Here is a 112337-nt window from a genome sequence, read left to right on the forward strand (position 1 = left end):
GGCTGTATTCGAGCAGCAGCAGCGCAAAGGTGGACAGCGGTGCCAGCGCCAGCCCGGTCAACGCACCCTTGCGTGTGCTGGTTCCGCTTACATGGGCAAAGGCAGCGGTCGCGCTCATCTTCGCCGCGATGCGGCCGAGCGACAGCAGCACGGCCAGTGCCAGTCCGGCGGCGGTGGTCGGCCAGGTCGCCATGCCTGCAACGAAGACGAACAGGAAAAGCGTCAACAGTTCGCCCAGCACGCCGAAGTTGCGCTGCGCCGGCGTCAGCACCAGCCGCTTGCGGCGCATCAGCACCCCCAGCGTCAGCGCGGCCAGCAAGGGCGACACGTTGACGCCCTGGGTGAGCAGGGTGACCAGCATCACCGCCAGCGCGAACACAATGGTGACGCCACGTTCGTCGGCGCGCAGCCGGCGCAGCAGCCAGGGCAGCGGCACGCCGACCAGGATGCCGCAGCCGACCGATACGGCGAGAATGGCAGCACTGTTCCACACCGCGCTGACCACACTGCCGGACGCCAGCAACTGCCAGTAGCCGATCGCGCCCTTCATCAGCAGCACCGAAATCAGGCAGTTGATGGCGCACAGATGCAGCGCGCGTTCGGTCACCTGGCCCGAGCCGCGCAGGTCGTTGACCACGCGTACCAGTGCGGCCGGCGAGGTAGCCACCGACAGCGCCCCGAGCACCATCGCAATCTCAGGCGACTGGCCCATCGCAAGGGCGATGGCGCGCACCACGACGAAGGTGAGCAGCGATTCGGCAATCCCCGTCAGCGTGAGCCAGTAATTGGTCACCAGCCAGCGCAGATTGATGCGGTGACCCAGCTCGAACAGGAACAGGGCGAGCGAGAAATTGGCCAGGAAGGACATGGCGGCCCGGGTTTCGGCATCGTGCGGCGCGCCGCCCCAGGCGCTGTAGACGATGCCGGCGAGCGAATAGGCGCAGACGCGCGGTATCGCCAGCCCGCGGTGGGCAATCTCGCCGGCCAGCCAGGCGAGCAGTAGAACGGCCGGCCAGCCGACCAGCGTGAATATGCGACCTGCTTCGAAGATCATCGCGTCGCCTCCGTTCTGCACGCACTGCGCGCGGGAAGACAGAAGCCGTGCCTGTGCGGCACGACGGCGGATTTTTCTGCGGGGAATACGGACCGCTTCCAGGCGGCCTCTGTTGTTGCTGTGCGGACCGGCTGGCGCCGGTCTGCTTATCGGGCCGGCGGTGCCGGCCTCAGGTAGCGCTGGAGACTATCACGCGGTGGCGACAGGAATCTTCCCGATCTTCGTCTGCCATTCCTTCGGACCGGTTTCGTGCACCGAGGTGCCGCCGGCGTCGACGGCGACGGTGACCGGCATGTCGACCACGTCGAACTCGTAGATCGCTTCCATGCCAAGGTCCTCGAAGCCGACCACCTTCGCTGCCTTGATCGCTTTCGACACCAGGTAGGCGGCACCGCCGACCGCCATCAGGTAGGCGCTCTTGTGCTTGCGGATGGCCTCGATCGCCGCCGGGCCGCGTTCCGACTTGCCCACCATCGAAATGAGGCCGGTCTGCGCCAGCATCATTTCGGTGAACTTGTCCATGCGGGTAGCCGTGGTCGGGCCGGCCGGGCCGACCACCTCGTCGCGCACCGGATCGACCGGACCGACGTAGTAGATGACGCGGTTGGTGAAATCGACCGGCAGCTTTTCGCCTCTGGCCAGCATGTCGGCGATGCGCTTGTGCGCGGCGTCGCGGCCGGTCAGCATCCTGCCGTTCAGCAGCAGGGTCTGGCCCGGCTTCCAGGAGGCGACTTCTTCCGGCGTGAGCGTATTGAGGTCCACCCGCTTCGAGGTCTTGGTGTCGGCCTGCCAGGTCACCGCCGGCCAGTCTTCGAGGCGCGGCGGTTCGAGCTTCGCCGGACCGGAGCCATCGAGGTGGAAGTGCACGTGGCGGGTCGCCGCGCAGTTCGGAATCATCGCCACCGGCAGCGAGGCGGCGTGCGTCGGGTAGTCGAGAATCTTCACGTCGAGCACGGTGGACAGGCCGCCCAGGCCCTGGGCGCCGATGCCCAGCGCGTTCACCTTTTCCATCAGCTCCAGCCGCAGTTCCTCGATGCGCGTGAGCTTTTCGCCACGCGCCGCCTTGTCGGCGACGATCTGGATGTTCACCGGCTCCATCAGCGATTCCTTGGCCAGCAGCATGGCCTTTTCCGGCGTGCCGCCGATGCCGATGCCCAGCATGCCCGGCGGGCACCAGCCGGCGCCCATGGTCGGCACCGTCTTGAGCACCCAGTCCACGATGGAATCGGACGGGTTCAGCATGACCATCTTCGACTTGTTTTCCGAGCCACCGCCCTTGGCCGCGCAGATCACCTCGACGTGGTCACCGGGCACGATTTCGTAGTGGATGACCGCCGGCGTGTTGTCCTTCGAATTCTTGCGGGCGCCCGCCGGGTCGAGCAGCACCGAGGCGCGCAGCGTGTTGTCCGGGTGCAGATAGGCGCGGCGAACGCCTTCGTTGACCATGTCGGTCACGCTCATCGATGCGTCCCAGCGCGCGTTCATGCCCACCTTCAGGAAGACCACGGCGATCCCCGTGTCCTGGCAGATCGGGCGCTTGCCTTCCGCACACATGCGCGAATTGGTCAGGATCTGCGCGATCGCGTCGCGCGCCGCCAGCGACTGTTCCCGCTCGTAGGCCGCTCCCAGCGCCTGGATGAAGTCGAGCGGGTGATAACAGGAAATGAACTGGAAGGCGTCGGCGATGGACTGGATGAAGTCGTCCTGGCGGATGGGTTGGCTCATGGAAAGGTCCTCGGGTATTGAAGAGGCCGCTCGTGGCGGCCCGGGCTGCGCTCAGTGGTGCGCCTTGTTGAGCACCAGCGTCTGCGTCATCAGCTTGTCGGTGTAGGCCATGGCCATGGCCGACACGACGAACACCATGTGGATCACCACCTGCCACAGCACGACGCGGTCGTCGAGCTGGCCGGCGTTGATGAAGGTCTTCAGCAGGTGGATGGCCGAAATGCCGATCAGGGCGGTGGCCAGCTTCACCTTAAGCACGCCGGCGTTGACGTGCGACAGCCATTCCGGCTGATCCGGATGGTCTTCCAGGTTCAGTCGCGACACGAAGGTTTCGTAGCCACCGACGATGACCATGATGAGCAGGTTGGCAATCATCACCACGTCGATCAGGCCCAGCACGATGAGCATGATGTCGGTTTCGGTCAGGTTGCCGATCTTGTGGATCAGGTGCGACAGCTCGACCATGAACAGGTAAACGTACACCGCCTGGGCGACGATCAGTCCAAAGTAGAGCGGGGCTTGCAGCCAGCGACTGGCAAAGATGAGGCTTTTTAGAACGCGTCCAAGATTAGTCATGCGCAGTCGAATATAAGACAAAAGACGGCGCCGATATTACCATCCGGTTCTTGCAGCTTCGGTCCGCGAGCGTAAGCGGTCTGTAAGCCGCAAAGGCTGTAATCGATGGAAGAAAAACGAGCGCGAAGTTCTGCGCCTGTCGGCGGCCCACAAGGCCGTACGTTGCACGGCGGTTTCCATCCGCCTGCTTGCAGATTTGAGATGACGGAGGAGGTTGTATGTCTGAAGCTACGGAAGTTCGCGTGTACCAGCCCTCGCAAGACATGGTGAGCAATGCCGCCGTGTCCGGCATGGATGCCTACAAGGCTCTGTGCGCCGAGGCGGAACGCGACTATGAAGGGTACTGGGCTCGTCTGGCTCGCGAGCATGTGACTTGGCAGACGCCGTTCACGCGTACCCTGAATGAAGACAATCGCCCGTTCTTCAAGTGGTTCGAAGACGGCAAGCTGAACGTGTCCTACAACTGCCTGGACCGCAACATCGAAGCGGGTCTGGGTGACAAGACCGCGATCATCTTCGAAGCGGACGACGGCACCGTCACCCGCGTCAGCTACAGCGACCTGCTGGTCCGCGTCAGCCGCCTGGCCAACGCGCTGCGTTCGAAGGGCGTCAAGAAGGGTGACCGCGTCGTCATCTACCTGCCGATGTCGATCGAAGGCATCGTCGCGATGCAGGCCTGCGCCCGCATCGGCGCCACCCACTCGGTGGTGTTCGGCGGCTTCTCCGCACAGTCGCTGCGCGACCGTATCAGCGACGCCGGCGCGGTCATGCTGATCACCGCCGACGAACAGTGCCGCGGCGGCAAGAACATCCCGCTCAAGCCCATCGTCGATGAAGCCTTCGGCATGGGCGGCTGCGAGTCGTGCAAGACGGTCATCGTCTACAAGCGCACCGGCGGCGCCTGCAACATGGTTGCCGGCCGCGACGTGTGGCTGCACGAGGCACTCGAAGGCCAGGCCGACACCTGCGAACCGGAATGGGTCGAGGCGGAACACCCGCTGTTCCTGCTCTACACCTCGGGTTCGACCGGCAAGCCGAAGGGTGTCCAGCATTCGTCCGGCGGCTATCTGCTGCACGCCATCCTGACGATGAAGTGGACCTTCGACATCAAGCCTTCCGATGTCTTCTGGTGTACCGCCGACATCGGCTGGGTCACCGGCCACACCTACATCACCTACGGCCCGCTGGCCTGCGGTTCGACCGAAATCGTGTTCGAAGGCGTGCCGACCTACCCGGACGCCGGCCGCTTCTGGAAGATGATCCAGGACCACAAGGTGACCGTGTTCTACACCGCGCCGACCGCCATCCGCTCGCTGATCAAGGCGGCCGATGCGAACGACGCCGTGCACCCGAAGAGCTACGACCTGTCGTCGCTGCGCATCCTCGGCTCGGTCGGCGAGCCGATCAACCCGGCGGCCTGGGAGTGGTACTACCAGAACGTCGGCGGCAGCCGCTGCCCCATCGTCGATACCTTCTGGCAGACCGAGACCGGCGGCCACATGATCACGCCGCTGCCGGGTGCCACGCCGATGGTGCCGGGTTCGTGCACGCTGCCCTTCCCGGGCATCCAGGCTGCCATCGTCGACGAAACCGGCAATGACGTGCCCTGGGGCCAGGGCGGCATCCTGGTCGTCAAGAAGCCGTGGCCGTCGATGATCCGCACCATCTACGGTGATCCGGACCGCTTCGTGAAGAGCTACTACCCGGCCGACTTCCAGGGTCGTTACTACCTGGCGGGCGACGGCGCGATCCGCGACGCGAAGACCGGCTACTTCACCATCACCGGCCGTATCGACGACGTGCTGAACGTGTCGGGCCACCGCATGGGCACGATGGAGATCGAGTCGGCGCTGGTGGCGCATCCGCTGGTGGCCGAAGCCGCCGTCGTGGGTCGTCCGGACGATCTGACCGGCGAAGCCATCTGCGCTTTCGTCGTGCTGAAGCGTTCGCGTCCGACCGGCGACGAAGCCAAGCAGATCGCCAACGAGCTGCGCAACTGGGTGGGCAAGGAGATCGGTCCGATCGCCAAGCCGAAGGACCTGCGTTTCGGTGACAACCTGCCGAAGACCCGCTCGGGGAAGATCATGCGCCGCCTGCTGCGCTCGATCGCCAAGGGCGAGCAGATCACGCAGGACACCTCGACGCTGGAAAACCCGGCCATCCTCGATCAGCTGGCGCAAACCCTCTGATCGGGGCCCGCGGCGCGTCTCCCGCGCCGCGGCTCTGCCCGTTCCGGTGGGGTGTCGATGAGTGCCGCTGACACCACACCGACCTCCGGTCCGCTGCACGGCGGGCCGGATCTACACCTTCCCCTGCATCGCCTGATCCGTCGCGCAGCTGTTTGCGTGCCTGCGGATGCATCGCTGCGCGAAGCGCTGACTCGAATGAACGACGAGCGCGTCGGTTCGGTGCTGGTGACTGAGGCGGGGCGTGCGATCGGCATCCTGACGCTGCCCGACCTGCCGGGGCGCGTGCTGCTGCCCGGCCTGTCGCTCGACACCCCGGTGGCGCGGGTGATGAGCAGCCCGCTGCACGTGCTCGACGCCGATTGCAGCGGCGAAGACGCGGCGCGGCTGATGGCCCGCCACGACGTACGCCACATCGCGGTGACCGATCACGACCAGCGGCTGCTCGGCGTGATTGCGCAGAACGATCTGTACGCGAGGCTGCGCAGTGACATCCGCTCGCTCGCCGGTCGCATCCATGCGGCGGGCGACCTGTCTGCGCTGGCCGACGCTGCGCGTGCGGTGCGCCGCTTCAGTGTTGCCCAGTTGCAGGACGGCAGTTCGGCCGAGGCGCTGACGCTGCACCTGTCCGCGCTGAACGACGCGCTGACCGCACGCGCCATCGACCTCGTGCGCGCCACTCACCCTGACGGTGCGGTGTTCGACCGCGTGCGCTGGTGCTGGCTGGCCTTCGGCTCGGAAGGGCGGATGGAACAGACCTTCTGCACCGATCAGGACAATGGGCTGGTGTTCGATGCGCCGCCCGGTCTTGCCGCGGACAGTGTGCGACCGGCTCTGCTGCGTGTCGCCGGCGACATCAACCGCGCGCTGGCGCAGCTCGGCTTTCCGCTGTGCGAAGGCGGGGTGATGGCCGGTCAGCCGCGCTGCTGCCTGTCGCTCGACGAATGGCGCCAGGCCTTCGTCGACTGGATTGCCGAACCGCAGCCCGAGGCGCTGCTGGCGGCCAACATCTTCTTCGATCTGCGGGCGCTGCACGGTGACGCCGCACTGGCCGACGCGCTGCTGACGGAACAGGTGGCCCAGGCTGCTGCCGGCACCCGCTTCCTGCGTCTGATGGCACAGAACGCCTTGCGTGCACGTGTGCCGCTGGGCCTGTGGGGACGCCTCCGCGTCGACGACGTGCGCGACGCACCGCACACGCTGGATCTGAAGGCCGGCGGCGCGCGCGTCTTCGCCGATTGCGCGCGGCTGCTGGCCCTGCGCGATGGCGTCGCCGCGCGCTCTACCAGCGCGCGGCTGAGGGCGCTTGCGCGGCAGGGTGGGCTGGCCGGCGACGACGTCGAGGCGATGATCCGCGCCTTTTTCTTCGTCCAGCAACTGCGGCTGCTGCACCAGGGCGAGCGCGCGTCAGCCGGTGCGCACCCGGCGGCAAACCGCATCGATCCACATGCGCTCAACGCGCTCGACCGGGCCGTGCTGAAGCAGGCGCTGGTCCAGGCGCAGCGCCTGCTCGACCGCATTCGCATCGACTGGCAGCTGCCCTGAATGCATGCTGCACCGCCATATCGAGGCGATGTAAGCGGGCAGTAAGATTGGACTGCATCATGTGCGTCACGTCATGGGTGTTTGTGTCGCCGCGATTCGTCGCTGCGCTTGCATGACGACAACAAGGCGTCGCGACGACTTCGCCGACATGACGCCACAGGAGGAGACCTGTATGCAGTTGTCAGAACGGCACCGCGAATACTGGCGCCGGAATCTTCGCATCACCGCGGTTCTGCTGGCGATCTGGTTCCTGGTCACCTTCGTACCCGTCTATTTCGCGCGCTCGCTGAACGAGATCACCTTCCTCGGCTGGCCGCTCGCCTTCTACATGGGGGCGCAGGGCGCGCTCATCGTCTATGTGATCATCATCGGCTACTACGCACGGGTGATGAACCGGCTCGATCGTGAGTACGGCGTGAGCGAGGACCGCTGACCATGCCTCACACGCAGGCCACCTTCAATCAGCAGTTGAAGAAGATGTACAGCTGGTACGCCGGCGGCTTCTTCATCTTCGTCGCCTTCCTGGCAGTCGCCGAACAGCTGGGCATGTCGTCGCAGTGGATCGGCTACATCTTCATGTTCTCGACCATCGCGCTGTACGCCGGCATCGGCGTCATGAGCCGCACCGCCGACGTGGCCGAGTACTACGTCGCCGGCCGGCGGGTGCCGGCGCTGTTCAACGGCATGGCGACCGGCGCCGACTGGATGTCCGCCGCGTCCTTCATCGGCATGGCAGGCACGCTGTATTTCAGCGGCTACCAAGGCCTGGCTTTCGTGATGGGCTGGACCGGCGGCTACTGTCTGGTCGCGCTCTTCCTCGCCCCCTATCTGCGCAAGTTCGGCGAATTCACGATTCCCGATTTCCTCGGCGCCCGCTACGGCGGCAACCTGGCGCGTCTGATCGGCGTCGTCGCCGCCATCCTCGCGTCCTTCACCTATGTCGTGGCGCAGATCTACGGCGTCGGACTGATCACCAGCCGCTTCGTCGGCCTGGAATTCGAGGTCGGCGTATTCGTCGGCCTGGCCGGCATCCTGGTGTGTTCCTTCCTCGGCGGCATGCGCGCGGTGACGTGGACCCAGGTCGCGCAGTACATCATCCTCATCGTCGCCTACCTGATTCCGGTGGTCATCCTGTCGACCAAGGTGACCGGTGTGCCGGTGCCGCAGGCGATGTACGGTCAGGTGCTGCAGAAATTGACGGCCAAGGAGACCGAACTGTTCGCGGCGCCGAAGGAGGTCGAGGTCAATGCGCTGTACAAGGCCAGGGCCGACGATTTCGACAGGAAGATCCAGGGCCTGCCCGGCTCGCTCGACGCCGAGCGCGCGCAGCTGACGGCAAAGCTCGACCAGCTGAAGTCGGCCAACGCGCCGGCCAAGCAGATCGCCGCCGCCGAAATGGCCCTGCGCAACATTCCGAAGACCGAGGCCGAAGCGCGACGCAAGTGGGGCGAGGCGCGCAAGCTGGCCGAGGCGAAGGCGAGGCCACCGCTTGCGCACACCCAAGCGCACGCCGGCAAGGACCAGGCGGACTCGGACAGCAAGCGCCTGAACTTCATCGCGCTGGTGATCTGCCTGATGATAGGCACCGCCTCGTTGCCACACATCCTGATGCGCTACTACACGACGCCCAGCGTCAAGGAGGCGCGCGAATCGGTTTTCTGGTCGCTGTTCTTCATCTTCCTGCTCTACTTCACGGCACCCGCCTACGCGGTGTTCGCCAAGTGGGAGGTGTACAACAACCTGGTCGGCTCGACCATTTCCACCCTGCCGGGCTGGGTCGCCTCATGGGGCAAGGTCGGGCTGGTGAAGATCGACGACATCAACGCCGACGGCATCCTGCAACTGGCCGAACTGACCCTGAACACCGACGTGATCGTGCTGGCGACACCGGAGATCGCCGGCTTGCCCTACGTGATCTCCGGACTGGTCGCCGCCGGCGGCCTGGCGGCGGCGCTGTCCACGGCCGACGGTCTGCTGCTGACGATCGCCAATGCGATGTCGCACGACGTCTATTACAAGGTGATCGACCCCAACGCCTCGACCCAGCGCCGGCTGGTCATTTCGAAGACGCTGCTGCTGGTGGTGGCGCTGATCGCCGCCTACACCGCGTCGCTGAAGCCGGACAACATCCTCTTCATGGTCGGGCTGGCATTCTCGATTGCCGCGTCGGCCTTCTTCCCGGCGCTGGTGTGCGGCGTGTTCTGGAAGCGGGCGAACATGGCAGGTGCGGTCACCGGCATGGTGGCTGGGCTCGGCATGTGCCTCTACTACGCGGCCATCACGCATCCCTTCTTCGGCGGCGACATCAGCAACGCGTGGTTCGGCATCGAATCGATTTCATGCGGCTTCTTCGGCATTCCGACCGGCTTTGTCGTGCTCATCGTCGTCAGCCTGCTGACGCCGGCCCCCGACGCCGAAACGCAGGACCTGGTCGAACATGTCCGTTACCCGAATCTTGGCACCTCGGCGCGTAGCGCGCCGACTGGCGGCGGCGTAGATCACTGAAGGCACGACCCCGCCTATCCCTAGACCGGCCGCGCAACCCGCGCGAAAGCCGGCACCTGTAAGGCAAGAGGCCCGCCAAAAGCGGGCCTTCTGCTTTCCGGCCCGCCGCATTCGAGGTGCGCTCGGGCGCGAACAAGCGGCAGGGTTTCTGATATAGTCTCGCGTCTTCGCGGAGAGGTGGATGAGTGGTTTAAGTCGCACGCCTGGAAAGCGTGTTTAGGTGAAAACCTAACGCGGGTTCGAATCCCGCCCTCTCCGCCACTGAAAAAACCTTTCGAATCAAGCGCCTGGTTGTTCTGCCAGGCGCTTTTTTCGTTCACGGCCTCCGATTCCGGAGACCTGCGTCGGGCGCAGGCGCCGCCTTGCCCGGTCATGCGCGAATTCGCGCGCGCGGTTCGCCGGTCGTCGCCGACGCCTTCACTGCCATCACACATGCCGACGTCACCGGCCCAAGGTGTTGCTCACCGTTAATGCAGGTGTGTTTCCCGGGCGCGTCGGGAGGTGCCGGTCCACCATGACAGACGGTTTCTCATGGTGGTTGATATGACACGACATGGTTTCAGTCAGCCACCCGGGCGTGCGCCTTGGGTGGTCTCTCCGCGTGAGGCATCGGCTTCGCCGCGCCCGTCGGCCGTGTCGGCGAGGTTGCGCCATCGTCATGTGGTGTCCGCACGCTGCCGCCTCGGGTGACGGCGGCGCCGATCGTCGTCGGTCGCCGCGTGCCGCCCGGTTCCGGGCGTGTTTCTTGCACTGTCGTCGCCGACCAACCATGAGGCGTGTCCGGGCCTTGGCCAGCCATTTCGTCGGTGAAGCGCATTCCCTGAAAAGACTGCAGCTGCGTTACGCAGCGTTCTATCTCGGTCTGCTGCTGTTTTCCGGCGCGATGGGGTGGGGCGGGCTGCAGCTGTGGCAGGACGCCGCCGGCGAACGCGACCGGCTTGCCGGAATGAGCGCGGAGGTACTGGAGATGCGCGGCAGCCTCTACCGTCAGATCAAGGAGGTGTTCGACCACGCCTTTCTCGGCGACGTTGGCGCGGCGCTCGAGTTCGCGCATTACGCCGACGACATCGACCGCCACTTCGACCTCGTCTATCGACAGGTACGACAGTCCGAGGAGCGGACAGCCGTCGATGCGCTGCGTCTGGCCTACGAGGGCGTGCGCGGCTATGGCGAAGTGCTGTTGCGCGCATCGCCCGACGCGGCGCGTGCCGAGGGCAGCCGGCTCGACCTGCAACTGGAGCGCGGCGCATTCCATGATTTCGAGCTGCGGCTCGGCGAGTTCGAAAGCCAGCTGCAGCAACAGCGTCGCGCGGTCGATCGCCGGCTCGGTGTGCTGCACGCGGTGGTGCCCTGGCTGCTCGCCTTGCCGCTGTTGCTGGCCACCGTCATCTTCATCGTGTTCCGGCGCTATCTGCGTAGCGCCGTGGCCGAGCCGCTCGCCGCCATCATGGACGCCACCCGCAACATCAGCCGCGGACAACTGCAGCATCGGGTGCCGGAGCGCGGTGCAGCCGAACTGGTCAGGCTGTCGCACGCGATCAATTCGATGGCGGCCGATCTGGCGGCCAGCCGCGAAGCGCTGCTGTGTGCCGAGAAACAGGCCACGCTGGGCGCGCTGGTGCCGGTGGTGGCGCACAACATCCGCAATCCGCTGGCCAGCATACGGGCCACCGCGCAGGTGATTGATGACGCCGCGTTGCCGGCCGACGTAAGGGAAGGGCTGGCCGGCATCATCGCCGCCGCCGACCGCCTGGATGGCTGGACCTATTCGCTGCTGTCCTACCTGCATCCGCTGCAGCCGCAGCGCGTACCGCTGCAGGTGACGGCGCTGTTCGACACCGTTGCCCAGCTGGCGCGCGATCGCATGGAGGCACGTGGCATCCGGCTGCGGCGCATCGGTTGGGGCGAGGGCGGCATGGTCGAGCTGGATGCCCAGTTGATGGAGCAGGCGCTGCTCGGCCTGCTGATCAATGCCACCGAGGCGTCGTCGCCGGGTGGCGAGATCGTACTGCGGCACGCCAGCGTTGGCGGCCAGGTGTCGCTGTCGGTACGCGACCATGGCATCGGCATGAGCGGCAGTCCGGCGCTGCGCGGGCTGCGGCCGGTCGCCACCACCAAGTTGCAGGGCAGCGGCCTGGGCATTCCGTTCGCCGCAAAGGTGTGCGACGTGCACGGTGGCCGGCTCGAATTCATCCATCACGACCCCGGCACCGAAGCAGTCATGGTGCTGCCATCGAAGGAAGCGCATGTTGTCGAACCCTGGAACGATTGACGTCGACGAAACCTTGCCGTCGGCGCCATCCACCGCGGCGCGCCTGCTGCTGGTCGAGGACGAGGCGCTGTTCGCGCGCGCGGTGACGCGCCGGCTCGGCAGCGCCGGCTATGCCTGCCAGCACGCGACGACGCTGCTGCAGGCGCGCGAGGCGCTGGGCGGCTTTGCGCCTGACGTGGTACTGCTCGACCTGCGTCTGCCTGACGGCCACGGCCTCGACCTGCTGGCCGAACTGAATGGCGACAATCGTGCCGCGCCGGTGGTCGTGCTGACCGCCTACGGCGAGGTCGAGGACGCGGTGCGGGCGATGAAGCTGGGGGCCGCCGACTACCTGAAGAAGCCGGTCGATCTGGAAGAGCTGCAACTGGTGGTCGAGCGCGTGCTGCGCACCGCCGGCCTCAGGCAGAAGGTGGATTACTCGCGCAGCCGCGAAAGCCATCACAGCCAGGTCAGCGAGAACGCGCTGCTGCTCGGCGACAGCCCGGCCATGCGGGCGGCGCGCGAACAGGTGGTCGCGCTGGCGGGGCTGACCGGCAGCAGCCTCGCGCCGCCGCCCACCGTGCTCATCGTCGGCGAAACCGGTACCGGCAAGGACGTCGCGGCGCGCCTGCTGCATCGCGCCGGGCCGCTGCAGGACCGTCCTTTCGTGCAGATCGACTGCGCTTCGCTGCCACGCGAACTGATCGAGGCCGAACTGTTCGGCCACGAGAAGGGCGCCTACACCGGTGCCCAGGGCGCGCGCGCCGGTCTGCTCGAAGCGGCCGAGGGCGGCACCGCCTTCCTCGACGAAATCGGCGAACTGCCGCTGGACATGCAGGCCAAGCTGCTCAACGTGATCGAGCGACGCGTCGTGCGGCGCGTCGGTTCGGTGCGTGAGCGGCCGATTGCCGCGCGCTTCGTCGCCGGCACCAATCGCGACCTGCCGGCGATGATCGCCGCCGGGCAGTTCCGCGCCGACCTCTACTATCGGCTCAACGTGGTTACGCTGACCATGCCGCCGCTGCGCGAGCGCGGCAACGACGTGACCCTGCTGGCCCGCCACTTCGCGGCGCAGACGGCGCGCCGCTATGCGCTCGACGAACCCGGCTTCGACCCGGTCGCGCTGTCGGCGCTGCAGCGCTATCACTGGCCGGGCAATGTGCGCGAACTGAAGCACCTGATCGAGCGTGCCGTGCTGCTGTGCCAGGGGCGGGATATCGGTGCCGCCGACCTCGGCCTGCCGTCGGCGACCATCGCCAGTGCCGACGCCGCCGCGGTGCCGTTCGCGTCGATGACGCTGGACGAGGCCGAGCGCTGGCTGATCGAACGCACGCTGGACCGCGTGCGCGGCAATGTGTCGGAGGCCGCGCGCCGGCTCGGCGTGAGCCGAATGACCTTGCGCTACCGCATCGAGAAGCATGGTCTGCGCGGCGCGGTCGAGGACTGAACGCGGCCCGCACCGGCGGAAACGAAAAGGGCTCCGCCGCTGCGGAGCCCTTCGTCACATGTGACCGCGTGATCAGCCGCGCATCTTCTTCCGCGCCTGCAGGCCGATCAGGCCGAGACCGGCGGCCAGCATGGCCCAGGTCTGCGGTTCCGGCACCGGCGGCGTATTGGGCATTTCGGTGAAGCCGGTGACGTCCCAGCCCATGTCATCGAGAATGGCGTAATCGAGTTCTGTCAGGTGGCGTCGCTCACCCATGGACAGGCCCCACGCAAAAAGCGCTGTCTGCAGGGTACCGTCGTCGAGCTTGCCCTGGATGTTCGATGCAAGACGGGTGCTCGAAGAAATGATCTCCTCCATCGGAATTGCCTGCAGTACTCCGCGGGGGTTACGCACACCGTATTCCTCTTTCGCGTGTGCGCCGTTGAACCGGCCCACTCCACTCAACAGCGGATACCAGGCATCGGACGTGACGTTCGCGCCGAGAATCGAGATCAGACCTTTCAAAGTCACACTGTAGAGATCCCATTTTCCGGCGAAGGATTCCGTCGTGCTTACATCCGTATCTGCGTACCAGTTCGCGGAGCTGTCATAGGTGATCGTGCCACCCCACATCGCAGGTTCGTCGGGCCAGTTCTCCTGACCGCGCGTCCTGGCGTTCTGCGCAAACTCGCCGAATTGCGACGTGGTACTGGTGACCCCGTTGTAGGTGCCCATCTGGGACGCGATCGGTATGCTTTCTCTGGATCCGTTAAGGCCTACATTGCCGCTGCCGACAAAGATGCGCAGTTCGCCAGCGGCGAGGTTCGCGTTCTCGATTCTGGTCTGCAGCCCGGAATTGTTCGGCTGATTGAACTCGATGACATAGCCGTCGCCGCCCGGTGTCGACTGGATTGCCGTGAGGTCGTCGAACACCCGCGTCTCGAAGGCCTGTGCGGCCTGCTCGAGCGTTGCCTTACGATCGGCGGTGAAGAAGCCGCTGGTGTCGTGGCTGTAATCGAACACGATGTTCACGTAGGCGTGGGCGCTGCCGAAGGTCGATCCGAGTGCGAGCGCAAGGGCCAGTCTGCGGAAGTTGTTCAAGGTCTGTCCTCCTGTTTGTTGGATACGTGTGCCGCGCAAGGGGTGACTGCGCGCAGTCATGACTTCATGCGGCACAACGCAAATTCCGTTCCTTCCGCGGGAGCGAATCACCGTTGCGCTGTGCGAGGCGGCCCGGCGCGCAGTGGCCGAATGCTTCGCTCGCATCGAGCCTTGTTGGCGGTGGTTGATGTCATGCAGGGTGGTTGATCACAACCACCTGTGCTGACCGTCGTGTAGTCAACGCCGATGTCGTCGCGCGCGGGCGATCAGCAGCGGCAGGGCGCCCAGCCAGAGCAGTGCGGGCGCCGGTTCGGGCACCGGGCTGGCGCTCCAGACGGCGCTCTGGCCGGAGGTCGCCATCGTGCTGTCCAGCCATGCGCGATAGGCGCCGGGCTGCACGAAATAGGAGTGCTGCCCGTCGCTGGCCGAGGCGATGCCGATCAGCAGGCCCGTGCTGTCGTCGGCTTGGCCGGCGAACAGCGAACCGCCGCTGTCGCCGCCCTGCAGCAGCGCATTGCCGTTGGAGGTGGGGCCGACTGCGATGTACCAGACGGTCAGTTGCGTGCCGTTGTCGCCACCCGCGGTGTCGAAGGCGTCGACCAGCGTCGTGTAGGCCAGGCTCCTTTGTCCTCCATTGGCCGCGACCGCGGCGGTCGCCTCGGCGCCGGCCCTTGCCGAAGCTGAGTCGATCACCGTCGCATTGAGTGTCGGGAAGAGCGGCGCGTCGAGCGGTGTGGCGAGATGGAGCAGGGCGATGTCATGGCTCGGGAAGGCGGCGCCGGGCGCGACGTAGGCGGCGTCGATGACGGCGCTGCCATAGGCTGACTGGAAGGTGCTGCCACTGTGCGCGACATGGGCCGCGGTCAGCACCCAGCTCGGCGCGATCAGGATGCCGTCCAGGCCGTTGCTGCCGACCGTGCCGAGGTGGCCGAAGGCATTCGTAGGGCTGCCGCCGTTGAGGGCGTGCGAAGGCGCCGCCAGCAACAGGGCGGCGGAGAGAGCGAGTGCGTGCAGCAGGGATCGGTGCATCGTGGCCTCGGGGTGAGCGTGCGAAGGGCGTGCGGCTGCAAAGCAAAAAACCGGCCGCCGCCGCTGCGGGCGCGGCGACCGGACGCTGCGCTCAGCGCATGCGACGGCGTGCAGCGAAGCCGAGGACGCCGAGGCCGGCCAGGAACATCGCGTACTCGGACGGCTCCGGCACCGGGGCCAGTGTCGACGCCGCGAGGCGGGCACTGGCATAGGTCGGCACATAGCCCGTCACGTAGATGGAGTACTGAGTCTGGTCCTCTTCACCGCCCTCCCACAGGCGGATAGCTTCTTCGGCGGTCGTCCAGCCGTTGGCGCCGGTGATCTTGACCCAGTACCAGGCCGAGGTGCCCGGGCTGCTGCCGTCCGGGTCGTCCACGTTCACGTCGGTTTCGAAGCGCACCCAGTCGGCGTCGTAGGTACCAATGCCGGGCTCGTTCATGCCTTCGGCCGAGCGGCCGATCGAGCGTGCGTACTCGTCGGTGACCGGCCCGGTGATGTCGACCTTGGAATAGCCGCCCTGCACGCTGGCAGCCCCGGCGAAGCCGCTGCGGAAGGCGTCGTTCACCTCGAAGGCGAGACCGGTCGAATCCCACACGCTGGCATTCATGTCCAGCCGCATACCGAAAATGTAGGTGCCGGCCCCGTTGCCATAGACGCGGTCGGACAGGCTGCCGACCGTTGTCGTGCCGGCGGTCAGCGTGCGCGTGGTGCTGGTGAGCAGACTGAAGCCGGAGGTCGCAGTGGAGACCGAGCCGGCGCCGCAGGCGACGCTGGTCGAGTTGCCGGTGCCGCTGTCGCCGCACACCTGCATGATGGTGCCAGTCGATGGCAGCGATACGAAGGCGGCGTGCGAGGGGGCGGCGAGGCCGGCCAGGGCGAGTGCGCCGGCGGCGCAGATCAGGCGATGTTTCATGATGCTCTCCTTGGGTGGACAGGCTGTTGAAACGGGAACCGGATGGCCCCGATACGCTGATTTCTGTTGTGACGGAGGCCGACGGCAACGCCGCCGGCCGCGATCTGCGCTCAGTGGGTCGGAACGAAGCCGCTGAACCACAGCGAGGTCTGTTCCTGGCCCTCGCTCTCGCCGGCGTTCCACAGCCGGATCGCGTTGGCGCTCAGCTGGTAGCCACTGGCGGTGGTGCGGACGTAGTACCAGGCGGTGCGCACCTTGCCGGGCGAGCCGGTGTCGAGGGTTTCGTCCTCGTCCTCGCCGCCAGCGACCTCTTCCTCGTCGTCGTCGTCATCGCCGCCGCCTTCTTCCGGTATCTGGACGAAGAGCGGCGAGAAGAAGTCGACCACGCCGAGGTCGAAGGTCTTTTCGCCTTCATTCAGGCCGACGCTGGTGCGGCCGACCTGGTCGATCGCCTGGTCGCTGACCCGGGCGTTGCGCCAGCCCGCCGCCAGCGAGGCGCTGCCGGAGAAGCCGTAGCGGAAGATGTCATCGACTTCGAACGGGTAGCCGGTGCCCCAGTCGCTGTCGTTCAGGATGACGCGGGTGGCGAATACGTAGGTGTTGGAGAAAGGCTTCTTCCACACCCGGTCGAGCACCTTGCCCACCGTCACCGCGTTCACGACGATGTTGGTGCGCCGTGCGTTCAGCAGCAGATAGCCGCCTGGGTTGGAGCCGGGCCATGCATTCGTGCGGCAGGTGGGCGTCGGGTTGCACGAGGTCATGACCAGTGCGCCGGACATGTTCAGCGTGACGAAATCGGCCATCGCCGGTGCGGACAGCGCACCGCAGGCGAGCAGCAGGGCACCGGACAGCAAGGTTCTTCGCATCGTTATTCCTCCTGACTAGACATGGGCCGGCGCGCGGTCTGCCCGCCGGATCGGTGTCCGCTGCCTGCCGGAACCGTGATTGGCTCCGCCCTTCCCGTTGGCATGGACTTATGCAGACTAGGAGGTGAAACGGAAATTCTTCAGGGATGAATGCCCTGTTAAAGAGGGGAATTTCTCACTTTGAAAAACATTGCAAAACAATGACTTGAATATTGATTTCGCAAGCGCGAACAGTCTCCTCCCCGTCGCGCGAAGATGACTTTGGCGTGACCGCTGCCGGCGAGGCGCGGGGAGGGTCAGAGGTCCAGTCGATAGCTCATGCCCAGCCACACCGCGCGCGGTGCGCCCGGTGCGACCATGGTGGTGTTCAGCCAGTCGGCCGAGTTGTAGTTCCAGCCGCTTTCACCGATGGCGCCGTTCACGCTCGGCGCGAAGGGCGTGACGCCGAGGCGGCCGGCGGTGAAGTAGTCCTTGTCGAGCAGGTTGTTGATCTGCAGCATCGCGGTCCATCGACGATCGATCTTGTAGGTGGTCGTCAGGTTGAAGATGGCGTAGCCCGGCAGCTTGCCGCCGTAGCGAAAGGCGCGGCCGGGCGGTGTGGTGCTCTGGTTGATGACGGTGCAGGCGGGGTTGCCGCAGTAGAACGAGCCGGTTTCCTTGTCGGTGCCGCCCGTGGTGTGGTCGTTGTTCTCGTTGCCGCGCAGGAAGGACGGCGAGTGCGCGACCATGCCCAGCTTGAAATGCAGCTTTTCGGTCGCCTGATAGCCCAGGGTAAGGTTCATGTTGTGTTTCGACACGCCGGGCAGCGTATCGCCCGGTTCGACATGGATCATCTGGTAGGTGCCGTATCCGCTGTTCAGCGACGCACCGGGGCTGGGTATGGTGGCGTTCGGTCGCGAGTTCCGGTCGAAGTCCGCGCTGCTGTTGTGCGGGCTGTTCATGTAGAAATCGGATTCGAAGGTCGCTTCGGTGTAGGCGTAATTGACGCGGAAGTCGAACTTGTCGAGCTTGCCATTCACGCCCATTTCCAGACCCTGTCGGCGCGTGTTGCCTATCGTGTCGAAGTAGCTGCGGCTGGGCGACACGCCGATCATGTAGATGTCGTTGCTCAGATCGGTGCGGAAGGCGGTGATGTTCCAGCCTATGCCATTGTCCAGCGTGCCGCGGGCGCCGATCTCGTAGGAGTGCGAACGGATCTGCGGCAGGAAGGGGTCGCCCGACATCGTGTTCGGCAGATGGCAGACCGGCGCCACGGTGGCCGCCGGTATTTCGAAGCCACCGCGGATCACGGTCGAGCGGTCGATGGCGCAGCCGAGTTCGATCACCGACGGCACGCGTGCCCCGCGGCTGTAGTTGGCGAACAGGTTCACGTTCTCGCTCGGCAGCCAGCTCACACCGGCGGACGGGTTGAACGAGCGATAGATGTGCTTCTCCCGCTTTTCCGCGCGGGCGACGTCGGCCGGGTCGTAGGAAATCCACTCCGGGAAGTAGTGGCACTCGTCCGGGTAGTTGCCCCAGCACAGGATGGAGCTCTGTGCTGGCGGCGCGTTGTTCAGCTCGGTCAGTTCTCCGGTCGATGAACGGCCGCGCAGCCAGTTGTTCACCTTGGTCACGTTGTAGCGGGCGGCGAACGACAGATGCAGGTCGTCGCGCGGCGTCCATGTTTCGCTCAGGTAGAAACTGCGCGTTTTCGAACTGCCGCCGAAGTCGTTCACCTCGACCTCGTTGTGCGCGGCGTAGAAGCGCGGATCGATCTGGCCCTTCCCGTAGCCGACACTGCCGTAGTAGAAGTGGCGGTCGGCGTCGAGCAGGCCGAGGCGCTGGCTGCTGTAGTAGGTGGTGTCGCTGCGGTCGAGCGATGCGCCCACCATGAACTTGTGGCGCTCGAAGTTCCAGTTCAGCTGCAGAGACATGCCCTGGCCGGCCTGGTCGAGCGCGGTGCGCGTACCGCGTGCGATCGGCGTGCCGTCCACTACGCCCGGCCCGGTTGTATTGTTGGCGGCACCGTTGGCGCCGTTGCGCACCTGCCCGAAATTGGAATTGACGGGTGCTGCGTCACACGGCGCGTTCAGCGGAATGTTGTTGTCGGCGAAGTAGTCCTCGTCCAGATCGGCATAGGCGCAGTAGCGGTTGTACTGCGCGGTCACCGAGCGCCGGTCGTCCAGTTCCTCGAAACCTTCCTCGTCGATGTCGCCATTGAAGCCCGAGCGCTCGCTGTTGCGCCGGTAGCTCATCGCGGTGATGTTGAAGCTTTCCGAAACCTCGAACATGGCCGACCACTGGTACTGGTTCAGCTCGTTCTTCGTTTCGTCGGGCGAGCTGAACACCGATTCCGGCCGGCGCTGGTAGTCCTCCAGCGGGATGAGGCCGTTGCCGACGAGGTCGGTGTCGACCTTGAGCATGGAGAAACCCAGCAGCAGGCGGTCGATGGCGATCTCGTTCTTGACGAAGAGCTGGCGCAGCGCGCTCGGCGAGTTGTCGCGCCAGCCGTCCTCGGCGAAGCCGTGCAGCGCGACGAAGCCGGCGACCGGCCCCTTGCTGCCGCCGGCCGACAGCTGCACCTGGTTGCGCCCCCACGAGCCGCCGAGATACTTCGCCTCGACGCCGGGGTCGGTGAAGCCGCTCTTGGTGCGCATCGACAGCGCGCCGCCCAGCGTGTTGAGACCGAACAGCGGATTCGAACCCGGGAACACGTCGAAGCGCGACAGCGCGTTCATCGGGATCATGTCCCAGTTCACGACGTCACCAAAGGGCTCGTTCATGCGGATGCCATCGAGGAAGACCGACAGCCCCTGCGGCGTGCCCACCTGCGGGCCGGCGGTGAAACCGCGGAACTGCACGTCGACCTGGAAGGGGTTGCCCTGGTAGTCGTTGACGGTGACCGACTGCATCTGCGAATTCATCAGATCGGTCAGCGACAGGCTGTTGCTGTCGCGGATGTCCTTTGCCGTGATGCTCTGGACATTGGACGGGATTTCCTCCCGCGTCAGTCCGAGGCCGGGCATCGGGCCGATGTCCTGCGGCCGCCGTTCACGGATCAGGATGGGGTCGAGGATGATGGCGTCCGCCCCGGGTTCGGTTTCAGTGGCCGGCGCCGGCGGCCCTGCGACCTCGTCGGGCGGCGTCGGCGCCTGTGCCTGAGCGGCGTCGATGCAGAGCGCGGCCAGGCAGTACGCCGCGATACGCAGATTGAATTGCAACGGCTCCTCCTCCTGGCAGGCGCGGTGACCTGCTGCGAACGCCCTCGCCAGCCGGCGGGACGTTTTCCTTGTGTGCTGCCCGGCAGCGTCCGCGTGCGGGCGGGACTGCCGGGGCTGGAGGCCAGAAGCAAGGGCGGGGCCAGACGTGCGGGCGACCGGGCCCGGCCGCCGCACGCGTGCCGGTGGTCGTATCCGGTCCTGATCGTGGTGGTTGATATGCACCAGGGTGGTTGTTTGCCTTCGTCATGACCGGCGACGCATCGGGCATGTCGCACCGGGTGAGCGGGAAGGCATCGCCGGCATGCGGGGAGCACGGCGCGGAGTGATCGACCGCGCGGTGGCCGGCACGCTTCCTGCAGAAGGGCAGACCACGGCGGCTGCATCGCCGCACAACATTCACAGACAGGAGGATGGACATGCGACCCGTATTCAAGGCGCTGGCCGGTGTGCTGGCGTCGATGACGCTGGCTGGTGGCGCGCAGGCCAATATCGAATTCGTGTTCGATTACAGCCGTGACGGCAACGGCGTCATGACGAACGAAATGAAGGCGCTGCTCGAACAGGCGGCCGGCACGATCGAGGCGAGCATTTCCGACCAGCTGAGTGCGATCGCGCCGCAGGGCGACTTCGCGCCCAGCATCTTCTTCACGCCGCCGGACACCGGCACGTCGTCGCCGGCGGTCAACACCATCGGCGCCAACCAGATCTATGTCTACGTCGGTGGTCGATCGGCGCTCGGCGCGCCGCACCTGGCGCTCAGCGGCGCCGTGCGCAACGCGACGCGGCCGGCTTCGGTGCCGGCGAACGATCCCGCCTTCCTTGCCTACCGCGACGAACTGCGCAGCCGCGGCCAACCTGGCGCCATCGCCTCGACGCCGACCGACTATTCGCCCTGGGGCGGCTCGCTCGCCTTCGACAGCGAAGCCAGCTTCTACGTCGACGACGACATCTCGACGCTGGAGTCCTTCGAGGGCCAGTACGACTTCTACACCGTCGCGCTGCGCGGTCTGCTCGGCATCCTGGGTTACGGCGTCGGCGGTGCGGGCACCCCGGTGGCGTCCTACCACGCCAATGTCGACAGCGAGAACCTCACCTTCGTCGGCGCCAACGCACTGGCCGAGTACGGCGAGGGCGTGCCGGTGTACTACCGTTACGATGAGGAAAACGATCAGGAAATCATCGACGAGCGCTTCCTCGACGACAGCGTGGTCAGCACCGTCAATGGCGTGGCGCAGACCGCGCTGATGACGCAAACGCTGAATACCGGCGAGCGCCGCGCGCTTACTGCGCTCGATTACGCCATCCTGCGCGACATCGGCTGGCAGGCTGCACCGGTTCCGGAACCGGCTGAGTACGCGATGTTCCTCGCCGGGCTTGGCGTGCTGGCAGCGGTAGCGCGCAGGCGCAGGGCCTGAGATACCCGCCGGAATGAAAATGGCCTGCTTGCGCAGGCCATTTTTTTGTCCGCAAGCGGTCGGCTATCTACTGCAGCGAGCGGTAGTTGTGCATCACCTGCGGCACGTAGCGCTGCGTTTCGGCGTAGGGTGGAATGCGCCCGCCGTACTTCTGCACCGCGCCCTCGCCAGCGTTGTAGGCGGCCAGCGCCAGTTCGAGCTGGCCGTCGAAACGGGCCAGCAGGTCGCGCAGGTAGAGCGCGCCACCCAGCACGTTCTGGTCAGGGTCGAAGCGGTCGGCCACGCCATAGCGGCGGGCGGTGGCCGGCATCAGCTGCATCAGGCCGGCCGCGCCCTTGGGTGATACCGCCCGCGGGTTGTAGGCCGATTCGGCGCGGATGACCGCGTGCAGCAGGCTGGCGTCGACGCCAGCAACGCGTGCGGCGCGCTCGATGCGCGGCGCGTGCTGCTGGGCCGACGGATGCTCGGCGCGCGCCGCCGCTGCCACCGGCGCGGCCGCTGTGTCGCGCTCGCCGCGCAGCAGCAGCTCGAAGCCTTCACCGCCCGGCGCGTCGGTCAGCACCAGCGCGCCGTCGGCGTCCTCCTTCACATAGACGTCGGCCTGCGCTGCAGCGGCCCACAGCAGCGCGAGCAGCAGGAAAACGGAGCGGGCGGTCGTTGAAGTCATCTGCAGGAAATACGCGGGCGATAAAGTTGCGGGTATTGCAAGCATGCTGCGGAATGTTTTCAGCGATATTGAAATAAAGCGGAAAGCATCGGCCCTGTTTGCTTGATGCGGTCGATGCACGGCGACTAGACTCGGTACGATCATGACACGTCACATTACGGCTATGAACCGGATTTCTCAACGCGGCTTTACCCTGCTTGAACTGCTGGTGGTGATGGTCATCATCGGCCTGCTGGCCGGATACGTCGGCCCGCGCTTCTTCAGCCAGATCGGCAAGTCCGAGGTCAAGGCGGCGCGTGCGCAGATCGATGCGCTGGAAAAGGCGCTCGACCAGTTCCGGCTGGACAACGGGCGCTACCCGACCACCGAGGAGGGCCTGAAGGCACTGGTCGAGCGTCCGTCGACGACCAGCAAGTGGTCGGGCCCCTATCTGAAGAAGGCGGTTCCGCTCGACCCGTGGGAACGCCCCTATATATATAAGGCACCTGGCGAACACGGTGAGTACGATCTGAGCTCGCTGGGCAAGGACGGCCAGGCAGGCGGCACCGAAGAAGCCGCCGACATCACGAACTGGTGACATGCTTTTCCGCATTCGCGCACTCGACGTCACCAATCGCATCACGCAGCTGCAGGTCGAAGCGTCCGACGAAGCGTCGGCACGCGCACAGGTTCAGGCCGACGGCCTGACCGTGCTGTCGGCGGCGCGTGCGCACACGCTGTCCTTCAACCGGCAGCGCTTTCCGGTGCTGCTGTTCTGTCAGGAGCTGCTGGCGCTGCTGCGTTCGGGCCTGTCGCTGGTCGAAGGTCTCGAGGTGATGGCCGAGAAGGAGGGCCGCACACTGTCGCGCACCGTGCTGACCGCGTTGATCGACGCGCTGCGCCAGGGCAAGACGCTGTCGATGGCGATGTCCGCCCAGACCGCCATCTTTCCCGATCTGCTGGTGGCGATGATCCGTGCGTCCGAGCGCACCAGCGACCTCGATCAGGCGCTCGAACGCTATGTCGCCTACAGCGAACAGCTCGACAGCCTGCGCGGCAAGCTGGTCGCGGCGGCCACCTATCCGGTCATCCTGCTGGTGGTGGGCATGCTGGTGGTGCTTTTCCTGCTGGTGTTCGTGGTGCCGGAGTTCTCCAAAGTGTATGAAGATATTTCCACCGAACTGCCGCTGGCGTCGCAGTGGCTGCTCGCGTGGGGCCATTTCGTCAAGGCGAATTCGGCTTCGTTGGGGCTGGGCCTGCTCGTGGTGGTGATCGGCATCGCCTGGACGGTGCGTCAGCCGGCGTTCCGGCAGGGGCTGATGGCCCAGTTCGAGCGCGTGCCCGGCATCGGCAGCCGGATGCGGGTGTTCCGGCTGGCGCGCTTCTTCCGCACGGTGGGCATGCTGCTGCGCGGCGGCATTCCGGTCGTGCAGTCGCTCGAACTGGTGCGCGAACTGCTGCCGCTGCCGATGCAGCAGAGCCTGACGCGCGCATTGCTGTCGATACGCGAGGGCCGTGCCGCGTCGGACGCCTTCACCGAGGTCGGTCTGAGCACCGCGGTGGCGTCGCGCATGCTGCGCGTCGGTGAGCGCGCCGGCAATCTGGGCGACATGATGGAACGCATCGCAGCCTTCCACGACGAGGAAATGACGCGCTGGCTCGACCGCGCGACCCGGCTGTTCGGCCCCTTGCTGATGCTGGTGATCGGTCTGGCCATTGGCGGCGTCGTGGTGCTGATGTACCTGCCCATCTTCCAGCTGGCGGAGAGCCTGCAATGAGCGCGCTGCCCGCCAACGCGGTGCCGTCGCCGATTACAGGCGATCTGCTGACGCGCGCCCGCGTGCAGGCCGGGCGCGGCTCGGTCATGCAGGCCCTGATCGATCTGTCCGGCAGCACGCCTGACGACATGTGCGCCCGGGTCGCCGCCCAGCTCGGGCTGCGTCCGATGCACAGCGCTGACCTCAACGCGCTGACGATGACGCTGGGCGGCATCCGCTTTTCCGAGGCGCTGGCGCGCTCCGTGGTCGTGGCCACCGACGAGACGGGGGCACGCGTCGCCGTGGTCGCCGACCCCTACGACGCTGCGCTGCAGGACTGGCTGGCGGTTACGCTGCACGACAGCTTCGAGCTGCGCGTCGCCACGCGCGACGACATCACCGCCGCGCTGGCGCGGTTCGAGGAGAGCCAGCGTGCCTCAGCCGGGCTTCTGGACGAAGGCGAGCAGGTCAGCAGCAGTTCGGCCGAAGTGCTGTCGCTGGCGCGTATCGCCGACGACGCCAGTCCGGTCGTGCGGGTGGTCAATTCGACACTGTACGACGCGCTGAAGCAGGGCGCGTCCGACATCCACCTCGAATCCGTGCCGGCCGGCATGCAGGTGAAGTACCGGGTCGATGGCGTGATGGTGCGCGTCGGTCAGATCGCCGGCGCCGACACCGCCGAACAGGTCATTTCCCGCATCAAGGTACTCGCAGAACTGGACATCGCCGAGCGGCGCGTGCCGCAGGACGGCCGCTTCAAGGTGGCCTACGCCGGTCGTGACATCGATCTGCGGGTGTCCATCATGCCCAGCGTGCATGGCGAGGACGCGGTGCTGCGGGTGCTCGACAAGGAGCACCTGACCGAAGAACTGAAGGCGCTGACGCTGGAAAGCCTGGGCTTCGACGACATTGCGCGCGCTGCGCTGCGCAAGCTGGCGGCCGAACCTTACGGCATGCTGCTGGTGACCGGCCCGACCGGCTCCGGCAAGACCACCACGCTGTACGCGACCATCGGCGAGATCAACCACGGCCTGGACAAGATCATCACCATCGAGGACCCGGTCGAGTACCAGTTGCCCGGTGTGCTGCAGATTCCGGTGAACGAGAAAAAGGGACTCACCTTCGCGCGCGGCCTGCGCTCGGTGCTGCGGCACGACCCGGACAAGATCATGGTGGGCGAGATCCGCGACGGCGAAACCGCCGAGATCGCGGTGCAGGCAGCGCTGACCGGTCACCTGGTGCTGACCACGGTGCACGCCAACAACGTGTTCGACGTGATCGGCCGCTTCCTGCACATGGGCGTGGACCCCTACAACTTGGTATCCGCCCTGAACGGCATCGTCGCCCAGCGACTGCTGCGGCTGAACTGTCGCCACTGCGCGGCTCCGCAGGTGCCGGAAGCGGCGCAGCTGGAGGAATCCGGCCTGGCTGGTCTGATCGGCGCGGGCGGCTACGACTTCCGCGCCGGCACCGGTTGCGGCCATTGCCGGGGCACCGGCTACAAGGGCCGGCGAGCGATCGCCGAACTGCTGGTGCTGGACGACGAGCTGCGCGAGCTCATCGTTACCCGCGCCCCGATGCGACAACTGAAGGAGGCCGCGCGCGCGCGCGGCACGCGCACCCTGCGCGAAGCCGGTCTGGCCCTGGTGGCCAGCGGCGAAACCAGTCTGGCGGAATTGAACCGTGTCACTTTTGTCGTCTGAGGCGCTGACGCTCGAAGTCGGTCCGCACGGCGTATCGCTCGGCCGGCACGGCGTGGCGCAGATGCTGTCGCTGGACAATCTGGCCGCCTCGCTCGACGCCTTGCCGGCCGAGGCGACGCCGCGTCGCGCTGCGCTGCAGGTGACGGTGGACAATGCCTGGGCGCGCTGGCAGGTGATCGAGGTGCCGCCGGGCGTCGTCGGCCACGACGAGCAGCATGCGCTGGTGCGTGCCCGCATGATCGAGGTGTTCGGTAGCGCAGCCCAGGGCTGGGTGTTCAGCTGGGATGCACGGCCGGCGGCCAGCGTGCTCGCCTGCGCACTCGATGCCGCGCTGGTGCAGCGCCTGCAGGCCTGGTGTGCCGCGCGTAGCGTGAAGCTGAAGAGCATGCAGCCGGCCTGGCTGCGCGCCTACGCCGGGCTGCGCGGTGACGCAGCGACCGGCGGATTCGCCCAGTTGCGCCATGGCTGGCTGTGCATGGGCCTGTGGGCCGGTGGTCGTTGGCTGCACGTGCGCGGCGAGGCACTGGCCGATCCGGCCGCTATCGGCGCCGTGCTCGAGCGCCGGCTCAGCCTGTTCGACGGCGAACTGTCGGGCGGCCAGCTCTTCCTGCACGGCTCGCCGTCAGTGACCCTGCCGCGTGGCTGGCGCTGCGTGGCCGGAGGTGGCGCATGAGCAGGCGCCCGGCCGTTCCCGAAATCGATTTCGTCGCCCGTCGGCGTGCGCCCGGCTGGCTGGGCTGGCTGGCCCTCGCGCTCGGTTGCGCCGCGGCCGCCTTCGCTGCCGAGCGCTACGACACGCTGGGGGGGCTGGTCGAGGCGCAGCGCGCCGACAACCGTCGCGCCGCGCGCGCCGCCGAACAGGCGCGCGTACTGGCGCGACGCGACCAGGAGGACGCCGGTCTGCGCGCCCGACTGGACGTCGCACGCACGCTGTCGCTGCAGATGGCACGTGACTGGCAGCCACTGTTCGCCGACCTCGAAGCCCTCGCCGGACAGCACGCCGACGTCGCGCTGCTGTCGGTCGAACCGGACGCCGCGCGCGGACTGCTGCGCGTGACCGGCGAGGCGAAGGATCTGAATGCGCTGTTCGCCTACGCCGAATCCTTCGCCGACGCCTCGTCGCTGGCGGCGCCGCGCATCGAGGTGTTTGAATTCAAGCAGCGCGAGGGGGTGCAGGTGGTCGCCTTTTCGCTGCGTCTGAACTGGAGGCGCGCATGAAGCGGCTGCAGGCACATCTGGCTTACGCGCTGGCGCGCGCGGGCTGGGCGGGCGCCGTCGGCGTCGCGCTGCTGGCGTTCGCGCTGGCCATCCACTTCGGCGCGGCAGCGCCTCTGCAGGCCGAACTGGACACGCTCGAAGCCGAACACGAGGCGCTGGCCGAGCGGGTGGCGCAGGGCGTCAAGGTCGAATCGCCGCGCGAACAGCTGGCGCGTTTTGACGCGGCGCTGGTCGAGCGCAAGCGCCTGCCGTCGCTGCTGGCCGATCTGTCGAAGACGGCGACCGCCGGCAAGCTGGCGCTGGCGCGCGTCGAAAGCCGCGAGTCGCAGCCGCTCGGTTCGGGCTATGCGCGCCAGGAATACGTGTTCCCGCTGCGCGGCAGTTACCCGGCGCTGCGCGCCTGGCTGGCCGACATCCAGCGTCTGTCGCCAGCGGTGCTGGTGGACGATGTAGTGCTGCGCCGCGAAGACATCGCGCGCGATACGGTCGACGCCACGGTGCGCGTGTCGATCCTGATGAAGGACGCTTCATGAGCCGCGGCCTCGTCATTGCGTTGATCACAACGCTGATTGCAGTGTGGTACGCGGCCGGCATCGAGGACGATGCAGGCGACGCGGCCGGCCTGGTCGCGGAACCGCGCACCTCGCGCAGCACGGCGGTGGCGACTGCCCGCACGTCGGCGGTGGAGCAGGGGAACACGATCGCTGCGCTGCCGGTGCGGGCGGCAGCCGAGGTCGGGCATGACCTGTTCGCCGCGCACAGTTTCCTGCCGCCGCCTCCCAAGGTGAGCGTGCAGGCCGGACCGCCACCGGCACCGGTCGCGCCACCCTTGCCCTTCCGTTACCAGGGCCGGATGACCGAAGGTACGTCCACCGTCGTCTTCCTCGCCCAGGGGGAGCGCATGCTTGTCGCGCGCCAGGGCGATTTGCTGAACAACCAGTACCGCGTCGAATCGGTGAGCGCCAACGCCGTCACCTTCATGTTCGAGCCGCTAAAGCAGCGGCAGACCTTGTCCATCGGAAACGCCAAATGACTGCATTCCTCTCGCCCCGCATGCGTGCGGCCTTCCTGCTTTTCGCTGCAGTGCTTGCACTTGCGGGCTGTGCCACCAACAAGGCGTTCGAGGACGGCAAGCAGGCGCTGATGGCCGGCGACCAGGACCGCGCGCTCGGCCTGTTCGAGCAGGCGGCCAAGCAGTCTCCGGACAACGCCGAGATCCGCGCCACGCTGTACCGTCAGCGCGAAGTGGCCATCGCCCGCCAGCTGGCGCAGGCGGAGGCCGCGCGCATCGCCGGTAATCGAGAAGCCGCCGCCGCCGCACTTGACCGCGTGCTGGCGATGGACGCGCGCAATCCGCGCGCCATCTCGATGCGCGACCAGCTGCTGCGCGGCGTGCGTCACGACGCGATGGTGACCGAGGCGAATGCGATGTTCGTGCGCAAGGACGTGTCTGGCGCCGAAGCACGCGTGCGCAACGTGCTGGGGCAGGATGGCTCGCACGCCGGCGCGCGCGAGCTGCTGCGCCAGATCGAGGAGGCGCGGCCGAAGCAGCAGCAGCCGGCCGCGCTCGGCGACATGTTCCAAAAGACGGTGACACTGGAGTTCCGCGATACCTCGATGCGCAACGTGTTCGAGGCGATCGCCCGCTCGACCGGCATCAACTTCGTGTTCGACAAGGACGTGCGGCCCGACATCAAGGTGACGCTGTTCGTACGCAACACGACGGTGGCCGAAGTGATGCGCCTCATCCTGATCACCAACCAGCTCGAGCGCAGCGTGCTGTCGGAGAACACCGTACTCATCTATCCGAACACCGCGGCCAAGGTGCGCGAATACAAGGAGCTGATCACACGCACCTTCTTCCTCGTCAACGCCGAGGCGAAGCAGGTGCAGAACCTGATCAAGACCGTGATCAAGACCAAGGATATCTACATCGACGAACGGCTGAACGTGATCGTGATGAAGGACACCGTCGACGCGGTCCGACTGGCCGAACAGCTGGTCGAGTCGGTCGACGTGGCCGAGCCGGAAGTGATGCTGGAAGTCGAGGTGCTGGAAGTCAGCAGCAACAAGATGAAGGAACTGGGCATCGATTTCCCGGACCAGATCGGCTACGGCATCCTGACGCCCAATATCAGCAATTCAGTCAGCACCGCGGCGGGCATCACGACGACGACGACGCTGGGCGGCCAGTTGCTTCAGGGCAACATCAATCTGAAGGACACCAACGGGCTGGTCGTTCCCTACGTCAGCAATCCGGGGCTGATCCTGAACCTGAAGGCGACCGACGGCGCGGCCAATCTGCTCGCCAACCCGCGCATCCGCGTCAAGAACAAGGAAAAGGCCAAGGTGCACATCGGCGAGAAGCTGCCGGTGTTCACGACGACCTCGACCGCCAACGTCGGCGTGTCTGCGTCGGTCACCTATCTCGACGTCGGCCTGAAGCTCGACGTCGAGCCGCTGATCCACCCGGAGGACGACGTCGACATCAAGATGACGATGGAGGTGTCGAGCATCGTCAAGGAGGTGACCGGGCCGCAAAGCTCGCTCGCCTACCAGGTCGGCACGCGTTCGACCGCGACCTCGCTGCGTCTGAAGGACGGCGAGACGCAGATCCTCGCCGGCCTGATTTCCGACGAAGAGCGCACCAGCGCGTCGCGCCTGCCGGGCCTGGGTCACCTGCCGCTGATCGGCAAGCTGTTCTCGAGCGAGCGCGGCAGCAACAACAAGACCGAAATCGTCCTGCTGATCACGCCGCGCATCGTGCGCAATCTGAGCCGCCCGGCGCACATCGCGCCCGCTTTGCCGGCTGGTACCGAGGCGGCGGTGGGTGCTGCGTCGCTGTCGATCCGGCAGTCGGGCAAGGATCAGGGCATGCGCCTGTCGAGTTCGGGCGGCGGTGTTGCGCCGGCTGCCGGTGCGGTGCAGTTCGCGTCGCCGTCGCGTGCGGTTCAGCCGGAACCGGCGCCGGCGCCGGAGCCAGAGGACGAGGCGGGCGGTGCCGAACTGCGCATGCAGTCGTCGGGCGAGGTGACCGCGGGTGGCGAGGCGGGTGTGATCGTGTCGATGACCGCGGGCGCAGGCGTGCGCAACGCGACGATAGAGATCGTCTATGACCCGAACGTGCTGACTGCGCTCGGAACGGTGACCGCCCCTGGGCGCGCTGCGGTGACCTTGTCGGCTGCAGGACCGGGGCAGGAGGCGCGCGCCGAACTGCGCTTCCGCGCGGCACCGAACGCGCCGGCAGGCGCCAGCAGCGTGCAGGTGGGCAATGTGGTGGCGCTGGGTGCGGACGGCAATCCGCTGCAGATCAATGCACCGTCGCCGGTGGATATCGTGATCCGCCCGTAAGCCGAACGCGTCGCCGATACGGCGACGTGCGCGCAAAAGAAAAGGGGAAGGCGGTCTGCCTTCCCCTTGTCGGTATCGCGCTCCGCGAAGGCTGTATCAGCCGGCCTTGCGGTGCGCGCGGGCTTCCTTTTTCAGACGCTTGAACGTATCCGGATCGGTTGCGCGCAGGTATTCGACGACTTCGACGTCTTCGCGACGGATCTTGCTGATGTCGATCTGCTCGACGTGCACCAGACGCAGCAGCGCTTGCACGGGCTTAGGCATGTTGCGGCCGCTTTCGTAGCGGGAGCCGCCGCTTTGCGTCACGCCGAGGCGCGACCAGAATTGCGATTGGTTCATGCCCAGCTTCTTGCGGATTTCACGTGCGTCGATGGTATCGGTTGCTTTCATGCTCGTTGTCCTTGATGAGTTGAACATCGAAACTTCGGTGCCGGGATCCTTGAAAATCCGGTGCCTGGCTGCCTGCCGCTTCGCATAGCTGCTTACTCCCGTGCCTATAACTAAAGTCATAGACAAAACCCAGTATAAATGATCACAACGTCCTGCACCAAACAGCTTTGCATATGTTTGCAAGTCGCTTGGTATTGTCGTGGACATCGTTTTTCGCCAGACGTTTCGCGCAGACTTCCGGTGCCCTGAACGTGAAAAACCGACGCGCCATGTCGCCGCGGGCGGATCAGTTACAATCGCGGGTTTTCGTACAACGTCCCGGAAGTTCAGATGGCTCTCATCGTCCAGAAATACGGCGGCACCTCGGTCGGCAAGCCCGACCGCATCAAGAGCGTTGCCCGCCGGGTCGCCGGCTACGTCGCCCGCGGCCACAAGATGGTCATCGTGGTGTCGGCCATGAGCGGCGAAACCAACCGCCTGCTGGGCCTTGCCAAGGAGATTTCGCCGACGCCCGATCCGCGCGAGCTCGACGTGATCGCCTCCACCGGCGAGCAGGTCACCATCGGCCTGCTGTCGATGGCGCTGAAGGATCTCGGCCTGAAGGCGCGCAGCTATACCGGTGGCCAGGTGCGCATCCTGACCGACGACGCGCACACCAAGGCGCGCATCCTGTCGATCGACGAACACAATATCCGCCGCGACCTCGATGAAGGTCACGTCGTCGTCGTCGCCGGCTTCCAGGGCGTGGACGAGAAGGGCAACATCACGACTCTCGGCCGCGGTGGTTCCGACACCACCGGCGTTGCGCTGGCCGCCGCGCTTGGCGCCGACGAGTGCCAGATCTACACCGACGTCGATGGTGTGTACACCACCGACCCGCGCATCGTGCCGGAAGCCCGTCGCCTCGACCGCATCACCTTCGAGGAAATGCTCGAGATGGCGAGCCTGGGCTCGAAGGTGCTGCAGATCCGCTCGGTCGAGTTCGCAGGCAAGTACAAGGTCAAGCTGCGCGTGCTGTCCAGTTTCGAGGACGAGGGTCACGAAGGCCCGGGCACGCTGATTACTGTCGAGGAAGACGTCAATATGGAACAACCCATCATCTCCGGCATCGCCTTCAACCGCGACGAAGCCAAACTGACCGTGCTCGGCGTGCCGGATCGTCCGGGCATTGCCTACCAGATTCTGGGACCGATTGCCGACGCCAACATCGACGTCGATATGATCATCCAGAACGTCGGTCACGACGGCTCGACCGATTTCTCGTTCACGGTGAATCGCGGCGAGTTCGCGCGGGCGATGGAGATCCTCGAAAGCGTTCGCCAGCACATCGGTGCGCGCGAGATCAAGGGCGACAACCGGATCTGCAAGGTGTCGGCGGTCGGTGTCGGCATGCGCTCGCACCCGGGTGTGGCCAGCAAGATGTTCCGCACGCTGGCGGAAGAGGGCATCAACATCCAGATGATTTCGACGTCCGAAATCAAGGTGTCGGTGGTGCTCGACGAGAAGTACCTCGAACTCGCCGTGCGCGTTCTGCACCGCGCGTTCGAACTCGATCAGCCGGCGCAGTAATCAGCCGGAATAAATCGCGCGCGGGTTTGACCGGAGCGGGGCTTACCGGTATGATTCGCGCGCTTTTGCAGTACCGGAGAGGTGGCCGAGAGGTCGAAGGCACTCCCCTGCTAAGGGAGCATACGGGCCAAAACCTGTATCGAGGGTTCGAATCCCTCCCTCTCCGCCAAGCAACCATTGCTTCATGAAATGGTTGCAGTATTGAAAAAATGTGCTATAGTTTTGCCTCTCTGCAGCGCGCCCGTAGCTCAGCTGGATAGAGTACTTGGCTACGAACCAAGGGGTCGGGCGTTCGAATCGCTCCGGGCGCGCCAATTTACCGCAGGGAAACAAAGAGATAGGCCAGTCGATTGACTGGCCTTTTTCTTATGTTCTTCACTTCTCGGGCTGCATTCTGCGGCGACCGGCTTCCGTCCTTCATTCCTCATTTCGTCGTACGCGTACGACATGCGCGACATCGATCGTCGTGTATCCATTCGTCACATTCCGTCGGTGTTCTTTCGTGCAGCGGCGTCGAGTGACCTTGGTAATATGACAAAGTCGTTTCATGACTTCGTTCGGGGAGGGGGAGCGGGTGGTCATAAGAAAAAAGAGTGCGGAGTTCGGGGGGGAGCGGGTCACGCCTGTGGCCTGGTTGAAGGCGAAGCTCGGTGTGCCCGAGCATGCGACGTATCTTGGGTTCGGCGTGCAGAAGGAGGGTGGGGCGCTTTTTCTCGCCGTCTGTGATCCTGCTGCTGCGCCCTCGGACTGGGGCTGGACGCCCTCAGTCGAGCAGGCACGGAAGTTCGTCGGCTGGCGCGAGGCGGTCGATGCATCGGAACGCTGTGCGGGCAGCGGCGTCGTGCTGTATTTCGACTACGGCGAGGAAATCTGGGTGTTTCCGGCGCGTTAGTCGGTGGAACGGCAGCGGTCCCGCCCGCGGGGCGGGACCGCCTTATTCATCCGTAGCGTAGTTCCGTCGCCTTGCCCCAGAACACGCGGTGCGCAAAGAAGGTGTAGGCGAGAATGGCCGGCACGGTGATGGCGCAGCCTGCGAGAATGAGATTGAGCGCAGCGGTGGAGCTTGCCGCCTGCCAGATCGTGATGCGATCCATCACGACGAAAGGGTAGAGGCTGTAGGCGAGGCCCAGTCCCCCCATCAGGAATATCCCGACGGTCAGGATGAAGGGCAGCCAGCACAGCGTGCCCAATGCGCGTTTGCCGTTCAGTGTCCACCACAGTGCGACGAAGCAGGCGAAGGTGGCGAACGGTATCGGCAGCAGGCCGATGAACTGCGGCAGACTGAACCAGCGCGCGCTGACCGTATCGCTGACCCAGGGTGTGGCAAGCGAAATGAGGCCCATGCCCACGACGACCGGTATCAACGCAAGTCGTCCCCAGTGTGCCGCTCGCGATTGCAGATCGCCTTCGGTCTTCAGTACCAGCCAGGTGGCGCCCATCAGTACATAGGCGCAGGGCAGTGCGATGGCGATCGCCAGCGCGAACAGGTCGTAGGCGCCGCCGTCGGCAAAGCCGGTGATGAAGCGACCCAGCATCCAGCCCTGGGCGACCGAGGTGACGGTCGAACCGGCAAAGAAGATGAAATTCCACAGCGGCTTGTGCCTGTCCTGCGCCTTGACCCGGAAGTCGAAGGCCACACCACGCAGGATGAGGCCAAGCAGCATCAGTGCGATGGGCAGGTAGAGCGCGGTCATGACGACGCCGTGCGCTTTCGGGAATGCGATCAGCAGGATGCCTACGCCCAGCACCAGCCAGGTTTCGTTGGCGTCCCAGAAGGGACCGATGGATGCGATCATCATGTCCTTCTGTCCGTCGTCGGCGCGATGCAGCAGCATGCCGACGCCCAGATCGAAGCCATCGAGCACGACGTAGAGGAACATTGCGAGGCCCATCAGGCCCATGAAGATCACCGGCAGGATTTCGGCCCAGCTCATGCGCCACCTTCCTTCTTTGCGGGTTGGGTGCCGAGCAGTGTCGCCGCGCCGCCAGTGGGCGCAGGGTCGTAGCTGTCGGACGGTTTTTCGGCCATGTAACGCAGCACACTTATATATGCAGCAATCAGCAGCACGTAGGTGATCAGGTACCCGGCCAGCGTGATCGCGATGTGCGGCGCCGGCGTCGCCGAGGCGACGTCAGCTGTCCTGATCAGGCCTTGTACGATCCAGGGCTGGCGACCGATTTCGGTTACGTACCAGCCGGCGACCGTGGCGATCCAGCCGGAAAAGGTCATCGCGGCGATGCCGACCATGAGCCATTGCGGCGCGTGTTCGGGCTGCCATCCCCGACGTCGCAGCAGCCACCAGCCTGCCCAGCTCACCAGCAGCATCAGCGTGCCCATGGCGACCATGATGCGGAAGCCGAAGAACAGCGGCTTCACCGGCGGGTGCGCCTCGAATTCGTTCAGACCCTTTAGTTCGCCATCCCATTCATGGGTCAGGATGAAGGACGCCATCTTCGGGATGCCGATAGCCATGTCATTGCGCCGTTCGGTCTCGTTGGGCAGCGCGAACAGCAGCAGTGGTGCGCCCTTCTCGGTCTCCCATACGCCTTCGATGGCGGCGATCTTCTGCGGCTGATGGTGCAGCGTGTTCAGGCCGTGCATGTCGCCGACCAGGATCTGCACCGGAATCAGTACCGCCGCCAGCGTGATCGCGGCGCGCAGCGCCAGCGGTGTCGATGCGTTGGCCTTGCCACGCAGTACCTGCCAGGCTGACACGCCGGCGACCAGGAAGGCCATGGTCAGGAAGGACGCCAGCAGCATGTGTGCGAAGCGGTAGGGGAAGGACGGATTGAAGATGATTTCCATCCAGCTCGTGACATGGAATTCACCGTTGATGATTTCGTAGCCGACCGGCGTCTGCATCCAGGAATTGAGCACGAGGATCCAGAACGCGCTCATCGTCGTGCCGAAGGCGACCAGGAAGGTGGCAAGCAGGTGTACTCGCTCGCTCACCCTTCCGTGGCCGAACAGCATGACGCCCAGGAAGGTGGCTTCGAGGAAGAAGGCGGTCAGCACCTCGAAGCCGAGCAGCGGTCCGGCAATGTTGCCGACCTTCTCCATGAAGCCGGGCCAGTTGGTGCCGAACTGGAAGCTCATCGTGATGCCGCTGACCACGCCGAGCGCGAAGGTGAGCGCAAACACCTTGGTCCAGAAGCGGTAGGCGGTCAGCCAGGGCCGGTGACTGGTCTTCAGCCAGCGCCAGCGCATGAACAGCAGCATCCAGCCGAGCGAGATCGAAATGGTCGGGAACAGGATGTGGAAGGTAATGTTGGCGGCGAACTGGATGCGCGCCAGCAGGACGGGATCAAGATCCATCGGTGTGTCTCACTCCTTGCTGCCGGATTTGAGCTGGCCGGTCAGTTCCAGCAGTTTCTGGACTCTTGCGCCCATTCGCATCAGCTTGGCCAATGTCTGTGCGTCGAGTCTCTGTACATCGTCGAACCAGTTGCTCATCAGTTCGATCAGGTCGTGCATGCCCTTCATGCGCTCCTGGGCGACCTTGTCCTCGTCGCAGCTCGGTGTTTCGAGCAATGCGCTGCGCAGCATCGACAGGGTCGGTTCCATTTCGCGCCGGCGGCGCTCTTCCGCCAGCGTGCGGAAGATTTCCCAGGCGTCGCTCGGTGCGTCGAAATACTCGCGGCGGTCGCCGGCCACGTGCCTCAGTTTCACCAAACGCCACGACTGCAGCTCCTTCAGCCCCATGCTGACGTTGGAGCGCGAGTACGACAGCGTCTCGGCGATCTCGTCGGCGCACAGCGGCTTCGGCGACACGAAGATGAGTGCGTAGATCTGGCCAACCGTGCGGTTGATGCCCCAGCGGCTGCCCATTTCGCCGAAGTGCGCAACGAAGCTATGTACCAGCGGTGTCATGATCTTCGGACTTTTCAAGTGCTATCTGAATGGCTGTTAATATAAATCAAATTTCAGAAAATACTGAAATTTCGGAAAGATCTGATCGTGCTCGGGCCACGGACGGATTGTGCGTCGAGGCGGCTGGCGTCGATCCGTGATCGCGGGCGGTGTCGGCTTCCGCCACCGCGCCGGCGTTGCGGTGCAGCACGCAGGCAGACGGGGCGCGTCGGTATTGGTACAATCTTGGGTTGTCCTTCCGTTTCCCTAGCCGCCTTTACCGGAGATACCCATGGCCGCAGAACGTACCCTTTCGATCATCAAGCCCGACGCCGTCGCCAAGAACGTGATCGGCAAGATCTACCAGCGTTTCGAAGACGCCGGCCTGAAGATCGTCGCTTCCCGCATGACCCAGCTGTCGCGCGCCGAAGCCGAAGGCTTTTACGCCGTGCACCGCGAGCGTCCCTTCTTCAAGGATCTGGTCGATTTCATGATTTCCGGCCCGGTCATGATCCAGGTGCTGGAAGGCGAGGGCGCCATCCTGAAGAACCGCGACCTGATGGGCGCCACCGATCCGAAGAAGGCTGCGCCGGGTACCATCCGCGCCGATTTCGCCGACTCGATCGACGCCAACGCCGTTCACGGTTCGGATGCTCCGGAAACCGCCGCCGTCGAGATCGCCTATTTCTTCCCGGCGCTGAACGTCTATTCGCGCTGAGAGAGTACCCGCGTGACCCGCACCAACCTGCTGCAATTCGACGCCGAGGGCTTCGCCGACTTCTTCACGAGTCTGGGCGAGAAGCCCTTCCGCGCGCGGCAGGTGATGCGGTGGATACACCGCAATGGCGAAGGCGACTTCGACGCGATGAGCGACGTCGCCAAGTCCTTGCGTGCCAAGCTGGCGGACATCGCCTGCGTCGAGGCCCCGGTGCCGGTGCGTGACAGCACCAGTACCGACGGCACGCGCAAATGGCTGATCGACGTCGGTGCCGGCAATGCGGTGGAGACCGTGTTCATTCCGGAAGAGCGTCGCGGCACGCTGTGCATTTCGACGCAGGCGGGTTGTGCGCTGGACTGCGCCTTCTGCTCGACCGGCAAGCAGGGTTTCAATCGCAATCTCGAAGTATCGGAGATCATCGGTCAGCTCTGGCTTGCCAACCGTGCGCTCGGCGCGGTGCGCGGCGGCGAGAACGACGGCGAACGCGTGATTTCCAACGTCGTCATGATGGGCATGGGCGAGCCGCTGGCCAATTTCGACGCCACGGTGGCGGCACTCAAGCTGATGCTGGACGATAACGCCTACGGCCTGTCACGCCGTCGCGTGACAGTCTCGACCTCGGGCATCGTGCCGGCGATGGATCGCCTGCGCGAGGCCTGCCCGGTCGCGCTGGCGGTGTCGCTGCACGCCCCGAACGACGCGCTGCGCGACGAGCTGGTGCCGATCAACAAGAAGTACCCGCTGCGCGAGCTGCTGGCAGCCTGCGTGCGCTATCTCGATCGCGCGCCGCGCGACTTCATCACCTTCGAGTACGTCATGCTCGACGGCGTGAACGACAGCGACGAGCACGCGCGACAACTGGTCGATATTGCCCGCCAGGTGCCGTGCAAGTACAACCTGATTCCGTTCAACCCTTTCCCGCAGGCGCCTTTCGGGCGTTCGTCGAAGGAGCGCATCCGCCGCTTCTCCGAAATCCTGATGGCCGAAGGCATCGTCACCACGACGCGCAAGACGCGCGGCGACGACGTCGATGCCGCGTGCGGCCAGCTCGCCGGCCAGGTGCTCGACCGCACCCGGCGCACCCGCAAGACCATCCCGATTCAGGAGGTTCCCGCACGGTGAAAAGAATGATTGCAGGCGCGGCCGCCGCGCTGTCCGCGGTATGGCTGTTGGCCGGCTGCGCTGGTGGCCAGGCCACCCGGCCGGGCACCACCGCATCGAATGCCCCGTCTACGCCGGCGTCCGACTACCGGCCGGTCGAGAACATCGTTACCGGCGCCGCCCGCACCCGCGCCAAATCGCACACCGAGCTCGGTCTGGCCTATCTGGAGGCGGGCAACGTCGCGGTGGCGCTGGACGAAGGCCGCCAGGCCCTGCGCGACGACTCGTCATACGGCCCCGCCTACAACCTGATGGGTCTTGCCCACATGTACCTGCAGGAACGTCCGCAGGCACGGGAGAATTTCGAGAAGGCATTGCGCCTGTCACCGAGCGACCCGGACATCAACAACAATTTCGGCTGGTTCCTGTGCCAGAGCGGTGAGCACGCACGTGCGATGGAACTGTTCAATACGGCGATCAAGAACCCGCTTTACGCGCACCCGACCCGCCCCTACACGAATGCCGGCCTGTGTGCGATGGAGGCGGGCGATCTGGCCGGGGCCGAGGTGAATTTCCTGCGTGCGATCAACGCCGATCCGGACAACCTGCAGGCTCTCTACAACCTCGCGGCTCTGTTCTATCGCCGGGCGAACTTCTACGAGGCGCGCAAGTATCTGAGCGACTTCCATGCCAAGACCGACCCGGTGGCGGAAAGTCTCTGGCTGGCCGTGCGTATCGAACGCAAGCTCGGTGACAAGGCGTCGGAATCGGGTTTTGCCGGTCAGTTGCGCCGCCGTTTTGCCGGTACGCCGCAGCACCAGGCGCTGATGCAGGGGAACTACGACTGATGACGGTCGATAACGCAGTGCAGGAGTCATCTTTGCAGCAATCGGTCGGTGCGCAACTGCGCCGTGCGCGCGAAGCGCGCGGCATGACGGTCGAAGGGGTCGGTGCTGCGATCAAGCTGGCTGCGCGCCAGGTCGAGGCCATCGAAGCGGACGCCTACGCAGAACTGATGAATCCGACCTACGCCCGTGGTTTCATCCGCAACTACGCTGCCCTGATCGGTCTCGATCCGAAGGCGTTGCTGGCGCAGCTCGATCAACAGCAGGTGCGGGCGACGCCGCAGCTGGTCGAGCAGGCCGACGTCGGCGTCGCGATGCCGGTGCAGTCCCCGCGCCGCAAGTGGTTACTGCCCCTGTTTGCACTCAGCGTGCCGGTCGTCGTCGCCATCGCGCTCTATCTGTGGTCCGAGTTCTGGACTGCGCCGCCCGGTGAGCAGGTGCAGGTGGAGCAGGAGGCGGTGATGCCGCCGCCAGACGCGGTGGCCGAGCCCGAGACCGAGCCGGCGACCCCGAGTGCCGACGCGCAGGCAGCCGATGCCGTCGCGACCGAAGCGACGCTCGCTGCCGCGTTGCCCGAGGCTTCGCCGCCGACGGCGGCCGAAACCGTCAGTGCGCCGCCCGTGGCGGGGCAGCGGCAGCTTGCATTCACCTTCGCAGCCGATTCCTGGGTCGAAATCCGTGACGCGCAGGATCGCATCATCCTGTCCGAACTCAATCGCGCCGGCAGCTCGCGCACCGTTGGTGCAGTGTTCCCGGTGTCGCTGGTGATCGGCAATGCGAAATCGGTCCGCCTGAGCATCGACGGCACGCCGCATGATCTGGCCCCGGCGACCAAGGTCGATGTTGCCCGTCTGAGGCTCGAATGATGAGTGAACTGTCCTCTGCCATTTCCCGTCGCGCCACGCGCACCGTGCGCGTCGGCGGTGTCGTCGTCGGATCGGCTGCACCGGTGGTGGTGCAGTCGATGACCAACACCGATACCGAGGATCACATCTCGACCGCGATCCAGGTCGCTCAACTGGCGCGCGCCGGCTCGGAAATCGTGCGCATCACCGTGAACACGATGGAGGCTGCCGCCGCCGTGCCCAAGGTGCGCGAGCAGTTGCTGAAGATGAACGTCGACGTACCGCTGGTCGGCGACTTTCATTTCAACGGTCACAAGCTGCTGCGCGAACACCCGGCCTGCGCTGAGGTGCTCGACAAGCTGCGCATCAACCCCGGCAATGTCGGCAAGGGCAGCAAGCGCGACGAGCAGTACGCCGCACTGATCGACATCGCCTGCCGCTACGACAAGCCGGTGCGCATCGGCGTGAACTGGGGCAGCCTGGACCAGGCGCTGCTCGCCCGCGTGATGGACGAGAACGCGCGTCGCCCGCAGCCCAAGGATGCGGTCGAAGTGATGCGCGAAGCCATGGTCACCTCGGCGCTCGAAAGTGCGGCGCAGGCGGTCGAGTGGGGACTGTCGCCGGAGAAGATCATCCTGTCCTGCAAGGTGAGCGGTGTGCAGGACCTGATCGCCATCTATTCCGAGTTGGCGAAGCGCTGCGACTATCCGCTTCATCTGGGCCTGACGGAAGCCGGAATGGGTTCCAAGGGCATCGTCGCATCGACCGCCGCGATGTCGGTGCTGCTGCAGCAGGGTATCGGCGACACCATACGGGTGTCGCTGACGCCGGAGCCGAACGGCGACCGCACGAAGGAAGTGATCGTCGCCCAGGAAATGCTGCAGACCATGGGGCTGCGTGCCTTCACGCCCATGGTCGCGGCCTGTCCCGGCTGCGGTCGCACGACCTCGACCTTCTTCCAGGAACTCGCCGCCGACATCCAGACCTATGTGCGCGACAAGATGCCGGAGTGGAAGACGCAGTACGACGGCGTCGAGCGCATGACGCTTGCCGTGATGGGCTGCGTCGTTAACGGCCCGGGCGAGAGCAAGCACGCCAACATCGGCATTTCGCTGCCCGGCACCGGTGAAACGCCGGTCGCGCCGGTGTTCGAGGACGGCGAGAAGACCGTCACGCTGAAGGGCGACAATATCGCGGCGGAGTTCCGCGGCATCGTCGATGCCTACGTGGCCCGCACTTACACCAAGAAGATCGCCGGCAGCACCGGCGCCTGAACGAAGAGCAATGAGCAAACTGCAAGCCGTTCGCGGCATGAACGACATCCTGCCGGACGAGGCGGAACGCTGGGAAGCATTCGAAACCATCGTGCGCGACTGGCTGCGTGGCTACGGCTACCGGCCGATCCGCATGCCGCTGCTGGAACATACGCCGCTGTTCAAGCGCGCCATCGGTGAAGTGACCGACATCGTCGAGAAGGAAATGTATTCCTTCGAGGACGCGCTCAATGGCGAGAACCTGACGTTGCGCCCTGAGGGCACCGCCTCCTGCGTGCGCGCGGTGACCGAGCACAACCTGCTGTACGACAGCCCGCGCAAGCTCTGGTACATGGGCCCGATGTTCCGCCACGAGCGTCCGCAGAAAGGACGCTACCGGCAGTTCCATCAGGTCGGCGTGGAAGCGCTGGGCTATGCCGGGCCGGACATCGATGCCGAACTGATCATCATGTGCCAGCGCCTGTGGGACGACCTGGACCTGATGGGCATCAAGCTCGAGATCAACTCGCTCGGTTCGCCGGAGGAACGCCTGAAGCACCGCGCCGAACTGATCGCCTATTTCGAGGCGCACCAGGACCAGCTCGACGAAGACGCGAAGCGCCGGCTGCACAGCAATCCGCTGCGCATCCTGGACACCAAGAACCCGGCCATGCAGGCGCTGGTCGAAGCGGCGCCCAAGCTGTCCGATTATCTCGGCGAGGAGTCGCTGGCGCACTTCACCGCGATCCAGGACACGCTGCGCGCGGCCAACATCCCGTTTCGCATCAACCCGCGCCTGGTGCGCGGGCTGGATTACTACAACCTCACCGTGTTCGAGTGGGTGACCGACCAGCTCGGTGCCCAGGGTACGGTGTGCGCAGGCGGACGCTACGATGGCCTGATCGCCCAGCTCGGTGGCAAGCCGGCGCCGGCGGCGGGTTTTGCCATGGGTATCGAGCGCCTGATGGCACTGTGGGACGCGAAGCAGGCCGACGCGCTGGTCGATCGGGTCGAGGTGTACGTCGTGCACTCCGGCGCAGGCACCCAGGCGGCCGCCTTCACGCTGGCCGAGCGTCTGCGTGATGGCGGTTTCGCAACGCTGATGCACTGCGGCGGCGGCAGCTTCAAGTCGCAGATGAAGCGCGCCGATGCGTCCGGCGCCATGGTGGCACTCATCCTCGGCGAGGATGAGGTCGCGGCCGGCGAAGTGACCTTCAAGCCGCTGCGCGGTGGCGAGCAGATGCGCGTCAGTCTCGACGATGTTGGCGAGCATCTGGCCGCCATGCTGCTGGACGACTTCGTCAGCGACCGCGACGACACTTTCCAATAACGAACTTTCAATAACCGGATTACCGGGCAGGAGCCGACACCATGGCAGCACTCGATCTGGAAGAACAGGAACAGCTCTCCGCCATCAAGGCGTGGTGGAACCAATGGGGCAATGCGATCACCTGGGCAGTGATCGCCATTTCGGCCGCCATCATCGGCCAGCAGGCATGGGGCTGGTACAACCGCGACCAGTCGGTCAAGGCGAGTGCCGTGTTCGACACGCTGCAGGAGGCGGCCCTGGCCGGTGACCTGAAGAAGACGCGCGAAGCGGCGGGAGAACTGACCGAACACTACGCCAGCAGCCCGTATGCGTCGCTGGGCGCACTGCTGTCGGCCAAGGTTCACGTCGAGAACAGCGATACCAAGACGGCCCGCGCGCAACTCGAATGGGTGAAGGACAAGGCGCCGGAGGACGTGCTGCGCGATCTGGCCCGCCTGCGTCTGGCCTACGTCATGATCGAGGAGCAGGCGTTCGACGACGCCGCGAAGCTGCTCGACGGCAAGGCCGAGGCGTCGCTGGAAGCGCGCTTCCTCGAAGCACGTGGTGATCTGCACCTGATGCGCGACCAGCGCGACGAGGCGCGTGCCGCCTATCAGTCGGCGCTGACCAAGCTGGACGACATGATCAAGGCCGAAGGCGAGGCGGCGTCGCTGGCTCAGCAAGGCTATCGCAGCGTGATCGAAATCAAGCTGGACGCCGTGGGGGGCAAGCAGTGAAACGTGCTTCGGCCCTGCTGCTCGTCGCGGCGCTGACCGGGTGTTCGTCGCTGTCGCTGGACAGCCTGAATCCGTTCAGCGGCCCGTCCAAACCCAAGGTTCCGCCGCTGGGCGTGATCCAGCCGACGGCGCAGCTGGCCGAGGTTTGGCGTTTCGGCGCCGGCAAGTCGGAAAATTTCGTGTTCGAACCGGCGGTGATCGGCGGTACGGTCTATGTCGCCTCGCGTGAAGGTTCGATCGCACGCATCGACGACGGCCGCCAGATCTGGAAGATCGATGCGGGAAAGAACCTGTCGGGTGGTGTTGGTGCCAATGAGCGCATGCTGGTGGTCGGTACCGAGAAGGGCGAAGTGCTCGCGTTTTCGACCGACGGCAAGCCGATGTGGCAAGGCAACGTCACGTCGGAAGTGCTCAGCGCGCCGGAGGTGTCGGACGACATGGTGTTCGTGCGCAGCGCCGACAGCCGCATCCAGGCTTTTGCAGCCGCCGACGGTGCCCGCAAGTGGAACTACCAGCGTGCCAACCCGGCGCTGACACTGCGCACCCACGCCGGCCTGATCACGACGCCGTCGCTGGTGCTGGCCGGATTTCCCGGCGGCAAGCTGGTGGCGATCAATCGCACGAACGGTTCTGCGGTGTGGGAATCCAACGTTGCGCTGCCCAAGGGCTCGACCGAGCTGGAGCGCATCGCCGACGTGACCAGTCCGCCGGTGATCGCCGGTCGCGAGGTCTGCGCTGCCGCTTTCCAGGGACGCGTCGCCTGCTTCGAACTGAGCAGCGGCAACACGGTCTGGACGCGCGACATTTCGAGCAGCGCCGGCATCGACATCGATACACAGAATCTCTACATCAGCGACGACAAGGGTGCGGTGCACGCGCTCGATCGCGCCACCGGCGCCAGCCTGTGGAAGCAGGACAAGCTGGCCGGCCGCTTCCCGGGCAAGCCGCTTGCACTGGAGGGATTTGTTGCGGTCAGCGATGTCGAAGGTATCGTGCACCTGCTGCAGCGCGAGAACGGTGCCTTTGCTGCCCGCCTGAACGGTGACGGCAGTGCCATCAACGCGGCGATGCAGCCCTACGGACGCGCATTCATCGCCCAGAGCCGCGCCGGCAGCGTGCGCGCGCTGTCGGCACGCTGAGGAACTGATTTGAAACCCGTACTGGTACTGGTTGGTCGCCCCAATGTGGGCAAGTCGACACTGTTCAACCGTCTCACCAAGACGCGTGATGCGCTGGTCGCCGATTTTCCCGGGCTGACCCGTGATCGCCACTATGGCAACGGCCGCATGGGCGACCGCCCTTTTCTGGTGGTCGATACCGGCGGCTTCGAGCCGACCGCGCGCGACGGCATCATGGTCGAAATGGCGCAGCAGGCCGAGCAGGCGATCGCCGAAGCCGACGTGCTGGTGTTCATCGTCGATGGTCGTGCCGGGCTGACCGCGCACGACCGCGAGATCGCGGCCCGGCTGCGTCGCGTCGGCAAGCCTCTGGTGCTGGCCGTAAACAAGGCCGAGGGCATGCGACGCGAGATCGTCGCGGCTGAGTTCCATGAACTGGGCCTGGGCGACATTCACGTCATTTCGTCGGCCCATGGCGAGGGCGTGCGCAATCTGGTCGATCACTGCCTCGAGCCTTTCCCGCAGGATCCGCAGGACGAAGACGATGTCCGCGGCCCGAAGATTGCCGTCGCCGGTCGTCCGAACGTAGGCAAGTCGACGCTGATCAACGCGCTGCTCGGTGAGGAGCGTGTGATCGCCTTCGATCAGGCCGGCACCACGCGCGACGCGATCAGCATTCCGTTCCAGCGTGGCGGCAAGGAGTACACGCTGATCGACACCGCGGGCCTGCGGCGCAAGGGCCGGGTGTTCGAGTCGATCGAGAAGTTCTCGGTGATCAAGACGGTGCAGGCGATCGAGCAGTCAAACGTCTGCGTCCTGGTGCTCGACGCGACCCAGGAAGTGTCGGATCAAGACGCCCACATCGGCGGCTTCATCGTCGAGAGCGGCCGTGCGCTGGTGCTGGTGGTTAACAAATGGGATGCAGTTGACAGCTACCGCCGTGAAATCTTCAAGCGCGAGATCGCACGCAAGCTGGGGTTTCTCGGCTTTGCCCGTCAGCTGTTCATTTCGGCGCTGGAGGGGCAGGGCGTAAGCGGCATTTTCGGCGCAGTGGACGCCGCCTACGCCGCGGCGATGATCAAGCTGCCGACGCCGCGCCTGACGCGAGCGCTGCAGGCGGCGGTCGAAAAACAGGCGCCGCCCAAGCACGGTCTTTTCCGCCCGAAGATGCGTTACGCGCACCAGGGCGGCATGAATCCGCCGGTCATCGTGATTCATGGCAGTGCACTCGAACACATTGCCGACAGTTACCGGCGTTTCCTCGAACGCAGTTTCCTCGAAACCTTCAAGCTTCAGGGCACGCCGTTACGGGTCCAGTTCCGCACCGCGCACAACCCTTTTGCCGCACGGGAAAAATGATCGGCCGCTCCGGGATCAAATCGGCTGACGCCGCGTCCAAGGCTGCGGTGCATCAAAAAATCCAGTACAGTTGAATTTCAAATATACAAGAGGTGTTCCCATGAGCAACAAAGGGCAAATGCTACAAGACCCCTTCCTCAACACCCTGCGCCGTGAGCACGTTCCGGTCGCGATTTACCTGGTCAATGGCATCAAGCTGCAGGGCCAGATCGAGTCTTTCGACCAGTACGTCGTGCTGCTGAAGAACACGGTCACCCAGATGGTTTACAAGCACGCGATTTCCACCGTCGTGCCGGCCCGTCCGGTCAATATCCAGCACGACCAGGGCGAGGGCAGTTGATTCCGTTCCAGATCTCTTCCATGAAAGCCTGCGCGGATGTTTGATCGTCCGTCAGGTGGGGAGCGTGCGGTCATCGTCCAGCTCGATCTTGGTGCGAGGGACTACGAAGACCGTCTCGACGAATTCACGCTGCTGGTGCGCAGTGCCGGTGCCGAGCCGGTGGCTCGCGTCGGTGGGCGCCGGCAGTCGCCGGACCCGGCCACCTTCGCCGGCAAGGGCAAGGTCGCGGAAATCCTCGATCTGGCCAACGCCAACGAGGCCGACATCGTCCTGTTCAACCACGAACTGTCGCCCGGACAACAGCGCAATCTCGAGCGCGCGCTGTCGCGCCGCGTGATCGACCGCAATGCGCTCATCCTCGACATTTTCGCGCTGCGTGCGCGCAGCCATGAGGGCAAGCTGCAGGTCGAACTGGCCCAGCTCGAACACCTGGCTACCCGTCTGGTGCGCGGCTGGACTCACCTGGAGCGGCAGAAGGGCGGCATCGGCCTGCGCGGTCCGGGTGAAACCCAGCTCGAAACCGACCGCCGTCTGCTCGGACAGCGCGTCAAGGCGCTGAAGGAAAAGCTTGAGCGTGTCGAGCGCCAGCGCGGCGTGCGGCGCAAGTCGCGCGAGCGCCGTGAAACCCCGGTAGTCGCCCTGGTCGGTTACACCAACGCCGGCAAATCCACGCTGTTCAATGCCCTGACCAAGGCGGGCACTTACGCCGCCGACCAGTTGTTCGCGACGCTGGACACGACGTCGCGCCAGCTTTATCTCGGCGAGTTCGGTCAGGTGGTGCTTTCCGATACCGTAGGTTTCATACGCGATCTGCCTCATACGCTGGTCGCCGCCTTCCATGCAACGCTCGAAGAGACGGCAGGCGCCGATCTGTTGCTGCACGTGATCGATGCGTCGGCGCCCGATCGGGACGCGCAGATCGCAGCGGTGGACAAGGTACTGGCGGAGATAGGCGCCGACGCGGTGCCGCAGATCCGCGTGCTGAACAAGGTCGATCTGGTGCCGGCGCTGGCGCCCGGGGCGGATCCCGGGGGCTGTGATACCATTCAAACGGCGCGCGTAAGCGCTCGCACGGGTGCAGGGCTTGCAGACCTGCGGGCGGCGATTACGCAGCGCCTGGTTGACGAACGAATAGCTGCCGCCAACCGGAAGTCACCGAATGACGATCCGCGTGGGCTGAATCTGGAACCCTCGTCGAGGTCTGCACTCCCAGTCATCTCACCGTCGGCGGGTGATGACGCTCCGTCGAGTGACGGGGCGGACGCGTCACCCGACTCATCCATCCTTACTTATCCAGTCTGAACGTGCTCAATGCGATCTTGATGTCGCTCAATGACCCCCGCTGGGGCAATCAGGGCGGCAACGGCAACAAGGGCGGCAACCAGGGACCGCCCGATCTGGAAGATCTCTGGCGTGACTTCAATCGTCGACTGTCCGGCATGTTCGGCGGCAAGTCTTCGGGCGATGGTGGCAACGAGGCGCGCCCGCCGGTCGGCCCGCGCCAGTTCGGCGGCGGCATCGGCATCATTCTCGGCCTGGTGCTCATCGTCTGGCTGGCCAGCGGTCTGTACATCGTGGACGCCAGTCAGCGCGGCGTCGTGCTGCGCTTCGGCAAGCTGCACGAAACGACCGAGCCGGGCCTGCAGTGGCGTTTGCCCTTCCCGATCGATTCGCACGAGCTGGTCAATCTGACCGGAGTGCGCACGGTGGAAATCGGCTATCGCGGCAGCGAGCGCAACAAGGTGCTGAACGAAGCACTGATGCTCACCGACGACGAGAACATCATCAACATCCAGTTCGCGGTGCAGTACATCCTGAAGGATCCGGTTGCCTATCTGTTCCAGAACCGCCTGCCGGAAGACACGGTGGTGCACGCGGCCGAGACGGCGATGCGCGAGATAGTCGGCAAGAGCAAGATGGACTTCGTGCTGTACGAAGGACGCGAACAGATCGCCGTCGATGCGCAGCGCATCATGCAGCAGATCCTCGATCGCTATCAGACCGGCATCCAGATCAGCAAGCTGACGCTGCAGAACGCCCAGCCGCCCGAGCAGGTTCAGGCCGCGTTCGACGACGCGGTGAAGGCCGGGCAGGATCTCGAACGGCAGAAGAACGAGGGTCAGGCCTACGCGAACGACGTCATTCCGAAGGCGCGCGGTACCGCTTCGCGTCTGATGGAAGAAGCCAACGGCTACAAGCAGCGCATCATCGCCACGGCGGAAGGTGACGCCAGTCGCTTCAAGCAGGTGCTGTCCGAGTACGTCAAGGCGCCCGAAGTGACGCGCCAGCGCATGTACATCGACACCATGCAGCAGATCATGACCAATACCAGCAAGCTGATGATCGACGCCAAGGGCAGTGGAAACCTGCTGTACCTGCCGCTGGACAAGCTGATGCAGCAGTCCGGCGCGTCGGCCGAGGGCGCGGCCCGCCCGGCCGAGCCGATGACCTTGCCGCCGCTGATGAGTGACCAGACGGCAAATGACGCGCGCAACCGCGAAGCGCTGCGTTCGCGTGAGCGGGGAGAGCGTTGATGAAGGAAAAGCTTCCGCTGCTGCTGGGCAGCCTCATCCTCGCCATCGTGCTCGCGTCGACCTCGCTGTTCACGGTGGATCAACGTCAGTACGCGATCGTTTTCCAGCTCGGTGAAGTCCGTAACGTGATCGAGCAGCCGGGGCTGCATTTCAAGTGGCCGCTGGTGCAGAACGTACGCGTGTTCGACCGTCGCATCCTGACGCTGGACAGTGCCGATCCCGAGCGCTTCATCACGTCCGAGAAAAAGAACGTGCTGGTGGACCTGTTCGTGAAGTGGCGCATCACCGATGTGAAGCAGTACTACATTTCGGTCGGCGGCAACGAGCGCCTGGCGGAAACGCGCCTGCTGCAGACCGTGAATGCCGGTCTGCGCGAGGAATTCGGTCGCCGCACCGTGCACGAGGTCGTGTCCGGCGAGCGCGACAGGATCATGGAAGACATGCGCAGCAAGGCCAACGTCGATGCGGTCAAGATCGGCGTCGAGATCGTCGATGTGCGTCTCAAGCGCGTTGACCTGCCGAGCGAGGTGTCGGAATCGGTCTACCGCCGGATGGAAGCAGAGCGCAAGCGGGTAGCCAACGAACTGCGTTCGCGTGGCTCGGCCGAGGCCGAGAAGATCCGCGCCGATGCCGATCGCCAGCGTGAAATCATCGTCGCCGAGGCCTACCGCGAAGCGCAGAAGATCAAGGGCGAGGGCGATGCCCAGGCGGCCGCGATCTACGGCAGTGCGTTCGGCTCAAATCCCGAGTTCTACGCTTTCTATCGCAGCATGGACGCTTACCAGAAGAGTTTCCGCAGCAAGAGCGACGTGCTGGTGATCGAGCCGAATTCGGATTTCTTCCGCTATCTGAAGAATGGTTCGAAGGCACCCGGGAAGTAAACACAGCGGGTGAAGCCGGTGGGCGTGCTGTATAGTCCACGGGTTGTTCCACAAGGGAACCGGACCGAAGGCGACAGCCCGCATTGCGGGCTGTGCCTTTTTTGCTGATGGAATCAATCCTGTTGATCGCTGTGGGGCTCATGCTCGTCATCGAGGGTGTGCTCCCCTTTGTCGCGCCCCGTCTGTGGCGCGACACCTTCCGACGGGCGACCGAACTGGCAGACGGCCAGTTGCGCTTCGTCGGCCTGACTTCAATGATTATCGGTATTGCGCTGATCGCGCTGTTCAAGTGATGCGTCGCTGGCTGCTTCCTGAATCCATAGAAGACCTGCTCCCCGATGAAGCACGGCAGGTCGAGCGTCTGCGCCGCGGATTGCTCGACGAATTCGCGCTGCACGGATACGAGCTGGTTTCCCCCCCGCTGGTCGAGTACATCGAGTCACTGCTGACCGGCAGTGGCCGCGACATGGATCTGCGCACCTTCAAGCTGGTCGATCAGCTGTCGGGGCGCACCATGGGATTGCGTGCGGACATCACCCCACAGGTGGCGCGCATCGACTCGCACCTGCTCAATCGAAACGGTGTCGTGCGTCTGTGTTACTGCGGCCCGGTCGTGCACGCATTGCCGTCCGGCTTCAACGCAACGCGTGAGCCGATACAGCTTGGCGCCGAGTTGTATGGCCACGCAGGTATCGAAGCCGATATCGAGCTGATCGGCCTGCTGCTGCGTGCGCTCGAGGTGGCGGGTGTGCAGCCGGCGCGCGTCGATCTCGGCCACGTCGGCGTGTTCCGGGCGCTGGCTTCGCGCCTGCAATCCGCGGCGCTGCGCAGCGAGGACGGCGAGCAGGAGCTGTTTGCCGCGCTGCAGTGCAAGGACCTGCCGGCGCTGCGCCAGTTGCTCGTCGATGAACCGGCCCAGGTGCGCGACGCCTTCATGGCGCTGCCGGGGCTGTACGGCAAGATCGATGTACTGGCGAGGGCGCGCGCGGAACTGCCGGACTGGCCGGACATCGGCCAGGCGCTGGACGCATTGGCGCAACTCGCCGCGGCGATCGATCCGGCCGTGGCAGGTGTGGATCTGGCCGATCTGCGCGGCTACCACTATCACAGCGGAGTGAGCTTCGCGGTCTATTGCGCCGGTCAGGCGCAGGCAATTGCGCTGGGCGGGCGCTACGATGAAGTGGGCAAGGCCTTTGGTCGGTCGCGGCCGGCAAGCGGGTTCAGCCTCGATCTGCGTCAGTTGGCGCAGCGTGCGCCGACGGCCGAGGCGAAGTCAGCCATTCTTGCGCCGGCGGTTGCCGACGCTGCGCTGAGAGCCCGCGTGAGTGCGCTGCGGGCGCAAGGTGAAACGGTGATCGCGGCTCTGCCCGGTCACGACGACGATGTGCAGGAACTGGCGTGCACTCGCCAGCTGGTATTTGTTGAAGGTGAGTGGCAGGTGAAGCCGCTCGAAAGAAAGGTTTGAGCATGGCAAAGAACGTAGTGGTCATCGGCAGCCAGTGGGGCGACGAGGGCAAGGGCAAGGTCGTCGATTGGCTGACCGATCACGCGCAGGGCGTCGTGCGTTTCCAGGGCGGCCACAACGCGGGCCACACGCTGGTGATCAAGGGGCAGAAGTACGCGCTGAACCTGATCCCGTCCGGCATCATGCGCGACGGTGTCGCCTGCTACATCGGCAACGGCGTCGTGCTGTCGGCTTCCCATCTGCTGTCCGAAATCGACAAGCTGGAAGCGGGTGGCATCGAGGTACGTTCGCGCCTTAAGGTGAGCGAGGCCTGCCCGCTCATCCTGCCTTTCCACAGCGCGGTCGATATCGCGCGTGAAGACGCACGTGGCGGCGCCAAGATCGGCACCACCGGCAAGGGCATCGGCCCGGCCTACGAAGACAAGGTTGCGCGCCGCGCGCTGCGCGTGCTCGATCTGTTCAATCCCGAGCGCTTCGCCGAGAAGCTGCGCGAGGTGATGGAATTCCACAACTTCCTGCTGGAAAAGCAGCTTGGCGCCAAGCCGGTTGATTATCAGCAGACGCTCGATGACGTCCTGGCGCTTGCGCCCAGGCTTCTGCCCATGGTGGCTGACGTGTCTGCGTTGCTGCACGCGGCGCACAAGCGCGGCGACAACCTGCTGTTCGAGGGCGCGCAAGGCACGCTGCTGGATGTCGATCACGGCACCTATCCCTACGTCACGTCGAGCAACTGCGTGGCGGGTGCGGCCAGCGCCGGCGCGGGTGTCGGCCCCGGCATGCTGCATTACGTGCTGGGCATCACCAAGGCCTACACCACCCGCGTCGGTTCCGGCCCTTTCCCGAGCGAGCTGCCGATCGAGGAAGAAGGCACCGTGGGCCATCACCTGTCGACCATCGGTCACGAGCGTGGCACGGTGACGGGCCGCGTGCGTCGCTGCGGCTGGTTCGATGCCGCTGCGCTGCGCCGCTCGATCCAGATCAATGGCGTGACCGGCCTGTGTCTGACCAAGCTCGACGTGCTCGACGGCATCGAGGAACTGCAGGTCTGTACCGGCTATCGCGTCAACGGCGAGGTGTCCGACCTGCTGCCTCTGGGTTCGGAGCGCGTCGGTGCCTGCGAGCCCATCTACGAAACGTTGCCCGGCTGGGAGGGGACGACGGTGGGGGCGAAGCGGGTGGAGGATCTGCCGGCCAATGCGCGCGCCTATATCGCGCGCATCGAGGCCTTGTGCGACGTGCCGGTCGACATGATTTCGACCGGCCCCGATCGTGAAGAGACCATCGTGCTGCGTCATCCCTTCGAGTGAGGGTGACGGGTGCGAAGAACCGCATGCCCCGGAAGGGGTGTGCGGGTTTTTTGTTTTTGGCGGCAGCAGAAAACAAAAAAGCCGACATTTCTGTCGGCTTTTCTGCTGGCTTGTTTGGTGCCCAGGAGAGGACTCGAACCTCCACACCTTGCGGCACTAGTACCTGAAACTAGCGCGTCTACCAATTTCGCCACCTGGGCAAGAGGCTGCGCATTTTATACTAGGCATCTACGTTGTCAAGAGAAAAAGAGAAAAAAGTGAAACTGAGCAAGATCCGCCGCGCGGATCCCTTCTTCGAGCGTGAAACCGCTCGCTACGAAAACCCGTTGCCGAGCCGCGAGTACATCGTTCAAGTGCTTGAGCAGGCCGCGGTTCCGATGAGTGCCGATGAACTGTTCCAGGCACTCGACATACAGCCGCACGAGCGCGATTACTTCGTGCGTCGCCTCGGCGCGATGGAGCGCGAGGCGCAGCTGATGCGCAATCGTCGCGACGCCTACATCATCCCCGACAAGGCCGATCTGATCGCCGGTCGCGTGGAGGGGCATCCCGATGGTTTCGGCTTCGTCATCGTCGGCGACGACAAGACGCCGCCCGGGGCCAAGGCGGAGCGCAAGGACATCTTCCTGAGCGCGCAGGAAATGCGCAGCGTGCTGCACGGTGACCGCGTACTCGTGCGCATCAGCGGCACCGACCGCCGCGGCCGGCCCGAGGGCAAGGTGGTCGAGGTGACCGAGCGCGCGAATTCGCGGCTTATCGCCCGTGTGGTCGAGGAGCACGGCGTGCAGTTCTGCATTGCCGAGAACCGCCGCATTCGCCAGCAGATCGTGCTGGCTGCCCCCGAGAAGGGCAAGCGCGCGCTGAAGGCCACGGCCGGTGCCGTGGTCGAGGTCGAACTGATCGAACAGCCGACGCGCTATACGCCGCCCATCGGTCGCGTGGTCGAGGTGCTGGGCAACTACGGCGACTCCGGCATGGAGATCGAGATCGCGCTGCGCAAGCACAACATGCCGCACGAGTTCTCGGCCAAGGTGCTGGCGGCGACCAAGCGTCTGCCGGACGAGGTGCGCGAGAAGGACTGCGCCGGCCGGGTCGATCTGCGCGACCTGGAACTGGTCACCATCGACGGCGAGACGGCGAAGGACTTCGACGACGCCGTGTATTGCGAGAAGCAGGGGCGCGGCTTCCGCCTCGTCGTCGCGATCGCCGACGTGAGTCATTACGTGAAGCCGGGCACGGCGCTCGATGCCGAGGCGTTCGAGCGCGGCAATTCGGTCTACTTCCCGCGCCGGGTCATTCCGATGCTGCCGGAGAAGCTGTCCAACGGGCTGTGCTCGCTCAATCCGCAGGTGGACCGCCTGTGCATGGTGTGTGACATGGACGTGTCGGCTGCCGGGGTGATCCAGCGCTACCGCTTCTACGCCGCGGTGATGAACTCGAAAGCGCGCCTCACCTACACCGAGGTTGCCGCTGCGCTGTACGACAAGGACGCCGATACGCGCAAGCGCCTCAAGCCGCTGCTGCCGCGCCTCGAAGCGCTGGACGCAGTGTTCCGTGTCTTCGGCAAGGCACGTGCGAAGCGCGGTGCCATCGATTTCGAAACGGTCGAGACGCAGATGCTGTTCAACGATGCCGGCAAGATCGAGCGCATCGTGCCTTGCGCGCGCAACGACGCGCACCGGCTGATCGAGGAATGCATGCTGGCGGCCAACGTCTGCGCTTCGCGTTTCCTCGAAGAGAGCGGGCAGGACACGCTTTACCGGGTGCATGAGGGCCCGAGCGAAGACCGCCTGCAGAAGCTGCGCGCCTTCCTCGGCGAGTTCGGCTTCCAGCTGGGTGGCGGCGACAAGCCGCACGCGAAGGACTACGCTGCGCTGCTCGAGCTCATCGGCGACCGTCCGGACCGCCAGCTGCTGCAGACGGTGATGCTGCGGTCGCTGCGTCAGGCCATCTACAGCCCCGACAACGTAGGCCACTTCGGCCTGGCCTACGAGGCATACACCCACTTCACCTCGCCGATCCGCCGCTATCCCGACCTGCTCGTGCACCGCGCGATCAAGGCCGCGCTGGCGAAGAAGAGGTACGAGCCGGGCGACTGGTCCGACATCGGTCTGCACTGCTCGACCACCGAGCGGCGCGCCGACGAAGCCAGTCGCGACGTAACCAACTGGCTCAAGTGCTATTTCATGCAGGACCGCGTCGGCGAGGAATTCGAAGGCAGCGTGTCGGCGGTCGTGCCTTTCGGCCTGTTCGTCGCGCTGGATGACGTGTTCATCGAAGGCCTGGTGCACATTTCCGACCTCGGCGCCGATTACTTCCACTACGACGAAGGCAAGCATCGTCTGGTCGGTGAGCGCAGCGGCCGCATCTATCGTCTGGCCGATCGCGTGCGCATCCAGGTCGTGCGGGTCGATCTCGACAACACGCGCATCGATTTCCGACTCGCCGGCGGTGCCGAGCGGGACTTCGGTCGTGTGCCGCAGCAGGCCAAGCTGACGCCCAAGCCGGGGCGGACCGGCGCCGCTTCGCGGCGGCGCGTAGAGAGCGACGCGTCTGCGCGGGAGGCGAAGCAGACATCGCACGCCAAGGCGAGAGAAAGAGAGAAGGCGAAGCCTGCCGCACCGGAAGCGGCAGCGCCTGCGCCGCGCACCGAACCGCCCGCCCGGGCGGCCAAGCCCAAGGGTAGCAAGGCTGCAGCTCCGAAGCCGGCAGCGAAGAAGACGGCGAAGAGCGCAACGAAGAAAATGACAGGAAAGAAGAGCGCAGTGAGCAAAACCCCGGCGAAGAAGCCGTCCGCCGCCAAGAAGAGCGGTTCCCGAGCACCGAAGTCGGCTGTGCCGAAGCGGAGGGTGCGCGAATGAGCGATACCCGCTACATCTTCGGTTTCCACGCGGTCACCGCGAAGATCCGCCACGCCCCGGATGCGGTAAAGGAGCTGTTCGTATCCACCGCGCGTCAGGACGGTCGCATGCGCGATCTGATCCGTGCCGCAGAGGCGTCAGGCGTCAAGTGGGTACAGATGGAGCCGGCACGCCTCGACGGCCTGGCCGGAGGCGCCGCGCGTCATCAAGGCGTGGTGGCGCGTGTGCTGGCGCAGATTCCCTACCGCTCGCTCGACGACGTGCTCGATACGCTGTCCGAGCCGCCGCTGCTGCTGGTGCTCGACGGCATCCAGGACCCGCACAACCTCGGTGCCTGCCTGCGCGTGGCGGACGCGGCCGGTGCGCACGCCGTGGTCGCCCCGCGCGACCGGGCGGTCGGCCTGAACGCAACGGCGATCAAGGTGGCCAGTGGTGCGGCCGACACCGTGCCGTACGTGACGGTGACCAATCTGGCGCGCAGCCTGCGCGAGATGAAGGAGCGCGACATCCTGACCATCGGTGCGGCCGGTGAAGCCGACAAGTCGATGTACGCGGTCGACCAGTCGGGCGCGGTGGCGTGGGTGCTCGGCGCCGAGGGCGACGGCATGCGCCGGCTCACCCGCGAAACCGTCGACGTGCTGGCGTCGATTCCGATGCACGGCACGGTCGAAAGCCTGAATGTGTCGGTGGCCAGCGGCGTGTGCCTGTTCGAGGCGCGGCGCCAGCGCACGGCAAAGGGCGGCTTGTAAGAATCACGGCCCGCGCGCTATACTCGCGGGCTTACCTTGCCTCACCGGATTCGCATGCCGGGAGGTGTAACCGCCGGACAGGCTCGTGTTTGCCCGGCACTGAACCGCAAGGAGATTACATGCGACATTACGAAGTGGTTTTCATCGTCCATCCGGACCAGAGCGAGCAAGTGCCCGCCATGGTCGAGCGCTACCGTACGCTGGTCACCGGCCGCAACGGCAGCATCCACCGCCTGGAAGACTGGGGTCGCCGCCAGCTGGCCTACCCGATCCAGAAGGTGCACAAGGCTCACTACGTGCTGATGAACATCGAGTGCGACGGCGAAACGCTGGCCGAACTCGAGCACGCCTTCAAGTTCAACGACGCCGTTCTCCGCCACCTCACCATCAAGATGCGCAAGGCTGTCGTCACGCCGTCGCCGATGATGAAGGAAGAGAAGTCGCGTTCGCTGCTGGCACCGGCTGCTGAAGCCGCTGCCCCGGCTGCGGAACAGCCGGCGGCTTGACCGAAGGGCAGGGCGCGGTCGGCCCGGCGGCAAACAGCTTCACCTTGTCCGCCACGCTGATCGAACGCGATGCACTGAGACAGACCCCGGCCGGCGTGCCGATCCTGCGTGGATGCCTCGAGCACTTCTCGCAGCAGATCGAAAACGGTGCGCCACGCGAAGTCAGGTTTGAAACCGATTTCGTGCTGCTGGGAGACCTGGCAAGGATGCTCGCTCAAGCCCCGCTCGGAACGTCGTTGATCGCAGAAGGATTCATGGCAGCCCGCAGTGCGAAAAGCAGGCAGGGCGTCATGCACATAACCCGTATCGAATTCGTGACCTCGGGCAACTGAGCCCGGCGTCGCAACAGTGGAAGGAAACCACCATGGCTTTCAGACCGAAGAACGGCAAGAAGAAGGACGACCGCGGCTCGCGCAGCATGTTTAAGCGCCGCAAGTTCTGCCGCTTCAGCGCAGAGAAGATCGAAGAGATCGATTACAAGGACGTTGAAATCCTGAAGGACTTCATCTCCGAGAACGGCAAGATCATGCCGGCACGCCTGACCGGCACCCGCGCTGGCTACCAGCGCCAGCTGTCGACCGCCATCAAGCGCGCACGCTTCCTGGCGCTGATGCCTTACACCGACCTGCACCAGTAATCGAGGGAGACGACCATGCAAGTAATCCTGATGGACAAGGTCGCCAAGCTCGGCGATCTGGGCGATGTGGTGAAGGTGCGTGACGGTTACGCCCGCAACTTCCTGATCCCGACCGGCCGCGCCAAGCGCGTGACGCCGGAAAACCTGGCTGCTTTCGAAGCCCGCCGTGCCGAACTGGAAAAGGCCGCTGCCGAACGTCTGGCCGCTGCCAAGGCTGTCGCCGAGAAGCTCGAAGGCTTCATGGTGCAGATCACCCGCAAGGCCGGTGTCGATGGCCGCCTGTTCGGCTCGGTGTCGACGGCCGACATCGCCGAAGCGCTGGCTGCCCAGTCCTTCCCGGTGGACAAGTCGATGGTGCGCATGCCGGACGGCCCGCTGAAGGCCGTGGGCGACGCTCAGTTCGAGATCGCGCTGCACTCGGACGTGATCGCCACCGTGACGGTGTCGGTGCTCGGCGAGCATTGATCGCCGGCCTTCGGGCTGCGACGGAAAGGCCACCTGCGGGTGGCCTTTTTCGTTGACGCGCAGACGAACCGACATCTCATCCACAGCAAAGCCCACAGCTTTTCCACAGCTTGTGCAGTTGTCGTGCAGACGCTGCGCGGCTAGATTGCAGGATTGCCCCGGCAAGTTCTCCAGAATGAAAAAGACATCATGAGCAGCGTGCGCAACGCACCCGGTCCGGACGCCCAGGCGGCCCAGGCCGCGCAGGACAGACAGGTGGCGGCGCTGAAGCTGCCGCCGCATTCGATCGAAGCCGAGCAGTCGCTGATCGGTGGTCTGCTGCTGGACAACAGTACCTGGGACCGTGTTGGCGACCAGGTCAACGAATCCGACTTCTACCGCGACGATCACCGCCGCATCTTCCGCCACATCGCCAAGCTGATCGAGCAGGGCAAGCCGGCCGATGTCGTGACCGTCTATGAATCGATCGAGAAGGGCGACGAGGCGCAGCAGACCGGCGGGCTGGCCTATCTGGGCGAAATCGCCAACAACACGCCGTCGGCCGCCAATATCCGCCGCTATGCGGAAATCGTCCGTGAGCGTGCCATCCTGCGCAAGCTGGTCAGCGTCGGCGATGAGATCGCCGCCAATGCGCTGACGCCGCGCGGACGCGATGCCAAGACGCTGCTCGACGAGGCGGAATCGAAGATATTCGAGATCGCCGAGGCGGGCGCTTCGGCCAGTACGGGGTTCGTCGCCATTCAGCCCATCCTGGTGCAGGTGGTCAATCGCATCCAGGAACTGTACGACCGCGACGATCCGTCGGAAGTGACGGGGGTGCCGACCGGCTACGTCGATCTCGACGACAAGACCGCCGGCCTGCAGCCCGGAGACATGATCATCGTCGCCGGCCGTCCGGCCATGGGCAAGACCACCTTCGCGCTCAACATCTGCGAACACGTCGCGGTCGAGCTCGGCCTGCCGGTTGCCATCTTCTCGCTCGAAATGCCGGGCACCCAACTGGCCATGCGTTTCGTTTCGTCGGTAGCGAAGATCGACCAGGGGCGTCTGCGCACCGGCCGCCTGACCGACGATGACTGGGGTCGGCTGACCATGGCGCTGGGCAAGCTGCACGAGGCGCCCATCCATATCGACGAGACAGGCGGCATCAACCCGACCGACCTGCGGGCCCGCGCGCGCCGGCTCTATCGCCAGTGCGGCAAGCTCGGCCTGATCGTAATCGACTACCTGCAGCTGATGTCCGGCACCCGCGACGGCGAGAACCGCACCGCCGAGATTTCGGAAATCTCACGCGCGATCAAGTCGCTGGCCAAGGAGCTGCACGTGCCCATCATCGCGCTGTCGCAGCTGAACCGCGCGCTGGAACAGCGTCCGAACAAGCGACCGGTGATGAGCGATCTGCGCGAATCCGGCGCCATCGAACAGGACGCCGACATCATCATGTTCATCTATCGGGACGAGGTGTACAACCCCGATACCCAGGACAAGGGGCTGGCGGAAATCATCATCGGCAAGCACCGTAACGGCCCGACCGGTACCGTGGTGCTCGGCTTCCAGGGCGAGCACACGAAGTTCGTCAACGCTGCACGGCCCGGTTCCTACTGAGGCGCGCGTGACGGTCTGGCTGCGTCGCCTCGCCATCGTCATCGTCGTTCTGGCGGTGCTCGGTGCCGGCGCCTTCCAGCTCGCGCTGCACATGTTGCGCAGCCAGGTCGAGGCAGCGCTGGGGCCGCGTGGTGAGGTGGCCAGCGTCGAGGTCCGGCTGGATGCGGTGGTGCTTCACGAGGTGCGCATCCGCGCGCAGCGGGACGGCGATGCACCATGGCCGGCCGACGACGAACTACGCGCGCAGCGCGTCGAGGTGGTGCCGCAACTGCGCGACCTGCTGTCGGCACGCGTACGCATCGCTCGGATTACCGTCGAGGGCGCCTATCTGTCCATGCTGCGTACCCGGCAAGGTGGCTTGCGCGTGCTGCCCGCCCTGCTCGAAACGGGCTCGGCTGCCGACACGGACGGCAGCATGCCGCCGGTACATGTCGCGCGCATCGAACTGCGCGACGGCGCACTCGATTTCTTTGACGCCAGCGTGCGACGCACGCCACACCGGCTGGCGCTGACGGCGCTCAATGCGGACATCGGCCCGATCGACCTGCCAGCGCTCGACAGCGCGACCACGCTGGCCGTCGACGGGACCGTCAAGGGGCCACGACAGGACGGTCGGCTGGCGCTGAATGGCGAGGTCGTGCTGGCCACGCGCGACGCGAAGCTGGAGTTCTCGCTGCGCGGCGTCGATCTGGTCGCCTTCCAGCCCTATCTGATCCAGGCCGCGGAAACCGGCGTCAAGCGCGGCACGATGGATCTGGACATCCGTCCTGTCGTCGCCGACAAGCGCCTGAAGGCGCCGGGCACGCTCACGTTGACCGGTCTCGAACTGGCGTCCGGCAACACCTTCATGGGCATGCCGCGAGCGGCGGTGGTCGGGCTGATGAAGGACAGGAACGAGCGCATCAGCGTCGATTTCACGCTGGAAGGTCGCATCGACGATCCGAAATTCTCGCTGAACGAAGGCTTCGCAACGCGCGTCACCAGCGCCATGGCCGAGTCGCTCGGCGTCAGTCTTGGGGGCCTGGTGCGCGGCGTCGGCAATGCGGGCAGTTCGGTGGTGAAGGGTGTGGGCGAGGCCGTCGGCAAGCTGTTCGGCGACTGATTGCTGCCCGATCCGCCACGCTTGCCCGGCGTGGATCAGCCCGCCTGTGTCCGCGCCTGTTCCGCGCCCTTGAGCTGTGCGCTCAGGCGCTGCAGTTCGGCCCGCATGCGCGCCATCGCGTCCGGCGGCAGGCCGGACTGACGGGCGACCTCTGCGTGTACCTCCTCCGCTCTTTCCCGCAGCGCGTGGCCGGCCTCGGTCAGTCGTATTTCGAGCGCCCGCTCGTCGGTGCGATTGCGCGCGCGCGTGAGGTAGCCGCTGGCTTCGAGCCGCTTGAGCAGCGGCGTCAGCGTCGGCGAATCGAGATCCAGCCGTTCGGCCAGTGCCTTCAGCGTCAGTGCATCTTCCTGCCACAGCACCAGCATCACCAGATACTGCGGATAGGTCAGCCCGAGCGCCTTAAGACCCGGCGTGTAACAGCGCGTGATCGCGTGGGCGGCGGCGTACAGGGCGAAACACAGCTGCTGGTCCAGCAGCATCGGGTCGATGAAGGTCATGGCGATGTCCTCCGTGAGGGATCAGAGCACTTCGGCAGCGTGGTCGGCCAGACGCGAACGCTCGCCGCGCTGCAAGGTGACGTGGCCGCTGTGCGGCCAGCCCTTGAAGCGGTCGACGACATAGGTCAGGCCGGAGCTGCCTTCAGTCAGGTAGGGGGTGTCGATCTGCGCGATGTTGCCCAGGCATACGACCTTGGTGCCGGGGCCCGCGCGCGTGATCAGCGTCTTCATCTGCTTCGGCGTCAGGTTCTGCGCTTCGTCGATGATGAGGAACTTGTTCAGGAAGGTGCGCCCGCGCATGAAGTTCAGCGACTTCACCTTGATGCGGCTGCGAATCAGATCCATCGTCGCGGCACGGCCCCATTCGCCTGAGCCATTCGGATCGTCCGTCTTGTTCAGCACGTCCAGATTGTCTTCGAGCGCGCCCATCCACGGCGTCATCTTCTCTTCCTCGGTACCGGGCAGGAAGCCGATGTCCTCGCCGACCGGCACGGTAACCCGGGTCATGATGATTTCGCTGTAAAGCTTGGTTTCAAGAACCTGGGTGAGTCCGGCCGCCAGTGTCAGCAGTGTCTTGCCGGTGCCGGCCTGGCCGAGCAGCGTGATGAAGTCCACCTCGGGGTTCATCAGCAGGTTCAGCGCGAAATTCTGTTCGCGGTTGCGCGCCAGGATGCCCCAGACCGAATTCTTGTGATGGCTGTAGTCGACCAGCGTTTCCAGCACTGCCGTCTTGCCGGCGCGTTCCCGCACCAGCGCATGGAAGGGCTTGTCCTGCTTGGCGCCGGCTTCCTTGTAGACGAATTCGTTGATCAGCAGATCCGGGCACAGCGGGCCCTTGACCCGGTACATCGTACGGCCGTTTTCTTTCCACGACTCGAGGTTGCCGCCGTGCTCGTCCCAGAACTTCTCCGGCAGCTCGCGCGTGCCGGTGTAGAGCATGTCGGTGTCTTCGAGCACCTTGTCGTTGAAGTAATCCTGCGCATGCAGCCCGAGCGCGCGGGCCTTGATGCGCATATTGATGTCCTTCGACACCAGGATGACCTGACGACCCGGGTGACGTTCGGACAGGTGCATCACCACCGCGATGATCTGGTTGTCCGCCTTGGCGGTGGGCAGCGCGGTCGGCAGCACGCCGTTGATGGCTTCGGTCTGCAGCAGCAGATGACCGCTGGCGAGCTCACTCGATGCGGCCGCCAGCGGTATGCCTTCGGCGATCTTGTCTTCGGCACCGCTGACGATCTCATCGAGCAGGCGGCTCACCTGGCGCGCGTTGCGCGCCACTTCGGTCATGCCCTTCTTGTTGTTGTCCAGTTCTTCGAGCGTCATGATGGGCACGAAGATGTCGTGTTCCTCGAAACGGAACAGCGATGTCGGGTCGTGCATCAGTACATTGGTGTCGAGGACGAAGAGCTTGGTGGCCGGGGGCGACTTGCGGGAACGGCGGGCAGGGGCTGCTGCGGGGCGTCGGGTGGCCATGTGATCCTGTGGGCGTAAAGTCTCGGGTGGTGTCTTGGGTGCAGCGTTTCAGAGCGAGCGGACGAAGGCGAGCACCTCTTCCGCGTGGCCCGGCACCTTCACGCCGCGCCACTCGCGCAGGATAAGGTTGTCCGGACCGATGACGAAAGTGCTGCGTTCCACACCGCGCACCTGTTTTCCGTACATGTTCTTCATCTTCATCACGCCGAACAGCGTACATGCCGTTTCGTCCGGGTCGGACAGCAGTTCGAAAGGCAGTTCGAGCTTGGCCTTGAAGTTCTGGTGCGACTTGATGCTGTCGCGCGAAATGCCGACCACGTCGGCGCCGAGCGACTTGAAATCGCCATAGCGGTCGCGGAAGTCCGCACTTTCCGTGGTGCAGCCCGGCGTGCTGTCCTTCGGGTAGAAGTAGATCACCAGCGGCTTGCCGGCGGCGGACAGCAGGAAGTCGGTGCCGGAGGTGGAGGGCAGGGTGAAGTCGTCAGCCCGGATTTCGCTCATCGTGTATCGGTCTCCAGTGCATGCAGGAAGGTGCGGTCAGGGCGTCGCGTCCGGCAGCAGCAGCGCGGCAGCCACCGCTCGCCCTTCGGCCACCAGAATGTTGTAGGTGCGGGCTGCGGCGAGGGTGTCCATCACCTCGACGCCGATGCCGGCCTCGATCATCGGCCGCAGCAGAGAGGGGGGCGGGAAGCGCTGGGTCGGGCCGGTGCCGAGCAGCAGGATCTGCACCGGCAGTGCCGCAAGTTCGGTGAAGTCTTCCGGCTTCAGGCGGTCGAGGTCGTCGGCGCCCCAGTCTTCGCGCAATTGCTCCGGCGCGATCAGGATGGTGCGCGTGACCCGGCGTTCGCCGATCTGCAGATAGCCGTCGCCGAAGCCGGTGACCAGCGGAATGGTGGGGCGGGGAGTCTGGTGCAGCTTCACGTCGCGTGGGGTGATGTCCGGGGTGGTTCGCAACTGTATCGTCGTGGCCGCCAGAACGGTTTTGCCCTGCTTTCGGCGGTCGCTTACAATCATACCTTTTTCGCCTGTCGGCAATGTTGCCAGGGCAGCGGCAAGTGCGTGCGCGCGCCGCATAGGTAATCCACATGTCCCGCCATACGCCCAAAGAGTCTTCCGAGTCCGCCATCGTGCATCCGCCGGTCACCAAGTCGTCCAAGCTCGCCAACGTCTGTTACGACATCCGCGGCCCCGTCCTCGCCCGTGCACGCCAGATGGAGGAGGACGGCCACCGCATCATCAAGCTCAACATCGGCAATCTCGCGCCTTTCGGCTTCGATGCGCCGGAAGAGATCGTGCAGGACGTGATCCGCAATCTGCCCGATGCCGCCGGCTACACCGACTCGCGCGGCCTGTTCGCGCCGCGCAAGGCCATCATGCAGTACTGCCAGGAAAAGAAGATTCCCGGCGTAGGCGTGGACGACATCTTCATCGGCAACGGCGCGTCCGAGCTGATCGTGATGGCGATGCAGGGTCTGCTCAACACCGGTGACGAGGTGCTGGTGCCGGCGCCCGACTATCCGCTGTGGACCGCCGCGGTGACGCTGGCCGGCGGTACTGCCCGCCATTACATCTGCGACGAGGGCGCCGACTGGATGCCCGACCTCAACGACATCCGCTCGAAGATCACGTCGAGCACGCGCGCCATCGTCATCATCAATCCGAACAATCCGACCGGCGCGCTGTACTCGGACGATCTGCTGCGCGACCTGGTGCAGATCGCGCGCGAGCACAAGCTCATCGTCTTCGCCGACGAGATCTACGACAAGACGCTGTACGACGGCGCGACCCACACCTCGATCGCCTCGCTGGCCGACGATCTGCTGTTCGTCACCTTCAACGGCCTGTCGAAGAACTACCGTGCCTGCGGCTACCGCGCCGGCTGGATGGTGGTGTCCGGCGACAAGCGCCACGCGCGCGATTACATCGACGGCCTGAACATGCTGGCGTCGATGCGCCTGTGTTCGAACGTGCCGGGCCAGTTCGCGATCCAGACGGCGCTCGGCGGCTACCAGAGCATCAACGACCTGATCAAGCCGGGTGGCCGTCTGGCGCGTCAGCGCGACGTGGCGTGGGAACTGCTCACCGACATTCCGGGCGTGAGTTGCGTCAAGCCGCGCGCTTCGCTCTACCTCTTTCCGAAGCTCGATCCGAAGATCTACCCGATCGAGGACGACCAGCGCTTCATCCTCGAACTGCTGGAAGAACAACGCGTGCTGCTGGTGCAGGGCACCGGCTTCAACTGGTCGCGCCCGGACCACTTCCGCGTCGTCTTCCTGCCGCACGAAGACGATCTGCGTGACGCCATCGGCCGCATCGCACGCTTCCTCGACGGCTACCGCAAGCGCCATGGCACTTGAGTCGCCGGTGCTCGAAGTGCTGCGCGTGGCGGGCGCTCGCGCGGTAACGGAACCCGGCTGGCTCGCCAGGGCCGAAACCGTGCATCGCGCGCTGCGCCCGGATCTGCCGGCCGACTATGCCGGCACGATGCAGGGCATCGTGGCCGACGGTGGCGAGATCGCGGTGGCCGTCGCCGAAGGTGAAGTCGTCGGTGTAACGGTCTTCCGCAGCTATCGCAACACGTCCTGCGGAGTGTTCTTCTATGTCGATGATCTGGTGACCGACCCGGCAGCGCGCTCGCGCGGCGTCGGCAAGCGGCTGCTCGACTGGCTGGCGGACGAGGCGAAGGCGCGCGGCGCGACCCGGCTGCGGCTGGATTCCGGCACCCATCGCGTCGATGCGCACCGCTTCTACCATCGCGAAGGCATGCACATCGCCTGTTTTCATTTTTCGCGGGATCTGGCCTGACCGGCCCGCGGCACCCATTACAAGACGAGGGACAGCATGAAACCCATCAACGTAGGCCTGCTCGGCATCGGCACCGTCGGCGGCGGCACCTGGACGGTGCTCACCCGAAACCAGGAAGAAATCACCCGTCGCGCCGGTCGCCCGATCCAGATCACCGCCGTTGCCGACCGCGACGTCGAGCGCGCGAAGTCGATGACCGGTGGTGCCGCCCGCGTGACCGGCGACGCCTTCGAGGTGGTGCGTGATCCCAGCATCGACATCGTGGTCGAGCTGATCGGCGGCTACACCGTGGCCAAGCAGCTGGTGCTGGAGGCGATCGCCAACGGCAAGCACGTGGTCACTGCCAACAAGGCGCTGCTCGCCGTGCACGGCCAGGAAATCTTCGCCGCGGCGCAGGCCAAGGGCGTCATGGTGGCGTTCGAGGCGGCCGTGGCGGGCGGCATTCCCATCATCAAGGCGGTACGCGAAGGGCTGACCGCCAACCGCATCGACTGGATCGCCGGCATCATCAACGGCACCACCAATTACATCCTGTCGGAAATGCGCGACAAAGGTCTCACCTTTGCCGACGCGCTGGCCGACGCGCAGCGCCTGGGCTATGCCGAAGCCGACCCGACCTTCGACATCGAAGGTGTCGATGCCGCACACAAGATCACGCTGCTGTCGGCGCTGGCCTTCGGTATCCCGGTGCAGTTCGACCGTGCCCACATCGAGGGCATCACCAAGCTGACCGCCGAGGACATCCGTTACGCCGAGGAACTGGGCTACCGCATCAAGCTGCTGGGCATCACCAAGCGCAAGGCCGACGGTTTCGAACTGCGCGTGCATCCGACGCTGATCCCGTCCAAGCGCCTGATCGCCAACGTCGAAGGCGTGATGAATGCCGTGGTGGTGAAGGGCGACGCGGTGGGCGCGACGCTGTACTACGGCCGCGGCGCAGGTGCCGAACCGACCGCCAGCGCGGTCATCGCCGATCTGGTCGACGTGACCCGTCTGCACACCGCCGACCCGGAACACCGCGTGCCTCATCTCGCCTTCCGTGCCGATCAGCTATCCGATACCCCCATCCTGCCGATCAGCGAGGTCGAAAGCGCCTACTACCTGCGCCTGCGCGTGCAGGACAAACCCGGCGTGCTGGCCGACATCACGCGCATCCTCGCCGACCAGGGCATCAGCATCGACGCGATGCTGCAGAAGGAACCGTCGGAAGGCGAACAGCAGGCCAACATCATCATGCTGACCCACGTCACCCGCGAGAAGCAGGTCGACGCGGCCATCGTCCGCATCGAGGCGCTGGACAGCACGGTGGGCGCGGTGACGCGTCTGCGTCTGGAAGAACTGAACGGCTGAGCGGACAGGGCGGGCCGGCGTTCAGCCGGCCGGCGCCGGCTCGGCGCTCACCGCGTCGGCCAGTTCGATGCGGTGATACAGCGCCGCCACGACGTCGGTGCGATCCAGCATGCCGACCAGACGGTCGGCGCCATTGATCACCGGCACCGCCGGCTGACGGCCGGAGGCCAGCGCCTCGGCGGCGTCGGCCACGCTGTCGTTCTGGCGCAGCACCAGCACGCCGTCGCGCACCTCGCGCATCATCTGTCCGACCACCTCCGCCTTGTCCGAGTGCGTGTGCGGTGAGCGTGCCAGCAGATGGCGCACGGCTTCGCCCATCGAGCGATTCGCCTCAGGCGACACCTCGCGCAGGAAGTCCTCCAGCGACAGCAGCCCGATCACCCGTCGGCTGCGGTCGACCACCGGCAGCGTATCGACCCGCAGCTTGCGCATCAGCAGCCAGGCGTCCGCCAGCGGCGTTGCGAATTCGACGGCGGGCGCCGTGACGGCGCCATCGATCAGATCGCCGCAGCGCATGCGATGCACGCGCTTGAAGGCATGCCGCAGTGTGCGCTCGTAGAGATCGACCAGATCGTCCTCGCGAATGTCGAGGAAGCTGTCGATCTCGCCCAGCGCCGCCTCCAGGTCGCGGTGGGCGATGACGGGCGGCGCCTGATGCATCTGCTGCTGGGCGGCAGGCGGCGTGCCCTGCGGGTAATGGCGGCCGGGGACGAGATTGTTCACCACCATCACCGCCACCATGATGGCGATCGTGTTCGCCGCCGTCGCCATCAGTGCAGGCTCGATGGCCGCCCCCTGTGCGGCGGCCATGGCCATGGTCAGCGCCATCGCGCCAGCGGGCGGGTGGATGCAGCGCGCCCAGGCGGTGAGCCAGATCGACGCCGCCAGTGCGACCGCCATCACCCACGGTCCGGCTGGCAGCCAGTGACCACAGGCGTAGCCCAGCGGCGCGGACAGCAGCAGGCCGCCGATCACCGACCACGGTTGGGCCAGCGGGCTGTGCGGCAGCGCGAAAAGGATGACGGAGGTCGCGCCCAGCGGCGCCAGGATGCGCTTTTCCTCGGCGCCGAGCGGCAGCACGAAAAGCACGCCCTCGAACAGCAGCAGGCCGAAGAAGCCGGCGAGCGTGCTGCGCCAGCGTTCTGCGCGGGACAGTGGCGGGGCGTCCGATACCAGATGACGCCGCAGCAGTTCAGTCAGGCCGGTCATCGAGTCGATCCGGGCAAAGCGCGCCAGTCTACCTTCATGCCCCATTGTGGTGCGAACATGTGCCCATAACCACAGCGCACGCTGGCGCGGGCCGGGCAGCGCCCTGTGCTAGATTAACGCCCCCTGCGCGCGCTCCGCGCGCCGCTTCTCGACCACGAATCCGATGCACGACGCGATGTACTACGTATCCACCCGCGGCCAGGCGCCGCAGAAGCGCTTCACCGAAATCCTGCTGGGCGGCCTGATGGAAGATGGCGGCCTCGCCATGCCCGTTCAGTACCCGCGGTTTACGGCGACCGATCTCGAAGCGATGCGCGGCATGGATTACCGCCAGCTCGCCTTCGCCATCCTGTCGCGCTTCGCCGACGACATTCCGGCCGCCGACCTGAAGGCGCTGATCGACCGCACCTATACGCCGGAGGTGTATCGCAACACCGTGTCCGGGTCGGATGCGCGCGACATCACGCCGCTGTATACGCTGGAATCCGGCCTGCATCTGCTCGAACTGTCCAATGGACCGACGCTGGCGTTCAAGGACATGGCGATGCAACTGCTCGGCAATCTGTTCGAGTACGCGCTGGAAAAAAGCGGCCAGCAGCTGAACATCTTCGGCGCGACGTCCGGCGACACCGGCTCCAGCGCGGAATACGCGATGCGCGGCAAGCATGGCGTGCGCGTGTTCATGCTGAGCCCGCACGGCAAGATGAGCCGCTTCCAGACGGCGCAGATGTTCAGCCTGCAGGATCCGAACATTTTCAACATCGCGGTGCGCGGCGTGTTCGACGACTGCCAGGACATGGTCAAGGCGGTGTCGAACGATCTCGATTTCAAGTCGAAGTACTGCATCGGCACGGTCAATTCGATCAACTGGGCGCGGGTGTCGGCCCAGGTCGTTTACTACTTCAAGGGCTATTTCGCGGCGACGAAGCACAACGGCGAAGAGGTGAGCTTCACCGTGCCGTCCGGCAACTTCGGCAACGTGTGCGCCGGCCACATCGCTCGCATGATGGGCCTGCCCATCCGTCACCTCGTGGTCGCGACCAACGAGAACGACGTGCTGGACGAGTTCTTCCGCACCGGCGTCTATCGTCCGCGCGCCACCGCGGAAACGCTGCACACGACCAGCCCTTCGATGGACATTTCCAAGGCCAGCAACTTCGAGCGCTTCATCTACGACCTGACCGGCCGCGATGCGGAGGCGGTGCGGTCGATGTGGGGCGAGGTCGATCGCGGCCGTCCGTTCGATCTGTCGGCGTCGTCGCTGTTCGGCAAGGTGGCGTCCGAATACGGATTCCAGTCCGGTGCCAGCAATCATGCGCACCGCGTCGCCACGATGCGGCTGGTCAACGAACGCTGGGGGCGCGCCATCGACACGCACACCGCCGATGGCCTCAAGGTCGCGCTGGAGCGACGCGAGGCCGGCGTGCCGATGATCGTGCTGGAAACAGCGCTGCCGGCAAAGTTCTCTGAAACCGTGGTCGAGGCCCTGGGCCGCGAGCCAGTGCGTCCGGCCGGCATGGAGAATCTGGAATCGCTGCCGCAGCGTTTCGAGGTGATGGATGCCGACGTGGCGGCCATGAAGGATTACATCGCGCGCCACGCCGGCTGAGCGCGGGGGGCGGTCGCCCCACGGATTCAAGACATCCGCCGGCCTGCCGTAGACCCGTACATCGAACTGTGTATGTACGGGGACAACTCATGGGTGAGCCGGTGAACGCATCGCTTGAAGCACTGCAACGACTTTCGGCCGAACTGGAGTCGGGGGACATCGTGTTCCCGACCAGCATCGACGTTTCGCTGCGCATCCGCCAGGCGCTCGAGAACCCGGACATCAACATCAACGAGGTCGCGCGCCTGGTCGGCGCTGAGCCGGTGCTGAGCGCGAAAGCGCTGCGTCTCGCCAATTCGGTGGCCTACAACCGCAGCGGCAACGAAATCACCGACGTGCGCACCGCTGTGAACCGGGTCGGCACCGAGCCGATCCGCATGCTCACGATGTCGCTCATCGTCCGCCAGATGGTCGATGCGCGTGCCGATGAGCGGCTGCGTGTGATGACGCACGACCTGTGGCAGCACACGATTCACGTGTCGGCACTCAGCTTCGTGATCGCGCGCCGGCTGTCCCGACTCAACGCCGATGCGGCGATGTTCGCTGGCGTCGTGCATGAGATCGGCCAGTTCTACCTGCTGGCCCGCGCCTCCGCCTTCCCGGCGCTGCTGCAGCGCGAGGAGGAATTGAGCGGCCTGATGTTCAGTTTCAGCCGCAGTGTCGGCCGGGCAGTGCTGGAATCGCTGAAGGTGCCGACCCAGATCATCGATGCGGTCGACGATCCGTCGATCACGGGACCGGTCGTGCCGCCCCGTTCGCTGGCCGACGTGCTTTTTCTGGCCGAGAGCATGGCGGCCTTCCCGAACCCGTTCTGCAGTGCGACGGCGGAGCACGACGCGGCGATTGCCGAGACGGTCACCGCCGACATCGACAACGAAACGCTCGACGCCGTGGTGGCCGAATCGCAGGAGGAAATCGACTCCATCATCGCGACGCTGCAGGTGTGATCGGCTCGACCGCCGGGGAGACCCTCAAGTCCGCGCCCGGCGGACCGTTAATTTCGGTGAAATCTGATAACAGCTGAACCAGGGCAAACCCGTCGAAAGACGGCGACGCAAAGTTTCCGGTCTACAGGGTGACGACACCCCATGACAGCGGGGCCGCCGCTATACTGCGCCACAGGTTGCGCTCCGACCTGAACCTTGCCCGGGTTTCGGCCTTTTCAGGTCGCTTTGAGCGACCGCAAAGGTAAACAATGAGCGCCGCTTCACCGATGCCTCCCAATCTGCCGCCCGAACGCGGACGCGTGATCAACGACTGCCGCGATTTCACGCTGCGTCGTCTGCGCGAATCGCTGCACGGCATGCTGACCAAGATCGAGGAAGATCTGGTTGCGCGTGCAGAAGCCGAGCTCGACCGCGACCAGCGCAACCTCTACATGTTCACCTGCGGTAAGGCTCGCGAGAACTGGGCCGGTATCGAGCAGGCCTTCATCGACAATCTTTCGCGCTATTTCGATGCCCGCGTGCGCGGTGAGCCGCTGAAGGCTTCGGCCGACGCCGCGCCGAAATCGCTCGACGAGCTGAGCCTGGTCGAGGAGGACGTGCTGACCCAGGATCTGGCGGTCAGCGAAATCACCCGCAAGCTGAAGGAACACTGCGACGAGGATCTGTACGCGGTCGAACAGCGCCTGGGCAGCCTGCTCGGCAAGCAGGACCCGACCGATGCCGATAACCCGATCGGTACCGAAGCCATCGCCAATGCGTTGCGCGCGGCGTCCGAGGAGGTCGATCCGGGCGTGCAGATGCGACTGGTGCTGCTGCAATCGCTCGAACAGCAGATTTCCAACGAGCTGGCCCGTCTCTATCAGGAACTGAATACCCGGCTGGTGCGCCAGAACGTGCTGCCCGGACTGCGCCGCGGGTTCCGGCGCGCACCGATGGCGGGGACGCGGCCGCGCGGCGCCGGGGCGGCACCGGGTGGCGAGCAGGCGGCGATGCCGCGGCCGGACTTCGGCACCGTGTCTTCGGTGCAGGGCTTCGGCAGCGCGTCGATGACGCAGGGCTTCGGCACGGCGTCGATGCATCAGGGCTTCGGCGATCCGTCGATGTCCGGCGTCGGCGGATTCGATGGCGAGGGCGACATCTATGCGATGCTGGCCCAGCTGGTGCAGGGGCAGATGGTTGCCCAGGGCATTCCGATGCCGGCTGCCGGCGGCAGCGGGCCCGCCGCCGGCTTCACGCCGGCCTCGCCCTTCGTGTTCGAGGCGCTGAGCGCGCTGCAGGCCGAGGCCGATCATCTGCCGGTGAGCCCGGGTGTCGGTCTTCCCGTTCCGGTAAATGTACTGCGCGATTTCCGCAGTTCCGATCTCGGCCGGCATCTGGGGCAGTTCGACGCGATCACGGTCGACATCGTCGCGATGCTGTTCGACCTCATCTTCGACGATGCGAACATCGCCGATCCGATCAAGGCGCTGGTCGGCCGGCTGCAGATTCCGCTGGTCAAGGTGGCCATGCTGGATCGCAGCTTCTTCTCCAGCAAGGCGCACCCGGCGCGTCGCCTGCTCGATCTCATTTCTCAGGCCATGCTGCGCTGGGGCCGCGATGTCGGCCACGACGATCCGCTGTACGTAAAGCTGGCGGAAATCGTCGATCGCATCCTGCGCGACTTCGAGCGCGACATGAGCCTGTTCGAGGCCTGCAACAGCGACCTCGAAAGCTTCATCGAGGCGCTCGAATCCGAGGAGTCGCAGCGTGCCGAAACGGCCGCCCGTCTGGCCGAAGAGCGCGAACAGGAACGTCTGCGCCGCGACGATGCGCGTCGCGCCGCTGACGACGCCGTCGACGACCGTCTGCGCACGCCGCTTCCTGCAGTGGTGCAGAACCTGTTGGACGGCGTCTGGCGTCGCCTGCTGCGCACGCTGGCCGAGCGCGGCGCCGATACCGAGGTCGATTACCGGCAGGCACTGGTAACCGCGGACGAACTGATCTGGAGCGTGCAGCCGAAGAGCGATCCGGAAGAGCGGCGCAAGCTGGTGCAGGCGTTGCCCGGCCTGCTGCGCAGGCTGAATCAGGGTTTCGACACGGCCGAAGCGCACCCGGCCGACAAGTTGCTGCTGCTCAACGGCCTGTTCGATCTGCACGCACAGTGGATCAAGCCAGGGGCGACGCCCGGCGCTCCGCCCCCGGTGAAGCAGTGGGTGCCGGGCGAGGGCTCGGCGAACGACGCGGTGCCGGCGCCCGAGGTGGTGACCGAGCACGTCGAGCAGGATGGCCTCGAGTACGAGGACATTTCGCTCAATCTGCCGGCGCATCTCGATATTGCCGACGAAGGCCGGGTGGCCGAGCTGAAGCGTGGCGACTGGGTCGAGTTCAAGCAGCCCGACGGCAGTTTTTCGCGTATGCGCTTGAACTGGGTCAGTCCGCAGCGCGGCATCTATCTGTTCACCAATCCCGGTTCCCCACGGGCCACCTCGATTGCGCCCGACGCGCTGGCGCTGCAGCTGGCGCGGGGCGAAGCGCGTATCGTCGATGCGGCGCCGATGTTCGAACGGGCGGTCAGTCAGGCGCTGGCACAGCCGCGCGACGAGGTTGCCGCCGGCTGAGCGTCCCGCGCGTGGCAGCGCATTCAGCGCGCGTGCTGGCGATCGTGCTTCTGGTGGCGGATGCTGCGCTTGGCGCGGTCCTGCATCTTTTCCATGTGCAGCGCCTCCTTCCTGTTCAGCGACCCGTCGGCCAGTGCCCGGTTTTCGGCGTGATCGATGTGCGCCTGCTGGTGTTCGAGCCGCGTTGCCTCGCGCTGGGTGAGCTTGCCACTTTCGACGCCGTGGTCGATGCGCTGTTCTTGCCGTGCCTGACGCGCGTCGATGCGTTGCTCCATGCGCTCGGAGGGCGTCTGCGCGAGCGCGCTGCCGGCGACGAGCAGGGGGGTGATGGCGAGCAGGCCGGGAATGAGTTTCATCGTGTTCTCCACAGGTTCAGCGTCGGCGGGATGCGTCTGCTGTGACCGTGAGACGTGCTGCCTGGGCCGGCCCTTACGCGCCGCCGCTGTAAGCGGATGTAATGTGCGCTCAGGCGCGTAAGGAATACCGCGCCGCGGCGTCAAACTGTCGTGTCCATCCTTCTGCTTGCGATGATGATTTTCCGTCTGACCCTGCTGTGTGGCCTGCTCTGGGCAGGTGTCGCGCAGGCCGAGGTGCCGGCTGTGCCGGACCCGGGTGCCTGGAGCGCCTTGCCCGCCGACCGGCGGGAAGCGCAGGCGCACGAATTGCGGCAGAAGCTGAAGGCGGCCACGCCAGAGGAGCGGCGCGAGTTCCGCGCCCGGCTGCGCGAGCGTCTGTCGTCGCTGCCGCCGGAGCAGCGCCGGGAAATGAGCGAGCGGCTGCGCGAAGACTGGAGATCGATGAGCGCGACCGAGCGCGAGCGCCTGCGCGCCGAACGGCGCGCCTACATACAGTCGCTGTCGCCGGACGAGCGGCGCGCGCTGTTGCGCGAGCGCCGCGAAATGCTCGAACGGATGACGCCCGAAGAACGCCGGCGGCTCAAACGTGAACTTGAACGCTGAGGGCGCGCTGTCCGGCTTCGGTGTGCTGCTGCCCACCGGCTGGCGCAGCGACGCGCTGTTGCTGCAGCAAGCGAGGGCGGGTGAACGTGTGGCCAGTGACGAACTGGTGAAACGCCTGCTGCCGCCAGCCCATGCGCTGGCCTGGAAACTGACCGGCGACGCCGCCGAATCCGACGACGTCGTGCAGGAGGCGTTCTGCCGCCTGTGGCAGCACGCCGGGCGCTTCGAGGGAAGGGCGCAGCTGTCCACCTGGTTCCTGAGCATCGTGCGCAATCTGTGCATGGACCGCTTCAGGCGCAGCCGGCCGCGCGCCGACGAAGCGGAGCTCGAATCGCTGGCCGATCCGCAGCCCACGCCGGAGGAGCACTGGCAGGCGGCTGCGCGCAGCGGCGCACTGCGCGCAGCCCTGGCAGGTCTGCCCGAGCGCCAGCGTGCGGCACTGATGATGTGGGCCTGGCAGGAGTACGATGTGGCGGCGATCGCGCGCGAGCTCGGCATTGCCGACAATGCGGCGCATCAGCTGCTGTTCCGGGCGCGCACACGCCTGAAGGCCCTGCTGGCCGGGGAGACCGACGATGACTGAACGATTTTCCGATGATGCGCTGCGCAGCGCACTGCGTTCGCTGCCGCCACCGCCGGTGCCTGCAGCACTCGCGGCGCGCGTGCGGGACGGCGCGCCGCGTCGTCCCGTGTCGCAGCGCCCGCGCTGGGTGACCGGCGTTGCGCTGGCCGCGCTGGTGCTCGCCGTGGCGGCCGGCGTGTTCGAGTACCGTGCGTGGCAGGAAACCGAAGAGCTGGCGCAGCTCGACGAGCTGTCGATCACCACCATGCTGGTTCTTTGACGCAACGGGTTTTCACCGTCGGGCCGGCCTGCTACGCTGCGCCGCTGCCTTGCCGATGGAGTGCATCAAATGCTGATTGACCGCCAACGTTCCTCGCTGCTGCTGATCGACATGCAGGAGCGCCTGCTGCCGGCGATGGACGACGCTGACCGCCTGCTCGACAACGTCGTGTGGATGGTAAAGATCGCGCAGCGGCTGTCGGTGCCGGTACTGGTCAGCGAGCAGTATCCGAAGGGCCTCGGGCCGACGGTGCAGACCCTGCGCGACCTGATCCCGGCCGAATCCATCGTGCCCAAGATGCATTTTTCATGCGTTTCCGACGGCTGCCTGAAGCCTCTGCTGGACGAGGCGCGGCCACAGGTCATCGTGTGCGGCATCGAATCGCACATCTGCGTGCTGCAGACCTCGATGGATCTTCAGTCCAGCGGCCGCCAGGTGTTCGTCGTCGCCGACTGCGTCGCCTCGCGCGACCCGTCCAACCGTGGCCTCGCGCTGGAGCGTCTGCGCCAGCACGGCGTGGTCATCGTGTCGCGTGAAATGGTCGCCTTCGAATGGCTGGGCGCGGCGGGTTCCGAGGAATTCCGCGAGATCAGCCGCACCTATCTGCGCTGATGTCGGCCAGCGTGGCGCAGCCGCACAGCGCCATGCTCATTTCCAGTTCGTCGCGCAGCAGCCGGATCACGTGCGCGACACCGAGCGCGCCGCCGACGGCAAGGCCCCACAGATAAGGGCGTCCGACCAGCACCGCGCGGGCGCCCAGCATCAGCGCGCGCAGCGCGTCGCTGCCGCTGTCGATGCCGCTGTCGAACAGTACCGGCACGTCGTCGCCGACCGCGGCGATCACCTCCGTCAGGCATGACAGCGCAGGTGGCGCGCAGTCCAGCACACGTCCACCGTGGTTCGATACGACGACCCCGTCGCAACCCAGATCGACGGCGCGCGCGGCGTCCGCCGCGTGCAGCACACCCTTGATCAGCAGCGGCACCGGCGTGCGCGCGCGCAGCCAGGCGAGGTCGTCCCAGCCGGGCGCGTCGCCCATCCAGCCGTCGAATACTTCGCTCTGCCCGGGCTGCAGTTGGCGGCCGGCCGGAGCGTCGATATTCACCGCGCGCACGTCGGCCGGCAACGGCGAGGCCGCCAGCTTGATCGGCGCATCGACGGTGAACACCACGCAGCGATAGCCGGCGGCGAGCGCGCGATCGAGCAGGCGTGCCGTGCGCTCGCGGTCGCCCTGCCAGTAGAGCTGGAACCACAGCTGTTTCTCGGCCGCACGGGCGATCTGTTCAAGCGGCTGGCTGGCCAGCGTGCTGACGACCATCTGCCCGTCCTGCGCCGCGGCCGCCATTGCGCTCGCACACTCACCGTCCGGATGCTGCAGGCGCTGGTAGGCGATCGGCGCCAGCAGCAGCGGGTGGCCTAACGTTTCGCCGAACAGTTCGATCCGCGTATGGCCGCCGCGCACGTCGGTCAGCGGTCGCGGTCGCAGCGGCATGGCGTCGAGCGCCGCACGGTTGGCGCGACCGCATACGGTGTCGCGGCCGCCGTCGAGGTAGTGCCAGATGTCCGGATGCAGCAGTTCGCGCGCCCGCTCGCGGTAGCCGGCGATCGACTGCGGCAGGTTGAGCGGCGCGTTCAGGCCGAACCCCAGCGGCGCAGCAGGTTGTGATAGATGCCGGTGAGCTTGACCATGGACGGCGTTTCGCCCAGCTGCTGGCGCAGCGTCAGCAGTTCCATGTCGAGGTCGAACAGCAGACGGCGCTGCTCGGCGTCGCGCACCATGCTCTGGATGAACATGAAGCAGGCGATGCGGGCGCCGCGCGTCACCGGCGTCACCTCGTGCACCGACGACGACGGGTAGAGCACCAGGCTGCCGGCCGGCAGCTTGACGCTGTGCCGACCGAAGGTGTCGTCGATCACCAGTTCGCCGCCGTCGTACTCATCCGGATCGGCGAGGAAGAGGGTGGCCGACAGGTCGGCGCGCACATAGCCGCTGCCGTCCGGCATCGCGCGCATCGCGTTGTCGATGTGCTGTCCGTAGCGGTTGCTGCCACCTGCGTAGCGGTTGAAGAAGGGCGGCAGTATCTTCGCCGGCAGTGCGGCGCTGAAGAACAGCGGTTCGCGGTTCAGCGCCGCCAGCACGCGCCGGCGCAGCTCGGGCAGCGTCGGGGCGCTTTCCGGCACCTGCTGGTTGTTCTTCACGACCGTCGCCTGCGATCCGGCGGTGAGGGCGCCACTGGCCCACTCGGAACGATCGAGCAGATCGCGGAGGACGGCGACTTCGTCGCCGGACAGCAGGTCATCTATCGTCAGCAGCATCGGAGCGAATTCATGGCGGACAGCAGGGCCGCGCGGCCGTCACCCGGACGGCGCGGGCCGCCGGCAAGTTCGAAGAAGTAGTTCTCGTTCCGCAGCTTATACACGTTCAGGCGCAGCTTGAGACCCTTGCTGATTTGACGCAGCGCAAGCGGCGCGCATACCGGGATGCGACCGCCGTCGAGGCGATGGCGTGGGGGTGTGCTCGACGGGACGTGTCGTGCTCAGAGATAGAGCACGGCCGGGAAGACGGTGACGGCCAGCACGAACACCAGCCATTCGAGGTTGTTGCGGGCGAGGAAGCCGGTGAAGTGCAGGATGAGCACCGTGATCGCCACAACGTAGTACAGGATGAACCACATCAGACGGAATCTCCGCGAGTAGGGGCTGGCGCCGGACGCTCAGCGTTCGACGTGGCGAAGTGAAAGGTCGATGGCGCGGACGTTCTTGGTCAGGACGCCGATGGAGATGCGGTCCACGCCGGTTTCGGCGATCGCCCGCACGCGGTCGAGGTTCACGCCGCCGGACGCTTCGAGTTCGGCGCGACCTGCGTTGATGGCGACCGCTTCGCGCATCTGTTCGATGGACATGTTGTCGAGCAGCACCATGGTGGCGCCGGCGTCGAGCGCCTCGCCCAGCTGGGCCAGCGTCTCGACCTCGATCTGGATGAAGGCATTCGACGGTGCGATGCCGCGCGCACGCGCCAGTACCGGACGGATGCCACCGGCGGCCATGATGTGGTTTTCCTTGATCAGGATGCCGTCGTACAGGCCCATGCGGTGATTCAGACCGCCGCCGACGGTGACCGCGTACTTCTGCGCCAGCCGCAGGCCGGGCAGGGTCTTGCGGGTGTCGACGATGCGTGCCGAGGTGCCGGCGATGGCGTCGACGAAGCGACGCGTGATGGTGGCGGTGGCCGACAGCAGCTGAACGAAGTTCAGCGCGGCACGCTCGGCGGTCAGCAGCGCACGCGTTTCCGACAGGATTTCACACAACCGCTGGTCCGGCGCGACCCACTCGCCTTCGGCCACATGCCAGGCGACGGTCGCTTTCGGGTCGAGCGCACGCAGGCAGGCTTCGAACCAGTCGCGGCCGCACAGCACTGCTTCCTCGCGCGCTGTCACCATGCCGGTGGCCGCGCGTCCGGCCGGGATCAGCCGTGCGGTCAGGTCGCCGGTGCCGACGTCCTCGGCCAGCGCCTGCGACACGTTGCGTTGTATTTCGATGGACAGCTGATCGTTTTCCCGCATGGCTCGTCTTCTGTATTTGTCGCGGCGCATTCTAGCATCGGCCTGCCCCGGCCCATGCGAGCCGCAAGGCTGGCACAGGCAATCCGGCCTTCCTCCCAAGTTCGTCACGAATCGGGTTCACGTGTGCGCCGCCATGCTTAAAGTTGCGCTGCTCGCTGCCGTAGCAGGGGGATCAATACGAGAGCCGACTCGAACAGGCTCCGCTCGCATCGTCCTTTTGGGGAGAAGGAAATGTTCATCCATGTGGACGCGCCGCTGGCGCGCGGCCCGGCATCGCCCTGTCGATGCGGGGCGCTGCTGCCATGACGGGGCACTACCACCCGCTTCTGGTCGCGCTGTCACTGCTGGTGGCGGTGATGGCCGCCTGGTCCGCACTCGATCTGTCGCAACGCATCCACAGCACCGACCGGCGCGCCGCGCGCATCTGGCTCTTTTCCGGTGCGCTGGTGCTCGGAACCGGCATCTGGTCGGTGAACTTCGTCGGCATGCTCGCCTATGCGCTGCCGATGCAGACCGGCTTTGACCTGATCATCACCGTGCAGTCCTGGCTGACATCGGTCGGCGTATCGCTGTTCGCGCTGCTCTGCGCCAGTCGGCTGGCACCGGCGCAGCGACTGCGCGCTCCGCTGGCCCTGGTCTTCGGCGCCGGTGTCGTGATGGTGTTCCACCTTGCGTTGTTGGCGATGCGCATCGAACCGGCGGTCGGATACCGTCCGGGTCTGCTGGCGCTGGCCGTGCTGCTCGCCTGGGCGCTGGCAGCGGCGACCGCCCGCGCGCTGCTCAGGATGCGTGCGCTCGATGGTCGCGCGCTCTATCTGTTCAAGGTGCTGGCGTCGATGGCGATCGGGTTCGTGCTGTGCGCAGTGCACTACATCTGCATGGCGGCCGTCCGCTTCGACGCGAATGCAGTCAGCCTGGCCAAGCACGAGATCGATCCGACCTGGCTGGGGCTGACCATCGCCGTCGCGGCCATCGGCTTCACCTGGATAGGCAGCGTCGCCGCGCTGTTCGATGCCCGCATGGAACATCGCACGCGGCAGCTGGCGATGCGTCTGAAGGCGGCCAACAGCGAACTGATGCACGCGGCGCTGCACGACCCGCTGACCGATCTGCCGAACCGCGTCAATTTCGATGCTGCGCTGGCCGAGGCGGCCGAGCGTGTGCGGGGGCGAGGGGCGCGACTGGCGGTGCTGTTCGTCGATCTCGATGGCTTCAAGCCGGTCAACGACGTGCTCGGTCACCACGTCGGTGACGAGGTACTCAAGTGCGTTGCGCGCCGGCTGCGCAACGGTCTGCGCGAGGGCGACCTGGTGGCCCGCATCGGCGGTGACGAGTTCGTCATGCTGTCCGAAGGCGCGATCGATGCCGAAGGTGCCGGCCGGCTGGCGCAGCGCCTGGTCGATGCCGCCAGCCAGCCGATGCTGATCGGCACCCATGAGATACAGGTGTCGGCGTCGGTCGGTGTCGCGCTGTTTCCCGACGACGGCGACGAGAATCGCGTGCTGGTCTGCGCCGACACTGCGATGTACGCCGCCAAGCACGCCGGCCGCAACACATGGCGTCTGTACTGCGAGGACATGGACGGCGGCGGTGCCGACATCCTCGGCATGCAGCGTGCGATCCGCCGTGCGCTCGACAATGACGAGTTCGTGCTGCACTACCAGCCCAAGGTGAGTGCGGTCGATGGCGAGCTGCGGGGCGTCGAGGCGCTGATCCGCTGGCAGGACCCGGAGCGCGGCATGGTGCCGCCGGTCGAGTTCATCCCGGTGGCCGAGCGCTTCGGGCTGATCAACGCGATCGGCTTCTGGACGCTGCGTGAGGCCTGCGGCCAGATACGCAGCTGGATGCACGCCGGTCGGCGCATACCGGTGGCGGTGAACCTGTCGCCGCAGCAGTTCAGGCAGCCCGATCTGGTCGAGCGCGTGCGCGCCTGCATCGACGAGTTCGACATCGATCCCGGCCTGCTCGCGCTGGAGATTACCGAGTCGGTGGTGATGGAAAGTTCGACCAGCGTGCGGCGAGTGCTGGAAGAACTGAAGGCCATGGGTGTCACGCTGTCGATCGACGACTTCGGTACCGGCTATTCCTGCCTCGCCTATCTGTGCCGGCTGCCGGCGCGTCAGCTCAAGATCGACCGCACCTTCGTCATCGACATGGACCACGTCACCGAAGCGCGCCATGTGGTCGAGGCCGTCATCCGCCTCGCCCATTCGCTGCGCATGGAGGTGGTGGCCGAGGGCGTCGAGCGCTCGGAACAGGTGATCGCGCTGCGCGCGCTCGGTTGCGACCTGATACAGGGCTATTACTTCTCGCGGCCGGTGCCGGCGGGTGAGATCGAGGCGCTGCTGCAGAGCCGGCAGCTGGGCGAGCTGTCGAACCGGGCACGCAGCCTCGGCGAGGGCTTGCAGGCCGACGCGGCCAACACGCCGCAGCCGCTCGAACTGGCCGCCGGTTGAGCGTCAGCGCCGGTGGGCCAGCCAGGCGCTGGCCAGTCCGCAGACGACGATGAGGCCGGCGCCGCCGACGGCGCTGGCGCCCGGCAGGTCGCCAAACACCAGCCAGCCCATCAGCGTCGCCCACACCAGTTGTACGTAAATGAGCGGGCTCAGCACCGAGGCCGGCGCGAAGGCCATCGCGCGTATCAGCAGGAAGTGGCCGGCCATGCCGGACACGCCCAGCGACACCACCAGCAGCGCGTCGACCGGCCCGGGCAGTTCGCTGTGCGCGGCCGCCGGCAGCGCCAGCGTGGACAGCGTCGCACCGACCAGCGCGGTGTAGTAGAGCGTGGTCAGCGGCCGCTCGGTCGGCGCCAGCTTGCGTGTGGCCAGCTGGTACAAGGCATACAGCAGCGAGCCGCCGAGCAGCATCAGTACGGGCAGCAGCGGCAGATGACCGTCCGGACGCGCGATCAGCAGCACGCCGGAGAAGCCGAACAGCGCCAGCAGCCAGTTGGCGGCCGTCACCCGTTCGCCCAGCACCGGCCCGGCGAGCAGCGTCACGATCAGCGGCGTGACGAAGAACAGCGACGTGCCCTCGGCCATCGGTATCGTCTTCAGCCCGCCCATGATCAGGAAGGACACGCCGGCCAGCAGTGCGGCCCGCAGTATCTGCAGCCGCCAGCGCGGCGTCACCAGCAGGTCGCGGCGCATGCGCGGCCACAGCACCGCGCCGAGCACGATGGCGGGCACCAGATAGCGCGCCCACACCAGCACGCCGACCGGGTAGCGTTGCGACAGGTATTTGCCGGTGGTGTCCAGCACAGCGAAACAGAACAGCGCGGCCAGCATGAAGGCCACGCCGATCAGCGGATGCCTGCGTTCAGAGGTGGATATGGCCGACTTCCTGCAGATCGGCACCGGCAATCAGTGCGTTGAAGGCGGCGCGGGCCGACTCGATCACCTCGCCGGCGGTCAGGCCGTTCGGCCCCTTGCCCAGTGCGACCAGGCGGTCGCCGGCCAGCCCGTGCAGGTGCACGCCGCCGATCAGCGCGAGATCGGCCGGCCAGCCCTGGGCCAGCAGGCCGGCGATGAGGCCGGTCAGCACGTCGCCCATGCCGGCCGACGCCATGCCCGGATTGCCGGTGGTGTTGATGAACCAGCGTCCGTCCGGTAGCGCCAGCACGCTGCCGCAGCCCTTCAGCACGACCGAGGCGCGGAAGCGGCGCGCCATTTCGCGTGCCGCGGCGATGCGGTCGTGCTGCACCTTGGCCGTCGTGCTGCCGAGCAGGCGGGCGGCCTCCATCGGGTGCGGCGTCAGCAGTGTGGCGGCGCCGCGGTCGACCAGCGCCTTCTCTAGGTCGGCGTGCTGCGACAGCAGGTTCAGCGCGTCGGCGTCGAGCACCAGCGTGGCCGGCGACAGCACCGCCTCGCGCATCAGGTCGAGCGCTGCCGGGCTCTGGCCGAGGCCGGGGCCGATTGCGACGCAGGTGGCCAGATCGCCCGCCAGCACCTCGGCCGGCGTGCGGATCATCAGTTCCGGCTGTTCCGGGTCGAGCGGCAGTGCGGCGTGGTCGAGCATTCCGACATAGACGCGCCCGGCGCCCACCTTCAGCGCGGCGCGGCCGGCCAGCAGTGCGGCGCCGGCCATGCCGCGCGCGCCGCCGACCAGCACCGCGTTGCCGTGCGTGCCCTTGTGGCTGTTGCGTGCACGCGGCCGCAGCAGGTGGTCGAACAGGCCGCGGCCGACCTGCCAGCCCGAGGGCTGTACGACGGCGGCGCAGTCGAGCCCGAGGTCGTGCACCGACAGCTCGCCGCAGTGGTCGGGGCCGTCTAGCGTCAGCAGTCCGGGCTTGAGCGCAATCATCGTGGCGGTGTGCGAGGCGCGGATCGCGCGGCCGAGCACGGCGCCAGTGTCGGCATTCAGGCCGCTGGGCACGTCGATGGCGAGCACCGGGCAGTCCATGTCGTTGACCGCGTCTATCCAGGCCGCGTGTTCGCCCTCGATCGGGCGCGTCAGGCCGATGCCGTACAGCGCATCGACGACGATGGAAAAGTCGCCGCGTGGCAGACGCGGCACGGTGACGCCGCCGGTGGCGCGCCACGACGCCCAGGCCGACACCGCGTCGCTGGCCTGCGGGTGTTCGTCGCCCTGATAGGCGACGACGACGTCGAAGCCGGTCTGCCGCAGCTGGCGCGCCAGCACGAAGCCGTCGCCACCATTGTTGCCGGGGCCGCACATGACCAGCACGCGACCGTGGCGCCCGCCGAGTATCTGCATCACCTTGGCCGCACCGGTGGCACCGGCGCGCTCCATCAGGCGCGGCGAACTGGCGGGCGCGTAATGGCGCTCGATGCGTCGCAGCGCCTCGGCGTCGTACAGCGCCGTCAGCGATGAGGTGTTGAGGGTTCGCGGGGTGGGCATGCTCGGACCGGACTGTCGCCGGACCGACGGGTCCGGCGAGCACAGGCGCGCATTCTATGCCCGGCGGCGCCATCGTGCCGAGGAATGCGGCACTTCAAGCGCGGGCGCGGCGCGTGCTCGGTCAGGTCCGACGCGGTCGCAGCGACCGTCGATCTGCTGCGCTGCGACAGCGATTCGCGCCGCAGCGCGTTCAAGTCCGCGCGCCGCTGCGCCGATATGAGCGAAGCAACGCGTCGGATCGATGTTCAAGCAGGGATGGGCCGCAGCCGGCCATGTCCCGGAAAGAAGAGTCTGCAGATCATGCGCACAACTGGAACTGCCTCGCCGAGCTCCGCGGGCCTCGCCTCGCGGCTGAACCGCTGGCTGGACGACGTCATCGGCACCCGCAACGCCGATGCGCATCTGGCCGCCCGCATCCGTGCGCAGCAACTGCGCTCGGTGCTCCGGTTTGCGCCGCTCACGCTGACCGCAAATCTGTTCAATGCGCTGCTCATCGTGGTCGTGTTCTGGGACAGCGAGCCGCCGTGGGTGCTGCTGCTGTGGCTGGCCGCACTGACCGTGGCGATGCGCTCGACGCTGCGCGCCTGGCGCCGCGATCAGGCCTCGCCGCCCGTGCGGGCGTCCGAGCGCGCCATACGCCGCGCCGCGCTGCATGCCGGCGTGCTGGCGCTGCTGTGGTCGGTGCCGTCGCTGCTGTTCTTCACCCGTGCCGAGGCCGACAGCGCGCTGCTGGTCACGCTGATTTCCGGCGGCATGATGTGCGCCGGCAGCTTCGTACTGGCCAACATTCCCCGCGCAGCCGTGCTCTATGTGCTGCTGTTGTGCGCCTCCAGTTCGCTTGCCTTCGTCATCGATCACCCGGTGCGCAACCTCGATCTCGTGGTGCTGATGAATTTCTATGCCGCGCTGGCGCTGGCTTGCGCCATTGCCAGCGCGCGTACCTTCGGCGCCCGCCTGCTGGCCGAAGCCGAGGCGGAGCGGCAGAAGCAGCTGGTCGGCCTGCTGCTGCACGATTTCGAGGCGCATTCGAGCGACTGGCTGTGGGACACCGACCGCAACGGTTTCCTGCAGCACGTGTCGGCGAGGCTGGCCGAAACCTTCGGTCGCTCGCTGGACGAACTGCGCGCGCAGCCCTTCATCGAGCTGTTCGCCCAGGGTGGCCGCGACATGAACGAGGCCGAGCGGGATGCGCTGAGCTCGCTGGCCGCGCATCTGATGCAGCCGGTGCCTTTCCGCGACGTGCAGGTGGCGCTGGTGGTGGAGGGCGAACGACGCTGGTGGGCGCTCACCGCCAAGCCGCTGTTCGACGAGGGCGGTCACCACGCCGGCTGGCGCGGCGTGTGCTCGGACATCACGGACAGCCGTCGCGCAGCGCTGGAAATGTCGACGCTGGCGAATTTCGATTCGCTGACCGGGCTGGCCAACCGGCACCACTTCCGCAACCAGCTGGCGGCCATCCGTCCGGCCGGGTCGGAGGAGGCACGGCCGTGCGCGCTGTACTTCTTCGACCTCGACGATTTCAAGAACGTGAACGATTCGCTCGGTCACGCAGCCGGCGATCGCGTGCTGCAGCTCGTGTCGCAGCGTCTGCAGGAGCGCATCCGTGCTGGCGACGTGCTGTCGCGGCTGGGCGGTGACGAGTTCGCACTGATCTGCTGGGGCTGCCGCACCCCCGAGTGCGCAGCCGAACTTGCCCAGCGCCTGCTCGACACCTTCGCGTCGCCGGTCGTGATCGACGGCGTCAGCGTGCAGATCGGCAGCAGCATAGGCATCGCGCTGGCGCCGCAGCACGGCGGCGATCCGGACGCGCTGCTGAAGAATGCCGACATGGCGCTGTACGCGGCGAAGGCGGCCGGGCGCAATACTTGGCGCTTCTTCGAACAGGACATGGACGAGCGCGCGCGCCGTCGGCTGAGCATGCACAGCGACCTGCTCGGCGCGCTGGAGCGCGACGAATTCGAACTGCACTACCAGCCGCAGATCCACATGCGCAGCGGACGTGTCGCCGGTTTCGAGGCGCTGATCCGCTGGCGCCATCCGCAGCGCGGCCTGGTGTCGCCGGGCGAGTTCATTCCGCTGGCCGAGGAAACCGGCCTCATCGTGCCGATCGGCCGCTGGGCGCTGGAACAGGCCTGCCGCGCGGCCGTGCGCTGGCCCGACGACATGCACGTGGCGGTGAACGTGTCCGCCGTCCAGTTCGCGCGCGGCGCGGTGGTCGACGTGGTGCGCGACGCGCTGGCGCACAGCGGCCTGGCGCCGGACCGTCTGGAAATCGAGGTGACCGAGTCGCTGCTGATCCACGACAGCGCGGCGGCGCGCGACACGCTGAGCACGCTGCGCGCGCTGGGCATCGGCATCGCGCTCGACGATTTCGGCACCGGTTATTCGTCGCTCGCCTATCTGCGCAGCTTCCCGATGACCAAGCTGAAGATAGACCGCTCCTTCGTCACCAGCCTGAACAAGGAGGAAGGTGGTGGCGCCATCGTGCGCGCCATCATCAATCTGGCCGACGCCCTGCGTCTGGACACCACGGCCGAAGGGGTCGAAACGGCGGCCGAGTGGGCGGCGCTGGCCGGCAAGGAGTGCACCTATGCGCAGGGCTACCTGATTTCGCGACCGCTGCCGGAGCCGCAGATTGCGGCCTTCATCGACGGCTGGCGCGGGCTGGACGCCGTCCAGGCAGAGGAAAGCCGGCCGCTGCGCGCGGTCGGCTGAACACGCCGGCGGTTCAGTCCAGCGGACGGATCAGTTCGCGGTGGCGGAAGCAGTCGACCAGGTGGTCGTTTACGACGCCCACCGATTGCATCCAGGCGTAGACGATGGTGCTGCCGACGAAGCGGAAGCCCAGCCGTGCCAGTTCCTTCGACAGCTGGTCGGACAGCGGCGTGCTCGACGGGCAGTCACCGAGGCGGCGCCAGTGATTCACCATCGGTTGTCCGCCCACGGCGTCCCACAGCAGATCGCCCAGCGATCCGCCGCGCTCGTGCAGCGCCAGCAGCGCGCGCGCATTGCCGATGGTGGCGTCGATCTTGAGCCGGTTGCGCACGATGCCGGCGTCGGCCATCAGCCGCGCGCGGTCGTCTTCGTCATAGCGGGCGATGCGCTGCGCGTCGAAGCCGGCGAAGGCGCGGCGGTAGCCGTCGCGCTTGCGCAGTATGGTGATCCAGGCCAGCCCGGCCTGCGCACCTTCCAGTATCAGGCGCTCGAACAGCTCGCGTTCGTCGCGCACCGGCACACCCCACTCGCTGTCGTGGTACTCGACGTAGAGCGGGTCCTGCCCGCACCACGTGCACCGGGCGGGCGCCGCACTCATGCCGGGCGCAGCAGCAGTTCGCCATTCACCAGCGAACTGTCCTCGGGATCGCGGTTGATGTGGAAGCCCAGGCTCTGCACGAACCGCAGCATGCGTTCGTTGTTGGCGAGGAAGACGCCTTCCATCACCTTGAGGCCGCGCTCGCGCGCCGCTTCGATCAGCAGATTCATCATGATGCGGGCCAGGCCCTGACGCTGCCATGCGTCGGCGATCACGATGGCGAATTCGCAGGTTTCGCCGTCGGGATTCACCACGTAGCGACAGACCCCCAGCTGTTCCTCGGTTTCGCCCTCGCTGACCGCGACCAGCGCCATTTCGCGGTCGTAGTCGATCTGCGTGAGACGCGCCAGCAATTGCGGCGGCAGTTCCTTGATCGTGCTCATGAAGCGCAGGTAGCGCGTTTCCGCCGACAGCTCGCGCACGAACTTGGCTTCGCGATCAGCGTCTTCCGGCCGGATCGGGCGGATGATGGCGCGCGTGCCGTTGGGCAGGTTCACCACGTGCTCAAGCCGTGCCGGATACGGGTGGATGGCCATGTGCGAATAGGGCGTGGCCGTCGGCTGCACGTCGGCGAGGATGATGCGGGCGTCCACCGCCACGCAGCCGCTTTCGTCGACCAGCAGCGGATTGATGTCCATCTCGCGTATCCACGGCAGCTCGCACACCATTTCCGACACGCGGATCAGCACCCGTTCCAGCGCTTCCATGTCGATCGCGGGCATGCCGCGGAACTCACCCAGCATGGCCGACACGCGGGTGCGCTGGATGGCGTCGCGCGCCAGTTCCACGTTGATCGGCGGCAGCGTGACCGCACGGTCGCGCAGCACTTCGACCCGTGTACCGCCATGCCCGAAGCTGATGACCGGCCCGAACACGTCGTCATGCACCACGCCGACGAACAGCTCGCGCGCATTGCGCTTGTTCACCATCGGCTCGATCGACACGCCGCGCAGGCGGGCGTCCGGCTTGCGGCGGCCGACTTCGGCCATCAGTTCCTGCCAGCAGTCGCGTACCGAACGCAGGTTGTCGACGTGCAGCCGCACGCCGCCGACGTCGCTCTTGTGCGTGATGTCGGGTGAATCGATCTTCATCGCCACCGGCAGGCCCATCTCCTCGGCGTACACCATGGCCTCGGTAGCGCTGCGCGCGACCACGGTCTGCGCGATCGGTATCCGGAAGGCGGCCAGCAGTGCCTTCGATTCCATCTCGGTCAGCACGGTGCGCCGCTCGGACAGCGCGGTTTCGATCACCAGCCGGGCCGATTCCACCGACGGCGGATCGAGATCCTGCGCCAGCGAGGCGGGTGCGTGGCGCAGCAGCTGCTGGTTGCGGTAGTAGGACGAGATGTGGTGGAACAGTTCGACCGCCGGCTCGGGCGAGCGGAAGGTCGGGATGTGCGCGGCCTCGAACAGTGAGCGCGCGGCACGCACCTGATCGCAGCCCATCCAGCAGGTCATCAGCGGCTTGTTGGCGGTCTTGGCGATATCGATCACCGCCTCGGCCACCGCGGTCGGATGCGTCATCGCCTGCGGCGTCAGCAGCGTGAGCACGCCATCGACACCGGGGTCGGCCAGTACCGCTTCCAGCGCGGCGCGGTAGCGCGCATCGTCGGCGTCGCCGATCAGGTCGATCGGGTTGGCGTGCGACCAGGTCGGCGGCAGCGCGCTGTTGAGCGCTTCCAGCGTTTCCGGTGCCAGCTGCGCCAGCGGAATGCCGAGGTCGGCTGCGCGGTCGGCGGCCATCACGCCCGGCCCACCGCCGTTGGTAACGACGGCCAGCCGCTTGCCGGCCGGCTTGAAGCCGGTGAACAGCGCGTTGGCGGCGGAAAACATCTGGCCCAGCGTCGACAGCCGCACGACGCCGGCGCGGCGCAGCGCGGCGTCGAACACGTCGTCGGCGCCCACCATGGCGCCGGTGTGCGAAGCGACCGCCTTGGTGCCGGCCGGATGACGGCCGACCTTGATCGCCAGCACCGGCTTGACGCGGGCGGCCGCGCGCACCGCGCTCATGAAGCGGCGTGCGTCGCGTATGCCCTCGATGTACATGAAAATGCTTTCCGTCTTCGGGTCGGCAATCATGTAGTCGAGGATTTCACCGAAATCGAGGTCGATCGAGGCGCCCAGCGACACGACGGTCGAGAAGCCGACGCCGTTCGACTGCGCCCAGTCGAGCAGTGCGGTGCACACGGCACCCGACTGCGAAATGAGGCCGATGCTGCCCGCCTTGCCCGGCGAGCGTGCAAAAGTGGCGTTCAGGCCCAGCGACGGGCGCATCAGGCCCAGGCAGTTGGGGCCGATGATGCGAACGCCGTTGCGCTTGGCGGCGGAACGGGTGCGACGCACCAGTTCGGCGCCGGCCGGACCGGTTTCGGCGAAACCGGCGCTGATCACGATGGCCGCCTTGATGCCGGCGCGACCGCATTCGTCGATCAGGCCGGGCACCGTGCGCGCCGGCGTGCAGATGATGACGAGGTCGGGCCGCTTGCGCAGGTCGTCGATGCGCGCCAGGCAGGGCACGCCGAAGACCGCTTTGTGTTTCGGATTGATGGCGTGCAACTCGCCGCTGAACTGCGCGTCCAGCATGTTGCGGACGATGACTGCGCCGATCGAGTCCGGCCGCTCGCTGGCGCCGATGATGGCCACCGACTGCGGCTCGAACATGGATTTGAGATAGTGCTCGTACTGCATCATGAACTCCCGTGTCTGGGAAGGCTTTCAGGCAGTGTGGGGTGTCCGCCCTGTGCGCTTCCGTGAGCAGTGCGCCCGTGCACGTTGGACCCCAGTATATTGCATTGCAACATAAATGCCGCTTGTGGAAATCCACACTTCGCGGCGAGTGTGGTGCGCAGCCTACATCCTTGCGCCGGCTGCCGTCAGTGAGTCGGGTCGGGCAGTGTGAAGTAGAAGCAGGCGCCCTTGTCCGGTGCGCCTTCTGCCCAGATGCGGCCGCCGTGGCGATTGACGATGCGCTGCACGGTGGCCAGACCGATGCCGGTGCCGCTGCGGTCCGATTGGTCGTGCAGCCGGTTGAAGGGCTTGAACAGCTGTGCCGCGTGCGCCATGTCGAAGCCGATGCCGTTGTCGCGGATGTGGAACACCACCTCGCGATTGCGCAGGCGGGCGTCGAACTCGATTTCCGCGGTCTCGCGGCCGGCGGTGAAGGTCCAGGCGTTGCGCAGCAGATGCTCCAGCAGCACGCGTGCCAGCATCGGGTCGACGCGCGCCATCAGATGCATGCCGATGGCCAGCTTGCCCTCGCGTTCCGGCGATTCCGCCCGCAGGTCGCGCATGATGGCGCGTGCCAGCGCCGACAGGTCGACCTCGGCGCGGCTGATCGGCGTGCGCGTGAGCCGGCCCAGTTCGAGCAGGTCGTCGATAAGCGTCGACAGCTTCTGCGAGGCGGCGCGGATGCGCGCGAGGTGGCTGTGCGCCTGCGCGTCCAGCTGGTCGCCATAGTCTTCCAGGATGATCTGCGAGAAGCCGTCGATGGCGCGCAACGGGTTGCGCAGGTCGTGCGATACCGAGTACGAGAAGGCCTCCAGTTCGCGGTTGGACGCCTCCAGCTCGGCGGTGCGTCGCTTCACGCGGCGCTCAAGCTCCGCATTCATGTCGTACAGCGTTGCTTCGGCCTGTTTGCGCTGGGTGATGTCCTCGATGCTGCCGGACAGGCTTTCGAGCTTCCCGTGGCCGTCGAAACGGGCGCCGATGGCGATTTCCAGCCAGCGCGCCGACGCGCTGCCGGTGCCGGTGCGCACCTCGATCTGCATCGAATCGCGGCGGCCGTCGAGCATGGGCTCGAGCCGTGCCAGCAGATAGCGTGCCTCGTCCTTGCTGAGCCAGCGCAGGATGCGCTGGCCGATGGCCTGGTTCACCGGCTGGCCGGTCAAGGTTTCCCAGGCGCGGTTCAGGTAGGTGAAGCGGCCGCGTGCGTCGATGCGGAAGATGACTTCGCGCAGGTGATTCACCATTTCGCGATGTCGCGTCTCGACCTCGCGCAGTGCCCGGGTCGACTGCACGAAGGCGGTCTCGTCGCGGCCGGTGCCGCGATAGCCGCACAGCTGGCCGCTGCCGTCGGTGATCGGGCGCCCGCGCAGTTCGATGTGGCGCACCACGCCATCCGGCCGGTGCAGCACCAGATGAAGCTGCAGCGATTTGCCGCTCTGGAACTGGCGGTGACATTCCTCCCAGTCGCCGTGCACCGGCGACAGGGCGTTGATCTCCCACAGGCGACGGTTGCGCACGGCGCGCTGGTCGAGTGCGCTGGCCAGGTGGCCTTCGGCGCGCGAATACTGCAGCCGCAGCGCGGCGTCGGTTTCCCAGTGCCAGTCGGTGGCAAGGTCGGTGTAGTCGCGCAGGCGGGCGGCGTCGAGTCGGTGCTGCTCGACCTCCCGTGACAGCCGGTCCTGTTCGCGCAGCGCGAGCACGCCGATGCCGAGGCTGGCGGCCAGCACCGCGAGCCCGACCGGCAGCGACTCGGTGGCGGCGAGCGCGGCGGCGAGCAGGGCGAGCGGCAGTGCGCGCCACAGAAAGAATGTCCGTGCGCCACGGGTGGGCGGCGGGAGGTCCGGAGAGCGGAACATTATTGTCCTTGGTATGCCCGGGATGATAATGCGGCCCCTCGACACGAAAACCCGAATAAGGGCCCGCAGATGGCATCTCATCCTCATTTTTCAATGCAGGACGCGTCGGACTGGGTGGTGCGCTTCGGCGCGCTGATCCCGCCCGGCGCCGACGTGCTCGACCTGGCCTGCGGCGGCGGTCGCCACGCGCGCTGGCTGGCCGGGCGCGACCTGAACGTGCTGGCGGCCGACCGCGACGCCGCGGCGCTGGCGGCGCTGGACGGGCAGCCGCGCATCCGCACGCTGTGCGCCGACCTCGAAGGCGGCGACTGGCCGTGGGGCGAAGCCTGCTTCGATGCGGTGGTGGTGACCCGCTACCTGTTCCGGCCGCGGCTGGATCGTGTCGCCGCGCTGCTCAAGCCGGGCGGCCTGCTGATCTACGAAACCTTCATGGACGGCAATGCGCGCTTCGGCAAGCCGTCGAACCCGGATTTCCTGCTGCGGCCGCATGAGCTGCTGGACTGGGTGCGCGGCTGGGGCAGCGTGATCGCTTTCGAACAGGGCGAGATCGCGCGTCCCGCGCCGGCGATGATTCAGCGCATCTGCGCGGTGCGCTCGGACGTGCTGCCGGTGCTGAACTGAGCCGAGGCGGCTGCGATCTGCCCGGCCAGACTATCGATGCCTGCATCGTCCAGCCGCTCGGCGACGACGGTCGGGGCATCGGTGTGGCGGCTGAAGTTGTTCGATTGCGAGCGGCGGTACAGCGGGTCGTAGTGCTGTTCGAGCAGGCCCGCAACCAGCTCGGCCCACTGCCCGGCGCGCGCGAGTGCGGACCAGGCCGCCACCGTTTCGCGGCCGCGCAGCTCGATCAGGCGCTCCAGCCGTTCGATCAGCGCTTCGGGATCCTGCGTCATGTAATCGTAGTCGCGCAGCAGGAATTCGGTCCGCGCTGCGGCGGGCACCTCGATGCGGATGCAGAGGGCGGCGCGCAGCCGTTCGATCAGTGCGTCCGGCACGGTGACCAGTCCGATGCGGCGGCTTTCCGCCTCGGCGAACACCGGGCGCGCCGGGTCAAGTGCCGACAGCGCGTGCAGCAGGCGCGACTCGAACAGTTTCTGCGGTGGCTGGTCCACGCCGGGCTGGCGACCGAGCACCGAGCCCTTGTGCGCCGCCAGCGCCTCCAGATCCAGCACCTGTTCGCCGCGCGCTGCAAGGCGTTCGAGCACGCGGCTCTTCGCGCTGCCGGTCGGGCCGCTGACGACGCGGAAGTCGAAAGCTGCCGGGAGGGCTGCCAGCCGCGCCAGCACTTCGCGCCGGTAGGCCTTGTAGCCGCCTTCGAGCTGATGGGCGTCCCAGCCGACCTGGCGGAATATCGTGACGAAGGCGCCGCTGCGCTTGCCGCCGCGCCAGCAGTAGATCAGCGGCCGCCAGTCCGGTCCCTTGTCCTGGAAGCGCTCGAGCAGGTGACGGCCGATGTTGATCGCCACCAGCGCCGCGCCGCGACGCCGCGCGACGAAGGGCGACACCTGCTTGTACAGCGTGCCGATTTCCGCCCGCTGTTCATTGTCGAGCGCCGGGCAGTTGATGGCGCCCGGTACATGGTCGAGGGCGAATTCGGCCGGCGAACGGGTGTCGATGATGTCGTCGAAGCCATACAGCTGGTCGACCTGGGCGATGCCGGCCGGGCGGCGCTGGCCGGAAGGGGCGTTCATGCAGCGGGTGTCCTGTCTGTTCGTGATGTGCGCGGCGGCGTGCTCAGCGCCGCGCCAGCGGCTTGCCGAGCAGGGAACGCAGCGGCGTCCACACATTGTCCACGATGCGCGGCTGCGCCGCAGCAACCGGATGGATGCCGTCCGGCAGGAACTGCTGCGGATCGGTGGCGAAGCCGTCAAGCAGGAAGGGCAGCAGCGCCGAGCCGGTAGACTTTGCCACCTCGGAAAAGGTGGCGGCGAACTTTTGCGTGTAGTCGGGGCCGTAGTTCGGCGGCAGCTGCATGCCGGCGATCAGCACCTTGGCGCCGCCAGCCTGCGCCTTGCGCGTCATGCTTTCCAGGTTGTCGCGCATCGTTTTCAGCGACAGGCCGCGCAGGCCGTCGTTGGCACCCAGTGCGATGATGACGACGGCAGGCTTGTGTGCGGCCAGCGCGGCGTCGATGCGCGACAATCCGTTGGCGGTGGTGTCGCCGCTGGTGCTGGCATTGACCACCGCATGACCGTAACCGGACTGCTTCAGCCTGTCGCCGAGCAATACCGGCCAGGCTTCCTGCTGACGCAGGCCGTAGCCGGCAGACAGGCTGTCGCCGACCACCAGCACGGTCTGCGCGGCGACGGGCATGGCGGCGAACAACAGGACAAACAGGGACCAGAAAAGCTTCTTCATGCCTACAGACACTCCGCAATCAGGCCCGCTGCTCGAAGTCAGCGGGCTGGGAAAACAGGTCAGCAGCGGCAACGCACCGCTGCAGATCCTTCAGGATATCGCCTTCGCGGTCGGGGCCGGCGAGGCGCTGGCCATCGTCGGCGCCAGCGGTTCGGGCAAATCGACGCTGCTCGGGCTGCTTGCCGGTCTTGACCTGCCGAGTAGCGGTTCGGTTCGCATCGCCGGCCAGGACATCTTCGCGCTCGACGAGGACGCACGGGCCGAATTGCGCGGTGACAAGGTGGGCTTCGTGTTCCAGTCCTTCCAGCTGCTGCCGGCATTAACCGCGCTCGAAAACGTCATGCTGCCGCTGGAACTGGCCAATGCCGAGCGCGTGCGCGAGCGCTCGGTCGCGTTGCTCGAACGTGTCGGCCTCGGCAGCCGGCTGACCCATTATCCGCGCCAGCTGTCGGGCGGCGAACAGCAGCGCGTCGCACTCGCGCGCGCCTTCGCGCCGGCGCCGCAGCTGCTGCTGGCCGACGAACCGACCGGCAATCTCGACGCGGCGACCGGCGCCTCCATCATCGACCTGATGTTCGAAATGAACGCCGAGCAGGGCACGACCCTGGTGCTGGTGACGCACGACGAGGCGCTGGCCGCCCGCTGCAGCCGGCGCATCCGGCTGGCTGCCGGCCGCATGGCGGCGTAGCGGCCATAGGGTGCGGTTGCCGGCGGGCCGTTGACCGTGGCCGTGCGTGGAGTGCCGGAGCGGCCCGGGCCGCAGACTTCGATTCGGGTTGTTGTCGGGGTCAGCAGATCCCTCCCACAGAACCCCGGCCGGGGCTTGGGCCTTGAATCGGGCGCATGCCCTGTGGGAGCGGCCTTGGCCGCGACGCAGCTTCGGCACACGCGCTGTGTCTCTGCTCTCGCTCAGCCCATGTCAGCCGCAATATCGGCCTGCGGATCGAAACGTCGCACGAAGCCGCGGTCTATCGCGTCTTTCCAGCGCCACACCCAGTCGCCCTTGAGCACCCAGCCGCCGCGGGTGGCGATGGCGTGGCGGCGGCCGCAGGCGAGCAGCATCAGCGCGTGCCGCTGCGCATGCCAGTCGAGCGGCGGCTGGCCGGCCAGCATGCGCGCGATGTTGGCCGCCAGTGGCGGCCCGGCGCGCACTGCATAGACACCGGACTTCGGTCGCGGCGAAGCAGTCAGCGTGGCGACGTCGCCGGCGGCGAACACTTCGGCGTGCGACGTCGACTGCAGCGTCGCGCCGACCTCGATAAAGCCGCGCGCGTCGAGCGCCAGCCCGCTGTCCCGCAGCCAGGCAGGTGCGGCGGCGCCGGTGGCGAGCACAGTGAAATCGCTGGCAATGGTGCGGCCGTCCGCCAGCTGGAGAGTATCGGCGTCGATCCGCGTGACCTCGGCACCGGTCACGACATCGATCCGCTGGCGCGCGAGCTCGGCGCCGACGCTGCGCTGCAGCCGCACACCCAGTCCGCCGAGCGGCGCCGTGCCGCGCTCGACCAGTGTGCAGCGCGCCGCAGGCCAGCGGTGATGCAAGGCCATTGTCACCTCGACGCCGGCTGCACCGCCGCCCAGCACGCTGACCGCGCGCGGCGTCACGACGGCGCAGCGCGCGAGCAGGTCGGCGATCGGCTTGACCGGGTGGGCGTGTTCGTCCGCGCCAGGAATGTCCGGGCGCTGCGGGGTCGAGCCGATGTCAATGGACAGCAGGTCGTAGTCGACCTCGCCACCGCTGGCCAATCTGATCCGGCGCCGCGCGCTGTCGATGCCGATGGCGCGGTCCAGCGCGAGGTGGCAGCCTGCGCGCGCGGCCAGCGGGCGCAGGTCGATGCAGGCCTGACGCGAGGTGTAGTGACCGGCCAGTACGCCCGGCAGCATGCCGGAGTAGGGCGTCAGCGCGTCCGGTGTGATCAGCCGGATGTCGGCATCGGGCCGCTGTCGGGCGAAGGCTTCGAGCACGAAGAGGTGGGCGTGGCCACCGCCGAGCAGCACCAGCTTTGTCATGGCAGCGGCTGGGCGTCGAGCGACAGGTCGCCGAAATGGCCGAGCGAACTGCCGGCGGTGTTGTCGGTGTCGGCCGCGACGACGACGCCGATGACCGGCGGGGCGTCCTCGCCGAAGGCTTCGCGGAAATCATCGCGCAGGTTGCGGCGGACGCTGCGCCAGACACCGGTCGGCGCGCCTTCGCCTTCGACCGCGATCATGCGCACGCGGTCGGTGTAGGCACTCCAGGCGCGGGTGCCCGGTGGCACGCGGTTGTCCCAGACGTAGCAGAGCACCGCGGCGGGCACCTGGTCGCCGTGCAGCGCGCGGGCGATGCGCAGCTTCGTGCGGGCGCCGAAGGGCAGCTTGGCGATGTCGTAGTCGAACAGTACATAGACGCGCAGCACGTAGTCGTCGCCGTCGCGCGTGGCGAAGCGGTTGCCGTCCGGCAGGCGGTCGGCCCGCCAGCGCCAGTTCAGCCAGGGTGTTGCGGCGGTGTCGAAGCGGCCGGCGTGGATCAGCGCCGATGCGGCACTGACGGCTTCGGCGCGCAGTACCGTCTGCCCGTCCAGTCCGGTCAGGCGGAAATCCGCGGGCGCAGCCTTGCCGCCCAGCGTCCACGGTGTCCAGCCGGCGATGGCGGCGCCGGCGGACTGTGCCGAGAAGCGCGGCAGTGCGCTGTCCGCACACACCTCGCCGGCCAGCACCAGCGCAGTCGCCCACAGCAGCATGCGCAGACGGGTCAGCATGCGCCACCCTCCAGCAGGCCTTCGCGCAGCGCGCGCTGCCAGTCGGCCGGGTGATCGACGTCATAGCCAGTCGGCAGCACGCAGGTGCGGAGGCCCAGCGCGTCGAGGTGTGCACAGGTCTGTGCCCATACGGACGAACTGCCCCAGGCGGGACCGTCGAACAGCGCGGCCTGCGGGCGGCGCAGCGCGACCAACAGGTAGCCGCCGTCCTCGGCTGGCGCGAAGGCGGCGTCGTGCCCGTTCAGCGCGGCGGCGGCTGCGGCCAGATCGGTGGCCTGCAGCGACACGGCGTCGGCGCCGATCAACACCACGCGCGCATGCCGCCGCAATGCGTCGTCGAAGGCCTGCGCCATGCGCCGGCCGACGTCGCCCGCCGACTGCGCGTGCAGCGTGACTCCGAAATCGCGCGCGCAGTCGGCGAAGAAGGGGTGGTCGCAGTCGGGCGCGCACCACAGTTCGACCGCGCCAAGGCCCGCCTCGACCGCAGTGCGCAGCGCACGCCGTGTGAGTGCCGCGCTGGCACGCGCCGCGCCGTCGGCGCCGAGTGCCGGCATCAGCCGCGTTTTTGCAGCGCCTGGTACCGGCGCACGGGCAAACACCAATACCGCAGTCGTCTCAGTCATGGTGCGGCCGGTAGCTGCGTGCCAGCGCCTGCGGGTCGGCGCCGAAGAAGTAACGCAGGCGCAGTCGCCACATCAAGCAGATGGTGCGCAGCACGCCGTGCTTCTCCCAGCGGCGCCCCGAGGTGCGCACGCGCGCGCGCAGACAGGCCGGCGCGCTGAGGCTCAGTGCGCGTCGCGAGAAATCGATGTCTTCCATCAGCGCGATCGGCGCGAAGCCGCCCAGGTGGTCGAACAGCGCGCGCGTACAGAACATCGCCTGGTCGCCGGTGGCGATACCGCTCAGGCGCGAGCGCAGATTCATCATGAAGGCGACCACGCGCAGCAGCGGCGAACGGCCTTCGATCGCGACGTCGAAGCGGCCCCATTGCGCACCGTCGTCGAGCGCGCTGTCGATCAGCAACAGCGCGTCGTCGGGCAGCGCGCTGTCGGCGTGCAGGAAGAGCAGCACCTCGCCGCGGGCACGCTCCGCGCCGGCATTCATCTGCAGTGCGCGCCCTCGTGACGACGTGACGACCACATCACAGAAGGGCCGCGCCAGCGCGCAGCTGTTGTCGCGGCTGCCGCCGTCGGCCACGATGATCTGCGCGCCGGCGGCACGCAGCGGTTGCAGCGCCTGCAGCGTCGCGACGATGCCCGATGCCTCGTCCAGCACCGGCACGATGATGGACAGCCTGCTCACCCGCGCATCCATGCGTGATAGCGGCCGACCCATTCGAGCAGCTTCTGCGGCGCGTGCGCGCGCTTCCACACGCCGGCGGCGTACTTGTTCGCCTCGTTCATGGTCGGGTAGATGTGTATCGTGCCCAGCAGTTTGTTGAGCCCCAGTCCGTGGCGCATCGCCAGCACGTATTCGGCGATCAGTTCGCCAGCGTGTTCGCCGACGATGGTGACGCCCAGTATGCGGTCGCGCCCGGGCACCGTCAGCACCTTGACGAAGCCGTGTGCGGCTTCGTCGGCGATGGCGCGGTCGAGGTCGTCGAGGCCATAGACGGTCACCTCGAAGGGCACGCCCTTTTCGGTCGCTTCGCTTTCGTTGAGGCCGACGCGGGCCACCTCGGGTTCGGTAAAGGTGGCCCAGGGGACGACCGAGTAATCGACGCGGAAACGGCGGAAGCGGCCGAACAGCGCGTTGACCGCCGCATACCAGGCCTGATGCGCCGCCATGTGGGTGAACTGATAAGGACCGGTCACGTCGCCGCAGGCGTAGATGTTGGGATACAGCGTCTGCAGGTAGTCGTTGGTGTCGACCGTGCGGTTCGGGCGCAGCGCGATGCCCAGTTCCTCCAGTCCGTAGCCGCTGACGTTCGGCGTGCGGCCGACCGCGCACAGCAGCGCGTCGAACACGACTCGCACTTCGCCGGCCGAGCCTTCGGCGTACAGTACGCGCTCGTCACCCTCGACCGCGAAGCGTGTCGCCTTGTGCCGGGTCAGCACCTGCACGCCGTCGGCGGCGAACTGCTGCTCGACCAGCGCCGACACCTCCGGATCCTCGCGCAGCATCAGCCGCTCGGCCATTTCGACCTGGGTGACGGCTGCGCCGAAGCGGGCGAAGGCCTGCGCCAGCTCACACCCTATCGGCCCGCCGCCCAGCACCAGCAGGCGTTGCGGCAGCGTGCGCAGCGACCATACGGTGTCCGAGGTCAGCACGTCGATCCGGTCTATGCCAGGTATCGGCGGCACGAAGGGGCGGGCGCCGGCAGCGATGACGATGTTGCGTGCGCTCAGCGTGCGCGCACGGCCGTCTTCGCCGTAGACCTCGACTGTCCATGGCGAGGTGATGCGCGCATTGCCTTGCACGCACTCGACGCCGAGCGCGTGGTAGCGCTCGACCGAGTCGTGCGGTTCTATCGTACGTACGACGCGGGCGACCCGTTCCATCACGTCGGCGAAATCGAAATCGACCTGCGCCGACTTCATGCCCAGCGATTGCGCCTTCGCCGCCTGCGCGATGAAGCGCGCCGAGCGGATGAGCGCCTTCGATGGCACGCAGCCGGTGTTCAGGCAGTCGCCGCCCATGCGGTGCTTCTCGACCAGTGCCACGCTGGCCTTCACGGCGGCCGCGATATAGGCGGTGACCAGCCCGGCGCTGCCGCCGCCGATCACCACCACGTTGTGGTCGAAGCGCGCCGGCCGCGGCCATCGCTTGTAGACGGCGCGGGCGCGCACGAGGTCGATCGCCTTGCGCGCGATCAGCGGGAACAGGCCCAGCAGCACGAAGGCGCCGATCAGGCCGGGTGACAGGATGCCGGCGAGCGAGTCGATCTGCCCGAGCTGGGTGCCCGCATTCACGTAGACCGCGGTACCGGCCAGCATGCCGATCTGGCTCACCCAGTAGAAGGTGCGTGCCGGCAGCCGGGTCAGTGCCATCGCCAGGTTGATGACGAAGAAGGGGAAGGCCGGCACCAGACGCAAGGTGAACAGGTAAAGCGCGCCGTCGCGTTCGATGCCGCGGTTGATCGCGTCGAGCGAATTGCCGACCCGGGTCTGCACCCAGTCGCGCAACAGGAAGCGCGCGATCAGGAAGGCGAGCAGGGCGCCCAGGCTGGAGGCGAAGGACACCAGGGCAAGCGCCACCCAGAAGCCGAACAGCGCGCCGCCGGCCAGCGTCATCACCGCGGCGCCGGGCAAGGACAGCGCGGTGACGGCGACATACACCACGAAGTAGATCGCTGCCGCCGCCCACGGGGCAGCGGCGACGCGCTCGTTCAGCATCTGCTGTTGCGCCTTGAACCAGGCCAGATCGAAGAAGCGGCCGAGGTCGAACAGGAAGAAGGCGCCGACCAGCGCAAGCACGAAGAGCAGCAGTGCGATCTTGCGCGGGTTCATGGTGCGGCCTCGTGTGTCGTCCAGTGCGGTCCGTGCAGGATGCGCTCGCGGTAGTTCAGTGCGGCCGGCGAGCCGGCCGGCCACTGGCTGTCGAATTCGTCCCGCCAGCGGGCGTGGTCGTAATGCAGCGGCAGCGCATCGACATGCACACCGCGGACGCGGGTGCCGTAAAGAGGACTGTGCGGCGACGACGTGACGGCGATGCGCGACACGACGCCATGCAGCGCGTCGCGGAAATTGGGCATCCCGGCGGCGCCGTTGTTGATCACCGCACGCTCGCCGAAGCGTGCCAGCGCGGGCAGGCAGGTGTGGCTGCTGGCGAACACGTCGCAGCGGGCGGCGGCAAAGGCTGCTTCATGTGCCGCGCGCTGGGCCGGATCGTGCAGCGCGCGCGCGTCGAAGCGCCAGCCGGCGAGCGCCTCGGCGTCGCCGTGGACCACACCGACGCGCGCGTCGCCGACACGCACCGCGCGCCAGTAGTCGAGCGCTGCCAGTTCGCCACGCCACATCGGGTCGTGACGCACGGTCTGTGACAGCCGGGCGTGGATCAGGTTGGAGCGGGTGACCACCGCCTCCGGTACTTCGTCCGGGTAGGCGCAGCCGCAGCCGGCGTCATCCGCGTCATCGGCCAGTTCGGCTTCCACATTGCCGGCGATTGCATCGAAGGCGAGTACGCGGCGCTGCACGTCGGCAAAGTGGGCCGGATCGATGTCGAACCAGTGGAAATCGCCATTGAACAGCACGCGCACCGGGCCGCGCTCGGCTTCCAGCAGGCGGGCGAGCGCGTCGAGCGCAGGGCGGTTGCCGTACAGGCCACCGACCACGTACAGCGTGTCGGCCGCGAGGTCGTGCGCCGTATTGGCGAGCGCGCCCGCACCGTAACGGTAGTGCAGCGGGCAGTTGCGGCCGGGCGTTCCGCGCGCGATGTCGTCCATGTTCATGTCGCCCGCCGTGTAAGCAGGGAAGGCAGCAGGTAGCCGGCCGTGCACAGCAGCAGCCCGTACAGATTCACGCCGAGCAGCTTGGCGTACTTGCCGCTGCCTATGGCCCAGCTGTCGGGTATCAGACCGGCGGCGAGCAGCACGCCGAGCACCATGCCGGTCCAGAAGGCGAGATGGAAGGAGCAGGCGGCGGCGCGCGTGCCGGGCTGCGTGAAACCCGCCAGCAGGAAGATGGGCGCCAGGCCGATCACCATGGTGCCGCTGATCGTCGTCGCCTTCAGGATGTCGGTGCCGGCGATCATCGGAATGTTGCCGAGCAGCGCGATCGCCGCCATCGCCAGCATGCCGACGCCGATGGCGCGCACCGGCTCCGGGCGTCCGGCCAGTTGAGGCAGTTCCTGCGCGACATGGCGGGCGACCGAAGAGAAGGTCGAATCCAGCGTCGAACCGGCGGCCGCGACCATCACGATGGTCATCACGAACAGCGCGGCGGGCCCCATGCTGCGGGCGAGTGCCGCCGGCACGTTGTCGCCGCCGGCGATGCCTTCAAGCCGTGCGTGCACACCCACCAGCGAGAACAGCAGGATGCAGACGAAGCCGAGCAGGCCGGCCCAGACGAAGGCGCGCAGCATGCGGCGCTCGTCGGTGATGAAGCCGCGGTCGGTCAGCACCGGGTCATGGAAGGGATAGGACAGCACCTGCAGTGCGGCCACCAGCAGCAGGTCGACGCCAGCGTCGAGTCGCCAGTCGCCAGTCGACAGCAGCGTCGCCGGTCCGTGCGTGGGCAGCACCATCAGCATGACCACGGCGAAGAAGCCGACGAACAGCACGGTCTGCAGCACGTCGGTGTAGATGGACGAGCGCAGTCCACCCTTCAGGCTGTAGAACAGCGTGGCCGCGGTGAACAGCAGCGCGGCGCCGATGAAACCGGCGGAACCGGCCTCGCCGTAGTAGCCGCCGACCACGGAGGTGTTGCTCCACACCTCGTTGAACAGTCGCACGAGGATGGCGAGTGAAAAAGCCAGCGCGGCGAGGCGGCCGTGACGGGTGATCAGGAAGGACAGCAGACCGGTCGCTGCATACCTGCGACGCAGCCGCAGGATGGCCCAGCCGGCGAGCGGGATGGACAGCCAGTAGGTGGCGTAGGCAAGGCCGCCGACGATGCCGTAGGTGGCGCCGAGGTTCGCCGCGTTGGTGATGGACTTGGCGAATATCCACGAGATGAAGATGCTCGCACCGAGTGCCCAGGTGGCAGCCGGGCGGCCTGCTTCATCATGACCGCGGAAGAAGCCGGCGTGACCGACCGCGCGCGGCGACAGTGCGTACATGCCCGCGCCGTAAAGGATGAGGAAGCCCCAGAAGGCGGCGCCGAACAGCAGCGGATCGTTCATCGCATCGCCTTCAGTTCAGTGCGCCGCCACAGGACGAACCCTGTCCGGCGGTGCAGCCATAGCAGTGATCGGCCACCACCACCGGATTGCCGTCGAGGTCGCGCCCCAGCAGTTGCGACAGATGGGTGCGCGGGCGTCCCTCGATGCGCAGCGGCAGCCCCAGCATCTGGTTGAAATCGCAGTCGTATACGTGGCCCTGCCAGTCCACGCTCAGCTGGTTCCGGCACATCACGTTCTGCAGGTTGTCGTCGCGGTGGGCACCGCGCAGCAATTCCATGTAGCCGGTGAACAAACCCTTGGACACCAGCGTCGAACCGAAGCGCTGGATCGGCATGTTGGCCAGCGTCAGCAGGCGGGTGAACACGATGCCGTAGGCGCGCCCCAGGTGCTCGCGATACGCCTCTTCCAGCTGGGCCTGCGGTGGCGGCAGTGCGGGGCCCTGTGGGTTGAACACCAGATTTAGTTCGAGACCGCTGTCCGCCCGGCCGTAGCCGAGCGCATTCAGCTGCTTCAGCCCGGCAATGCTGCGTGCGAACACACCGTTGCCGCGCTGACGGTCGACGTTGTCCTCCAGGTAACAGGGCAGCGACGCGGTCACCTGCACGCGCTGTTCGGCCAGGAAGGTCGCCAATCCCTCGTGGCCCGGTTCGGACAGGATGGTGAGGTTGCAGCGGTCCATCACCGCGGCGCCCAGCGCGCGCGCCTCGGTTACCAGGCTGCGGAAGTGCGGATTCATCTCCGGCGCGCCGCCGGTCAGATCGAGCTGACGGATGTCGCTGGCGCGGATGAAGTCGAGCACGGCGCGGATGTTCTCGGCGCTCATCTGTTCGGTGCGCGTCGGGCCCGCATTTACGTGGCAGTGCAGGCAGCTCTGGTTGCAGGTGTAGCCCAGATTGACCTGCAGCACTTCGGTACGACGCCGGCGCAGTGGCGGGAAATCAGTGCGGGACAGCAGCGGCAGGGTGGCGTGCATGCAGGAGGGTCCTCGATGTCTGTGCGGCAGCAGACCGCCCGGGGGCGGAAAACCTTACGGCCAGGGTGCAGTATGCTTGCCCGGCACCGGGATACGTCATCGATGACGTACCCACGCCAACGACCGGAGGAAAGAAGGAATGTTCAAAGGCATATTGCTGGAGCAGGGCGAGGGCGGCAAGACGCTCGCCAGTCTCAAGGATCTTGATGAAGCAGCGCTGCCGGAAGGCGATGTGCGCGTCGCCGTCAGCTGGTCCAGCCTGAACTACAAGGATGCGCTGGCCATCACCGGACGCAGTCCGATCGTGCGCAAGTGGCCCATGGTGCCGGGCATCGATTTCGCCGGCACTGTGGAACAGAGCAGTCACCCGCTGTGGAAGGCCGGCGACCCGGTGGTGCTGACCGGCTTCGGCGTCGGCGAAGGTCACTGGGGCGGTCTGGCGCAGCGCGCGCAGGTGAAGGGCGACTGGCTGGTGGGACTGCCCGCCGGGCTGGATGCGAAGCATGCGATGGCGGTTGGCACCGCCGGTTTCACCGCCATGCTGTGCGTGATGGCGCTGGAACGTCACGGCCTGCAGCCGGGTGATGGCGAGGTGCTGGTGACCGGCGCCAGCGGCGGCGTCGGTTCGGTTGCCGTGGCACTGCTGGCCAGGCTCGGTCACCGCGTGGTGGCCAGCACTGGCCGGCTGGAAGAGACCGATTATCTGAAGTCGCTGGGCGCCGAATCGGTGATCGACCGCGCCACGCTGTCGGCACCCGGCCGCCCGCTGGCGAAGGAGCGCTGGGCGGGTGTCGTCGACAGTGTTGGTTCGCACACGCTGGTCAATGCCTGCGCGGCGACGCGCGAGAACGGCGCGGTGGCGGCCTGCGGTCTCGCGCAGGGCATGGATTTCCCGGCCACGGTGGCGCCTTTCATCCTGCGCGGCGTCACGCTGTACGGTATCAACAGCGTCACTGTCGCCCGCGCACCGCGCGAGGCGGCCTGGGCGCGCATCGTGCGCGACATGCCGATGGACCTGCTGGACCGCATGACCGAGGTGGTGCCGCTTGCCGACGTGATCGCCGTCGCGCCACGCTTCATCGACGGACAGGTGCGCGGTCGCCTCGTCGTCGATACGTCGGTCGTCTGAGGAGCACCGGCGGTGCGGTTGCCAAGCACTGTTGCGGCGCACTAATTTTGACGCTCATCAAGTACTTGGCTAAACTGCGCCGCGATTTTGCAGGAATCCACTTCAACCCATAAGAAGAGAGACTCGATGAGCGCCAGGACCCTTCTTGCTGTCGTAGCCGTCTGCGCCAGCCCGCTCGCCTTCGCTGCCGAGGGCAATGCCGACGCAGCCAAGGACAAGATTTCGATGTGCGTCGGCTGTCACGGCATTCCGGGCTACCAGACCGCATTCCCGAAGACCTACAAGGTGCCCCGCATCGGCGGTCAGTACCCGGAGTACATCGTTGCCGCGCTGCAGGCCTACAAGAACGGTGACCGCAAGCACCCGACGATGACCGGTATCGCTGCCAGCCTGACCGAGCAGGACATGGCCGACCTCGCCGCCTACTACGGCGCCCAGAAATAAGGAACGCAGGCCATGATGAAGAAATTCGCATTCGTTGCGCTCGCCGCCATGGTGGGCATGTCCGTCGCCCACGCCGGCGATGCCGCCAAGGGCAAGGAGAAGTCCGCTGCCTGCGCCGCCTGTCATGGTGCCGACGGCAACAGCCCGGCACCGGCTTTCCCGCGCATCGGCGGTCAGCACGAGGACTACCTGCTGCAGGCGCTGCAGCAGTACAAGAAGGGCACGCGCAAGAACGCCATCATGGCGGCTCAGGTCGGTGCGCTGAGTGATCAGGACATGGCCGATCTGGCCGCCTACTTCGCGTCGCAGGCCGGTCCGCTGGTCACCCGCCGCTGAGTTTGTGTCTCTGCTCCAATAAAAAAGCCGGCATAGCCGGCTTTTTTATTGCCCGCTTGCCGTGCGGCACCGTTCAGAGCTTGAGCCAGCCGCCCGGGCAGTAGCCAGCCTTTTCCAGCCGGCTCAGGGTTGGCGCCAGATTGAGCGTGGTCTGCGTGCGCAAATGGCGCGCCCGCTCGCGCAGCGTGTCCAGCGACAGGTCGATCACCTCGGTACCGCCGGCGACGCAGATCGCATTGCCTTCGTCCAGCGAGGGCAGCACCAGCGCACGCCCGTCGTGGGCGTCGATCAGGCGCTGCGCACTGGCGCGGAAGCCGCGCGTGCGACCGAACATGTTCAGACTGACACGCCCGTCAGTGGCAAGGCGCGCACGGCAGTGCTGGTGAAAGGCGGCGGTATCGAGCGCATTGGCGCGCGCCCGGTGGTCATAGCCATCGACCAGGATGAAGTCCCACTCCGTCTCGCTTTCGGCGACGAATTTCGCGCCGTCGTCGATGACGATGCGCAGACGCTCGTCCTCGGCCGGCAGCCGGAAATGCATCGCCGCGACGGCGGGCATGCGCGGATCGATCTCGACCACGGTGATGTCGGCCCGCGGGCAGTAACGATGCAGAAACTTGGTGACCGAACCCGCGCCCAGCCCGATCACCAGCACGCGTGCCGGCCACGCGTCATGCGGCGCGAACAGCAGCGGCAGCATCATTTCGCGCGTGTATTCGAGCTCCAGCGCGAACGGGCGCGCGACGCGCATGGCGCCCTGCACCCATTCCGAACCGAAGTGCAGGTAGCGCACGCCGGCCGCCTCGGACACGTCTATCGAATTGCGCGGCGTCTTCGTGCGCCCGCTGCCGAACAGCGTGGCAAGGCTCAATTGCGCTGCTCGGGCAGCACGATGTTGACTTCGAGTACCTCGTAGTTGTCCTGCTTTTCGAGCTGGACCTTGATGTCTTCCGGGTTCACGCGCACGTACTTCGAAATCACCGCCACCAGTTCCTGCTGCAGCGCCGGCAGGAAGTCGGGCGCCGAGTTCGATCCGCGCTCGCGCGCGATGATGAGTTGCAGGCGTTCCTTCGCGATCGAAGCGGTCTTCTGCTTCTGGCCGAAGATCAGGGAAAGCAGGGACATGCTTACTTCCCTCCGAACAGGCGCTTGAGCAGGCCGGGCTTTTCGTAGTCGACGAAGCGCAGCGGGCGCTCCTCGCCGAGGAAGCGTGCAACCACGTCCTCATACGCCTGGGCGACGTCGCTGCCTTCCATGTGGATGGCCGGCGTACCCTGGTTCGAGGCCTGCAGCACGATTTCCGATTCCGGGATCACACCCAGCACCGGGATGCGCAGGATTTCCTGAACGTCGACGTGGCTCAGCATTTCGCCTTCGACGGCGCGCTTCGGCGAATAGCGGGTGACCACCAGGTGTTCCTTCACCGGCTCGCGGCCGTCGCGCGCGCGGCGCGACTTCGACTGCAGGATGCCGAGGATGCGGTCCGAGTCGCGCACCGAACTGACTTCCGGATTGGTCACGATGACCGCCTCGTCGGCGAAGGTGAGCGCCATCACCGCACCGTGCTCGATGCCGGCCGGCGAGTCGCAGACGATGTAGTCGAAGCCCATGTCGGCGAGGTCCTTCAGCACCTTTTCGACGCCTTCTTCGGTCAGCGCGTCCTTGTCGCGCGTCTGCGAGGCCGGCAGCACGAACAGGTTGTCGCAGTGTTTGTCCTTGATCAGCGCCTGGGTGAGGTTGGCTTCGCCGTGGATCACGTTCACGAAGTCATACACCACGCGGCGTTCGCAGCCCATGATGAGGTCGAGGTTGCGCAGGCCGACGTCGAAATCGATCACCGCGGTCTTCTTGCCGCGCAGTGCGAGGCCGGACGAAAATGCGGCGCTGGTCGTGGTCTTGCCCACGCCGCCCTTGCCGGATGTGACGACTACGATACGGGTCACTGTGGTCTCCCTCTTGTGATTCAGGTGGTCGCCAAAGCGGCGACGGTCAATACCTGTTTGTCCGAATGGTCTTCCAGGCGCACGTGCGCCGGTCGGCGCAGCAGTTCGCCGCTGGCCGTGTGTTCGAAGGTCTTGTACACGCCGGCGATCGACACCAGTTCTGCCTCGAAGCAGGTGGTGAAGATGCGCGCCTGCGTGTCGCCCGAGGCGCCGGCCAGCGCGCGGCCGCGCAGCGGCGCGTAGATGTGGATGTTGCCGTCGGCGATCACTTCGGCACCGGCACTGACCATGGCCAGCACCACCAGATCGCAGCCGCGCGCATAGATGCGCTGACCGGAGCGCAAAGGCTTGTCGATGATTTCGGTGCGTCGCTGCGTCTGCGTGATCACTGCTTCCGGCGTGCTTGCCGGTACGGGCTCAGGCTCGGGTATGGGCGCCGGGGTTTCAGGCACGGCTTCCGGCGCAGGCGCGGCGCGCGGTGCGCTCTCGGCCGCCAGCACGGCCATGCCAAGCGCGCGCGCATCGTCCGCGGCCGCGTCGCACGCGGCCTGCACGGCGATGGCGGTCAGCGCATGGCGGCCAAGTGCGTCGCGGATGGCCGGCAGGTCGGGGCGGGCGTCTGCCGGCAGTTCGCTGCAGTCGATCACCACCGGTTCGCCGGAAAAGAAGCCGGGCATGCTGCCGAGCCGCGCGTCGAGCGCTGCGGCGATAGCCGTGCTGTCGTCGCTGCGCAGCACGGCACGCATCGCTTCGAGCGTGGCGCTTTTGAGTTCTATGGCCGAAGTATCGGGCTTGCGCGCCATGGGGAGTCCGCGGGAAATGTCGAAAGTCTACTCAGTGCCCGACCTGCGGGCAACACGGCGCTTCAATGCACCGCCGGCGGCGGATCGCCGAACAGGCGGGAGATGTCGGCTGCGCTGAAGCGGTAGTCGTGATTGCACATGTCGTCATGGATGTGCAGTTCGCCTTTCTCGGCGAGGATGGATTCGACCTCGGCGCGGCCCAGCGACAGCACCAGCCGGCGCACCTTTTCCTCGTCGCGCGGGCAGTGATGGCGCGGCGTCTGTGCCTCGAACACGCGGATGCCGCCGGCCTGTATCTCCTCGTGGAACAGTCGGCCGAGCAGCGTTTCGGTGTCCAGCGTCTTCAGTTCGTCCGGCGTCACCGTGGCGGCCAGATGGCACACACGGGCCCAGCCGTCGGCGTCGCGCTGATCGGCGCCCGGCAGCTTCTGCAGGAACAGCCCGCTCGCCGTGTCCCCGTCGGCAGCCAGCCACAGCGCCGTGGGCTGCTGCTCGGACTGTTCGAGGAAGTGCTCGAATACCTCGGCCACCGTCGCGCCTTCGAGCGGTACCACGCTCTGGTAGGGCGTGGGCGAGCTTTCCGGCTGCAGGGTCATGACCAGATGGCCATCGCCCAACAGTTCGGGCAGCGGAGCTTCGACCAGCTCGGCCGGCGCACTCGCCATGCCACGGATGCGCAATTGCTGGTCGCAATCGACCACCAGCATGCCCACCGCGCCATTGCCGCGCACCTGGACTGTCAGCCGACCTGGCTGCTTGAGCTGGCCGCCCACCATCAGCGACACCACGGTCACTTCGCCGAGCAGTCGCGTCACCACCGGGCCGTAGCCGCGGCCACGCAGCATCGACTGCCAGCCTTCGGACAGGCGCACACGGGCGCCGCGGATGTCCAGACCTTCGAACATGAAGCGCTGGATCAGGTCAGGTGCGCTCATCCGAGCACCTCGGACCAGCGTTGGGGGTCGAAACCGATCAGCAGTTCGTCACCGTGATCGACGATGGGCCGGCGGATGGCGGACGGGTTGGCACTGAGCAGCACGAACGCGCGATCGGCGTCGAGGTCAGCGGTCTGGTCAGGCGGCAGCTTGCGGAAGGTGGTGCCGCGCGTATTGACGACGGCCTGCCAGCCGGCGCGGCGTATCCAGTCGGCCAGGGCGTCTGCCGGTACGCCGTCCTTCTTGTAGTCATGCAGCTGGAAGTCGATGTGCCGGTCGGCAAGCCAGGCGAAGGCACGCGACATCGTGTCGCAGCGCTTGATACCGAAGACGCGAAGCATGGGGTGTTCAGGGGTGGAATCCGGAGAGCGCGCATTGTACGTTGCACCGCCGGCGCCTGCTGCGGGTGACGAATGGCCTCCTGGGGCTGGCGTCATCGTGCTGCAATGGTTAAGATTTGGAAAATTTATCCGAAACAACAAACTGGCACGCGAAATTGATCGGCTTTTTAAGGTCGTTCGCGGCATCAACAGTGGGAGACGTGCATGATGTTTCGACGCCCGGGCCTCTATGCCCTGACGCTGGTTTTCGGATTTTCGATGTTTGCCGCCGATTTCGCGCTTGCCGCGCGTTCGGTCGCCAGCGGCAAGCAGGTCAAGTCGGCGGTCCGCCCTGCGGCCAAGATCGCCTCCAAGAAACGTGTTTCGCCCACAGTGCAGGCCGCGGCCAAGCGCTCGGCGCCGCTTGCTGTCGCGGTGCCGGCCTTCCGCCCGCCGAAGCCGCCGGCGCAGCGTCACTACGCGGTCGATGGCAGCACCTTCTACGCGGACGGCGTGCGGGTGCGTGCCGCCGGCCTGGAGGGGATTGAAATGGCGGGTGCCTCGGGCATGGCAAAGCAGCGCTTGCAGCAACTCCTCGATTCAGGTCGCGTCAGCATCGAACCCCTGGGCATGGATGGCGGCGACGTCACGCTGGCCCGGGTGCGGGTCGATGGACGCGACGTGAGCGAACTGGTCAGCGCGCGCTGAGTCCAGCGCCGAATGAAAAAGGGCCCGGTAATCACCGGGCCCTTTTTCATTGTCCTGTCGTCTGAGGATCAGCCTGCGGTCAGCGCAGGGTTCCGGCTGCCGTGTGTTTCCTTCGCGGCCGGTGCGTCGTCCGCCACTGCCTCGTCAGCGACCGTTTCGGCCTCGACCGGCTTCAGTTTGCGGGTGTTTTTCGGGCTGACCGTCGGCAGCACGACATCGATCTTGTTCTGCGTCATGTAGTCGTTCATTTCGCGCCAACCGGCGAAGATGGCGGCCTTCGACGCCTTCGGATTCAAGGTGTAGCAGTCCTCGAGCGCGCGGCCGGCGTGGCGGCAGGCGCCGCCGACGGCCTTGGCCTCCAGCTCCTTCTGCGCCGCGGCGCGGTTGGGATCGGGAATGGGCAACTTGTCGCACGCGGCCACGAGGACTGCGCACGCGATCAGCACGATGGAGTGGACTGCTTTCACCTTGGAAGCGCTTCCGGAAACTGGGCACACACTCGGTTTACGGCAGCGCACGCCGGCGCTTGAGCGCGCGGTCCGGCTCAGAGCGCGCCGCGCGAATACTCGGCCAGCAGCGTGTCCTGTGCACAATGCCGCGCGGCGCGCGATACCCGTCGCCGATAGCGGCCGTCCGGCTCCATCTCCCACGACTGGCTGTTGTCCAGCAGGTAGGGGCGCAGGCCTTCCTTCATGATGCGTCGCTTCAGCTTCGGATCGAGCACCGGGAAAGCCACCTCGATACGGCGGAAGAAGTTGCGCTCCATCCAATCGGCGCTGGCGAGGTAGAGCTTTTCCTCGCCGTCGGCGTGGAAGTGATAGATGCGCGAATGTTCGAGGAAGCGGCCGACCACCGAGCGCACGGTGATCTTGTCCGACAGGCCGGGCACGCCCGGGCGCAGCGCGCACACCCCGCGCACGATGAGGTCGATGTCCACGCCGGCCTGACTGGCCGCGTAAAGCGCTTCGATCGTCTCGTCCTCGACCAGCGAATTCATCTTGGCGATGATGCGGCCCTTGCGGCCGGCACGTGCGTTCTCCGCTTCCTGCCCGATGGCGGCGATCACGTTGCTGTGCAGCGTGAAGGGTGCCTGCCACAGATGGGTGAGCGTGCCGGCGTGTCCGAGGCCGGTCAGCTGCTTGAATACCTCGTTCACGTCCTCGCCGATCTGCTCGTTCGCGGTCATCAGGCCGAAGTCGGTGTAGAAGCGGGCAGTGCGCGGGTGGTAGTTGCCGGTACCGAGGTGCACGAAGCGGCGGAAGCGGTGCACGCCATCCACCTGCTCGCGCCGCACCACCATCAGCAGCTTGGCGTGCGTCTTGTAGCCGAACACGCCATAGACGACATGTGCGCCGGCCTCTTCGAGGCGCGACGCCCAGTTGATGTTCGCTTCTTCGTCGAAGCGCGCCATCAGTTCGACCACGACGGTGACTTCCTTGCCCTTGAGCGCGGCGCGCACCAGCGCTTCCATCAGCACGGAATCGGTGCCGGTGCGGTACACCGTCATCTTGATCGCCACGACTTCAGGGTCGTCGACCGCCTGCTGCACCAGGTCGATCACAGGCTTGAAGGACTGGAAGGGATGGTGCAGCAGCAGATCCTGCTTGCGGATCATGGCGAAGATGTCGTAGCGCTTTTCCATCGTGCGCGGCACCTGCGGCACGAAGGGCGGGTATTTAAGATCCGGGCGCTCGACCCAGTCCGGCACCTGCATCAGGCGCACGAGGTTCACGATGCCCGGTGCGCGGTAGAGGTCGTCGCGCGTCAGGTTGAACTGCTGCAGCAGGAAATCCGCCATGTGTTCGGAACAGTTGTCCGCGACCTCCAGCCGCACGGCGTCGCCGTAATGGCGCTGCGGCAGTTCGCCCTGCAGCGCCTGGCGCAGGTTCTTCACCTCTTCCTCGTCGAGGAAGAGGTCGGAGTTGCGGGTGACGCGGAACTGGTAGCAGCCGAGCACGTTCATGCCTTCGAACAGATCGCCGACATTCATGTGCATGGCTGACGACAGGAACACGAAGCCGTGGTCCACGCCGGTCAGTTCCTTCGGCAGCTTGATCACGCGCGGCAGCGCGCGCGGTGCCTGCACGATGGCGTAGCGCGAACTGCGGCCGAAGGCGTCGCGGCCTTCCAGCTCGACGGCGAAGTTCAGGCTCTTGTTCAGCACGCGCGGGAAGGGGTGCGAGGGGTCGAGCCCGATCGGCGTCAGCACCGGCATCAGCTCGCGCATGAAGTAGTCGCGCACCCAGTCGCGTTGCGCTTCGGTCCAGTCGCCGCGACGCAGGAACACAATGCCTTCCTTTTCCAGCAGCGGCAGGATGACGTCGTTCAGCAGCGAATACTGTTCGGCGATCAGCTGGTGCGCTTCGGCGGCGATCAGCCGCAGTGCTTCCTGCGCCGAGCGGCCGTCCGAGGTGACGCCGCGGGCGCCCATGCGGATGTGTTCGCGCAGGCCGCCGATGCGGACCTCGAAGAACTCGTCGAGGTTGCTCGACACGATGCACAGGAATTTCAACCGTTCGAGCAGCGGTACGCGCTCGTCCGCCGCCTGCGCCAGCACGCGCCGGTTAAAGGCGATCAGCGACAGTTCGCGGTTGATGAAGTGATCGGGTGCGTAGCGCGGCACCGGCAGGATGGACGGCATGATCGGTTTCTGTCTCTGAAGTTGTTGTTATGCGACCCGGTATTTTGTGACACAAGTGCTATGGAATTATTACAGCGTCCGGGGGCCTCGTGCTTGACGGCGCGTGGCTTGCGCGCTGCTACACTCCGCGCTGACCTCTTTTATTGCATCGCCGCATGAGCTACGAACTTCTCGCCGCAGTCGACCTCGGATCCAACAGTTTCCGGCTCCAGGTAGCGCGGGTGATCGATGACCAGATCTACCCGCTCGACGGCGTGAAGGAAACCGTCCGCCTGGCGGCCGGTCTGGGGCACGGCAAGTTGCTCGACGGGGCGTCGCAGCTCAGGGGTCTGGAGGCACTGTCCCGTTTCAACGAGCGTCTGCGCGGCTTCGCGCCAGACCAGGTGCGCGCGGTGGCCACCAACACGCTGCGGGTGGCGAAGAACGCGCCGCAGTTCCTGCCGCAGGCCGAGGCGGCGCTGGGCTTCCCGATCGAGGTGATCGCCGGGCGTGAGGAGGCGCGGCTGATCTACGTCGGCGTTGCCCACACGCTGCCCAATCCTTCCAGTCAGCAACTGGTGGTCGATATCGGTGGCGGCTCGACCGAGTTCATCATCGGTCGCAGCTTCGAGC

The 112337-nt window shown here is 66.3% G+C and carries 106 protein-coding genes, 4 tRNA genes and 1 riboswitch (2 of these 111 running past the window's edge); of the genes, 63 read left to right on the forward strand and 47 right to left on the reverse strand.

Features of this window, described 5'->3' with window-relative positions:
• The 3 genes from IV112_RS09560 to IV112_RS09570 all read right to left on the reverse strand — a co-directional run.
• Positions 1-1054 carry the 5' portion of a cation:proton antiporter gene (locus tag IV112_RS09560; protein ID WP_304003209.1) on the reverse strand. The gene continues 140 nt to the left of window position 1, outside the view, so only the first 1054 of its 1194 coding nucleotides appear in the window; the start codon lies at positions 1052-1054; the stop codon falls past the left edge of the window.
• A gap of 189 nt (positions 1055-1243) precedes the next feature.
• Positions 1244-2779, reverse strand: coding sequence for a fumarate hydratase (locus IV112_RS09565; protein ID WP_304003212.1), 1536 nt, complete (start codon positions 2777-2779; stop codon positions 1244-1246).
• A gap of 51 nt (positions 2780-2830) precedes the next feature.
• A complete protein-coding gene (locus IV112_RS09570; protein WP_024300393.1) occupies positions 2831-3355 on the reverse strand; it encodes a TIGR00645 family protein in 525 nt (174 codons plus the stop codon).
• A gap of 218 nt (positions 3356-3573) precedes the next feature.
• Here IV112_RS09570 and acs point away from each other — a divergent pair, with 218 nt between their 5' ends.
• From acs to IV112_RS09605, 7 genes are all read left to right on the forward strand, one after another.
• Entirely contained in the window at positions 3574-5544 is a 1971-nt protein-coding gene (gene acs, locus IV112_RS09575; RefSeq protein WP_024300394.1) for an acetate--CoA ligase, read from the forward strand.
• A gap of 57 nt (positions 5545-5601) precedes the next feature.
• Positions 5602-7086 carry a DUF294 nucleotidyltransferase-like domain-containing protein gene (locus IV112_RS09580; RefSeq protein WP_304003216.1) on the forward strand — a complete coding sequence of 495 codons (1485 nt, stop codon included), beginning with the start codon at positions 5602-5604 and terminating at the stop codon, positions 7084-7086.
• Positions 7087-7258: 172 nt separating this feature from the next.
• Positions 7259-7519, forward strand: coding sequence for a DUF4212 domain-containing protein (locus IV112_RS09585; protein ID WP_019917939.1), 261 nt, complete (start codon positions 7259-7261; stop codon positions 7517-7519).
• 2 nt (positions 7520-7521) lie between these two features.
• Positions 7522-9591 carry a cation acetate symporter gene (locus tag IV112_RS09590; protein WP_304003219.1) on the forward strand — a complete coding sequence of 690 codons (2070 nt, stop codon included), beginning with the start codon at positions 7522-7524 and terminating at the stop codon, positions 9589-9591.
• A 171-nt stretch (positions 9592-9762) separates the two neighbouring features.
• Positions 9763-9852 (forward strand) — tRNA-Ser (locus IV112_RS09595).
• A 526-nt stretch (positions 9853-10378) separates the two neighbouring features.
• Positions 10379-11863 (forward strand): sensor histidine kinase, encoded by a 1485-nt coding sequence (locus IV112_RS09600; RefSeq protein ID WP_304003222.1) that lies wholly within the window; start codon positions 10379-10381, stop codon positions 11861-11863.
• Positions 11838-13289, forward strand: coding sequence for a sigma-54-dependent transcriptional regulator (locus tag IV112_RS09605; RefSeq protein ID WP_304003223.1), 1452 nt, complete (start codon positions 11838-11840; stop codon positions 13287-13289). The genes IV112_RS09600 and IV112_RS09605 overlap by 26 nt, the downstream gene beginning before the upstream one ends.
• Before the next feature lie 72 nt (positions 13290-13361).
• Here the strand turns inward: IV112_RS09605 and IV112_RS09610 are convergent, their stop codons facing one another.
• The 5 genes from IV112_RS09610 to IV112_RS09630 all read right to left on the reverse strand — a co-directional run bounded on the left by IV112_RS09610 (position 13362) and on the right by IV112_RS09630 (position 20377).
• Positions 13362-14369 carry a PEP-CTERM sorting domain-containing protein gene (locus IV112_RS09610; RefSeq protein WP_304003225.1) on the reverse strand — a complete coding sequence of 336 codons (1008 nt, stop codon included), beginning with the start codon at positions 14367-14369 and terminating at the stop codon, positions 13362-13364.
• 237 nt (positions 14370-14606) lie between these two features.
• Positions 14607-15398 carry a trypsin-like serine protease gene (locus IV112_RS09615; protein ID WP_304003226.1) on the reverse strand — a complete coding sequence of 264 codons (792 nt, stop codon included), beginning with the start codon at positions 15396-15398 and terminating at the stop codon, positions 14607-14609.
• Between the two features lie 91 nt (positions 15399-15489).
• Positions 15490-16311: an FxDxF family PEP-CTERM protein gene (locus tag IV112_RS09620; RefSeq protein ID WP_304003227.1), complete on the reverse strand. Its 822-nt coding sequence runs from the start codon at positions 16309-16311 to the stop codon at positions 15490-15492.
• Positions 16312-16421: 110 nt separating this feature from the next.
• The gene (locus tag IV112_RS09625; protein ID WP_304003228.1) at positions 16422-17177 is read right to left on the reverse strand and encodes a hypothetical protein; all 756 of its coding nucleotides are present in this window, start codon (positions 17175-17177) and stop codon (positions 16422-16424) included.
• A 296-nt stretch (positions 17178-17473) separates the two neighbouring features.
• Positions 17474-20377, reverse strand: coding sequence for a TonB-dependent receptor (locus IV112_RS09630; RefSeq protein WP_304003229.1), 2904 nt, complete (start codon positions 20375-20377; stop codon positions 17474-17476).
• A 416-nt stretch (positions 20378-20793) separates the two neighbouring features.
• On the opposite strand from IV112_RS09630, the gene IV112_RS09635 reads away from it, so the two are divergent.
• Entirely contained in the window at positions 20794-21792 is a 999-nt protein-coding gene (locus tag IV112_RS09635) for a PEP-CTERM sorting domain-containing protein (protein ID WP_304003231.1), read from the forward strand.
• A gap of 67 nt (positions 21793-21859) precedes the next feature.
• Here the strand turns inward: IV112_RS09635 and IV112_RS09640 are convergent, their stop codons facing one another.
• On the reverse strand, positions 21860-22459 hold the full coding sequence (locus IV112_RS09640) for a lytic transglycosylase domain-containing protein (RefSeq protein ID WP_304003232.1): 600 nt from the start codon (positions 22457-22459) through the stop codon (positions 21860-21862).
• A gap of 163 nt (positions 22460-22622) precedes the next feature.
• On the opposite strand from IV112_RS09640, the gene gspG reads away from it, so the two are divergent.
• From gspG to IV112_RS09680, 8 genes are read left to right on the forward strand one after another with little or no spacing between them, the layout of a single operon-like run.
• Positions 22623-23036, forward strand: a complete 414-nt coding sequence (gene gspG, locus IV112_RS09645) for a type II secretion system major pseudopilin GspG (RefSeq protein ID WP_020164955.1) — start codon at positions 22623-22625, stop codon at positions 23034-23036.
• A gap of 1 nt (position 23037) precedes the next feature.
• Positions 23038-24216 carry a type II secretion system F family protein gene (locus IV112_RS09650; RefSeq protein ID WP_304003233.1) on the forward strand — a complete coding sequence of 393 codons (1179 nt, stop codon included), beginning with the start codon at positions 23038-23040 and terminating at the stop codon, positions 24214-24216.
• The gene (locus IV112_RS09655; protein ID WP_304003234.1) at positions 24213-25898 is read left to right on the forward strand and encodes a GspE/PulE family protein; all 1686 of its coding nucleotides are present in this window, start codon (positions 24213-24215) and stop codon (positions 25896-25898) included. Before IV112_RS09650 ends, IV112_RS09655 begins: the two co-directional genes overlap by 4 nt.
• Positions 25879-26571 (forward strand): hypothetical protein, encoded by a 693-nt coding sequence (locus IV112_RS09660; protein ID WP_304003235.1) that lies wholly within the window; start codon positions 25879-25881, stop codon positions 26569-26571. The genes IV112_RS09655 and IV112_RS09660 overlap by 20 nt, the downstream gene beginning before the upstream one ends.
• Entirely contained in the window at positions 26568-27116 is a 549-nt protein-coding gene (locus IV112_RS09665; RefSeq protein ID WP_304003236.1) for a hypothetical protein, read from the forward strand. The genes IV112_RS09660 and IV112_RS09665 overlap by 4 nt, the downstream gene beginning before the upstream one ends.
• Positions 27113-27649 (forward strand): type 4a pilus biogenesis protein PilO, encoded by a 537-nt coding sequence (gene pilO, locus IV112_RS09670; protein WP_304003237.1) that lies wholly within the window; start codon positions 27113-27115, stop codon positions 27647-27649. Before IV112_RS09665 ends, pilO begins: the two co-directional genes overlap by 4 nt.
• Positions 27646-28149, forward strand: coding sequence for a hypothetical protein (locus IV112_RS09675; RefSeq protein WP_304003238.1), 504 nt, complete (start codon positions 27646-27648; stop codon positions 28147-28149). Before pilO ends, IV112_RS09675 begins: the two co-directional genes overlap by 4 nt.
• Positions 28146-30467, forward strand: a complete 2322-nt coding sequence (locus tag IV112_RS09680) for a secretin N-terminal domain-containing protein (protein WP_304003239.1) — start codon at positions 28146-28148, stop codon at positions 30465-30467. The genes IV112_RS09675 and IV112_RS09680 overlap by 4 nt, the downstream gene beginning before the upstream one ends.
• Positions 30468-30563: 96 nt before the next feature.
• Here the strand turns inward: IV112_RS09680 and IV112_RS09685 are convergent, their stop codons facing one another.
• Positions 30564-30857, reverse strand: a complete 294-nt coding sequence (locus tag IV112_RS09685; RefSeq protein ID WP_019917961.1) for a helix-turn-helix domain-containing protein — start codon at positions 30855-30857, stop codon at positions 30564-30566.
• A 330-nt stretch (positions 30858-31187) separates the two neighbouring features.
• On the opposite strand from IV112_RS09685, the gene IV112_RS09690 reads away from it, so the two are divergent.
• From IV112_RS09690 to IV112_RS09705, 4 genes are all read left to right on the forward strand, one after another.
• Positions 31188-32426 (forward strand): aspartate kinase, encoded by a 1239-nt coding sequence (locus IV112_RS09690; protein WP_304003241.1) that lies wholly within the window; start codon positions 31188-31190, stop codon positions 32424-32426.
• Positions 32427-32501: 75 nt separating this feature from the next.
• A tRNA-Ser gene (locus tag IV112_RS09695) sits at positions 32502-32595 on the forward strand.
• Positions 32596-32663: 68 nt separating this feature from the next.
• Positions 32664-32740: transfer RNA gene (locus IV112_RS09700), tRNA-Arg, on the forward strand.
• Positions 32741-32973: 233 nt separating this feature from the next.
• On the forward strand, positions 32974-33318 hold the full coding sequence (locus IV112_RS09705) for a hypothetical protein (RefSeq protein WP_304003243.1): 345 nt from the start codon (positions 32974-32976) through the stop codon (positions 33316-33318).
• Positions 33319-33364: 46 nt separating this feature from the next.
• Here the strand turns inward: IV112_RS09705 and IV112_RS09710 are convergent, their stop codons facing one another.
• From IV112_RS09710 to IV112_RS09720, 3 genes are read right to left on the reverse strand one after another with little or no spacing between them, the layout of a single operon-like run.
• A complete protein-coding gene (locus IV112_RS09710) occupies positions 33365-34360 on the reverse strand; it encodes a cytochrome d ubiquinol oxidase subunit II (protein ID WP_304003244.1) in 996 nt (331 codons plus the stop codon).
• Positions 34357-35742, reverse strand: a complete 1386-nt coding sequence (locus IV112_RS09715; protein ID WP_304003246.1) for a cytochrome ubiquinol oxidase subunit I — start codon at positions 35740-35742, stop codon at positions 34357-34359. Before IV112_RS09715 ends, IV112_RS09710 begins: the two co-directional genes overlap by 4 nt.
• 9 nt (positions 35743-35751) lie before the next feature.
• Entirely contained in the window at positions 35752-36315 is a 564-nt protein-coding gene (locus IV112_RS09720) for a GbsR/MarR family transcriptional regulator (protein WP_304003247.1), read from the reverse strand.
• 253 nt (positions 36316-36568) lie between these two features.
• Between IV112_RS09720 and ndk the strand changes: the two genes are divergently transcribed.
• The 16 genes from ndk (at position 36569) to IV112_RS09800 (ending at position 52088) form a co-directional block, all read left to right on the forward strand.
• Positions 36569-36994 carry a nucleoside-diphosphate kinase gene (gene ndk, locus IV112_RS09725; RefSeq protein WP_008058959.1) on the forward strand — a complete coding sequence of 142 codons (426 nt, stop codon included), beginning with the start codon at positions 36569-36571 and terminating at the stop codon, positions 36992-36994.
• A 12-nt stretch (positions 36995-37006) separates the two neighbouring features.
• Complete coding sequence (gene rlmN / locus IV112_RS09730) at positions 37007-38116, forward strand: 23S rRNA (adenine(2503)-C(2))-methyltransferase RlmN (RefSeq protein WP_304003248.1); 1110 nt, start codon at positions 37007-37009, stop codon at positions 38114-38116.
• A gap of 5 nt (positions 38117-38121) precedes the next feature.
• Entirely contained in the window at positions 38122-38943 is an 822-nt protein-coding gene (gene pilW / locus IV112_RS09735; RefSeq protein WP_304003250.1) for a type IV pilus biogenesis/stability protein PilW, read from the forward strand.
• The gene (locus IV112_RS09740) at positions 38943-39806 is read left to right on the forward strand and encodes a RodZ domain-containing protein (protein ID WP_304003251.1); all 864 of its coding nucleotides are present in this window, start codon (positions 38943-38945) and stop codon (positions 39804-39806) included. Before pilW ends, IV112_RS09740 begins: the two co-directional genes overlap by 1 nt.
• Complete coding sequence (gene ispG, locus IV112_RS09745) at positions 39806-41059, forward strand: flavodoxin-dependent (E)-4-hydroxy-3-methylbut-2-enyl-diphosphate synthase (protein WP_304003396.1); 1254 nt, start codon at positions 39806-39808, stop codon at positions 41057-41059. The genes IV112_RS09740 and ispG overlap by 1 nt, the downstream gene beginning before the upstream one ends.
• 10 nt (positions 41060-41069) lie before the next feature.
• Positions 41070-42368 carry a histidine--tRNA ligase gene (gene hisS, locus IV112_RS09750; protein ID WP_304003252.1) on the forward strand — a complete coding sequence of 433 codons (1299 nt, stop codon included), beginning with the start codon at positions 41070-41072 and terminating at the stop codon, positions 42366-42368.
• 41 nt (positions 42369-42409) lie between these two features.
• Positions 42410-43084, forward strand: a complete 675-nt coding sequence (locus tag IV112_RS09755) for a YfgM family protein (RefSeq protein WP_304003253.1) — start codon at positions 42410-42412, stop codon at positions 43082-43084.
• Positions 43081-44223, forward strand: coding sequence for an outer membrane protein assembly factor BamB (gene bamB / locus IV112_RS09760; protein ID WP_304003254.1), 1143 nt, complete (start codon positions 43081-43083; stop codon positions 44221-44223). The genes IV112_RS09755 and bamB overlap by 4 nt, the downstream gene beginning before the upstream one ends.
• A 9-nt stretch (positions 44224-44232) precedes the next feature.
• Positions 44233-45561 (forward strand): ribosome biogenesis GTPase Der, encoded by a 1329-nt coding sequence (gene der / locus IV112_RS09765; protein ID WP_304003256.1) that lies wholly within the window; start codon positions 44233-44235, stop codon positions 45559-45561.
• 100 nt (positions 45562-45661) lie between these two features.
• Positions 45662-45901, forward strand: a complete 240-nt coding sequence (gene hfq / locus IV112_RS09770) for an RNA chaperone Hfq (protein WP_019917982.1) — start codon at positions 45662-45664, stop codon at positions 45899-45901.
• A 36-nt stretch (positions 45902-45937) separates the two neighbouring features.
• Complete coding sequence (hflX, locus tag IV112_RS09775; RefSeq protein ID WP_304003257.1) at positions 45938-47203, forward strand: GTPase HflX; 1266 nt, start codon at positions 45938-45940, stop codon at positions 47201-47203.
• Between the two features lie 20 nt (positions 47204-47223).
• A complete protein-coding gene (gene hflK / locus IV112_RS09780) occupies positions 47224-48435 on the forward strand; it encodes an FtsH protease activity modulator HflK (protein WP_304003258.1) in 1212 nt (403 codons plus the stop codon).
• The gene (gene hflC, locus IV112_RS09785; protein ID WP_304003259.1) at positions 48435-49316 is read left to right on the forward strand and encodes a protease modulator HflC; all 882 of its coding nucleotides are present in this window, start codon (positions 48435-48437) and stop codon (positions 49314-49316) included. The genes hflK and hflC overlap by 1 nt, the downstream gene beginning before the upstream one ends.
• A 107-nt stretch (positions 49317-49423) precedes the next feature.
• Complete coding sequence (locus IV112_RS09790; RefSeq protein ID WP_019917986.1) at positions 49424-49609, forward strand: DUF2065 domain-containing protein; 186 nt, start codon at positions 49424-49426, stop codon at positions 49607-49609.
• A complete protein-coding gene (locus IV112_RS09795; protein ID WP_304003260.1) occupies positions 49609-50781 on the forward strand; it encodes an ATP phosphoribosyltransferase regulatory subunit in 1173 nt (390 codons plus the stop codon). Before IV112_RS09790 ends, IV112_RS09795 begins: the two co-directional genes overlap by 1 nt.
• 2 nt (positions 50782-50783) lie before the next feature.
• On the forward strand, positions 50784-52088 hold the full coding sequence (locus IV112_RS09800) for an adenylosuccinate synthase (protein ID WP_304003262.1): 1305 nt from the start codon (positions 50784-50786) through the stop codon (positions 52086-52088).
• A 115-nt stretch (positions 52089-52203) separates the two neighbouring features.
• Here IV112_RS09800 and IV112_RS09805 read toward each other — a convergent pair.
• A tRNA-Leu gene (locus IV112_RS09805) sits at positions 52204-52288 on the reverse strand.
• Between the two features lie 57 nt (positions 52289-52345).
• On the opposite strand from IV112_RS09805, the gene rnr reads away from it, so the two are divergent.
• The 8 genes from rnr to IV112_RS09845 all read left to right on the forward strand — a co-directional run bounded on the left by rnr (position 52346) and on the right by IV112_RS09845 (position 60013).
• The gene (gene rnr / locus IV112_RS09810) at positions 52346-54949 is read left to right on the forward strand and encodes a ribonuclease R (protein WP_304003263.1); all 2604 of its coding nucleotides are present in this window, start codon (positions 52346-52348) and stop codon (positions 54947-54949) included.
• The gene (gene rlmB, locus IV112_RS09815) at positions 54946-55698 is read left to right on the forward strand and encodes a 23S rRNA (guanosine(2251)-2'-O)-methyltransferase RlmB (protein WP_296811936.1); all 753 of its coding nucleotides are present in this window, start codon (positions 54946-54948) and stop codon (positions 55696-55698) included. Before rnr ends, rlmB begins: the two co-directional genes overlap by 4 nt.
• Before the next feature lie 119 nt (positions 55699-55817).
• The gene (gene rpsF / locus IV112_RS09820) at positions 55818-56204 is read left to right on the forward strand and encodes a 30S ribosomal protein S6 (RefSeq protein ID WP_008058992.1); all 387 of its coding nucleotides are present in this window, start codon (positions 55818-55820) and stop codon (positions 56202-56204) included.
• Entirely contained in the window at positions 56201-56536 is a 336-nt protein-coding gene (gene priB, locus IV112_RS09825; RefSeq protein WP_020164930.1) for a primosomal replication protein N, read from the forward strand. Before rpsF ends, priB begins: the two co-directional genes overlap by 4 nt.
• Positions 56537-56568: 32 nt before the next feature.
• Positions 56569-56841 carry a 30S ribosomal protein S18 gene (gene rpsR / locus IV112_RS09830; protein WP_008058994.1) on the forward strand — a complete coding sequence of 91 codons (273 nt, stop codon included), beginning with the start codon at positions 56569-56571 and terminating at the stop codon, positions 56839-56841.
• Positions 56842-56856: 15 nt separating this feature from the next.
• On the forward strand, positions 56857-57306 hold the full coding sequence (gene rplI, locus IV112_RS09835; RefSeq protein ID WP_029143718.1) for a 50S ribosomal protein L9: 450 nt from the start codon (positions 56857-56859) through the stop codon (positions 57304-57306).
• Positions 57307-57495: 189 nt separating this feature from the next.
• Positions 57496-58911, forward strand: a complete 1416-nt coding sequence (gene dnaB, locus IV112_RS09840; RefSeq protein WP_020164928.1) for a replicative DNA helicase — start codon at positions 57496-57498, stop codon at positions 58909-58911.
• A gap of 7 nt (positions 58912-58918) precedes the next feature.
• A complete protein-coding gene (locus tag IV112_RS09845; protein ID WP_304003268.1) occupies positions 58919-60013 on the forward strand; it encodes a DUF748 domain-containing protein in 1095 nt (364 codons plus the stop codon).
• 35 nt (positions 60014-60048) lie between these two features.
• Here IV112_RS09845 and IV112_RS09850 read toward each other — a convergent pair whose 3' ends face one another.
• Genes IV112_RS09850 through IV112_RS09865 form a run of 4 tightly spaced genes read right to left on the reverse strand, consistent with a single transcriptional unit; the run spans position 60049 to position 63000 of the window.
• Positions 60049-60510: a MarR family winged helix-turn-helix transcriptional regulator gene (locus tag IV112_RS09850; RefSeq protein ID WP_304003270.1), complete on the reverse strand. Its 462-nt coding sequence runs from the start codon at positions 60508-60510 to the stop codon at positions 60049-60051.
• Positions 60511-60531: 21 nt separating this feature from the next.
• Positions 60532-61986 (reverse strand): PhoH family protein, encoded by a 1455-nt coding sequence (locus IV112_RS09855; RefSeq protein WP_020164926.1) that lies wholly within the window; start codon positions 61984-61986, stop codon positions 60532-60534.
• Between the two features lie 48 nt (positions 61987-62034).
• Positions 62035-62487, reverse strand: a complete 453-nt coding sequence (locus IV112_RS09860; protein ID WP_304003273.1) for a peroxiredoxin — start codon at positions 62485-62487, stop codon at positions 62035-62037.
• Between the two features lie 36 nt (positions 62488-62523).
• Positions 62524-63000: an Mth938-like domain-containing protein gene (locus IV112_RS09865; protein WP_304003274.1), complete on the reverse strand. Its 477-nt coding sequence runs from the start codon at positions 62998-63000 to the stop codon at positions 62524-62526.
• Positions 63001-63071: 71 nt separating this feature from the next.
• On the opposite strand from IV112_RS09865, the gene IV112_RS09870 reads away from it, so the two are divergent.
• The 3 genes from IV112_RS09870 to IV112_RS09880 are packed head-to-tail and all read left to right on the forward strand — an operon-like array spanning position 63072 to position 66141.
• Entirely contained in the window at positions 63072-64343 is a 1272-nt protein-coding gene (locus IV112_RS09870; protein ID WP_304003276.1) for a pyridoxal phosphate-dependent aminotransferase, read from the forward strand.
• Complete coding sequence (locus tag IV112_RS09875) at positions 64333-64791, forward strand: GNAT family N-acetyltransferase (RefSeq protein WP_304003277.1); 459 nt, start codon at positions 64333-64335, stop codon at positions 64789-64791. The genes IV112_RS09870 and IV112_RS09875 overlap by 11 nt, the downstream gene beginning before the upstream one ends.
• Positions 64792-64827: 36 nt before the next feature.
• Positions 64828-66141, forward strand: a complete 1314-nt coding sequence (locus IV112_RS09880) for a homoserine dehydrogenase (protein ID WP_304003279.1) — start codon at positions 64828-64830, stop codon at positions 66139-66141.
• 21 nt (positions 66142-66162) lie between these two features.
• On the opposite strand, the gene IV112_RS09885 is transcribed toward IV112_RS09880, so the two are convergent.
• Positions 66163-67350, reverse strand: coding sequence for an HPP family protein (locus tag IV112_RS09885; protein WP_304003281.1), 1188 nt, complete (start codon positions 67348-67350; stop codon positions 66163-66165).
• Positions 67351-67513: 163 nt separating this feature from the next.
• Here IV112_RS09885 and thrC point away from each other — a divergent pair, with 163 nt between their 5' ends.
• The 3 genes from thrC to IV112_RS09900 all read left to right on the forward strand — a co-directional run bounded on the left by thrC (position 67514) and on the right by IV112_RS09900 (position 72503).
• Complete coding sequence (gene thrC / locus IV112_RS09890) at positions 67514-68959, forward strand: threonine synthase (protein ID WP_304003283.1); 1446 nt, start codon at positions 67514-67516, stop codon at positions 68957-68959.
• Between the two features lie 101 nt (positions 68960-69060).
• Complete coding sequence (locus tag IV112_RS09895) at positions 69061-69906, forward strand: HDOD domain-containing protein (protein WP_304003285.1); 846 nt, start codon at positions 69061-69063, stop codon at positions 69904-69906.
• Positions 69907-69978: 72 nt separating this feature from the next.
• A riboswitch (cyclic di-GMP riboswitch) is annotated at positions 69979-70067 on the forward strand.
• A gap of 87 nt (positions 70068-70154) precedes the next feature.
• A complete protein-coding gene (locus IV112_RS09900; RefSeq protein ID WP_304003288.1) occupies positions 70155-72503 on the forward strand; it encodes a DUF1631 family protein in 2349 nt (782 codons plus the stop codon).
• A gap of 23 nt (positions 72504-72526) precedes the next feature.
• Here the strand turns inward: IV112_RS09900 and IV112_RS09905 are convergent, their stop codons facing one another.
• Positions 72527-72859, reverse strand: a complete 333-nt coding sequence (locus tag IV112_RS09905; protein ID WP_304003289.1) for a hypothetical protein — start codon at positions 72857-72859, stop codon at positions 72527-72529.
• Between the two features lie 150 nt (positions 72860-73009).
• On the opposite strand from IV112_RS09905, the gene IV112_RS09910 reads away from it, so the two are divergent.
• The 4 genes from IV112_RS09910 (at position 73010) to IV112_RS09925 (ending at position 74916) form a co-directional block, all read left to right on the forward strand.
• Complete coding sequence (locus tag IV112_RS09910; RefSeq protein ID WP_304003291.1) at positions 73010-73462, forward strand: DUF3106 domain-containing protein; 453 nt, start codon at positions 73010-73012, stop codon at positions 73460-73462.
• On the forward strand, positions 73446-74045 hold the full coding sequence (locus IV112_RS09915) for an RNA polymerase sigma factor (RefSeq protein WP_304003293.1): 600 nt from the start codon (positions 73446-73448) through the stop codon (positions 74043-74045). The genes IV112_RS09910 and IV112_RS09915 overlap by 17 nt, the downstream gene beginning before the upstream one ends.
• Positions 74038-74304 carry a hypothetical protein gene (locus IV112_RS09920; RefSeq protein WP_304003295.1) on the forward strand — a complete coding sequence of 89 codons (267 nt, stop codon included), beginning with the start codon at positions 74038-74040 and terminating at the stop codon, positions 74302-74304. Before IV112_RS09915 ends, IV112_RS09920 begins: the two co-directional genes overlap by 8 nt.
• 69 nt (positions 74305-74373) lie before the next feature.
• Complete coding sequence (locus IV112_RS09925) at positions 74374-74916, forward strand: hydrolase (RefSeq protein ID WP_304003297.1); 543 nt, start codon at positions 74374-74376, stop codon at positions 74914-74916.
• On the opposite strand, the gene IV112_RS09930 is transcribed toward IV112_RS09925, so the two are convergent.
• The 4 genes from IV112_RS09930 to nadC all read right to left on the reverse strand — a co-directional run bounded on the left by IV112_RS09930 (position 74894) and on the right by nadC (position 77867).
• On the reverse strand, positions 74894-75865 hold the full coding sequence (locus IV112_RS09930; protein ID WP_368500438.1) for an alpha-hydroxy acid oxidase: 972 nt from the start codon (positions 75863-75865) through the stop codon (positions 74894-74896). The two genes, IV112_RS09925 and IV112_RS09930, sit on opposite strands and share 23 nt — an antisense overlap.
• Positions 75866-75936: 71 nt before the next feature.
• Positions 75937-76620, reverse strand: a complete 684-nt coding sequence (locus IV112_RS09935; RefSeq protein WP_304003300.1) for a Fe2+-dependent dioxygenase — start codon at positions 76618-76620, stop codon at positions 75937-75939.
• Positions 76621-76841: 221 nt separating this feature from the next.
• Positions 76842-76979, reverse strand: coding sequence for a hypothetical protein (locus IV112_RS09940; protein ID WP_008059032.1), 138 nt, complete (start codon positions 76977-76979; stop codon positions 76842-76844).
• Positions 76980-77018: 39 nt separating this feature from the next.
• Entirely contained in the window at positions 77019-77867 is an 849-nt protein-coding gene (gene nadC / locus IV112_RS09945) for a carboxylating nicotinate-nucleotide diphosphorylase (protein WP_304003303.1), read from the reverse strand.
• Positions 77868-78169: 302 nt separating this feature from the next.
• Between nadC and IV112_RS09950 the strand changes: the two genes are divergently transcribed.
• Entirely contained in the window at positions 78170-80323 is a 2154-nt protein-coding gene (locus tag IV112_RS09950) for a putative bifunctional diguanylate cyclase/phosphodiesterase (protein ID WP_304003305.1), read from the forward strand.
• A 3-nt stretch (positions 80324-80326) separates the two neighbouring features.
• Here IV112_RS09950 and IV112_RS09955 read toward each other — a convergent pair whose 3' ends face one another.
• The gene (locus tag IV112_RS09955; protein WP_304003306.1) at positions 80327-81163 is read right to left on the reverse strand and encodes a DMT family transporter; all 837 of its coding nucleotides are present in this window, start codon (positions 81161-81163) and stop codon (positions 80327-80329) included.
• Between the two features lie 22 nt (positions 81164-81185).
• Positions 81186-82727, reverse strand: a complete 1542-nt coding sequence (locus tag IV112_RS09960) for an NAD(P)H-hydrate dehydratase (protein WP_304003309.1) — start codon at positions 82725-82727, stop codon at positions 81186-81188.
• A gap of 300 nt (positions 82728-83027) precedes the next feature.
• Here IV112_RS09960 and IV112_RS09965 point away from each other — a divergent pair, with 300 nt between their 5' ends.
• A complete protein-coding gene (locus IV112_RS09965) occupies positions 83028-85442 on the forward strand; it encodes a putative bifunctional diguanylate cyclase/phosphodiesterase (RefSeq protein ID WP_304003310.1) in 2415 nt (804 codons plus the stop codon).
• A 13-nt stretch (positions 85443-85455) separates the two neighbouring features.
• On the opposite strand, the gene IV112_RS09970 is transcribed toward IV112_RS09965, so the two are convergent.
• From IV112_RS09970 to IV112_RS09980, 3 genes are all read right to left on the reverse strand, one after another.
• Positions 85456-86040 (reverse strand): DNA-3-methyladenine glycosylase I, encoded by a 585-nt coding sequence (locus tag IV112_RS09970; RefSeq protein WP_304003312.1) that lies wholly within the window; start codon positions 86038-86040, stop codon positions 85456-85458.
• Positions 86037-88727 (reverse strand): bifunctional acetate--CoA ligase family protein/GNAT family N-acetyltransferase, encoded by a 2691-nt coding sequence (locus IV112_RS09975; RefSeq protein WP_304003399.1) that lies wholly within the window; start codon positions 88725-88727, stop codon positions 86037-86039. The genes IV112_RS09970 and IV112_RS09975 overlap by 4 nt, the downstream gene beginning before the upstream one ends.
• 185 nt (positions 88728-88912) lie before the next feature.
• Entirely contained in the window at positions 88913-90619 is a 1707-nt protein-coding gene (locus tag IV112_RS09980; RefSeq protein WP_304003314.1) for a sensor histidine kinase, read from the reverse strand.
• 93 nt (positions 90620-90712) lie between these two features.
• Here IV112_RS09980 and IV112_RS09985 point away from each other — a divergent pair, with 93 nt between their 5' ends.
• Entirely contained in the window at positions 90713-91240 is a 528-nt protein-coding gene (locus IV112_RS09985) for a class I SAM-dependent methyltransferase (protein WP_304003400.1), read from the forward strand.
• Here the strand turns inward: IV112_RS09985 and mnmH are convergent.
• A complete protein-coding gene (gene mnmH / locus IV112_RS09990; RefSeq protein WP_304003315.1) occupies positions 91192-92310 on the reverse strand; it encodes a tRNA 2-selenouridine(34) synthase MnmH in 1119 nt (372 codons plus the stop codon). The two genes, IV112_RS09985 and mnmH, sit on opposite strands and share 49 nt — an antisense overlap.
• 43 nt (positions 92311-92353) lie before the next feature.
• Positions 92354-92977, reverse strand: a complete 624-nt coding sequence (locus IV112_RS09995) for an arylesterase (RefSeq protein WP_304003317.1) — start codon at positions 92975-92977, stop codon at positions 92354-92356.
• Here IV112_RS09995 and IV112_RS10000 point away from each other — a divergent pair.
• Positions 92976-93665, forward strand: coding sequence for an ABC transporter ATP-binding protein (locus IV112_RS10000; protein ID WP_304003319.1), 690 nt, complete (start codon positions 92976-92978; stop codon positions 93663-93665). The genes IV112_RS09995 and IV112_RS10000 overlap by 2 nt on opposite strands.
• A gap of 221 nt (positions 93666-93886) precedes the next feature.
• Here the strand turns inward: IV112_RS10000 and IV112_RS10005 are convergent, their stop codons facing one another.
• Genes IV112_RS10005 through arsS form a run of 8 tightly spaced genes read right to left on the reverse strand, consistent with a single transcriptional unit; the run spans position 93887 to position 102466 of the window.
• Positions 93887-94984, reverse strand: coding sequence for an FAD-dependent oxidoreductase (locus tag IV112_RS10005; RefSeq protein WP_304003321.1), 1098 nt, complete (start codon positions 94982-94984; stop codon positions 93887-93889).
• A complete protein-coding gene (locus IV112_RS10010) occupies positions 94981-95712 on the reverse strand; it encodes a DUF3047 domain-containing protein (RefSeq protein WP_304003322.1) in 732 nt (243 codons plus the stop codon). Before IV112_RS10010 ends, IV112_RS10005 begins: the two co-directional genes overlap by 4 nt.
• A complete protein-coding gene (locus IV112_RS10015) occupies positions 95706-96335 on the reverse strand; it encodes a TIGR04282 family arsenosugar biosynthesis glycosyltransferase (protein WP_304003324.1) in 630 nt (209 codons plus the stop codon). Before IV112_RS10015 ends, IV112_RS10010 begins: the two co-directional genes overlap by 7 nt.
• A complete protein-coding gene (locus IV112_RS10020) occupies positions 96328-97014 on the reverse strand; it encodes a TIGR04283 family arsenosugar biosynthesis glycosyltransferase (RefSeq protein ID WP_304003326.1) in 687 nt (228 codons plus the stop codon). Before IV112_RS10020 ends, IV112_RS10015 begins: the two co-directional genes overlap by 8 nt.
• On the reverse strand, positions 97011-99161 hold the full coding sequence (locus IV112_RS10025; protein ID WP_304003328.1) for an FAD-dependent oxidoreductase: 2151 nt from the start codon (positions 99159-99161) through the stop codon (positions 97011-97013). Before IV112_RS10025 ends, IV112_RS10020 begins: the two co-directional genes overlap by 4 nt.
• Positions 99158-100102 carry a hypothetical protein gene (locus IV112_RS10030; protein WP_304003330.1) on the reverse strand — a complete coding sequence of 315 codons (945 nt, stop codon included), beginning with the start codon at positions 100100-100102 and terminating at the stop codon, positions 99158-99160. Before IV112_RS10030 ends, IV112_RS10025 begins: the two co-directional genes overlap by 4 nt.
• Positions 100099-101493, reverse strand: coding sequence for a sodium:solute symporter family transporter (locus tag IV112_RS10035; RefSeq protein ID WP_304003331.1), 1395 nt, complete (start codon positions 101491-101493; stop codon positions 100099-100101). The genes IV112_RS10030 and IV112_RS10035 overlap by 4 nt, the downstream gene beginning before the upstream one ends.
• A 10-nt stretch (positions 101494-101503) precedes the next feature.
• Positions 101504-102466 carry an arsenosugar biosynthesis radical SAM (seleno)protein ArsS gene (gene arsS, locus IV112_RS10040; RefSeq protein WP_304003333.1) on the reverse strand — a complete coding sequence of 321 codons (963 nt, stop codon included), beginning with the start codon at positions 102464-102466 and terminating at the stop codon, positions 101504-101506.
• A gap of 139 nt (positions 102467-102605) precedes the next feature.
• On the opposite strand from arsS, the gene acuI reads away from it, so the two are divergent.
• The 3 genes from acuI to IV112_RS10055 all read left to right on the forward strand — a co-directional run bounded on the left by acuI (position 102606) and on the right by IV112_RS10055 (position 104375).
• On the forward strand, positions 102606-103595 hold the full coding sequence (acuI, locus tag IV112_RS10045; RefSeq protein ID WP_304003335.1) for an acrylyl-CoA reductase (NADPH): 990 nt from the start codon (positions 102606-102608) through the stop codon (positions 103593-103595).
• A 126-nt stretch (positions 103596-103721) separates the two neighbouring features.
• Positions 103722-104039 carry a c-type cytochrome gene (locus tag IV112_RS10050; RefSeq protein WP_019918046.1) on the forward strand — a complete coding sequence of 106 codons (318 nt, stop codon included), beginning with the start codon at positions 103722-103724 and terminating at the stop codon, positions 104037-104039.
• Positions 104040-104051: 12 nt separating this feature from the next.
• On the forward strand, positions 104052-104375 hold the full coding sequence (locus tag IV112_RS10055; RefSeq protein ID WP_019918047.1) for a c-type cytochrome: 324 nt from the start codon (positions 104052-104054) through the stop codon (positions 104373-104375).
• 73 nt (positions 104376-104448) lie between these two features.
• On the opposite strand, the gene IV112_RS10060 is transcribed toward IV112_RS10055, so the two are convergent.
• The 6 genes from IV112_RS10060 to IV112_RS10085 all read right to left on the reverse strand — a co-directional run bounded on the left by IV112_RS10060 (position 104449) and on the right by IV112_RS10085 (position 108397).
• The gene (locus tag IV112_RS10060) at positions 104449-105246 is read right to left on the reverse strand and encodes a fused MFS/spermidine synthase (RefSeq protein WP_304003337.1); all 798 of its coding nucleotides are present in this window, start codon (positions 105244-105246) and stop codon (positions 104449-104451) included.
• Positions 105243-105500, reverse strand: coding sequence for a cell division topological specificity factor MinE (gene minE / locus IV112_RS10065; protein ID WP_019918050.1), 258 nt, complete (start codon positions 105498-105500; stop codon positions 105243-105245). Before minE ends, IV112_RS10060 begins: the two co-directional genes overlap by 4 nt.
• Positions 105501-105502: 2 nt before the next feature.
• Positions 105503-106318 carry a septum site-determining protein MinD gene (gene minD / locus IV112_RS10070; RefSeq protein WP_024300408.1) on the reverse strand — a complete coding sequence of 272 codons (816 nt, stop codon included), beginning with the start codon at positions 106316-106318 and terminating at the stop codon, positions 105503-105505.
• Positions 106319-106338: 20 nt separating this feature from the next.
• Positions 106339-107121, reverse strand: a complete 783-nt coding sequence (gene minC / locus IV112_RS10075) for a septum site-determining protein MinC (protein ID WP_304003339.1) — start codon at positions 107119-107121, stop codon at positions 106339-106341.
• 62 nt (positions 107122-107183) lie between these two features.
• Positions 107184-108056 (reverse strand): Hsp33 family molecular chaperone HslO, encoded by an 873-nt coding sequence (locus IV112_RS10080; protein ID WP_304003340.1) that lies wholly within the window; start codon positions 108054-108056, stop codon positions 107184-107186.
• The gene (locus IV112_RS10085; RefSeq protein ID WP_304003341.1) at positions 108053-108397 is read right to left on the reverse strand and encodes a Spx/MgsR family RNA polymerase-binding regulatory protein; all 345 of its coding nucleotides are present in this window, start codon (positions 108395-108397) and stop codon (positions 108053-108055) included. Before IV112_RS10085 ends, IV112_RS10080 begins: the two co-directional genes overlap by 4 nt.
• A gap of 204 nt (positions 108398-108601) precedes the next feature.
• On the opposite strand from IV112_RS10085, the gene IV112_RS10090 reads away from it, so the two are divergent.
• Positions 108602-109084, forward strand: a complete 483-nt coding sequence (locus tag IV112_RS10090) for a hypothetical protein (protein ID WP_304003342.1) — start codon at positions 108602-108604, stop codon at positions 109082-109084.
• A gap of 68 nt (positions 109085-109152) precedes the next feature.
• On the opposite strand, the gene IV112_RS10095 is transcribed toward IV112_RS10090, so the two are convergent.
• Positions 109153-109551: a hypothetical protein gene (locus IV112_RS10095; protein WP_304003344.1), complete on the reverse strand. Its 399-nt coding sequence runs from the start codon at positions 109549-109551 to the stop codon at positions 109153-109155.
• Between the two features lie 77 nt (positions 109552-109628).
• The gene (gene ppk1, locus IV112_RS10100) at positions 109629-111725 is read right to left on the reverse strand and encodes a polyphosphate kinase 1 (RefSeq protein WP_020164880.1); all 2097 of its coding nucleotides are present in this window, start codon (positions 111723-111725) and stop codon (positions 109629-109631) included.
• A 155-nt stretch (positions 111726-111880) separates the two neighbouring features.
• Between ppk1 and ppx the strand changes: the two genes are divergently transcribed.
• Positions 111881-112337, forward strand: the 5' end (the start) of a protein-coding gene (gene ppx / locus IV112_RS10105; RefSeq protein ID WP_304003345.1) for an exopolyphosphatase. It continues 1046 nt past the right edge of the window; 457 of the gene's 1503 nt are visible here — the first part of the coding sequence; its start codon is at positions 111881-111883; its stop codon lies off the right edge, out of view.

This window comes from Methyloversatilis discipulorum, from assembly GCF_018780585.1.
GTDB classification, from domain to species: Bacteria; Pseudomonadota; Gammaproteobacteria; order Burkholderiales; family Rhodocyclaceae; genus Methyloversatilis; species Methyloversatilis discipulorum_B.

What these genes read in the sequence shown, in the direction of transcription:
- IV112_RS09565 (WP_304003212.1), bottom strand. Translation starts at nt 2,779, where the DNA reads ATGAGCCAACCCATCCGCCAGGACGACTTCATCCAGTCCATCGCCGAC.
- IV112_RS09570 (WP_024300393.1), bottom strand. Translation starts at nt 3,355, where the DNA reads ATGACTAATCTTGGACGCGTTCTAAAAAGCCTCATCTTTGCCAGTCGC.
- acs (WP_024300394.1), top strand. Translation starts at nt 3,574, where the DNA reads ATGTCTGAAGCTACGGAAGTTCGCGTGTACCAGCCCTCGCAAGACATG.
- IV112_RS09580 (WP_304003216.1), top strand. Translation starts at nt 5,602, where the DNA reads ATGAGTGCCGCTGACACCACACCGACCTCCGGTCCGCTGCACGGCGGG.
- IV112_RS09585 (WP_019917939.1), top strand. Translation starts at nt 7,259, where the DNA reads ATGCAGTTGTCAGAACGGCACCGCGAATACTGGCGCCGGAATCTTCGC.
- IV112_RS09590 (WP_304003219.1), top strand. Translation starts at nt 7,522, where the DNA reads ATGCCTCACACGCAGGCCACCTTCAATCAGCAGTTGAAGAAGATGTAC.
- IV112_RS09605 (WP_304003223.1), top strand. Translation starts at nt 11,838, where the DNA reads ATGTTGTCGAACCCTGGAACGATTGACGTCGACGAAACCTTGCCGTCG.
- IV112_RS09615 (WP_304003226.1), bottom strand. Translation starts at nt 15,398, where the DNA reads ATGCACCGATCCCTGCTGCACGCACTCGCTCTCTCCGCCGCCCTGTTG.
- IV112_RS09620 (WP_304003227.1), bottom strand. Translation starts at nt 16,311, where the DNA reads ATGAAACATCGCCTGATCTGCGCCGCCGGCGCACTCGCCCTGGCCGGC.
- IV112_RS09625 (WP_304003228.1), bottom strand. Translation starts at nt 17,177, where the DNA reads ATGCGAAGAACCTTGCTGTCCGGTGCCCTGCTGCTCGCCTGCGGTGCG.
- IV112_RS09635 (WP_304003231.1), top strand. Translation starts at nt 20,794, where the DNA reads ATGCGACCCGTATTCAAGGCGCTGGCCGGTGTGCTGGCGTCGATGACG.
- IV112_RS09640 (WP_304003232.1), bottom strand. Translation starts at nt 22,459, where the DNA reads ATGACTTCAACGACCGCCCGCTCCGTTTTCCTGCTGCTCGCGCTGCTG.
- gspG (WP_020164955.1), top strand. Translation starts at nt 22,623, where the DNA reads ATGAACCGGATTTCTCAACGCGGCTTTACCCTGCTTGAACTGCTGGTG.
- IV112_RS09650 (WP_304003233.1), top strand. Translation starts at nt 23,038, where the DNA reads ATGCTTTTCCGCATTCGCGCACTCGACGTCACCAATCGCATCACGCAG.
- IV112_RS09655 (WP_304003234.1), top strand. Translation starts at nt 24,213, where the DNA reads ATGAGCGCGCTGCCCGCCAACGCGGTGCCGTCGCCGATTACAGGCGAT.
- IV112_RS09665 (WP_304003236.1), top strand. Translation starts at nt 26,568, where the DNA reads ATGAGCAGGCGCCCGGCCGTTCCCGAAATCGATTTCGTCGCCCGTCGG.
- pilO (WP_304003237.1), top strand. Translation starts at nt 27,113, where the DNA reads ATGAAGCGGCTGCAGGCACATCTGGCTTACGCGCTGGCGCGCGCGGGC.
- IV112_RS09675 (WP_304003238.1), top strand. Translation starts at nt 27,646, where the DNA reads ATGAGCCGCGGCCTCGTCATTGCGTTGATCACAACGCTGATTGCAGTG.
- IV112_RS09680 (WP_304003239.1), top strand. Translation starts at nt 28,146, where the DNA reads ATGACTGCATTCCTCTCGCCCCGCATGCGTGCGGCCTTCCTGCTTTTC.
- IV112_RS09685 (WP_019917961.1), bottom strand. Translation starts at nt 30,857, where the DNA reads ATGAAAGCAACCGATACCATCGACGCACGTGAAATCCGCAAGAAGCTG.
- IV112_RS09690 (WP_304003241.1), top strand. Translation starts at nt 31,188, where the DNA reads ATGGCTCTCATCGTCCAGAAATACGGCGGCACCTCGGTCGGCAAGCCC.
- IV112_RS09705 (WP_304003243.1), top strand. Translation starts at nt 32,974, where the DNA reads ATGACTTCGTTCGGGGAGGGGGAGCGGGTGGTCATAAGAAAAAAGAGT.
- IV112_RS09710 (WP_304003244.1), bottom strand. Translation starts at nt 34,360, where the DNA reads ATGAGCTGGGCCGAAATCCTGCCGGTGATCTTCATGGGCCTGATGGGC.
- IV112_RS09715 (WP_304003246.1), bottom strand. Translation starts at nt 35,742, where the DNA reads ATGGATCTTGATCCCGTCCTGCTGGCGCGCATCCAGTTCGCCGCCAAC.
- ndk (WP_008058959.1), top strand. Translation starts at nt 36,569, where the DNA reads ATGGCCGCAGAACGTACCCTTTCGATCATCAAGCCCGACGCCGTCGCC.
- pilW (WP_304003250.1), top strand. Translation starts at nt 38,122, where the DNA reads ATGATTGCAGGCGCGGCCGCCGCGCTGTCCGCGGTATGGCTGTTGGCC.
- IV112_RS09740 (WP_304003251.1), top strand. Translation starts at nt 38,943, where the DNA reads ATGACGGTCGATAACGCAGTGCAGGAGTCATCTTTGCAGCAATCGGTC.
- ispG (WP_304003396.1), top strand. Translation starts at nt 39,806, where the DNA reads ATGAGTGAACTGTCCTCTGCCATTTCCCGTCGCGCCACGCGCACCGTG.
- hisS (WP_304003252.1), top strand. Translation starts at nt 41,070, where the DNA reads ATGAGCAAACTGCAAGCCGTTCGCGGCATGAACGACATCCTGCCGGAC.
- IV112_RS09755 (WP_304003253.1), top strand. Translation starts at nt 42,410, where the DNA reads ATGGCAGCACTCGATCTGGAAGAACAGGAACAGCTCTCCGCCATCAAG.
- hfq (WP_019917982.1), top strand. Translation starts at nt 45,662, where the DNA reads ATGAGCAACAAAGGGCAAATGCTACAAGACCCCTTCCTCAACACCCTG.
- hflX (WP_304003257.1), top strand. Translation starts at nt 45,938, where the DNA reads ATGTTTGATCGTCCGTCAGGTGGGGAGCGTGCGGTCATCGTCCAGCTC.
- hflK (WP_304003258.1), top strand. Translation starts at nt 47,224, where the DNA reads ATGTCGCTCAATGACCCCCGCTGGGGCAATCAGGGCGGCAACGGCAAC.
- hflC (WP_304003259.1), top strand. Translation starts at nt 48,435, where the DNA reads ATGAAGGAAAAGCTTCCGCTGCTGCTGGGCAGCCTCATCCTCGCCATC.
- IV112_RS09790 (WP_019917986.1), top strand. Translation starts at nt 49,424, where the DNA reads ATGGAATCAATCCTGTTGATCGCTGTGGGGCTCATGCTCGTCATCGAG.
- IV112_RS09795 (WP_304003260.1), top strand. Translation starts at nt 49,609, where the DNA reads ATGCGTCGCTGGCTGCTTCCTGAATCCATAGAAGACCTGCTCCCCGAT.
- IV112_RS09800 (WP_304003262.1), top strand. Translation starts at nt 50,784, where the DNA reads ATGGCAAAGAACGTAGTGGTCATCGGCAGCCAGTGGGGCGACGAGGGC.
- rlmB (WP_296811936.1), top strand. Translation starts at nt 54,946, where the DNA reads ATGAGCGATACCCGCTACATCTTCGGTTTCCACGCGGTCACCGCGAAG.
- rpsF (WP_008058992.1), top strand. Translation starts at nt 55,818, where the DNA reads ATGCGACATTACGAAGTGGTTTTCATCGTCCATCCGGACCAGAGCGAG.
- rpsR (WP_008058994.1), top strand. Translation starts at nt 56,569, where the DNA reads ATGGCTTTCAGACCGAAGAACGGCAAGAAGAAGGACGACCGCGGCTCG.
- rplI (WP_029143718.1), top strand. Translation starts at nt 56,857, where the DNA reads ATGCAAGTAATCCTGATGGACAAGGTCGCCAAGCTCGGCGATCTGGGC.
- dnaB (WP_020164928.1), top strand. Translation starts at nt 57,496, where the DNA reads ATGAGCAGCGTGCGCAACGCACCCGGTCCGGACGCCCAGGCGGCCCAG.
- IV112_RS09850 (WP_304003270.1), bottom strand. Translation starts at nt 60,510, where the DNA reads ATGACCTTCATCGACCCGATGCTGCTGGACCAGCAGCTGTGTTTCGCC.
- IV112_RS09855 (WP_020164926.1), bottom strand. Translation starts at nt 61,986, where the DNA reads ATGGCCACCCGACGCCCCGCAGCAGCCCCTGCCCGCCGTTCCCGCAAG.
- IV112_RS09860 (WP_304003273.1), bottom strand. Translation starts at nt 62,487, where the DNA reads ATGAGCGAAATCCGGGCTGACGACTTCACCCTGCCCTCCACCTCCGGC.
- IV112_RS09865 (WP_304003274.1), bottom strand. Translation starts at nt 63,000, where the DNA reads ATGATTGTAAGCGACCGCCGAAAGCAGGGCAAAACCGTTCTGGCGGCC.
- IV112_RS09870 (WP_304003276.1), top strand. Translation starts at nt 63,072, where the DNA reads ATGTCCCGCCATACGCCCAAAGAGTCTTCCGAGTCCGCCATCGTGCAT.
- IV112_RS09875 (WP_304003277.1), top strand. Translation starts at nt 64,333, where the DNA reads ATGGCACTTGAGTCGCCGGTGCTCGAAGTGCTGCGCGTGGCGGGCGCT.
- IV112_RS09880 (WP_304003279.1), top strand. Translation starts at nt 64,828, where the DNA reads ATGAAACCCATCAACGTAGGCCTGCTCGGCATCGGCACCGTCGGCGGC.
- IV112_RS09885 (WP_304003281.1), bottom strand. Translation starts at nt 67,350, where the DNA reads ATGACCGGCCTGACTGAACTGCTGCGGCGTCATCTGGTATCGGACGCC.
- thrC (WP_304003283.1), top strand. Translation starts at nt 67,514, where the DNA reads ATGCACGACGCGATGTACTACGTATCCACCCGCGGCCAGGCGCCGCAG.
- IV112_RS09900 (WP_304003288.1), top strand. Translation starts at nt 70,155, where the DNA reads ATGAGCGCCGCTTCACCGATGCCTCCCAATCTGCCGCCCGAACGCGGA.
- IV112_RS09905 (WP_304003289.1), bottom strand. Translation starts at nt 72,859, where the DNA reads ATGAAACTCATTCCCGGCCTGCTCGCCATCACCCCCCTGCTCGTCGCC.
- IV112_RS09920 (WP_304003295.1), top strand. Translation starts at nt 74,038, where the DNA reads ATGACTGAACGATTTTCCGATGATGCGCTGCGCAGCGCACTGCGTTCG.
- IV112_RS09925 (WP_304003297.1), top strand. Translation starts at nt 74,374, where the DNA reads ATGCTGATTGACCGCCAACGTTCCTCGCTGCTGCTGATCGACATGCAG.
- IV112_RS09935 (WP_304003300.1), bottom strand. Translation starts at nt 76,620, where the DNA reads ATGCTGCTGACGATAGATGACCTGCTGTCCGGCGACGAAGTCGCCGTC.
- IV112_RS09940 (WP_008059032.1), bottom strand. Translation starts at nt 76,979, where the DNA reads ATGTGGTTCATCCTGTACTACGTTGTGGCGATCACGGTGCTCATCCTG.
- nadC (WP_304003303.1), bottom strand. Translation starts at nt 77,867, where the DNA reads ATGCGGGAAAACGATCAGCTGTCCATCGAAATACAACGCAACGTGTCG.
- IV112_RS09950 (WP_304003305.1), top strand. Translation starts at nt 78,170, where the DNA reads ATGACGGGGCACTACCACCCGCTTCTGGTCGCGCTGTCACTGCTGGTG.
- IV112_RS09960 (WP_304003309.1), bottom strand. Translation starts at nt 82,727, where the DNA reads ATGCCCACCCCGCGAACCCTCAACACCTCATCGCTGACGGCGCTGTAC.
- IV112_RS09965 (WP_304003310.1), top strand. Translation starts at nt 83,028, where the DNA reads ATGCGCACAACTGGAACTGCCTCGCCGAGCTCCGCGGGCCTCGCCTCG.
- IV112_RS09970 (WP_304003312.1), bottom strand. Translation starts at nt 86,040, where the DNA reads ATGAGTGCGGCGCCCGCCCGGTGCACGTGGTGCGGGCAGGACCCGCTC.
- IV112_RS09975 (WP_304003399.1), bottom strand. Translation starts at nt 88,727, where the DNA reads ATGCAGTACGAGCACTATCTCAAATCCATGTTCGAGCCGCAGTCGGTG.
- IV112_RS09980 (WP_304003314.1), bottom strand. Translation starts at nt 90,619, where the DNA reads ATGTTCCGCTCTCCGGACCTCCCGCCGCCCACCCGTGGCGCACGGACA.
- IV112_RS09985 (WP_304003400.1), top strand. Translation starts at nt 90,713, where the DNA reads ATGCAGGACGCGTCGGACTGGGTGGTGCGCTTCGGCGCGCTGATCCCG.
- mnmH (WP_304003315.1), bottom strand. Translation starts at nt 92,310, where the DNA reads ATGAACGCCCCTTCCGGCCAGCGCCGCCCGGCCGGCATCGCCCAGGTC.
- IV112_RS10000 (WP_304003319.1), top strand. Translation starts at nt 92,976, where the DNA reads ATGCCTACAGACACTCCGCAATCAGGCCCGCTGCTCGAAGTCAGCGGG.
- IV112_RS09995 (WP_304003317.1), bottom strand. Translation starts at nt 92,977, where the DNA reads ATGAAGAAGCTTTTCTGGTCCCTGTTTGTCCTGTTGTTCGCCGCCATG.
- IV112_RS10005 (WP_304003321.1), bottom strand. Translation starts at nt 94,984, where the DNA reads ATGACAAAGCTGGTGCTGCTCGGCGGTGGCCACGCCCACCTCTTCGTG.
- IV112_RS10010 (WP_304003322.1), bottom strand. Translation starts at nt 95,712, where the DNA reads ATGCTGACCCGTCTGCGCATGCTGCTGTGGGCGACTGCGCTGGTGCTG.
- IV112_RS10015 (WP_304003324.1), bottom strand. Translation starts at nt 96,335, where the DNA reads ATGACTGAGACGACTGCGGTATTGGTGTTTGCCCGTGCGCCGGTACCA.
- IV112_RS10025 (WP_304003328.1), bottom strand. Translation starts at nt 99,161, where the DNA reads ATGAACCCGCGCAAGATCGCACTGCTGCTCTTCGTGCTTGCGCTGGTC.
- IV112_RS10030 (WP_304003330.1), bottom strand. Translation starts at nt 100,102, where the DNA reads ATGAACATGGACGACATCGCGCGCGGAACGCCCGGCCGCAACTGCCCG.
- IV112_RS10035 (WP_304003331.1), bottom strand. Translation starts at nt 101,493, where the DNA reads ATGAACGATCCGCTGCTGTTCGGCGCCGCCTTCTGGGGCTTCCTCATC.
- arsS (WP_304003333.1), bottom strand. Translation starts at nt 102,466, where the DNA reads ATGCACGCCACCCTGCCGCTGCTGTCCCGCACTGATTTCCCGCCACTG.
- acuI (WP_304003335.1), top strand. Translation starts at nt 102,606, where the DNA reads ATGTTCAAAGGCATATTGCTGGAGCAGGGCGAGGGCGGCAAGACGCTC.
- IV112_RS10050 (WP_019918046.1), top strand. Translation starts at nt 103,722, where the DNA reads ATGAGCGCCAGGACCCTTCTTGCTGTCGTAGCCGTCTGCGCCAGCCCG.
- IV112_RS10055 (WP_019918047.1), top strand. Translation starts at nt 104,052, where the DNA reads ATGATGAAGAAATTCGCATTCGTTGCGCTCGCCGCCATGGTGGGCATG.
- minE (WP_019918050.1), bottom strand. Translation starts at nt 105,500, where the DNA reads ATGTCCCTGCTTTCCCTGATCTTCGGCCAGAAGCAGAAGACCGCTTCG.
- minC (WP_304003339.1), bottom strand. Translation starts at nt 107,121, where the DNA reads ATGGCGCGCAAGCCCGATACTTCGGCCATAGAACTCAAAAGCGCCACG.
- IV112_RS10080 (WP_304003340.1), bottom strand. Translation starts at nt 108,056, where the DNA reads ATGAGCGCACCTGACCTGATCCAGCGCTTCATGTTCGAAGGTCTGGAC.
- IV112_RS10085 (WP_304003341.1), bottom strand. Translation starts at nt 108,397, where the DNA reads ATGCTTCGCGTCTTCGGTATCAAGCGCTGCGACACGATGTCGCGTGCC.
- IV112_RS10090 (WP_304003342.1), top strand. Translation starts at nt 108,602, where the DNA reads ATGATGTTTCGACGCCCGGGCCTCTATGCCCTGACGCTGGTTTTCGGA.
- ppk1 (WP_020164880.1), bottom strand. Translation starts at nt 111,725, where the DNA reads ATGCCGTCCATCCTGCCGGTGCCGCGCTACGCACCCGATCACTTCATC.